The sequence below is a fragment of the Nonomuraea endophytica genome (assembly GCF_014203235.1).
In the GTDB taxonomy this organism is placed as follows: domain Bacteria; phylum Actinomycetota; class Actinomycetes; order Streptosporangiales; family Streptosporangiaceae; genus Nonomuraea; species Nonomuraea endophytica.
On record NZ_JACHIN010000018.1, the window covers coordinates 1 to 113,541 of the forward strand.

The 113,541-nt window shown below is 70.1% G+C and carries 106 protein-coding genes and 1 pseudogene (1 of these 107 only partly in view); 56 read left to right on the forward strand and 51 right to left on the reverse strand.

Annotation, left to right across the window (positions count from 1 at the left end; genetic code table 11):
• The first annotated feature begins 100 nt into the window (after positions 1-100).
• The 4 genes from HNR40_RS44710 (at position 101) to HNR40_RS44725 (ending at position 2,277) form a co-directional block, all read left to right on the forward strand.
• On the forward strand, positions 101-406 hold the full coding sequence (locus tag HNR40_RS44710) for a hypothetical protein (RefSeq protein WP_184972788.1): 306 nt from the start codon (positions 101-103) through the stop codon (positions 404-406).
• 311 nt (positions 407-717) lie between these two features.
• Positions 718-1,278, forward strand: a complete 561-nt coding sequence (locus HNR40_RS44715) for an FG-GAP repeat domain-containing protein (RefSeq protein WP_184972791.1) — start codon at positions 718-720, stop codon at positions 1,276-1,278.
• Positions 1,279-1,642: 364 nt separating this feature from the next.
• On the forward strand, positions 1,643-1,858 hold the full coding sequence (locus tag HNR40_RS44720; protein ID WP_184972793.1) for a hypothetical protein: 216 nt from the start codon (positions 1,643-1,645) through the stop codon (positions 1,856-1,858).
• A gap of 263 nt (positions 1,859-2,121) precedes the next feature.
• Positions 2,122-2,277 carry a hypothetical protein gene (locus HNR40_RS44725; protein WP_184972795.1) on the forward strand — a complete coding sequence of 52 codons (156 nt, stop codon included), beginning with the start codon at positions 2,122-2,124 and terminating at the stop codon, positions 2,275-2,277.
• Between the two features lie 196 nt (positions 2,278-2,473).
• Here HNR40_RS44725 and HNR40_RS44730 read toward each other — a convergent pair whose 3' ends face one another.
• The 3 genes and pseudogenes from HNR40_RS44730 to HNR40_RS44740 all read right to left on the reverse strand — a co-directional run bounded on the left by HNR40_RS44730 (position 2,474) and on the right by HNR40_RS44740 (position 4,975).
• Entirely contained in the window at positions 2,474-3,256 is a 783-nt protein-coding gene (locus HNR40_RS44730) for a neutral zinc metallopeptidase (RefSeq protein ID WP_184972797.1), read from the reverse strand.
• A gap of 26 nt (positions 3,257-3,282) precedes the next feature.
• Positions 3,283-3,396 (reverse strand): annotated as a pseudogene (locus HNR40_RS58145) (IS701 family transposase); the annotation flags it as partial.
• Positions 3,397-4,270: 874 nt separating this feature from the next.
• Positions 4,271-4,975, reverse strand: a complete 705-nt coding sequence (locus tag HNR40_RS44740; RefSeq protein ID WP_312896769.1) for a TetR/AcrR family transcriptional regulator — start codon at positions 4,973-4,975, stop codon at positions 4,271-4,273.
• Here HNR40_RS44740 and HNR40_RS44745 point away from each other — a divergent pair.
• The 7 genes from HNR40_RS44745 to HNR40_RS44775 all read left to right on the forward strand — a co-directional run bounded on the left by HNR40_RS44745 (position 4,974) and on the right by HNR40_RS44775 (position 13,289).
• Entirely contained in the window at positions 4,974-5,831 is an 858-nt protein-coding gene (locus HNR40_RS44745) for an alpha/beta fold hydrolase (protein ID WP_184972803.1), read from the forward strand. The genes HNR40_RS44740 and HNR40_RS44745 overlap by 2 nt on opposite strands.
• Before the next feature lie 72 nt (positions 5,832-5,903).
• Complete coding sequence (locus HNR40_RS44750; protein ID WP_184972804.1) at positions 5,904-7,196, forward strand: MFS transporter; 1,293 nt, start codon at positions 5,904-5,906, stop codon at positions 7,194-7,196.
• Between the two features lie 68 nt (positions 7,197-7,264).
• On the forward strand, positions 7,265-9,442 hold the full coding sequence (locus HNR40_RS44755; protein WP_184972806.1) for a carboxylesterase family protein: 2,178 nt from the start codon (positions 7,265-7,267) through the stop codon (positions 9,440-9,442).
• A 187-nt stretch (positions 9,443-9,629) separates the two neighbouring features.
• Positions 9,630-10,454 (forward strand): DUF899 family protein, encoded by an 825-nt coding sequence (locus HNR40_RS44760; protein ID WP_184972808.1) that lies wholly within the window; start codon positions 9,630-9,632, stop codon positions 10,452-10,454.
• 533 nt (positions 10,455-10,987) lie between these two features.
• Positions 10,988-11,542 carry an RNA polymerase sigma factor gene (locus HNR40_RS44765; protein ID WP_376773591.1) on the forward strand — a complete coding sequence of 185 codons (555 nt, stop codon included), beginning with the start codon at positions 10,988-10,990 and terminating at the stop codon, positions 11,540-11,542.
• On the forward strand, positions 11,539-12,483 hold the full coding sequence (locus HNR40_RS44770; protein ID WP_184972812.1) for a CU044_5270 family protein: 945 nt from the start codon (positions 11,539-11,541) through the stop codon (positions 12,481-12,483). The genes HNR40_RS44765 and HNR40_RS44770 overlap by 4 nt, the downstream gene beginning before the upstream one ends.
• 386 nt (positions 12,484-12,869) lie before the next feature.
• On the forward strand, positions 12,870-13,289 hold the full coding sequence (locus HNR40_RS44775; RefSeq protein WP_184972814.1) for a tautomerase family protein: 420 nt from the start codon (positions 12,870-12,872) through the stop codon (positions 13,287-13,289).
• 456 nt (positions 13,290-13,745) lie between these two features.
• Here HNR40_RS44775 and HNR40_RS44780 read toward each other — a convergent pair whose 3' ends face one another.
• Positions 13,746-14,558 (reverse strand): MerR family transcriptional regulator, encoded by an 813-nt coding sequence (locus tag HNR40_RS44780; protein ID WP_184972816.1) that lies wholly within the window; start codon positions 14,556-14,558, stop codon positions 13,746-13,748.
• Between the two features lie 208 nt (positions 14,559-14,766).
• On the opposite strand from HNR40_RS44780, the gene HNR40_RS53980 reads away from it, so the two are divergent.
• Entirely contained in the window at positions 14,767-15,003 is a 237-nt protein-coding gene (locus tag HNR40_RS53980; RefSeq protein ID WP_221341616.1) for a hypothetical protein, read from the forward strand.
• Positions 15,000-15,293 (forward strand): Rossmann-fold NAD(P)-binding domain-containing protein, encoded by a 294-nt coding sequence (locus HNR40_RS44790; protein WP_184972818.1) that lies wholly within the window; start codon positions 15,000-15,002, stop codon positions 15,291-15,293. The genes HNR40_RS53980 and HNR40_RS44790 overlap by 4 nt, the downstream gene beginning before the upstream one ends.
• Before the next feature lie 22 nt (positions 15,294-15,315).
• Here HNR40_RS44790 and HNR40_RS44795 read toward each other — a convergent pair whose 3' ends face one another.
• From HNR40_RS44795 to HNR40_RS44820, 6 genes are all read right to left on the reverse strand, one after another.
• Entirely contained in the window at positions 15,316-15,498 is a 183-nt protein-coding gene (locus tag HNR40_RS44795; RefSeq protein WP_184972820.1) for a hypothetical protein, read from the reverse strand.
• A 254-nt stretch (positions 15,499-15,752) separates the two neighbouring features.
• On the reverse strand, positions 15,753-16,883 hold the full coding sequence (locus tag HNR40_RS44800) for a WD40 repeat domain-containing protein (protein ID WP_184972822.1): 1,131 nt from the start codon (positions 16,881-16,883) through the stop codon (positions 15,753-15,755).
• Positions 16,884-17,008: 125 nt separating this feature from the next.
• Positions 17,009-17,845, reverse strand: coding sequence for a S1 RNA-binding domain-containing protein (locus tag HNR40_RS44805; RefSeq protein WP_184972824.1), 837 nt, complete (start codon positions 17,843-17,845; stop codon positions 17,009-17,011).
• A gap of 10 nt (positions 17,846-17,855) precedes the next feature.
• Complete coding sequence (locus HNR40_RS55615) at positions 17,856-18,398, reverse strand: HAD domain-containing protein (protein ID WP_184972826.1); 543 nt, start codon at positions 18,396-18,398, stop codon at positions 17,856-17,858.
• On the reverse strand, positions 18,395-18,595 hold the full coding sequence (locus HNR40_RS55620; RefSeq protein WP_184972828.1) for a hypothetical protein: 201 nt from the start codon (positions 18,593-18,595) through the stop codon (positions 18,395-18,397). The genes HNR40_RS55615 and HNR40_RS55620 overlap by 4 nt, the downstream gene beginning before the upstream one ends.
• A gap of 57 nt (positions 18,596-18,652) precedes the next feature.
• Positions 18,653-19,453 (reverse strand): hypothetical protein, encoded by an 801-nt coding sequence (locus tag HNR40_RS44820; protein ID WP_184972830.1) that lies wholly within the window; start codon positions 19,451-19,453, stop codon positions 18,653-18,655.
• Positions 19,454-20,673: 1,220 nt separating this feature from the next.
• Between HNR40_RS44820 and HNR40_RS44825 the strand changes: the two genes are divergently transcribed.
• The gene (locus HNR40_RS44825; RefSeq protein ID WP_221341618.1) at positions 20,674-21,054 is read left to right on the forward strand and encodes a hypothetical protein; all 381 of its coding nucleotides are present in this window, start codon (positions 20,674-20,676) and stop codon (positions 21,052-21,054) included.
• Between the two features lie 566 nt (positions 21,055-21,620).
• Positions 21,621-22,205, forward strand: a complete 585-nt coding sequence (locus HNR40_RS44830) for a DUF4240 domain-containing protein (RefSeq protein WP_184972834.1) — start codon at positions 21,621-21,623, stop codon at positions 22,203-22,205.
• Positions 22,206-23,208: 1,003 nt separating this feature from the next.
• Here the strand turns inward: HNR40_RS44830 and HNR40_RS44835 are convergent.
• Together HNR40_RS44835 and HNR40_RS44840 are read right to left on the reverse strand one after the other, a co-directional pair.
• The gene (locus HNR40_RS44835) at positions 23,209-23,871 is read right to left on the reverse strand and encodes a response regulator (RefSeq protein ID WP_184972836.1); all 663 of its coding nucleotides are present in this window, start codon (positions 23,869-23,871) and stop codon (positions 23,209-23,211) included.
• Positions 23,868-25,169: a sensor histidine kinase gene (locus tag HNR40_RS44840; protein ID WP_184972838.1), complete on the reverse strand. Its 1,302-nt coding sequence runs from the start codon at positions 25,167-25,169 to the stop codon at positions 23,868-23,870. Before HNR40_RS44840 ends, HNR40_RS44835 begins: the two co-directional genes overlap by 4 nt.
• A 113-nt stretch (positions 25,170-25,282) precedes the next feature.
• On the opposite strand from HNR40_RS44840, the gene HNR40_RS44845 reads away from it, so the two are divergent.
• Entirely contained in the window at positions 25,283-26,686 is a 1,404-nt protein-coding gene (locus HNR40_RS44845) for a S41 family peptidase (protein ID WP_184972840.1), read from the forward strand.
• 29 nt (positions 26,687-26,715) lie between these two features.
• Here HNR40_RS44845 and HNR40_RS44850 read toward each other — a convergent pair whose 3' ends face one another.
• Complete coding sequence (locus HNR40_RS44850; RefSeq protein ID WP_221341619.1) at positions 26,716-28,119, reverse strand: MFS transporter; 1,404 nt, start codon at positions 28,117-28,119, stop codon at positions 26,716-26,718.
• A 78-nt stretch (positions 28,120-28,197) separates the two neighbouring features.
• On the opposite strand from HNR40_RS44850, the gene HNR40_RS44855 reads away from it, so the two are divergent.
• The 6 genes from HNR40_RS44855 to HNR40_RS44880 all read left to right on the forward strand — a co-directional run bounded on the left by HNR40_RS44855 (position 28,198) and on the right by HNR40_RS44880 (position 32,507).
• Positions 28,198-28,767: a TetR/AcrR family transcriptional regulator gene (locus tag HNR40_RS44855; protein WP_184972844.1), complete on the forward strand. Its 570-nt coding sequence runs from the start codon at positions 28,198-28,200 to the stop codon at positions 28,765-28,767.
• A 137-nt stretch (positions 28,768-28,904) separates the two neighbouring features.
• Positions 28,905-29,417 carry an RNA polymerase sigma factor gene (locus HNR40_RS44860; protein WP_184972846.1) on the forward strand — a complete coding sequence of 171 codons (513 nt, stop codon included), beginning with the start codon at positions 28,905-28,907 and terminating at the stop codon, positions 29,415-29,417.
• Entirely contained in the window at positions 29,414-30,649 is a 1,236-nt protein-coding gene (locus tag HNR40_RS44865; RefSeq protein WP_184972848.1) for a hypothetical protein, read from the forward strand. Before HNR40_RS44860 ends, HNR40_RS44865 begins: the two co-directional genes overlap by 4 nt.
• Before the next feature lie 530 nt (positions 30,650-31,179).
• Positions 31,180-32,061 carry a hypothetical protein gene (locus HNR40_RS44870; protein WP_184972850.1) on the forward strand — a complete coding sequence of 294 codons (882 nt, stop codon included), beginning with the start codon at positions 31,180-31,182 and terminating at the stop codon, positions 32,059-32,061.
• A 30-nt stretch (positions 32,062-32,091) separates the two neighbouring features.
• Complete coding sequence (locus HNR40_RS44875; RefSeq protein ID WP_184972852.1) at positions 32,092-32,253, forward strand: hypothetical protein; 162 nt, start codon at positions 32,092-32,094, stop codon at positions 32,251-32,253.
• Positions 32,254-32,279: 26 nt separating this feature from the next.
• The gene (locus tag HNR40_RS44880) at positions 32,280-32,507 is read left to right on the forward strand and encodes a hypothetical protein (RefSeq protein ID WP_184972854.1); all 228 of its coding nucleotides are present in this window, start codon (positions 32,280-32,282) and stop codon (positions 32,505-32,507) included.
• On the opposite strand, the gene HNR40_RS44885 is transcribed toward HNR40_RS44880, so the two are convergent.
• From HNR40_RS44885 to HNR40_RS44895, 3 genes are all read right to left on the reverse strand, one after another.
• The gene (locus tag HNR40_RS44885) at positions 32,504-33,292 is read right to left on the reverse strand and encodes a class I SAM-dependent methyltransferase (protein ID WP_246510499.1); all 789 of its coding nucleotides are present in this window, start codon (positions 33,290-33,292) and stop codon (positions 32,504-32,506) included. The two genes, HNR40_RS44880 and HNR40_RS44885, sit on opposite strands and share 4 nt — an antisense overlap.
• A 117-nt stretch (positions 33,293-33,409) precedes the next feature.
• The gene (locus HNR40_RS44890) at positions 33,410-33,841 is read right to left on the reverse strand and encodes a MarR family winged helix-turn-helix transcriptional regulator (RefSeq protein WP_312896770.1); all 432 of its coding nucleotides are present in this window, start codon (positions 33,839-33,841) and stop codon (positions 33,410-33,412) included.
• Positions 33,825-34,844: a hypothetical protein gene (locus tag HNR40_RS44895; protein WP_184972856.1), complete on the reverse strand. Its 1,020-nt coding sequence runs from the start codon at positions 34,842-34,844 to the stop codon at positions 33,825-33,827. Before HNR40_RS44895 ends, HNR40_RS44890 begins: the two co-directional genes overlap by 17 nt.
• A gap of 125 nt (positions 34,845-34,969) precedes the next feature.
• Between HNR40_RS44895 and HNR40_RS44900 the strand changes: the two genes are divergently transcribed.
• The 6 genes from HNR40_RS44900 to HNR40_RS44925 are packed head-to-tail and all read left to right on the forward strand — an operon-like array spanning position 34,970 to position 40,549.
• On the forward strand, positions 34,970-36,175 hold the full coding sequence (locus HNR40_RS44900; RefSeq protein WP_184972858.1) for an NAD(P)/FAD-dependent oxidoreductase: 1,206 nt from the start codon (positions 34,970-34,972) through the stop codon (positions 36,173-36,175).
• Positions 36,172-36,789 carry a DUF1365 family protein gene (locus tag HNR40_RS44905; RefSeq protein ID WP_312896771.1) on the forward strand — a complete coding sequence of 206 codons (618 nt, stop codon included), beginning with the start codon at positions 36,172-36,174 and terminating at the stop codon, positions 36,787-36,789. Before HNR40_RS44900 ends, HNR40_RS44905 begins: the two co-directional genes overlap by 4 nt.
• Complete coding sequence (locus tag HNR40_RS44910) at positions 36,786-37,922, forward strand: SAM-dependent methyltransferase (protein ID WP_184972860.1); 1,137 nt, start codon at positions 36,786-36,788, stop codon at positions 37,920-37,922. Before HNR40_RS44905 ends, HNR40_RS44910 begins: the two co-directional genes overlap by 4 nt.
• Complete coding sequence (locus HNR40_RS44915; protein ID WP_184972862.1) at positions 37,919-39,088, forward strand: SAM-dependent methyltransferase; 1,170 nt, start codon at positions 37,919-37,921, stop codon at positions 39,086-39,088. The genes HNR40_RS44910 and HNR40_RS44915 overlap by 4 nt, the downstream gene beginning before the upstream one ends.
• The gene (locus HNR40_RS44920; protein WP_184972864.1) at positions 39,085-39,852 is read left to right on the forward strand and encodes a DUF1295 domain-containing protein; all 768 of its coding nucleotides are present in this window, start codon (positions 39,085-39,087) and stop codon (positions 39,850-39,852) included. Before HNR40_RS44915 ends, HNR40_RS44920 begins: the two co-directional genes overlap by 4 nt.
• 13 nt (positions 39,853-39,865) lie before the next feature.
• Complete coding sequence (locus tag HNR40_RS44925; protein WP_312896772.1) at positions 39,866-40,549, forward strand: SDR family NAD(P)-dependent oxidoreductase; 684 nt, start codon at positions 39,866-39,868, stop codon at positions 40,547-40,549.
• A gap of 16 nt (positions 40,550-40,565) precedes the next feature.
• On the opposite strand, the gene HNR40_RS56840 is transcribed toward HNR40_RS44925, so the two are convergent.
• Positions 40,566-40,691 carry a hypothetical protein gene (locus HNR40_RS56840; protein WP_281395826.1) on the reverse strand — a complete coding sequence of 42 codons (126 nt, stop codon included), beginning with the start codon at positions 40,689-40,691 and terminating at the stop codon, positions 40,566-40,568.
• 84 nt (positions 40,692-40,775) lie between these two features.
• On the opposite strand from HNR40_RS56840, the gene HNR40_RS44930 reads away from it, so the two are divergent.
• The 3 genes from HNR40_RS44930 to HNR40_RS44940 all read left to right on the forward strand — a co-directional run bounded on the left by HNR40_RS44930 (position 40,776) and on the right by HNR40_RS44940 (position 43,335).
• Positions 40,776-41,315, forward strand: a complete 540-nt coding sequence (locus HNR40_RS44930) for a hypothetical protein (protein ID WP_184972869.1) — start codon at positions 40,776-40,778, stop codon at positions 41,313-41,315.
• 258 nt (positions 41,316-41,573) lie between these two features.
• Complete coding sequence (locus HNR40_RS57650) at positions 41,574-42,836, forward strand: FAD-dependent oxidoreductase (protein WP_184972871.1); 1,263 nt, start codon at positions 41,574-41,576, stop codon at positions 42,834-42,836.
• Positions 42,829-43,335: a MarR family winged helix-turn-helix transcriptional regulator gene (locus HNR40_RS44940; protein WP_184972873.1), complete on the forward strand. Its 507-nt coding sequence runs from the start codon at positions 42,829-42,831 to the stop codon at positions 43,333-43,335. Before HNR40_RS57650 ends, HNR40_RS44940 begins: the two co-directional genes overlap by 8 nt.
• Before the next feature lie 27 nt (positions 43,336-43,362).
• Here the strand turns inward: HNR40_RS44940 and HNR40_RS44945 are convergent, their stop codons facing one another.
• Together HNR40_RS44945 and HNR40_RS44950 are read right to left on the reverse strand one after the other, a co-directional pair.
• A complete protein-coding gene (locus HNR40_RS44945) occupies positions 43,363-43,701 on the reverse strand; it encodes a CocE/NonD family hydrolase C-terminal non-catalytic domain-containing protein (RefSeq protein ID WP_184973115.1) in 339 nt (112 codons plus the stop codon).
• Entirely contained in the window at positions 43,679-44,590 is a 912-nt protein-coding gene (locus HNR40_RS44950; RefSeq protein WP_184972875.1) for a CocE/NonD family hydrolase, read from the reverse strand. The genes HNR40_RS44945 and HNR40_RS44950 overlap by 23 nt, the downstream gene beginning before the upstream one ends.
• On the opposite strand from HNR40_RS44950, the gene HNR40_RS44955 reads away from it, so the two are divergent.
• Entirely contained in the window at positions 44,589-45,488 is a 900-nt protein-coding gene (locus HNR40_RS44955; RefSeq protein ID WP_221341620.1) for a GlxA family transcriptional regulator, read from the forward strand. The two genes, HNR40_RS44950 and HNR40_RS44955, sit on opposite strands and share 2 nt — an antisense overlap.
• Here the strand turns inward: HNR40_RS44955 and HNR40_RS44960 are convergent.
• Positions 45,400-46,230: a helix-turn-helix transcriptional regulator gene (locus HNR40_RS44960; protein WP_184972879.1), complete on the reverse strand. Its 831-nt coding sequence runs from the start codon at positions 46,228-46,230 to the stop codon at positions 45,400-45,402. The genes HNR40_RS44955 and HNR40_RS44960 overlap by 89 nt on opposite strands.
• Before the next feature lie 101 nt (positions 46,231-46,331).
• Between HNR40_RS44960 and HNR40_RS44965 the strand changes: the two genes are divergently transcribed.
• Entirely contained in the window at positions 46,332-47,747 is a 1,416-nt protein-coding gene (locus HNR40_RS44965; protein WP_184972881.1) for an MFS transporter, read from the forward strand.
• A gap of 89 nt (positions 47,748-47,836) precedes the next feature.
• Entirely contained in the window at positions 47,837-48,985 is a 1,149-nt protein-coding gene (locus HNR40_RS44970) for a DUF711 family protein (RefSeq protein WP_221341621.1), read from the forward strand.
• A gap of 41 nt (positions 48,986-49,026) precedes the next feature.
• On the opposite strand, the gene HNR40_RS44975 is transcribed toward HNR40_RS44970, so the two are convergent.
• The 10 genes from HNR40_RS44975 to HNR40_RS45020 all read right to left on the reverse strand — a co-directional run bounded on the left by HNR40_RS44975 (position 49,027) and on the right by HNR40_RS45020 (position 65,317).
• Positions 49,027-50,487 (reverse strand): DHA2 family efflux MFS transporter permease subunit, encoded by a 1,461-nt coding sequence (locus HNR40_RS44975; protein ID WP_184972885.1) that lies wholly within the window; start codon positions 50,485-50,487, stop codon positions 49,027-49,029.
• Between the two features lie 105 nt (positions 50,488-50,592).
• Complete coding sequence (locus tag HNR40_RS44980; RefSeq protein ID WP_184972887.1) at positions 50,593-51,627, reverse strand: zinc-binding dehydrogenase; 1,035 nt, start codon at positions 51,625-51,627, stop codon at positions 50,593-50,595.
• Positions 51,627-52,922: a SagB/ThcOx family dehydrogenase gene (locus HNR40_RS44985; protein WP_184972889.1), complete on the reverse strand. Its 1,296-nt coding sequence runs from the start codon at positions 52,920-52,922 to the stop codon at positions 51,627-51,629. The genes HNR40_RS44980 and HNR40_RS44985 overlap by 1 nt, the downstream gene beginning before the upstream one ends.
• Positions 52,919-53,314: a RidA family protein gene (locus HNR40_RS44990; protein WP_184972891.1), complete on the reverse strand. Its 396-nt coding sequence runs from the start codon at positions 53,312-53,314 to the stop codon at positions 52,919-52,921. Before HNR40_RS44990 ends, HNR40_RS44985 begins: the two co-directional genes overlap by 4 nt.
• On the reverse strand, positions 53,295-54,095 hold the full coding sequence (locus HNR40_RS44995) for an alpha/beta fold hydrolase (protein WP_184972893.1): 801 nt from the start codon (positions 54,093-54,095) through the stop codon (positions 53,295-53,297). Before HNR40_RS44995 ends, HNR40_RS44990 begins: the two co-directional genes overlap by 20 nt.
• On the reverse strand, positions 54,092-56,569 hold the full coding sequence (locus tag HNR40_RS45000; protein WP_184972895.1) for a thioesterase II family protein: 2,478 nt from the start codon (positions 56,567-56,569) through the stop codon (positions 54,092-54,094). The genes HNR40_RS44995 and HNR40_RS45000 overlap by 4 nt, the downstream gene beginning before the upstream one ends.
• A complete protein-coding gene (locus HNR40_RS45005) occupies positions 56,566-62,784 on the reverse strand; it encodes a non-ribosomal peptide synthetase (protein WP_184972897.1) in 6,219 nt (2,072 codons plus the stop codon). The genes HNR40_RS45000 and HNR40_RS45005 overlap by 4 nt, the downstream gene beginning before the upstream one ends.
• On the reverse strand, positions 62,781-62,978 hold the full coding sequence (locus tag HNR40_RS45010) for a tautomerase family protein (RefSeq protein ID WP_184972899.1): 198 nt from the start codon (positions 62,976-62,978) through the stop codon (positions 62,781-62,783). Before HNR40_RS45010 ends, HNR40_RS45005 begins: the two co-directional genes overlap by 4 nt.
• Before the next feature lie 21 nt (positions 62,979-62,999).
• Positions 63,000-64,016, reverse strand: coding sequence for an LLM class flavin-dependent oxidoreductase (locus tag HNR40_RS45015; protein WP_184972901.1), 1,017 nt, complete (start codon positions 64,014-64,016; stop codon positions 63,000-63,002).
• A 23-nt stretch (positions 64,017-64,039) separates the two neighbouring features.
• Positions 64,040-65,317: a cation:proton antiporter gene (locus HNR40_RS45020; protein WP_221341622.1), complete on the reverse strand. Its 1,278-nt coding sequence runs from the start codon at positions 65,315-65,317 to the stop codon at positions 64,040-64,042.
• 103 nt (positions 65,318-65,420) lie between these two features.
• Between HNR40_RS45020 and HNR40_RS45025 the strand changes: the two genes are divergently transcribed.
• From HNR40_RS45025 to HNR40_RS45035, 3 genes are read left to right on the forward strand one after another with little or no spacing between them, the layout of a single operon-like run.
• Positions 65,421-66,725, forward strand: a complete 1,305-nt coding sequence (locus HNR40_RS45025; RefSeq protein WP_184972905.1) for an MFS transporter — start codon at positions 65,421-65,423, stop codon at positions 66,723-66,725.
• Positions 66,722-68,722, forward strand: coding sequence for a molybdopterin oxidoreductase family protein (locus HNR40_RS45030; protein WP_184972907.1), 2,001 nt, complete (start codon positions 66,722-66,724; stop codon positions 68,720-68,722). The genes HNR40_RS45025 and HNR40_RS45030 overlap by 4 nt, the downstream gene beginning before the upstream one ends.
• Positions 68,670-70,043 (forward strand): FAD-dependent oxidoreductase, encoded by a 1,374-nt coding sequence (locus HNR40_RS45035; RefSeq protein ID WP_184972909.1) that lies wholly within the window; start codon positions 68,670-68,672, stop codon positions 70,041-70,043. Before HNR40_RS45030 ends, HNR40_RS45035 begins: the two co-directional genes overlap by 53 nt.
• A 42-nt stretch (positions 70,044-70,085) precedes the next feature.
• Here HNR40_RS45035 and HNR40_RS45040 read toward each other — a convergent pair whose 3' ends face one another.
• The 7 genes from HNR40_RS45040 to HNR40_RS45070 form a co-directional block, all read right to left on the reverse strand.
• A complete protein-coding gene (locus HNR40_RS45040; protein WP_184972911.1) occupies positions 70,086-71,069 on the reverse strand; it encodes a nitric oxide synthase oxygenase in 984 nt (327 codons plus the stop codon).
• Positions 71,070-71,142: 73 nt separating this feature from the next.
• Positions 71,143-71,967 (reverse strand): class I SAM-dependent methyltransferase, encoded by an 825-nt coding sequence (locus HNR40_RS45045; protein ID WP_184972913.1) that lies wholly within the window; start codon positions 71,965-71,967, stop codon positions 71,143-71,145.
• A 1-nt stretch (position 71,968) separates the two neighbouring features.
• Positions 71,969-72,610 carry a DUF2461 family protein gene (locus HNR40_RS45050; protein ID WP_184972915.1) on the reverse strand — a complete coding sequence of 214 codons (642 nt, stop codon included), beginning with the start codon at positions 72,608-72,610 and terminating at the stop codon, positions 71,969-71,971.
• A gap of 4 nt (positions 72,611-72,614) precedes the next feature.
• A complete protein-coding gene (locus HNR40_RS45055; RefSeq protein WP_184972917.1) occupies positions 72,615-72,809 on the reverse strand; it encodes an MbtH family protein in 195 nt (64 codons plus the stop codon).
• A gap of 121 nt (positions 72,810-72,930) precedes the next feature.
• Entirely contained in the window at positions 72,931-74,766 is a 1,836-nt protein-coding gene (asnB, locus tag HNR40_RS45060) for an asparagine synthase (glutamine-hydrolyzing) (protein WP_184972919.1), read from the reverse strand.
• 4 nt (positions 74,767-74,770) lie between these two features.
• Complete coding sequence (locus tag HNR40_RS45065) at positions 74,771-75,859, reverse strand: LLM class flavin-dependent oxidoreductase (RefSeq protein ID WP_184972921.1); 1,089 nt, start codon at positions 75,857-75,859, stop codon at positions 74,771-74,773.
• A gap of 16 nt (positions 75,860-75,875) precedes the next feature.
• Positions 75,876-77,105, reverse strand: a complete 1,230-nt coding sequence (locus HNR40_RS45070; protein WP_184972923.1) for an MFS transporter — start codon at positions 77,103-77,105, stop codon at positions 75,876-75,878.
• Positions 77,106-77,400: 295 nt separating this feature from the next.
• Between HNR40_RS45070 and HNR40_RS45075 the strand changes: the two genes are divergently transcribed.
• From HNR40_RS45075 to HNR40_RS45105, 7 genes are read left to right on the forward strand one after another with little or no spacing between them, the layout of a single operon-like run.
• The gene (locus tag HNR40_RS45075; protein WP_184972924.1) at positions 77,401-78,633 is read left to right on the forward strand and encodes a cytochrome P450; all 1,233 of its coding nucleotides are present in this window, start codon (positions 77,401-77,403) and stop codon (positions 78,631-78,633) included.
• A 2-nt stretch (positions 78,634-78,635) separates the two neighbouring features.
• Complete coding sequence (locus HNR40_RS45080; protein ID WP_184972926.1) at positions 78,636-80,117, forward strand: aldehyde dehydrogenase family protein; 1,482 nt, start codon at positions 78,636-78,638, stop codon at positions 80,115-80,117.
• 15 nt (positions 80,118-80,132) lie between these two features.
• Entirely contained in the window at positions 80,133-81,734 is a 1,602-nt protein-coding gene (locus HNR40_RS45085; protein ID WP_184972928.1) for a tryptophan halogenase family protein, read from the forward strand.
• Positions 81,731-82,285 (forward strand): flavin reductase family protein, encoded by a 555-nt coding sequence (locus HNR40_RS45090; RefSeq protein WP_184972930.1) that lies wholly within the window; start codon positions 81,731-81,733, stop codon positions 82,283-82,285. Before HNR40_RS45085 ends, HNR40_RS45090 begins: the two co-directional genes overlap by 4 nt.
• Positions 82,282-83,988: a non-ribosomal peptide synthetase gene (locus HNR40_RS45095; RefSeq protein WP_184972932.1), complete on the forward strand. Its 1,707-nt coding sequence runs from the start codon at positions 82,282-82,284 to the stop codon at positions 83,986-83,988. The genes HNR40_RS45090 and HNR40_RS45095 overlap by 4 nt, the downstream gene beginning before the upstream one ends.
• Complete coding sequence (locus tag HNR40_RS45100; protein ID WP_184972934.1) at positions 83,985-84,722, forward strand: thioesterase II family protein; 738 nt, start codon at positions 83,985-83,987, stop codon at positions 84,720-84,722. The genes HNR40_RS45095 and HNR40_RS45100 overlap by 4 nt, the downstream gene beginning before the upstream one ends.
• The gene (locus tag HNR40_RS45105; protein ID WP_184972936.1) at positions 84,719-85,906 is read left to right on the forward strand and encodes a cytochrome P450; all 1,188 of its coding nucleotides are present in this window, start codon (positions 84,719-84,721) and stop codon (positions 85,904-85,906) included. The genes HNR40_RS45100 and HNR40_RS45105 overlap by 4 nt, the downstream gene beginning before the upstream one ends.
• Positions 85,907-85,969: 63 nt before the next feature.
• Here HNR40_RS45105 and HNR40_RS45110 read toward each other — a convergent pair whose 3' ends face one another.
• The gene (locus HNR40_RS45110) at positions 85,970-86,740 is read right to left on the reverse strand and encodes an LmbU family transcriptional regulator (protein ID WP_246510501.1); all 771 of its coding nucleotides are present in this window, start codon (positions 86,738-86,740) and stop codon (positions 85,970-85,972) included.
• A complete protein-coding gene (locus HNR40_RS45115; protein WP_184972938.1) occupies positions 86,737-86,979 on the reverse strand; it encodes a hypothetical protein in 243 nt (80 codons plus the stop codon). Before HNR40_RS45115 ends, HNR40_RS45110 begins: the two co-directional genes overlap by 4 nt.
• 418 nt (positions 86,980-87,397) lie before the next feature.
• On the opposite strand from HNR40_RS45115, the gene HNR40_RS45120 reads away from it, so the two are divergent.
• The 6 genes from HNR40_RS45120 to HNR40_RS45145 all read left to right on the forward strand — a co-directional run bounded on the left by HNR40_RS45120 (position 87,398) and on the right by HNR40_RS45145 (position 94,626).
• Entirely contained in the window at positions 87,398-87,553 is a 156-nt protein-coding gene (locus HNR40_RS45120) for a hypothetical protein (RefSeq protein WP_184972940.1), read from the forward strand.
• Positions 87,554-87,560: 7 nt separating this feature from the next.
• On the forward strand, positions 87,561-89,753 hold the full coding sequence (locus HNR40_RS45125; RefSeq protein WP_184972942.1) for a TOMM precursor leader peptide-binding protein: 2,193 nt from the start codon (positions 87,561-87,563) through the stop codon (positions 89,751-89,753).
• An 80-nt stretch (positions 89,754-89,833) separates the two neighbouring features.
• Entirely contained in the window at positions 89,834-91,312 is a 1,479-nt protein-coding gene (locus tag HNR40_RS45130) for a SagB family peptide dehydrogenase (protein WP_184972944.1), read from the forward strand.
• 80 nt (positions 91,313-91,392) lie between these two features.
• Positions 91,393-93,693, forward strand: a complete 2,301-nt coding sequence (locus tag HNR40_RS45135) for a sensor histidine kinase (protein ID WP_184972946.1) — start codon at positions 91,393-91,395, stop codon at positions 93,691-93,693.
• Between the two features lie 74 nt (positions 93,694-93,767).
• On the forward strand, positions 93,768-94,382 hold the full coding sequence (locus tag HNR40_RS45140; RefSeq protein WP_184972948.1) for a response regulator transcription factor: 615 nt from the start codon (positions 93,768-93,770) through the stop codon (positions 94,380-94,382).
• Positions 94,383-94,485: 103 nt separating this feature from the next.
• On the forward strand, positions 94,486-94,626 hold the full coding sequence (locus HNR40_RS45145; RefSeq protein WP_184972950.1) for a hypothetical protein: 141 nt from the start codon (positions 94,486-94,488) through the stop codon (positions 94,624-94,626).
• A 72-nt stretch (positions 94,627-94,698) separates the two neighbouring features.
• Here HNR40_RS45145 and HNR40_RS45150 read toward each other — a convergent pair whose 3' ends face one another.
• From HNR40_RS45150 to HNR40_RS45160, 3 genes are all read right to left on the reverse strand, one after another.
• On the reverse strand, positions 94,699-95,289 hold the full coding sequence (locus HNR40_RS45150) for a protoglobin domain-containing protein (RefSeq protein ID WP_184972952.1): 591 nt from the start codon (positions 95,287-95,289) through the stop codon (positions 94,699-94,701).
• A gap of 134 nt (positions 95,290-95,423) precedes the next feature.
• On the reverse strand, positions 95,424-96,062 hold the full coding sequence (locus HNR40_RS45155) for a MarR family winged helix-turn-helix transcriptional regulator (protein ID WP_221341623.1): 639 nt from the start codon (positions 96,060-96,062) through the stop codon (positions 95,424-95,426).
• Between the two features lie 94 nt (positions 96,063-96,156).
• Entirely contained in the window at positions 96,157-96,522 is a 366-nt protein-coding gene (locus HNR40_RS45160) for a DUF6223 family protein (protein ID WP_184972953.1), read from the reverse strand.
• Between the two features lie 187 nt (positions 96,523-96,709).
• Between HNR40_RS45160 and HNR40_RS45165 the strand changes: the two genes are divergently transcribed.
• From HNR40_RS45165 to HNR40_RS45180, 4 genes are all read left to right on the forward strand, one after another.
• Positions 96,710-97,948 (forward strand): sensor histidine kinase, encoded by a 1,239-nt coding sequence (locus HNR40_RS45165; RefSeq protein WP_184972955.1) that lies wholly within the window; start codon positions 96,710-96,712, stop codon positions 97,946-97,948.
• A complete protein-coding gene (locus HNR40_RS45170) occupies positions 97,945-98,619 on the forward strand; it encodes a response regulator (protein ID WP_184972957.1) in 675 nt (224 codons plus the stop codon). The genes HNR40_RS45165 and HNR40_RS45170 overlap by 4 nt, the downstream gene beginning before the upstream one ends.
• A gap of 88 nt (positions 98,620-98,707) precedes the next feature.
• Positions 98,708-99,829, forward strand: coding sequence for a sensor histidine kinase (locus HNR40_RS45175; RefSeq protein WP_184972959.1), 1,122 nt, complete (start codon positions 98,708-98,710; stop codon positions 99,827-99,829).
• Complete coding sequence (locus HNR40_RS45180; RefSeq protein ID WP_184972961.1) at positions 99,822-100,934, forward strand: hypothetical protein; 1,113 nt, start codon at positions 99,822-99,824, stop codon at positions 100,932-100,934. The genes HNR40_RS45175 and HNR40_RS45180 overlap by 8 nt, the downstream gene beginning before the upstream one ends.
• A 75-nt stretch (positions 100,935-101,009) precedes the next feature.
• Here HNR40_RS45180 and HNR40_RS45185 read toward each other — a convergent pair whose 3' ends face one another.
• The 6 genes from HNR40_RS45185 to HNR40_RS45210 all read right to left on the reverse strand — a co-directional run bounded on the left by HNR40_RS45185 (position 101,010) and on the right by HNR40_RS45210 (position 105,416).
• Entirely contained in the window at positions 101,010-102,206 is a 1,197-nt protein-coding gene (locus tag HNR40_RS45185; RefSeq protein WP_184972963.1) for an NAD(P)/FAD-dependent oxidoreductase, read from the reverse strand.
• Between the two features lie 140 nt (positions 102,207-102,346).
• Positions 102,347-103,342 carry an adenosine deaminase family protein gene (locus HNR40_RS45190; protein ID WP_184972965.1) on the reverse strand — a complete coding sequence of 332 codons (996 nt, stop codon included), beginning with the start codon at positions 103,340-103,342 and terminating at the stop codon, positions 102,347-102,349.
• A 29-nt stretch (positions 103,343-103,371) separates the two neighbouring features.
• Positions 103,372-103,620 carry a nucleoside hydrolase gene (locus HNR40_RS45195; RefSeq protein WP_184972967.1) on the reverse strand — a complete coding sequence of 83 codons (249 nt, stop codon included), beginning with the start codon at positions 103,618-103,620 and terminating at the stop codon, positions 103,372-103,374.
• Positions 103,605-104,030: a nucleoside hydrolase gene (locus HNR40_RS45200; RefSeq protein ID WP_184972969.1), complete on the reverse strand. Its 426-nt coding sequence runs from the start codon at positions 104,028-104,030 to the stop codon at positions 103,605-103,607. The genes HNR40_RS45195 and HNR40_RS45200 overlap by 16 nt, the downstream gene beginning before the upstream one ends.
• A gap of 117 nt (positions 104,031-104,147) precedes the next feature.
• Positions 104,148-104,735 carry an MFS transporter gene (locus HNR40_RS45205; RefSeq protein ID WP_184972970.1) on the reverse strand — a complete coding sequence of 196 codons (588 nt, stop codon included), beginning with the start codon at positions 104,733-104,735 and terminating at the stop codon, positions 104,148-104,150.
• Positions 104,736-104,777: 42 nt separating this feature from the next.
• On the reverse strand, positions 104,778-105,416 hold the full coding sequence (locus tag HNR40_RS45210; protein WP_184972972.1) for an O-methyltransferase: 639 nt from the start codon (positions 105,414-105,416) through the stop codon (positions 104,778-104,780).
• Positions 105,417-105,461: 45 nt separating this feature from the next.
• Here HNR40_RS45210 and HNR40_RS45215 point away from each other — a divergent pair, with 45 nt between their 5' ends.
• The gene (locus HNR40_RS45215; protein WP_184972974.1) at positions 105,462-106,049 is read left to right on the forward strand and encodes a TetR/AcrR family transcriptional regulator; all 588 of its coding nucleotides are present in this window, start codon (positions 105,462-105,464) and stop codon (positions 106,047-106,049) included.
• A 9-nt stretch (positions 106,050-106,058) separates the two neighbouring features.
• Here HNR40_RS45215 and HNR40_RS45220 read toward each other — a convergent pair whose 3' ends face one another.
• Entirely contained in the window at positions 106,059-106,682 is a 624-nt protein-coding gene (locus HNR40_RS45220) for a hypothetical protein (protein WP_184972976.1), read from the reverse strand.
• Between the two features lie 136 nt (positions 106,683-106,818).
• On the opposite strand from HNR40_RS45220, the gene HNR40_RS45225 reads away from it, so the two are divergent.
• Positions 106,819-107,892 (forward strand): PP2C family protein-serine/threonine phosphatase, encoded by a 1,074-nt coding sequence (locus HNR40_RS45225; RefSeq protein ID WP_184972978.1) that lies wholly within the window; start codon positions 106,819-106,821, stop codon positions 107,890-107,892.
• Positions 107,893-107,966: 74 nt separating this feature from the next.
• On the opposite strand, the gene HNR40_RS45230 is transcribed toward HNR40_RS45225, so the two are convergent.
• Complete coding sequence (locus tag HNR40_RS45230; protein WP_184972980.1) at positions 107,967-111,071, reverse strand: non-ribosomal peptide synthetase; 3,105 nt, start codon at positions 111,069-111,071, stop codon at positions 107,967-107,969.
• A protein-coding gene (locus tag HNR40_RS45235; protein WP_184972982.1) for a non-ribosomal peptide synthetase crosses the window boundary here: on the reverse strand, positions 111,062-113,541 show its final stretch. It continues 3,823 nt past the right edge of the window; only the last 2,480 of its 6,303 coding nucleotides appear in the window; its start codon lies off the right edge, out of view; its stop codon occupies positions 111,062-111,064. Before HNR40_RS45235 ends, HNR40_RS45230 begins: the two co-directional genes overlap by 10 nt.

The window sequence follows — 113,541 nt, forward strand, 5'->3', positions numbered from 1 at the left end:
ATGAGCACTGTGTTACAAGATCGCGACCCGCGCCAATACACCCGACCCGGTCGTCACGTTCAGTAACAGCTCCCCATTGATCGCGCCAGAGCCCAGTAACGTGATCGCCGGCACCTGCGCCCGCTACCTGCACCTGAGCCCCGACACCGTCACCCGTCGCCTGCGCACCCTGGTCTGCGCCCGCCTGGTGGAGACCAAACGGATCCGGCGCGACCTGTACGTGCGCACCCTGAACTTCACCCAGGTCGGCAGCCGCCTGTCGGCCGACCAGCTCGACGGCGCTCTGCCCGAACCCGACCACCGCGCCACCACCACCGTCGACGGCTCCGGTGCCGCTGAGCAGAGCGGCGAGCACCAGCACGCGGCCGCTCAAACCGCGCCTGCCCCCGCCCGACCCTGTACCTGATCAGCCGCAACGATGAGGACCCACCCGCCGGGCGGATGCTGTCGCCGGTGAGGCATTTCGCGATCCTCCGCAACGATGAGGACCCATCACCCGCAACCATGGGGAGCCAACGGCCACAAGGATGATGACCAAGACAGCCCTGTATCCCCGAACAAGACACCTCTGAGACAAACACCCCTGTGATCGCGCTGCTACCTCCCGCCACAGGCGGCCCACCGGAAGGTGAGGAACACGCGGAGTTCTTCATCCGCCACGACAGCTTCTTCGTCTGAAACTCACGGACGCTGTGGAGCGGCTACCCCCGCGAGGAGATGACCGTGCGCGTGTGCTGGGCCGCCCTCATGACCGCCGCGATCGGGCTGACGGGGACGACGGTCCCCGCACAGGCCACCACCGTTGTACGGCAGGCGCTGCCGGATGACGTCAACGGGGACGGCCGGGTTGACGTGATCGCCGGTACGCACCTGTTGAAGGCCAAGGGGAAGAGCGACGCCGGAGGCGTGGTCGTGTACTTCGGCGGCCCGGCGGAGGTGTCCGCCACCACCCGGATCGTCACCCTCGCCAAGCCCGTCACCAGAGAGAACCTGGGACGCACGCTCGCCACCGCCGACTTCGACCGCGACGGCTACGCCGACATGCTCGCCTCGGCCCGCCGTAAGCTCGCGCTCTTCCGCGGCTCGAAGACGGGGCTGCGCGAGGCCAGGGTGATCCCGTGGCCGGTCACCGCGCCCGCGATGGCCGCCGCCGACTTCGACGGTGACGGGGACGTGGCCGTCACTGGGAACAAGCAGGTGGCCGTCCTGCGCGGCGGCGAGCGCAGCCTGCGGCTGTCCGCATTGGCCAACGGCGCCAGGTCGACGACGACGCGATAGTCCGAGATCAGGCCGTCGTCGCGGGTCCGCCAGATCGACACGGCTACGACGCGGACGTTCTTGCCGTCGAGCCGCCGGTAGATCACCTCGATCTTGGCGATGGTGGCGAAGACATCTCGTGTCGGTCAACACCGGCGTTCAACACGAGTGTGCGGTGTCGCGCGTGGGGCTTGTGATTCTACGTTCTAACTTATGACAATGCACCTTGTCGCAAGTCAAACTGATGATCATGGTGCTGGGGGGCGGGGGAGCGAAGCTGCTCTCGGACCGGTGGCGGCAGACGGAGTCGGCTCGATGGCCGGAGGGAAGCTGACGCCGATGACGCTCGCACACGGATCGTGTCCGCCCGTGGTGACGCTGGACCATGTCCGCGCTGATGGCCTACCGGCAGGGCGACTTCTCCTGCCTCGTCCTCGTAGACGGCGAGCTGAAGCTGGCCCAGCCCGCCGGTGTGATCGGCCACGTGGACCGGCTGCTTCTGACCCGCGCCGACCTCGAGGACGCCGGCGTGCACCGGCACCGCTCCGGCCGTTTGACAACGGCAGTGTCGACCGGGCCCGCGCCGAAATCGCCGCTGTGAACGCGATCCTCGCCGAGATCGGGGAGGAACAGAGCTCATCCGAGGCCGCGGTTCCTCCCCGCCGGAGACCGGCCGGCGGACGCGGAACGCGCGGCCGCTGGGCGTGCCGTGCTGGCGCTCGATGTGGACGGGGTGCTCAACCCTGAGCCCGCCGATGGAGCGAGCACGAGCGGCACGGAGACGTATCTTCGGCATGCGTCGAGCGGTACGGGCCCGGACGGCAGGCCAGCGGCCGGGGGGTGCGGTTCCATCCCGATCATGGGGTGTGGCTGCGTCGCCTGATCGAGGACGGCGTTGAGCTGGCCTGGGCCACCTCGTGGGGCTCGGTAGAAATCTGGACTGAGGTGGGCAATCCGATCGCGCAGGTGCTGACCACGCACAATGCGCTGACGACGGTTTCGGGAGGGTCGCAGGGGTAGAGCACGGTTCCGCTGCCGTTGTTGATCGCGTTCACTGCCGCGGGGACGGTGTACCCGCGGTTCTCCCGGCTGATGTCGGGGACGGCAACTCTGGACGCCTCCTGAGTCGGATCGGCGGCGTGGGTTCCGGCTTGAACAGATCGCTACCGTTCGCCGGCCGCTCAGCGGGCCACCCGCTGGATGGCCCGCGATCGAATCAGGCGACCTTGGATTCGCTCGCCTTCCACGTGTTGCAGGCGGCGGGCTTGCCGGTCTTGTAGCCCTGCTCGAGCCAGTAGAGACGGTTGGCGGTCTTCCCGCTGTACTTGTTCTTCAGGAAGTCCTCCCAGAACAACTTGCTCTTGGCGGTGGGCTTCCAGTCCTTCACCACCCTGCCGAGCGCCTTCGCCGATACACCCATGAAGCAGTCCAGTTGCAGGTAGTAGCGACGGTTCTGCTGGTTCATCTCGGCGTCCGAGGCGTCGTTCTGCATGGCCACCCAGGCTTGACCGATACCGGTCTGGCCGGTCACGACGCCGCTCCAGGTCTTGGCGATAGAGGTGAACACCTCCGCGTCACTCTTGGCTTTGATCCAGTCTTTGGCCAGCCGTACGTGGACCTCGGTCTCGCAGATCTCGGAGAAGGAGACGTCGACGTCGAGCCCGGTCGAGCAGGACCGCCTGTCGTCGGACTCCTTGATCGTCACCTTGACCTGCTGGAAGTCCTTGATCGCGGGCTTCCACGCCTTGTTCAGACAGCCGACCAGGCTGGTGACGTATTTCTTGGTGGAGGAGGCGCTCGTGCCTTTGGCCAGCTTGCAGCCGACGCTGGCCACTTTGGCTTTGTAGATCTCGTTGCGGGTGAGCTCGGGGGCACCGGTGACCGGGTCGGCGTACGCAACTCCAGAGAAGAGGAGCATCCCAACGACAGCACCAGAAAGGGGGCGAAGAATCACGATGTGGATCATAGGGGTCTTCGGCGCGTCGCCGACACCCGTCATGACACGCCTGCAGTGAGCTGTGCGGTCTTCCGTTCCACCGGCGCGAGCAGCCCCATCACGTACGCCCGCGCCGGACGACGAGGCTCCACCCTCCCGAAACGGCCGGTCATCCGCGCAAACAGCGCGTCCAGCCCCGCCATCCACGCCTGCGGATCATCGGCAGTCACCACATCGCGCACTCCACCGACAAGTCACGAAATCAGGTTTAGTACCAGGGCGCTGTGGCTGTGTTCCTCGGCTGCTACCTCACCAGCGCGCCTGGGAGTGTCCTGGTTGCATTCTCATCGGGGCTACAGGTCGGGGAAAGAAATAGCGCACAATCCCAGGCGAGGTTCTCCTTTGGACGATCTTCGATGGTTGGCGCAATGCGGAGCGTCCGCGTAGGGAAGGTAGGGCGTTGATCTGCACGAACGCGCTGGCTGCGAGGGGCTGTCGGTAACCAGGTCGCTGTCGCCGCTGCGCGAGCGGAACTGGCAGACTCCACCGAATCTCCGCAGGCAGGACAGCCGCAAGCGAGAAATCGCCCGTCAGGATCGCGGCAAACGCGAACCGCCTCATGCGTCGCCGTCGAGATGGATACGCGTGATCTGGTGCACGCGGCGCTGCTGGTGGTCACCGTCGCCGGGATCGTTGGAGCTGATCGGGATCGGTCACCTCCTGCCTTGGCTGGCCAGGCTCCTCGCACTCGTTCAGAGGCTCTTCCCGCTGCTAGTGGCGGCCTTGGCCTGATGCGGCGGGACCGGCATCAGGAACGTCCCCGGTCCGCGGACTCGGTGCTCCGGCGAGCCGCGGCGGCCGGGGGTGCGGCCACGTGCGCCAGTTCAGCAGGGGTGCCGGAGGCGACAGGGCTGGTGAGCGCGATGCCATGCGCGCCGGCCAGGCGGCTGCTTCCGCCTCTCCCCGCAATCCTTTGCGAGTTTAATGAAATGAGCAATTGCGAACTTTTGCAATTCATTGATGACGCGTCAAGATGAGCCAGCTACACGCCTGGCGCACACACGCTCTGCTTGACAGTCAGCCTCCTTCTGGAGGCGTAATGATCAATCGCTCAGCTTGTGCTCGGGTGATCGCCTCGATGAGTGGGCGGATGATGGCCACCATGTCGCGCCGAGCGGCGTCCGGTTCGGCGGCGGCGCCGACGTAGAGCGCCGCTTCGTCCGCCACGGCCAGCAGAAGGTGCGCGAGGGGCCTGACCGGGAGCGGCAGAACCACGCCGTCGCGCACCCCTATGGCGAGGACTCCCTCGATCAAGCCCAGCACATTGGCCTGGCAGATGGCGCGCCAACGCACCCAGCCCAGCACCGACGGCCCGTCGAGCAGCACGATCCGCTGCACGTCGGGCCGTTGGCAGGCCTCGAGCCAGCCTTCGGCGCTGCGCATCATCAACGAAACGAAGTCACCCGCGGCGTCGGCGTCGGCGAACATCTCGGCGGCGAGCTGCTCGGTGATCTCGCCCTCGACATGCGCGAGCACCGCGGCGAACAGCTCGGTCTTGTCACCGAACTGGTGATAGAGCGCGCCTCGGCTCACGCCCGCCTCGCTGACGATCGTCTCCGTCCCGACTCCGGCGAATCCATGCTCGGCGAACAGCCTTCTACCGGCGGCGATCAGGGCGGTCCTGGTCGCGGCCGTGCGGTCTGCTTGCGTGCGGCGAGAAACTTGCATACAGTCTGTTCCTAAGTTTACATACAGGTTGTATCTATCTGAGGATAGTCCCATGACAACGATCGACCTGCCACAGGGCACCGTCAGCTATCGCGTCGCGGGCCCAGAGAACTCGACCGCGCCTCCGGTGGTCTTCGTCCACGCGTTCCTCGTCGACGGCTCGGCCTGGTCCGCCGTCGCCGACCACCTCGCCGAGCAAGGCATCCGCTCCTACGCACCCGACTGGCCGCTCGGAGCCCATCGCACACCCCTGCGAGCCGACGCCGACCAGTCTCCGCGCGGCGTCGCCCGGCAGATCCTCGCCTTCCTCGAGGCCCTCGACCTTCGCGACGTCACGCTGGTGGGCAACGACACGGGCGGCGCGCTGAGTCAGTTCCTGCTCGACATCGACGCCGACCGGATCGGCAGGCTCGTACTCACGAACTGCGACGCCTTCGACACCTTCCCGCCCTTCCCCTACAACATCATCTTCCGCCTCCTCCGCGGCGAACTCCTGATGCGCCTCAACATGCAGCCCATGCGGCTGCGGGCCTTCCGCCACTCACCCCTCGGGCTCGGTCTGCTCGCCAACGAGCTGGATCCAGTCCAAACCAGGGCATGGATCGAGCCGAGCCTACGGAGCAAGGAGATCCGCCGGGACGCGGTGCGATTCCTGCGAGCCATCGATCCGAAAGACCTGCTCGACGTCTCCACCCGCCTGAAGGACTTCACGGGACCGGTGCGGATCGTGTGGGGCACCGCCGACCGTGCCTTCAAGCCCGCACTCGGCCGGCGTCTGCAACGCGCGTTTCGCGACGCCTCGTTCGTCGAGATCCCTGGCGTACGGACCTTCGTGCACCTCGACGCCCCAACCGTGCTCGCCGAGCACATCGTCGCCCTGTCATCGGCCCAACCGGCACAGGACTCATGACCAGGCCGCTCACTCGCCGTCGAGAGGCGACCGGGCCGTCAGGGCACCTCCAAAGCCGAGAAGAAAGAGACCATGTCAGCCTCCGGCGGAACCCCGGGCACCGAACCACGCAAGACAAGCGGGTTACAGCTATTACGCGACAATGCGGGATTTCGCTCGCTGTGGTCGGCACGAGTCGTCTCGGTAGGCGGTGACGCGCTCAGCCTCGTCGCGCTGATGCTCCACGTCGCCGAGACCACGGGGCAGGCGATCGCGGTGTCACTTCTGCTGCTCGTCGGCGACTTCGTTCCCTCGCTTCTCAGCCCGATCGCCGGCGCGATCAGCGACCGCTTCGATCTCAAGCGGGTGATGATCGCATGTGAGCTGGCGCAGGGCATGGTGCTCCTGCTCATCGCCCTGTCGTTGCCGCCGCTTCCCCTGCTGCTGGTGCTGGTCGGGGTACGCGCGATCGCGGGACAGGTGTTCCTGCCCGCCTCACGCGCGGCGATACCCGGGCTGGTCCGGGACAGGGATCTGGAGACCGCCAACGCCACGCTGGGGTTCGGCACGAACGCGGCCGAGGCTCTCGGACCGCTGGCCGCGGCCGCGCTCTTCCCCTTCGTCGGAGTGCGGGGCGTGCTCCTGGTCGACGCCGTCTCCTTCCTGCTCGCCGGTTCGGTACTGCTCACGCTGCGGTCGCTTCCCCCCGCGCCCTCCCCGGAGGGAACGAAGACCTCGCTCCTGGGGGATGCCAGGTCCGGGCTCGGCTACATCAGGTCAGCCAAGGTGGTCCGGGTCATCGCCCTGGGTTTCTGCGCCATCGTGGCCTTCAACGGAGTGGACGATGTCGCTCTGGTTCTCCTGGCCACCGAATCCTTCGCGGCCGGCCAGTCGGCGGTCGGCCTGCTTCTCGGCGCCGTCGGCATCGGCCTGCTCTTCGGATACGCCCTGACGGCCCGTTACAGCACTCGAACATCCCTGGTGACCCTGCTGCTCGCCGGCTTCGCGGTGAACAGCGCCGGCAACCTCCTCACCGGTCTGGCCTGGGCCGTCGCGGCCGCGTTCATGACCCAGTTCATCCGCGGATTCGGTATCGCGGCGATGGACGTGGCCACCAACACCATGCTGCAGCGCCTGGTCCCGCAGGGAATGCTCGGCAGAGTCTTCGGCAACCTCTACGGAGCGATCGGAGTAGCCGCCGCGCTGTCATACATAGCAGGCGGGTTTCTGCTGGACGCCACTTCCGCACCGACAACACTTCTCATCGCGGGTGGCGGTGGCCTGCTGACCACCGTTCTCGTCGCTTTCGCGCTGCCAAGAGCGCTGCGCAAGCACACTTCCGACTCCGATCCGGACGACACCGAGACGCGAAGACTCGCGCAGTAGCGATCTGTCGGTGCGCTCCTGACCCCGTACACCCACAGCGGCTCCACTGGGGTCGAAAGGAGGCCGCGATGGCCGGCGACACCATTCGCAAGCCCGCCAACGGACACCGAGGACGGAAGGTGCAGGGCGCTGCCGTGCTCGCCTCGGGGCTGTCCGCGGGCCTCCTGTGCGCCTTCACGATCGCTGTCATGCCGGGTCTGGCCGCGGCCGATGACCGGACCTTCGTCGATGCGATGCAACAGACGATCATCGCGATCGAGAATCCGGCCTTCTTCCTCATCTTTCTCGGTGCTCCGGTGTTCGCGGCGGTCGCCTTGGTGCAGGCACGTCGCGCCGCCTCGGCCAAGGCCGCAGGCTGGATCGTCGCCGGACTCGTCTTCTACGCGCTGACGCTCCTGATCACCTTCACCGTCCACGTCCCGCTCAACTACGAGCTGAGGGATGCGGGTGACCCCTCCCGTATCCAGGACCTGGCGGCTGTGCGCGACGACTTCGTGACTCAATGGGTCACCTGGGACATCGTCAGGACTCTCACCGCGACGGCGGCCTTCTGCTCTCTCATCTGGGCGCTCGTCCTGCGTGGGCCTGCAGGGCCGGCCGAGCGATACGACGGGCCGAAGGCCGACGGCTCGGGACACACACGAGATCGAGCCACTCGTCAGCGCCGATGGCGTGTGTTCGCTGCGGTACTGCCGACCGCGGTGGTGAGCACCATCGTGCTGCCGCCGACGCCGCCGACGATGATGGTGGCTGCGGACGACGGCGGTGGCTCGGCCGACCGGGTGCTCACCACCGGCGGCTGGGTGAAGGGCGAGGTGACCCCGACCCATCGCAGCTTCCTCGGCATCCCGTACGCCTCTCCTCCCATCGGTCCGTTGCGCTGGGCGACGCCACATGCCGCGAAGCCGTGGGAGGGCCTGCGCGACGCGACCCGGCCGGGGCCGCAGTGTCCGCAGCTCTCCGGTTCGCCGGAGCCCGCAGGCAGTGAGGACTGCCTCTACGTGAACGTGACGACGCCGCGTGAAGGGACGGGGAAGCTGCCGGTGCTCGTCTTCGTGTACGGCGGCGGGCTGATCAGCGGCTTCGGCGCCGCCTATGATCCGGAACGCATGGTCGGCCGGGAAGTGATCGTGGTCACGTTCAACTACCGGCTCGGTGCGCTGGGATTCCTGCGCCATCCGTCGCTGCGTGATCCGTACGCCGGGAACTTCGGGCTCGCCGACCAGCAGGCCGCGCTGCGCTGGGTGCGGAAGAACGTCGGGGCGTTCGGCGGCGACCACCGCAACGTGACGTTGTGGGGCCAATCGGGCGGCGGGTACAGCGTGTGCGCCCAGCTGGCCGCCCCCGCCGCCCGCGGCCTGTTCGACAAGGCCATCGTGCAGAGCGCACCGTGCGGCAACCCGATGAAGACCAAACAGGCCGCGGACCGGCATGGCCGCGCGTTCGCGGCCGAGCTGGGCTGCGCGAACGCCACGACGGCCGAAGAATGCCTGCGCGCCAAGCCGGTCAGAGAACTGGTGCGCCGGTCCGACGCCGAAGAGCTCTTCGGCCGGGTGGGCCGGCACCGGGCGGACGTCTCATGGTTCCCCGTCGCGGGCACGCCGGCGCTGCCCCTGCAGCCGCTCGCCGCGATGCGGCTCGGGATGGCCGCCGATGTTCCGCTGATCCACGGCGGCACCAAGCACGAGCTGCGCAGCCTCGTCTGGATGGTGTACGACCGCCAAGGCAAGCCGGTGACCGAGGCCGCGTACCCGCAGATCGTGACGCGGCTGTTCGGTCAGGAGAACGCGACACGCATCCTCGCCCACTACCCCGCCAGGGCTTACCCCACCCCGAGCCTGGCGCTGGCCACCCTGCTCACCGACCACGGCGGCGTGGCCGGCACGTGCGCCCAGCTACCGGCGATCGACGCGGCGGCGCGGCGCGCGCCCGTGTACGCCTACGAGTACGCCCAGCCACGCGAACCCCTCCAGGGTTTCCCGTTCGGGGCCTCCCATGGGGCCGACCTCAGGTTCTTCCTCGACAACGAGCAGGAGGGCCCGCCGCCGACCACGCCGGAGGAACAGGCCTTCGCCGAGCGATTGATCGGCTACTGGACGGCGTTCGCCAGGACCGGCGATCCAGGTCCGGGATGGCCGGCGTACCGGAGCGGCACATCGAAGGCACTGTCGATCGCCATGGAGCGAACCGGACCGGTGAACCTGGCCCGCACCCACAACTGCGGGCTCTGGAGGACGATGGACTGAGGCTTCAGGGCGTGCGGTGCCGTTCACCATGCATTTCTCCTTCTCTGCGGGAGTGGGCGCAGCGCGAGCCGTCGATTACGGCGGTAGATGTTGATCAGGACACCGGTGGTCATCCTGCGGCGAGAGGACGGTGAGGGCCCACCGGGGAGGCACGACGCACGGTCACGACTGAACCTAGGGGACGATCATGAACGATGATTCGAAGAACAACGACACCCCCGCGCTGCCGCCGGTCGTCGACCGGGACACCTGGCAGGCCGACGTCGACGCGCTGCGGGTTCGGGAGAAGGCCCATACCCGCGAAGGTGACGCGATCGCGGCGGCCCGCCGGCGCCTGCCCATGGTGGAGGTGGATGCCGGCCTTGAGCTGATCGGACCGAACGGGCCGGTGACCCTGCTGAAAGCGTTCGAAGGGCGTCGACAGCTCATCGCCTACTACTTCATGTGGTGGCCCGGCCGGCCCGCGCCCGAGCAGTGCGAGGGCTGCACGTTGTTCCTCAGCCAGGTCGGCGAGCTGTCCTACCTGCACTCCCGCGACATCACCTACGCGGTGTTCAGCCAGGGCCGCAACACCGCGTTCGGCCCGGCCGACGCCCAGGTGTCCTACGACGAAAGCGTTCGCTATCGCGACTTCATGGCCTGGGACATGCCGTGGTACTCGGCACAGCCCTCCCTTGACGCGCTCCTCGCCGGTCGCGAGCTCGGCCTGATGCACCTCGTGTGCTACGTGCGGGACGGCGACCGCGTCTTCGAGACCTACTGGACGTCGCGCCGCGGCGTCGAGGCGATGGACTACAGCTACACGCTCATGGACCTCACCGTGTACGGGCGCCAGGAGCCATGGGAGGACTCGCCCTCCGGCTGGCCACAACCACAGGTTGACAGGGAGTCGGCACACATGCGGACCAACGGACGCCCCACCGCCCAGTGGCCGCGAATCCACGCCGGACACTCCGACGACCTCGGAACCGCGGAGACCGGAACCGCGCCCACGCCTCGCAACTGCCACTAACTATCTTCGCCCCGTGCTGATGTACGCGCCGGCCGGAGGCTGGGCCGGGCGGCCATTCAGCTCGAACTACTCACCGGCCCCGAGCGAGACTACAAGGGCAACGCGACGCCATTGCTGCTCCAAGATGCGCGAATGGGAACACTCCAGCCAGATACTGCAGGCGAGCGGGGGAACGTGACCTGCTCGGTGATCTGCCATGGGAATCGCCACCTGTCGTCGGTGCCAGGCGACGACCTTCTTGATGTGCGCGGCCGAGTGGGCGCACCTCGTGTGAACGCCGTGTTCCCGAACTAGGAACACCGAGGTCAAGCACCCGCATGCCGGGCCGCAGGTGTGTAAGTCAGATCCGGTCCCACCTCCAGCGAGCAGCCCACGCGGATCGTAACAAATCGGGCCGCGGAGGGAACTGGATAGCCCGCGAGTGGCAATAGAGCGTGTCATGACAGACACCCGAAAGGCATGAGATGCGACACGAGAGCCGGACGGACGCATCACCTGGGCAGCCGGCCACGGAGGTGGCCGGCGATGCCACGGTGATCGCTCGATCCCGGCATGAGCCCGAGCGGTTCGCCATCCTGTTCACCCGGCACGCGCCGGCGCTCAAGCGATATGTCGTCCGTCGGCTTGGACTCGCCGCCGCTGAGGACATCGTCGCGGAGACCTTCGTGGTCGCCTTCCAGCAGCGCGGTACTTATGACCTGACGCGCACGGACGCAAGGCCCTGGTTGTACGGCATAGCCACCAACCTCATGGGCAGGCACCGCCGTCACGAGATCAGCCTGTACCGGGCACTGAGCCGCACGGGGGTGGACCCGGTGACCGAACCGTTCACCGATCAGGTCGAGCGGAGAGTGGCGGCGGACGGGGTGCGTGATCACCTCGCCGCCGCTCTGGCCGGGCTGCCCGGCGGTCATCGGGACGCGCTGCTGCTGGTGACGTGGGCGGAGCTCACCTACGAGCAGGCGGCGCTGGCGCTGGATGTGCCGGTGGGCACGGTCCGTTCGCGGGTCAATCGGGCTCGAAGCAAGCTACGCAGGGTGCTCGGTGGCATGGATCCCACGGCCGCTGACGAAGGAGCGAACGGATGAACGAGATGGACCTGCTCAAGGAGTTCCGTACTGAGGTGCCGGCCCAGCAGGACGTACGGAAGGAGGAGGAACGGCTGCTCGCCAGTATCCAGCGCACGGCGAATGGCGCCACGGACCGGGATGTCACAACCGCCCGGAACGCGCCCAGGCGACCGGTGGTCCGGCTGCGTACGGGGCTGGCCCTGGCCGGTGTGCTGGCGGCGGTGGCGGCGGCCGCAGTCGTGGTCCCGCAGCTCGGAGGCCGCGAAAGCGAGAGCGTGGCACTACCGGAGGCGAGCCCGTCCAGCGCGGTGATGGTCCTGGAGAACGCCGCGCTCGTGGCCGCCCGCACCAAACCGGCGGAGATCCGTCCCGACCAGTGGTTTTACATGAAGGAGGCACAACACGACCTAGGTCCCGACTTCGAAACCTGGAACCGCATGGATGGACGCAGGGCGGCCCTTCGTGAAGGCGGAAAGCTGCGAGTGGGCCCGCCGGAGAAGGGTCCGACGCACTCGGGCAAGACGCAGCAGGAGGTGGGGGCCCTGCCCACCGACCCCGACAAGCTCCTGGCGCACTTCCGCGGTCTCGACAAGCTCCGCCCGTTGCTGTCCCTGTGCCAGCCGAACTGCCCGGCGGGCACCGAGAAGGACGTCGACGTCTTCGGGACGATCGGGTGGTATCTGAAGTTCGGGCCGATGATCCCCGCGGACACGACGGCCGGAATGTATCGGGCACTGGCCAAAATCCCGAACGTCACAGTCGAGGAGAACGCCGTGGACGGCGCCGGCCGCCAGGGCATCGGAGTCGCTCTCGACCTGGGCCGGGCGGGCAAGAGCACGTTGATCCTTGACGCGGGCGACTTCCACTTTCTCGGCGTGAAGAACGAGGTGGACGGCCGCACCATGGCGATGTCCGTGCTGGCCTCCGGAATCGTGGACAAGCCGGGCGAGACTTCCTGACCCAACGGCACGCCCGCGCAAACCGCCCCTGGCCGCCTCCCCGGCGGTGGCCAGGTCGCGGCCCCGCTGGAGCGCGCCACCGACTGATCGAACAACGCTGCCAGCATGCGTCCACGCCCGCCCGTACAGGAACGTCAAGAACCGTTTCGCCAGCACCCGGCCATCCCACGACTCCCGATCGTCGAAGTCGTGGCAACCGTAGACATCCCGATCATCCAGGCGGGTCATGGGCCGTCTGCGCCCGCGCCGCGTACTTCTTCACCTGCGAGGGATCCGAAGCCGCCTAAAGATCTTCATCCACAGGTCTTGATTACTGCTCCGCCGGACCGCTACCTGACACTGAAGGCGTCACGACAATTGGCGAAGTAGCTACCGAAGGGGTCCCCATGCCGTTCGTCCGGATCACGTTGAGTACGGATCGTCCCGAACCGATGCGCGCAGCCGTTGCCGAAGGCGTGCGCAGCGCGCTGGTCAGCGCCATCGGCGTTCCCCCGGACGATCGATTTCAGATCGTCGACGCCCAACCGGCCACCGCTTTCCACGTAGACCGCCACTTCCTCGACGGTGATCGGCGCGATCCGGTGGTGGTGGAGATCACGCTCACCCGCGGGCGGACCCGGGACATGAAACTCGCTCTCTACCAGACGATCGTGGCCAACCTGTCCGACGTCGGCGTGCGACCGGACGATGTGCTGATCATGCTGCAGGAGTCCGAGCGGGAGGACTGGTCCTTGGGCGGCGGGAAGATGCAACTGCTCGACGAGGACCTGATCCGCAAGTACGGCTGGTCACCACCGCAGGCGTAATCCAGACTTTCCCTGCGGCAACGCATCGGTTCCCGGGGTGGGCGGGCTTCTGACATTGCCTGGCGACAGCAGCTGCCGGTAACTCTCCGGACTCGGCGTCGCGCAGTTCCGATCGTTGCACGATGGTCCTGCGCGCTCCTTGATCAGGCTGAGCTGATACCCGGTTGTTGCCCGCCACAGGGGTCTTCTCCCGAACGTGACCCCAGCCCCAAACTAACTCTGGGTAATCTTCGTGACATTGTGTGATCTGGTGGGAGGAGTCGCCGACGAGGCACCGAGGGCGGTGGTTGGATCAGCGGGGGCGGCGAAGCAGGCGGAACCTGGAGTCGATACGCCCCGAACGATCACACTCAGTGAATAGAAGCAGAGACCAGAGCACGAACTCAGATCACTCGGCCTGTACCAGTCTCGGAGGCCTGGCGGTTCCAGGGCTGAGACCGGCGAAGCGGTCGGCGCTCATCCGGTGGTGACGCGGAAGATGGGCCAGCCGATTTCGGTGCGCCATCGTGTAGGGGAGTGGGTGTCGCGGGGGCCGGTGAGGTACGTCTCGTGGATCGGTCCGACGATGGTGAGGGCGTGTTCGACCACCCATGCTCCGAGGCGGCCGTAGGTGACGTCGATGTCGTCATGCGGTCCGGTGTGGACGGTCACGGCCAGGTCGACGGAAGGCAGGTCGAGAACTTCGATCCGGCCGGATGGGTGCGGTTGGCGCACTGGCCGGAAGACCGACATCTGGCCGGTGCCTTCGGTGAACAGCTCGTTGTCGTAGTGGCCTCCGGGTGGCCCGGTGCGTTCGGGCGGGGGGTAGGCCTTGTCCAGTTCTCTCATGGCGTCGCCGTACCAGGTGATTGCTTGGTCGAGGGCCACCTGGCCCGTGATGGCGGCGACGGTGCGTGCGGGCACCGTCCTCAGCTCGACCTGGAGATCGGTCGTGTGTGGGCTCAGCAGCTGGCGTAGGGAGAGCACGGCGGCCTGGGTGCGGTCGAGGGCGTCTTCCAGCCGGCGCAGGTGAGCGGTGATCAGGTCGGCGCGGCTTTGCGGATCGTCGGTGGCGAGGATGGACTTTACCTCGGCCAGCGGTAGGTCGAGCTGGCGGAGCTGGTGGATGACCTGGGCGGGCGGGATCTGCTCGGCCGTGTAGTAGCGGTAGCCGGTGGCCGCGTCGACCGTGGCGGGTTCGAGCAGCCCGGCCTCGTGGTAGCGGCGCAGCGTGCGCACACTCAGATGAGTCAGCGTGGCGAACTGCCCGATGGTGAGTCCCTGGCGCATAACCCTAGTTTGTGCTCTCCCGCGGGGAGAGAGTCCATGGCTTGACTCTCTTCCCGCGGGAGAGCGCACAGTCGAGGAATGAACACCATTGACTGGACCAAGGCCACCGTGATCGTGCCTGAGCAGCTGCCCAAGGCGGTTTTCAGCTATTTGTCCGCACCGCACGCGCGACCTTGACACCGCGATCAGATCGTTCACCGCCGATGCCGTGGTGGTTGACGAGGGCCGTACCCACCGGGGTACCGATGAGATCAGGGCCTGGCTGGGCCGCTCGGTGAGCGACTACACCTACACCACGGCGCTGACCGCCGCCACGCAGATCGCTGACGTGCATTACGACGTCGTACAGCAGCTGGAAGGCGATTTCCCCGGCGGCGTGGTCGACCTGCATTACCGGTTCACGCTCCAAACCGACTTGATCGCCCGGCTGATCATCGAACCGTGACCGGCACCAAGGGGGGAATCTCAGATGAGGACCTGGTTCATCACCGGCGGGACACCGGGAGGGTTCGGGCTCGTGCTGCGATGATCAGCCAGGACGGCAGACAACCCGGTGACCCGCGACGCGCCGCCCGGGCTGTCATCACCGCCATGGACCTGGACCCTCCACCGCTACGGCTTGTCCTGGGCAACGACGCTTTCGACACGGCCGTGAGCACGTTGCGGAGCAACCTGGCCCAGATCTGGGGGTACGAGGCGCTTTCGCGCGCGGCCGACTTTCCCACCGGGAAATGAAGCCGATCGGAGAGGCCGACCGTCAGCTGAGCTCGCCCACGATGATGAGGGCGAGCCCGGCCAGCACGTTCAACCCGGCATTGATCATCAAAAATCGCATTCTCGACGCGATGCCTGGCCGATCGCGCAGGACGAAGCGGAACAACACGAACTCGATCACACCGGCGGCCGCTAGCAGCAGGCCACCGATTGTCCACCAGCTCACGAGCGAGCCTCCAACGGGCGTCGAGGAGTTACCGGACCTGCGACTCGGCCCCGGAGAGGAACCGCGAGGGCGAGCCTACCGGCGTTCACGTAGCAGGCCCGAGCGAATACTCCGGTCGCCCGGCTTTCCGCGACGGGCCACCAGATCACGGCCGTGAGGGCGGGGGAGGCTGGAGCCGGCTTTGGCGGCGGTGAAGCCAGATCATTCGATCACCGTCTAAATCCGCAGCTTCCGGCCAACCCGTTCGAGACGTCTCAGGTTGGTACGCAGGTGGGCCGGAAGGTGTGGCCGGGTAGGTGGGTGGTCAATGCTGTCGCGGACAGTCCCGTGGTGACGCGTCGGCAGACGGCCGCGGCGTTGGCCTCGGGTGAGATGTCATAGCGCTGGAATGGAACGTGCTCGCCCGCGGCGTACAGAGTCGATCCCTCGGTGTTGAAGGACAGGGCGAGGATGGCGTCACCCGGCGTCAGCAGGGGCGAGCCGATCGGGCGCAGCGAGGCGGTGTCCCAGAGGTGCACTTGGCCGGTGCCCGTTGCGACGGCCAGGGTGCGCGAGTCCGGGGAGAAGGCCAGCGCGGTGACGCCCTGACGTGGGCTCGGAGGTGAGGGGCCGCTCAGCTCGCCGAGCCGGCGGGTTAGTCCGCTGTCCCGCACGGTGACGCGGCCCGCCTTGTTGCCTGTGGCGAGGAGGCGTCCGTCCGGGCTGAAGGCGAGGGCGTCGACGCCGGGGATCCGCGCGGTGAAGGGTTTCGTCCACGACCGCAGATCGACCACGTCGCCGTGTGACGTGACCAGGAGCCGTCGCCCGAGGTCAACGGCCTGGGAGCTTCCGGCGACCTCTGGCACGGTCCCGACGACGCGGCCGCGTGGGACGTCCCAGACCCGCAGGGAGCCGCCGCCGGAGTCGCCCGCGATCAGCAGAGTCGAGCGGTCGATGCCGAAGGCGACGCTGCCGACGCGGGCGGCGTCCTCGGTGACGGCGAAGGTGTCCATGGTGCGCCGACGACGGGTGCCCCAGAGGGAGAGCCGTGCGGGCCGCGCGGGTGGTTCGGCGCTCCGGTACGTGCCGTAGGCGACCAGGCCGCCGTCCGGGCTGACGGCCAGCAGGGGCAGGCAGTCGCCGTCCCCGGGGTCCACGAGCGCGCACGGGCTCGGCGGCAGCTCGATCGGGCCTCGGCCGGCGATCGGGGCGTAGGCCCCGACGTGGATGGGCCCGCTCTCGTGGGTGGTGTAGGCGCGGGTGAGGAGGGTCGCGTCCGCGGCGAAGGCTGCGGCGATCGTCCTGGGGCGACGCCGTTCGGCGGCCATGGCGGGCGCCGCGGTGGCCGGCGTGCTGGGCAGCCCGGACCTGATCGAGGTACGCGCCTGCCGGGCGGCCGTGTTCATGCGCTTACAGTTACAAGATCGCGATCGGCTCACCACGGCAGCAGGCGCAGGAGGCTCTTGAGAGGTTGCACTGCGTGATCGCTCCCTATCAGGTGCGCCAGACCCAGATAGCGCCGGTACTGACATCATTGGGGTGCCGAGCGTCGGCGGCGCGATAGAGCGAGTCGGCGTCGTGGCAGGTCGATGCCAGTGACGATGACCGTTACCTCCTCGCCTTCTTGGACTACTTGGTCGGGTGTCTCGATGGGTGCGGTGGAGAGCTCGCTGAGGTGGATCAGGCCTTCGATGCCGTCCGCGACGCGGACGAAGGCTCCGAAAGGCACCAGTTTGGTGACCGGGCCGTGCAGGATCTGCCCAACGTGAATGTCGCGGGCGAAATGCTGGAAGGGATCGGGTTGGGTGGCACGCAGCGACAGCCGGGCCTCACCGTTGGTGGTATCGAATGTGATGACTTCGCAGGTGATGTGCTGTCCCATCGAGATGATCTCGGACGGGTCCTCGAAGCTGCTCCAGGACAGCTCGGGCATGCTGATGAAGCCGACGCCGGGGAAGACGGGATGCTTCGGCCCGTCGTCCAGGTCGACGAAGATGCCGAAACGCTCGATGGCCGCCACGGTGCCGGACAAGCGCTGACCTGCTCGCAAGGCCTTGAGGAACGCCCAGAGCTGGGGGTTCTCGACGGCTGCCCGGGAGAGCAGGACTCGCCCGCCCTGAGAATCGACGGCGATGACCTCGGCAGAGACCCGATCGCCCACCTGCAGGATCCCACCAGCCGAACGTTGGAAGGACTGCCAGGAAAGATCAAGGGAGCCGATGACGCCGGCCGGAGCGGCGACGAAGCCATCAAGGAGCACCGCCGCCCCCGATCGCGTGACGTCGGCCACGGTGCCGGCGAGGGTGTCGCCAACGTTCACGGTCGCCATGAACGTGGCAAGAGCCTGATTGTCTTCCACCGTCCCCATATCAAGGCTTTCAGGAGGCACTCGATGGCGGCGTGGCGTCGATGCTGCGTAGCCACTCCAGGAGTGCGCGATAGTCGGCCTCGGTGATGCCGCGGCTTGGGTTGATTCGCTGCAGTAGAGCGGATCCGGGATGGTGCGCGGAGACCCAGGCGCGGTCTTTGTTGGTGATCTCGTCATCGAGCCAGGCGAAAGGGCGTCCTGCCGCCCAGGTGACGAGGGTGCGGGTCTTCCAGTGCAGGCCGTCGCGTTCGTCCTGCTGCTCGGTCTCGGGCGCCTGCGGCCAGCTGACGATCGCCAGCTGAGGCAGACCGAGGCGTGGTGCGATGCACTCGTTGGCGTCGTCCATCCAACTGGTTGCCCAGACCAGTTCGCAGGGCAGCGTCATCAGCCGGGCTCCGTGGTCGGGATTGATCCTGGACAAGAGCGGATTTGCCTCGGCGTGCGGCGGAGAGACGGTCAGGTAGGTCGGATACTGCTGCGACAGAGCGCCAAAGGGGATGAGTGGTCCGTCGACGTCGAGGAAGAGCAACGGACGCTGTGCGGATCCGGTCACGGCTGCACGACATCGGGAGTGGTGGAAGCGTCGGTGAGTCGTCCGGCTGTCATGCGGACGCTGGGCATTCCGAGGTGGACGGTGCTCGTGCGAACAGTCGCTTCGTGCATGGCTTGAAGCATCTGCCTCGCTGCTGCGAGGGTGGTCTCGATGGCGGCGACTTCGCCGAGCCGGCCCTGTTGTTTGGCTTCGGCCATGTCCGCACGCGCCACAGCCCCGGCCGACGATCACTCCCAAGGCCAGGAATCGGGCACCTAAGCCTTCGGAAGCTTGAGGGCAGTCGTCTGAGAGGGCGGCGGGGGTTTGATCGTGAGCTTCATGCCCCAGTCCGAGTAGCGGATGTCGTCGATGAAGCCAAACCATCCCTGACCGTCAGTCCTTCCCTTGAACCGGCCTTCAGGCTGGCGCCACTTGACCCAAGCTCGGCGCACCAGGCCATCCGTGCCGATCCACAAGCGCCACTCGATCGGCCACTCGCCATACTCGCCATCGCGCGGCTCCGGATGGAGTTCCGGCCGGACGGCCCACAACTGACGAAACGACATCACGCCCTGGTGGATGGAGGTGGATACGCCGTCGTAGGTCACGGAAGGCTGCCCTGATGTCGTGGTGGCCAGCACAGCCGCGAGCACGTCCGGCTTGTCCAGCTGCAGACCTCCTGCCTCCAGGTGCAGCGTGCACAACCACGGGAGGATCTCCGAGACGTTCACCCACTTCTTACCCTTGGGCCGCTTCTGTGATGGATTGTGCTGCCACTGGCGTTTACCAATGCAGATGTCGCGCACGTTCCCAGGCTGGTTCACCAGGTCAGTCGCCACGACCTTGCCATCGCCGAACCCGATGACGCCTTTGGTGGGCTTGAAGCGTCGCCAGCCGTCGCCGTCATTGAAGGTGTCGTATTCGACGACGCGCACCCCTCGGCCTTTGACCAACTGCCGCTGAATCGCAGCGACCGGATCAACGGCCGAGACCGTCGCCGCCGCGCTGGGGGCGGGCAGGCCGTGCAGTGTGGTTCCGACGAGCGTGAGGCCCGCGACCGCCGCCCATTTCCTCATCGCGTGATGTCTCCTCAAGCTCGGGCGTGCCGCTCTCCTGGCGTATGCCGAGGCAGCGAGCCTGCCAGGCGGAGATTACGTCGCGATCACAACCACCGCCCGGCCAGATCTGCTAAGCATCACTGGCCACGACGCCCGACTGTTGATCACGCCCTGAGAAACGAAACAGGCATTTATTCCCTCATTGCACTCTTTGCCGAAGCGGCGGCGAGACAGAACGCCCACGTCGTGATGTCGGCCACGGCGGATGCCAGAGGGTTGGTTCCTGCGAGCTGGGTTATGCGGGCGCGGTGCGTGAGCGTACCGTTACGGCGTGCCTCGGGAGTACGCGGGCCTGCTGCCGTCATGGTGGCAGGCTTGCGTGCTGTGCGGGGCGCTGGGGACCCAGGGTCATGGCCCGGGGCGTCAGAAGGGCCCAGCCCGCCCCCCGGTGATTGGCGGGTGGCCCTTACCGGCTACCGCGCACCACGTCTGCCCCTCCGAAGCCGGGGTTCCTTGCGTGGTCCGCCCACACCTCCGCTACCGCCAGGTCGGGACCCGCCCGATGCCGTGCGACGTGTGACAGCAGGACGCGATATCCCGGCGTCGAACCGCCGAACACCGGTGGCGGCCCGCAGGAAGAATCGGGGGGATGCCGTCGGCCATCGGAGCGTCAAACGAGGGTCGGCTGGCACGTTGCCAGGGGTACGACGACGCGCTCGGAGCGGAGTCGCGTTCGAAAGGGCTCGTCCTCAGCCGGTCGGGGATCCGCCTAAGAACTCGCCGCGCGCCGGTGAGAGCATGGTGCGGGTAGGACGAATCTACGTCACGGCGCTCGCCGTATCCACCTACGTCTGCTCGCTGTCGTCAGGACCTGGATCATCTGGACAGTGATGGATCGGGCCACAGGTCAGTGCCGCTGCTGGAGAGGGTGGGACTTCGTCCCATCCGGCAGTGAGGCCCGGAGAGCCGACTCTTGCTGTCACGTCAGCAGAATCTGGAGACACCATCGATCCCGCTGAGGGCATGCGAGCTTGCCAGGCCCCTTCCACCGGTCACAAGCCCTGCGACCCCGGACGCGCCACCGCCCAGCACGCCATGGATTCGGGAGCGGCCAGTCCGGCATGCGAAGCGACCCGGGTGAAAGAGAGACAATGAGGCTTGGGCTACGCGCTGCCCGCCAGGGTGGGCCGATGTAGACGATCAGCTCAATCAGAATCCCGCGCAACTTGGAGGTCGCCGTGGAAGGTCCAGATCTCGATGACTTTATCACTTTTGAAGAATTGGTGGCGCGAACACGTGAGATCGTATTGACCTCGATCCCCGTCGGGCGGGAGGCTATCCTGGAAATGGAAGAATCAATGCTGGCCGGTGAGAGAACTCCAACTCAGGCCGACTATATCTACGAGGTCGCCGTATCACTCTTCGAGGACCTCGTTGAGAACGGCAATGATGAATCAATCGCGGCATTCCTCCGAATGAGTGAGCGGCTTCTCGAGTTGGGTAGCGGACTTGTTACCGAAAATGTGGACGTCTATGTCGCGGGCAATCTGCGTCGGAATCACCCGTACCTCATCAGGCAAGCCGGTCCACGCTTGCGAGCGCTTGCCGCAGATCACTGACGGCGTCCGCCCGTTCAGTCGCCCGCCGTCGAGAAAACTGTCGAACGAGCACGGCCTCGGGGCATGCAGTTCAGCTGTAGGAACGTCAGCGTGAAGACGATGACGAGGACGCCCTTCTTGCCGAGCGCGCGCCTCAACTCATGCAGCGCACTCCTGGCTATCGAGGTGGCGGGCGAACCAGGCGGTCTCCGCTCACGAGTCCCGGGCGGGGGTTGGGGGCGACGGCTGTTTGCTCCATCAGCAGCGACAGTATCGCCTGGCCCCCGTTGGCTGGCCTGTCAGCGGCGTCCGAGGCGGCGTCGCCACCGCTCTCCGCTCCATATGTCGAGGTAGTCCGCTGTTGCCGGAGACGGTTACTCATTGGCGGGGAGTGTGCAGCAGGCCAGCGAGGGCGTGGCCGGCCTCTGGTTGAGCGGTCCGAAGTGGTAGAGGCCCAGTTGGCTGGCTAGCTCGCCAACGTGGAGGAGGGTGGCGGCGGTCTCCCGGCCGTGCCACACGACTCGCCCGTCGAGTCTGGAGATGCAGAAGCTCGCTGGCACGCAGCGAGAATGTGACGGAGGCGGACGGTGAACATCGACGAATTCTGGAAGTTGATCGACGACTCCGACTCAAGAGAGGAGCGCCAGCAAATCCGGGCCGCCCATCTACAGGAAGAGCTGAAACGTCGGCCACATTCGGAGATCATAGATTTCCATGCCCATTTTCTTGCCCTTAGGCAGAAGGTGAACACGTATCGTACGTGGGGGGCGTTCGGCCATCTTTTCGGATCACCATCCACCGACTCTTTTCTGGATTTCCAAGCCTGGCTTGTCGGGCTCGGAAAAGAATCATTCGACCTGGCGAGTAGCGACGCCGACAGCCTGTGCGATGTCCCGCAGGTTCGGGAATGGGTAGTTCGACTGATGAACCCCGCATTCGAAGCCGACCCTTCTATAGGCTACTTTCCCGGCTTTGAGCTCTTGGCCTATGTTGCGCGCCGCGCGTATCGAGAGAAAGCCAATGGCGAGGCGACCGGCTTCGACAACGCATTGAGCGAAAGAGGTCTCGAGCAAATGCAAGAGCCAGCGGATGAATATTGGGACATTCAGGATGGCGATGAGATTGCCGGACGCCTTCCGCGCACCGTCGCTTTCCTCCGAAGCCTTTTCTAGGATCAGCTGGCTGGCGTCCTGCGAAGAACTTGGACCCTCCGTCCTCGATCTTGTCGACGCCAGCAGCCGACCCCGACGTGACTGCCTGGCCTTCAGCTGGGCGGCCGGTGGGTGGCAGTGTCCCTGCTCAGGTGCGGTGAGTGCGGCGGGGATGCGGCTGCCCACCGCAGGGAAGAGCATGGCGCCGATTTGTCGATCGGGGACGAAGGCGTAGTCGTCGAACAGGAGGTAGATGAGAGGCGGGCGCGCTTTCTCGGGAGGTTTGCTGTCGTCGGTCATGCCGCCGGAGATGAGCCAGTGCGGGCGGTAGTTCGGTTTGACCAGAAGAACGTGCTCGTTCTCATCGGTGATGAGGGCGCCGGTGGCGGCGAGCCGGGCGCAGTAGAGCTCTGGCCCGCCCCTGGGCAGTGCTGCGTGATCGGTGATTGGCTGAGCAGTTCCCTGGCGCGCTCAGCTAGTGATTTAACCGTCCGATGGTTGTGAAGCCGCTTCGTGGGCTGCGAGCTCTTCCGGACTGCCGACGAAGGCAGGTCGGCACCCGGGCGGGAGGCGTTCCACGACCATGGCGACGGCCCCTGTGCGCGTCCTGCCATCCGGCCTCGACGAGGTCGGTGCTTGATGGGCTGGTCGTCATGGCGACATCATGCACGTTGCGACTGATCCAGGCGAAGACAAGGGGCTTTCGATCGAGGGATGGGCTGGCTCGTGAACCTGCTCGCGCACATTTCCTTCTACGCACCTTCGATGCCAGCGCTCGGAGCTCCCGCGTCCGAGAACCTGGGATGCGGCCAACCTCAAGGCATGTATTCGCCGGTCAGGCGACCGTGTGGCTCATGTTCCAAGCGGTGACCTGGCCGGTCCTGGCGGAGAATTCGCAGCTCATCGGACTTCCCGGGCCGTTCAGGACACCTTCAGGTCCCGAACCGGCGCGAACCCGCCTCAGGCCCTGCACCGACAACCATGGCACCGGGCCGAGGAGGGGTGAGCCACATCGCCCCGCCGCTCAGACGTTGCCCGCTCTGACCAGCCCGCACTCATAAGCCAGCACTACAGCCTGGACCCGGTCACGGAGTGCAAGTTTGGCCAGGATCCGGCTCACATGTCCCTTCACGGTCCCCTCGGTGAGGAAGAGGCGGCCGGCGATCTCCGCGTTGGACAGGCCGCGGGCGACCAGTTCGAGCACCTCGAGCTCACGTCTGGTGAGCATGCGCAGTTCGTGTTCGGAGCGGGGGAGGGGGTCCGCGCTCGTGCCGATGTGCCGCTCGATCAGGCGTTTGGTCACGGCGGGGGCGACGATCGCATCGCCCCGGGCGACCGCGCGGATCGCCGAGAGCAGGTCGGCGGCCAGGGTGTCCTTGAGGATGAAGCCGCTGGCGCCGGCCCGGAGCGCCGCATACACATACTCATCGAGGTCGAAGGTCGTCAAGATCAGGACGCGGGGTCCGTCGAAGCGGTCGCGGACCAGCCGGGTGGCCTCGAGGCCGTCGACGTCGGGCATCCGGATGTCCATGAGCACGACGTCGGGCGCCGATTCGGCGACCGTCGCCACCACCTCGGCACCGTCGGCGGCCTCCCCGACCACGACCATGTCCTCGGCGTTGTCGAGGATCATCCGGAGGCCGGCGCGCAGCAGGGCCTGATCGTCGACGAGCAGCACCCTGATCATGCCGGCACGCCTGTGTAAGGGAGACGAACCCGTACGGCGAAGCCCCGCCGCTCACCAGGCCCGGTGCTGATCGTGCCGCCCAGCACCGCCACCCGCTCACGCATCCCGCGCAGCCCGTTGCCGCCCTCATCAGGTAGCAAAGTGGCCAGACCATCATCAACCACCTCGACGAGCAGGTCACGCTCGCCGTAGGTCACGTTCACCCGGGCGCGGGCACCGGTTTCGGTGTGTTTCATGATGTTCGTGAGGGCCTCCTGAACGATCCGGTACGCCGCCAGGTCGACGGCGGTCGGCAGTTCCTCCGGTGAGCCGTCGACGTGCAGATGGACGGGGGTTCCCGAGGCGCGTACCTGGTCGATGAGGTGGGGGAGCCGCGCGAGTCCCGGAACCGGATGGGTGGCGGACGGCCCGCTGGCGGCCAGGACGTGGCGCAGGTCGGCCAGTGAGGCGCGCCCGGTCTCGACGATGGTGTCCAGAGCGGCGAGCGTGTCCTGCGGGTGCTTGGGGAACGCGGCCGTTCCCCCTTGTGCCTGCATCACGATGACCGACAGGCCGTGGGCGATGACGTCGTGGAGTTCGCGGGTGATCCGGGCGCGTTCGGCGGCGGCGGCCAGGGCGGCCTGCTGGTCGCGTTCGCGTTCGAGGTCGCGGGCACGCGCGGTCATCTCGTCCAGGTACGCGCGGCGGCTGCGCGCGCTGGACCCGATCGCCCAGCCGGCCACGAGCACGGGCGTCAGGATGGGGATGCCGCCCCAGTCCGTCGGTCCGAGCGGCAGCGTGGGCTGCTGGTCGGGCACGGGGAGGGTGGCGGCGTTCGGTTTGCGCACGACGAGTTCGGCCTCGGGTTCTGGCGAGCCGCGGAAGACCCAGCCGTCGACCCGGCCGTCGAAGGCCACGTACACCGACCAGCCGCACGCAGCGACCACGGCGCCGCCGAGGAGGGCGAGCGACACCGTGCGCCGGTGGCGCAGCGCGACGGCGTGGAGCGTGATCGGGACGGCCAGGTCGGCAGGCGCCGGCCCGGCGATCACCGCCATGTGCGCCACGGTCGCCCCGCAGGCGACGATCAGCGCCGCGATCGGCCACCTGCGGCGCGCCATCACGGTCAGCACGCAGATCGCGCTCGCCAGCCACCAATACGTCAGCTGGGGTGGCCAGGGCCCGTCGATCGGCAGGCCGACGCCTTTGCGCACGCTGCTGTCGGCATCATGGAGTACGGCCGTGCCGAGAAGCAGGACGAGGGCCACGCCGGCGTCCTGGATCGCCGGTCGGCGGATGGCGGCCACGAAGGTGTCCATGTCGCGGCGAGCCTAGAACCTGGGCCATATGGCGGCTATATGTCGCAAGTCAGGTTCGAGACCATGACCGTGGACAGATCCGCGATGGCGTCGCTCCCGCCCAGTCTTGACGCATGAGCCTCCGACTGTTTCTCACCGCATCGGCACTGACCGCGAGCGTCCTGGGCTGCACGGGAGCGGGCGCGACCGCGGCGGTCGCGGAGCCGTGCGCGCCCGCTCCCATGGGCGAGGCGCCGCCGCTCAAACCGACCACCGCCGGCACAATCGAGCAGGCCTTCGCGTGCATCCTCACCAAATTCGCCGGTGGTCCCGCGCTGAACCATCAGGTGCTGCTCAGCGCCGCGTTCGCCGGGTTCACGCAGGAACTTCAGCGCCGGGGCAAGGACCAGCCGGACGCCACGATGCCCGCGCTGACCGGCGACCGCACCCGCGACCTGACCGCGTTCAGCACCGTCTACCAGCGCATCACGGACAAGCTGCCCGACGATCCCGAGCTCCGGCAGACGGTCGCCGAGGCCACGATGAAGGCCATGGTGGCCGTCCTCCACGACAACCACGCGGCCTGGATACGGGAGGCGCCCGGCCCGCCTCCAAAGAAGGTCGAACCTGGACAGATCATCGAGTTCGGCACCGGCATCGCCGGATACTCGCCGGCCGAGGACGACCCGGCAGGGCGGCCACCGCTGTTCATCACCATGGTGCGCTCCGGCAGTCCGGCCGCACGACTCGGCCTGCGGCCCGGCGACGTGATCCGTACCGTCAACGGAGCCCCCGCGCTCGTGGACGGCCGTCTGTCCAGAAAAACGGTGGAGGTCCTCCTCGGCGACCCCACCTCCAAGGCGCCGGTACGGCTGGCGCTCCACAGGCCCGCCACCAACCGCGACTGGAAGGTGACCATCAAGCCCGCCACCTACCCGGGATCGCCCCTCGGCTTCTCCCAGCGGCTGAAGGGCGACATCGCGTACGTGAAACTCGCCGGCTTCCTCCCGGGCGGCGAGAAGAAGGTGTTCGCGGACCTCGCCAAGATGGGCAAGGTCCACGGTCTCATCCTCGACCTGCGCGGCAACGGCGGCGGCTTCCCCGGCACCGCCAACAAGCTCGTGAGCGCCTTCGCGCACGGCAAGACCATCGGCCACCTGTGCGACGTGAAGGGCGCCTGCGAGCCCAAGCGCACCGACGACACCGTCCCCCTGCTGAACCTGCCGCTCGTCGTCCTCACCGACCGCGGCTGCGCCTCCGCGTGCGACGCCTTCAGCGCCGCGGTCAAGGACCTCGGCCTGGGCAAGCTGGTCGGCACCCGTACGGCCGGCATCGTCTCCGGCCCGGCCGGTGGCTTCCTCCTCAACGACGGAAGCATCCTGGAACTGCCCACCCAGTACGGCCTGGGCCCGAACAAGGAGATCATCAACACGATCGGTGTGGCGCCCGACCACTTCGCGCCGGTCACCGCCGACGACCTGTCGCGCGGCCACGACCCCGGCCTGACGAAGGCGCGGGAGATCATCGGCGGCATCTAGAGGATGGCCGTCCGCCCACGCCCGGCGGCTCAAGACGTGGGCCGGACTGCCTGGCCTTCCGGCTGTCCGGCCCGGACGTCCCTCGGCGTCCGGGCCGAGGTCAGCCACAGGCCGGTGAACACGGCGCAGGCCAGCGTCACGGCCCCCGCGGCGAGGAAGGCGGTGTTGAGGCCGGACTCGAAGGAGGCGCCGCCGGATTCCCGCGTGTGGACGATCGCCCCGAGCACCGCCACGCCGAGCACCGCGCCGATCTGCCGGGTGGTGCTGCTGACGCCCGAGGCGAGGCCGCCCTCCTGCGGGCTGCCCGCCTGGATGGCGGCCCCGGTCAGCGGCGACATGGTGAGAGCGAACCCGATGCCGACGACCGTCAGCCGCCACCACACGTTCCCGTAGCCGGTGTCGGCGTGGACGAGGCCCAGCGCCAGCAGCCCCAGCCCGGCCAGCGCCAGGCCGATGCCGACGACGACGCGGTAGCCGTACCTGGCGGCGAAACGGCCCGCGTACGGGCTGACGATCACCATGGCCACGGAGAGGGGCAGGGTACGCAGCCCGGCGACCAGGATCGAGGTGTTCTGGACGTAGACGAAGAACTGGGAGAAGAAGAACGAGGACCCCATCAGCGCGAACCCGACCACGACCATCGCCGTGTTGGACACCGTGAACAGCCGCTCACGGAACAGCCGCAGCGGCAGCATCGGCGTCGGCACCCGGCCCTCGACCACGACGAACGCGGCCAGGAGCACCAGTCCGGCGGCGAAGCTGCCCAGGATCACCGGCGAGGTCCAGCCTCGGGAGCCGCCCTCGATCAGGCCGTAGGTCACCGCGCCCACGCCCGCGACGGACAGGAGCGTGCCCGGGACGTCGATCGGCGGCGCGCCCGGATTGCGGGACTCTCCCAGCACACGCAGCCCGGCCAGCAGCAGGACCGCCCCGATGGGCACGTTGACCAGGAAGATGGCGGGCCAGCCGAAGGACTCCACCAGGATCCCGCCCGTCAGCGGCCCGGCGGCCAGGCCGATGCCGCTGAACCCGGCCCACAACCCGATCGCCCTGACGCGCTCTCCCGGGGCGGGATACGCGGCGGCGAGCAGCGCCAGTGAGGCGGGGCTCAGCGCCGCGGCACCGACGCCCTGCAGCACCCGCCCGGCGATCAGCCAGCCGATCGAGGGCGCGAGTGAACACACCACCGACGCGGCCGTGAACACCACGACCCCGGCAAGGAACACCCGCCTGCGGCCGAACCGGTCGGCGAAGACGCCGCCCGACAGCAGCAGCATGGCCACCACCAGCACGTAGGCGTCGACGATCCACTGCAGGCCGGTCAGCCCGGTGTGGAGCCGCTGCTGCATGTCGGGCAGGGCGGCGCCGACGATCGTGTTGTCGAGCAGCACCATGAACTGACCCGCGCAGGTCAGCGTGAGCAACCCTTTCACGCACATCCTCCTAAAAGCAGTTAACGACTGCGTTTAGAAAGACTCTAACGCAAGTCTCGACTGCGTTAAGGTGAAGGGGTGGATGAACAGGGGCGGGCCAGGCGGCTCGGCGGGCGCAGCGCCCGGGTTCGCGCGGCGGTGCACCAGGCCGTCACCGACCTGGTCGGCGAGCGCGGCTACGGAAACTTCACCGTCGGCGACATCGCGGCCCGCGCTGGCGTGGCCGACACCAGCCTCTACCGCCGGTGGGGCAACCTCCAAGCCCTGCTCAGCGATGTGCTGCTGACCCGGCTCAACACGCAGGCGCCGATGCCCGACACCGGCAGCCTGGCCGGCGACCTGCGCACCTACGCCGGCATCGTGGTCCGCGAGGTCACCGGCCCCGACGGCCTGGCGCTGGTACGGCTGACCGTCGCGCTGTCAGGCGAGGGACAGCAGGGCCTACAGGCGCGCGACGAACTCCTGGCCGACCGCACCAGGCAGTTGCAGGCCATGCTCGACCGCGCCCGCGACCGCGGCGAGGACCCGCCCGACGCACTGGAGGTGCTGGACCACCTGCTGGCGCCGATCTACATGCGCGTCCTGTTCGGCGCGGACCCGCTCACCCCTGACTACCTCGACAGGCTGGTCGACCGGCTGCTCGCCTGACCCGCCGCGGCCACTTTCGCGCCCCACGCAGGGCTGATCAGGCAGTACGCGGCTCCGCCGGGGCGATCCGGCCGCCGACATGTCGTAAATTTTTCGCGGACCGGTAATCCGGAGGGCCCCTCGAGACAGTTCTAGATGTGGACGATCCAGAAGAACGATTCACCAACCTCTATGACCGGCACTACCGGAACGTGCTCGGCTACGCCCTGCTGCGTGCCGAGCCGGCCATGGCGGAGGACCTGACCAGCGAGACGTTCCTGGTCGCATGGCGGCGTCTGGACGACCTGCCCGACCAGCCGCTGCCGTGGCTGCTCGGCGTGATGCGCAACATGCTGCGCAACCAGCGTGTCCGCCGGCTGCGCAGCGACGAGCTGATCGCGCGGCTGTCCGGGCTGAGCTCCTTCGTCGAAGGCGACGTCGCCGAGCGGGTAACCGGCCGGCAGGAGGCCCTCGCCGTACTGGCAAGCCTGAGCGAACAGGACGTCGAGGCGGTGGTGCTGGCCAACTGGTACGGCCTCACACCCGCGCAGGCCGCCGAGGCGGCTGGCTGCTCGCCGCGCACCTACAACGTCCGGCTGCACCGCGCACGCCGTCGTCTGGCCGACGCGCTCAAACTCCCGCCGCACTTCGTCTTTCAGGGACAGCCATGAACGACAGCGACCCCATCAATGAACTGATCACCGAGCTACGCCCGGACACGCTCACCGAGGACGCCTACCGGCGGCGCCGCTCGGCCGATCTCGCCCGCGCGTTCCAGACCCCTCGAACCCCTCACCACCTTCGGAGATTCTCCATGGCCAAGCGCCGACCCCTGACGTTGTTCGCCGTCGCCGCGGCGGGACTCGCCGCCGCGGTGATCGTCGTCCCGCAGTTCGTCTCCGCGGACCAGACGACCGGCGCTCCGATCGCCGCGCGGCCCTCCGGCGGGCAGGCGACCCCGGCGCTGCCACAGACGGGCGCCGCCGCGAACACCCGCACGATCCTGCTCGCCGCGGCGAAGGTGGCCGCCGAGGAGCCGATCACCTCGGGCAAGTTCTGGTACTCGCGGGTGCGCACCGTGCAGATGGTCCACGTCGCCCCCCTGGAGTACAAGGCCAAGCTCATGGAACTGGACGCCGAGCTGAAGGCCAAGGAGGCGCGGCTCAAGGACAAGCCCGCCGAGCTGGAGGCCGCTCGCAAGGAGTTCCACGACAAGGTCGGCGCCCTGAAGACGGCCGAACTGCCCTACACCGCGACCCGCGGCGACACCGCCGAAAGCTGGCGATCGCTCAAGAACGCCACCGGCCGCTCGGTGAGGAACCAGGACGTGAAGATCGAGTTCGCGACTCCCGAGGACCGCGCCAAGTGGCAGCAGGCGGGCTCGCCCAGGTTGTCCGAAGACGACCGGCCGAAGACGAAGGAAGGCGCGCCCGAGGGCATCGTCTCGATCGGCAACGACAGCCTCACCTGGTCCAGCATCGCCCAATTGCCGACCGGCAAGGCGGCGCTGAAGGCCAAGCTGCACAGCATGTACGAGCAGGGCGACAAGCAGACGCCGCTCGCCCTGTACATGTGGCAGACCGGCGCCGACCTGCTGTCCGCCCCGATCACCCCGGGCACCAGGGCCGCCCTCTACGAGGTGCTGGCCGACTCCACCTCCAAGCTGACGTCGCAGACGGGCGTGGCCGACGGCGAGGGCCGTACCGGGGTCGCCCTGGAGACGACCGGGCCCGATGACAGCGGCGCGGCCGGCCGGATCACCTACCGGCTGATCTTCGACGACAAGACCGCCAAGCTCCTGGAGCTCGACGTCATCGAAGCGGGCAAGGCGACGCCGCTGCTCCGCCAGACCTACGAGGCCATGGGCTACGTCGACGACCTGACCGCGAGGCCGACCCAATAGCCCGGAGCGCCAGACCGTCCCGGCAGGCCTCAGGCGGGGGCCGATGTCTGCCGGCGCACCCCTCACGAGCGCAGCCCCGCTCCCGGATGTTTCGGTCAGCCGTCGGTGGTGCGTTCCAAGGGGCTGTAACGCCCATTTTCCCGGGCGGGATGTTCCTCTGGAGACGAGGGGGACATCGTGCGTCGGTTGCGTGGCATGGCATGGGCAGCGGGGTGCCTACCGGCATTACTCGTGGGAGCGGGCGGGTGCGCCGGGGACGAAGTCCCGGCCACGATCACGACCACCGTCACCGCATCGCCCACCGAGACCAAGAGCGAGCCGGTGGACACCGGGCAACCGGCGGGGAGGCGCACGCCGCTCCCGTGCCCGTCCGGCGGCGGAGACTCGGTGCCGGCTCCATGCCCGTCACTGGAACGGACGGAGATTCCGTTGCCGGCCATCACCGTCCCCCAGCCCTCGGGGACAACTGATCCGGAGACGCCGACTCCCTCGGTCAGCGAGCCCGAGGCGATCCCGGAGACGGCCGCGCCATGACGGCCGACCCGCCCGAGGCAGAACGGCCCCGGCCGCTCGACGTCGTGGCCCTGATCACGCTGCTGGTCGCCACGGGCGCGGCCATCCTCATCTACATGGGCTGGGCCTATCTGGACGGCTACCTGCGACCGTTCTCCCTGAAACCGACAGACCTGAACTACCGCCCGGACGAGTACGCGCTGTACGGGCTCAACCTGTTCTCCCCGGCCTACCTGCCGTGGATGACAGCCGTCCCCCTGGCGCTGGTCATGGTCGCGCACCGGCAAGATCTGCTGCCCTTGGTTCCGGCACGGTTGCGCGCCGCCGGCGGTGCCGTCCGCTCGCACCGCGTCCTGCGCCGGCTGGGCCACTCGGTCGCCGTCGGTGCTGTCATCACCGTCGCGGCCATGGTCCTGGCGGCAGCCGCGTTGTCGGGAAGGGCCATCAGCACCTACCTGCTGCTGGCCCCGGCCATCGTCGGGCCGTTGCTGCTCACCTGGCCATCGAGAGGAACGCCGCTGGGACGAGTGGCCTTCGCCATGGCCGCCGCCGTCTCCATCTTCTGCCTGCTGTGGGCGGCCGCGGTGTATGCCCTGCAACGTGGTACGCACATGGCGTGGTCCGTCATGGAGAGGCCTGCCGACCAACCCCAGGTGGCGCTCTACAGCGCGGACACCCTGGCGGTCAACGCCCTCAACGTCGGACGCGAGACGTTCGGCCAGGGCGCGTTCAAGTACCGGTACACGGGCCTGCGCCTGCTGCTCGTCCGCGGGGAGACCTACTACCTGATTCCCGCCATCCCGCGGGCCGACTGGGCCAAGGGGCATGGCCGGACCTTCGTGTTCAAGGAAGAAGACGACATCCGCCTGGAGATCCTTCCAGGCTCCCGCCAGAGTTGAGCACGCGCGGCGGGAAGGAGCGCCGGGGACATGCTGCCGGGCCGGGGCCGCACGCTGGCGCGTCTCACCTTCCGGGCCGCCGAGGTCGTCGCCTGCCAGATCGAGATGCTGGAAGACCGCATCGAGGCGTTACGCGGCCGGCGACCTGGCCTCGCTCACCGCGTGGCTGGATCCCGCCGGGCTCGGCCGTAAGTCGATGCGAGCGGACGGGCCGGAACGTGTGGTGCAGGGCGGCATCCACGGGTCGCTGGACGTCCTCCATCGAGGCCGTCGAGGAGGCGCTGCCGCAGCTGGAGGAGATCCACCGCGACTCCCCGGCGACCCTGCTCCACGTCGTCGCGCACATGCGCGAGGCCGACACGGCTGCGGCCATGGACCTGCTGGAGAGGGTCGCCGCGCTCGATCCGGAGTTCGCCGCCACGCGGCCGCGGGTCTTGTGGCCTTAGATCAGGGAGTACACGCGGGTGGTGCCGAATATGCCGTCGGCTGCTCGCCACCGGGGGAGCGTCGTGCGCACGTGCTGGAATCTGCCGGTGCCCAGCAGGTACTGCTCCTCGACGGGGTTGAAGTAGATCAGCGTGATGGGGCGCGGGCGCCTGTCGGCCGAGGCGATCAGTTGTTTCATGACGGAGGCGAAGATCTCGCCTCTGAACGGGTTGTTGAGGAACACCACGCTGACGTCGTCGGGGATGGAGTAGTCCAGGACGTCGGAGTGCACCAGTTCGATCTCGTGGGCCCGCAGTCTGAGGGTGGTGGTGTCCACGTTGTCGCGTGCCATGTCGGTGAGGTCGGATGAGAGTTCGACGCCGATCACCCGCTTGAAGGCATAACGGCTGGCGGCCTCCAGGACCATTCGGCCTTTGCCCGAGCCCATGTCGAGGAAGACGTCGCGCTCGTCGATGTCTCGGACGGGCAGGGCTCGGCGCAGGGTGCCCCAGTGGGCGGGGGAGTAGTAGACACGTTCCGGATGCTCGAGCCCGAAATCGTCAAGGTCGACGAAGTCGGTCGTGCTGACGCCGAAGCGCCAGTCGTACAGCATCCGTGCCAGCCAGCGACGCCATCCGCGCAGCCGTACGAGGAAGCTGCCGCTCATCATCATGGCCTCTTCGACGACGACGGCGCCCTCGTAGACGGTGAGGGGCGCGCTGGTCGCGAGAAGCCCGAGCAGCAGCGGCGCTCCCAGCTTCACGGGGGAACGGCGGACGCCGGACAGCCTGTCGACCAAGGTCATGGCACGCCTCCTGAGATCACGGCCGGCGCAGCGACCACCGCTGAACCGGGACACACTCTTGTACCGTTGATCGCAATCCGGGCCGTGCGAGTTTCACCTCGTACCCCAACGATCTGGTCAGGCGATGGCGATCAGCTTGATGAGCTGCCGTCTGAACTGGTCGTAGTCGTCCACGGCGCCGAGTAGTTGCTCCGAGGTGCGTTCGGCCTCGTGGGCGAGTGCCAGGGTCGCGGTGCCCGATTCGGTGATGGTCACCGAGACGCGCCGCCGGTCCCGCTCGTCTGCCTGCTTGCCGACGTATCCGGCGCGCCGCAGGTGCTCGATCGTCCGGCTCATCGTCTGGTCCGTCACGCGGCAGAGCCCCGCCAGTTCGCGCTGGGTGAGCGGCCCTTCGGCCAGGTGATGCAGGGCGATCAGGCCGGCGTGGGTCAGTCCGTGCGCGGCGAGGAACTCATGGAAGCGCCCCTCCACCAGGCGTGCGGCCACCGACAGCAGCCGGCCGGTGGGCCAGGAGTCGATGTCGGCCACCCGCTCATTGTTCCACCTCACGATCGTGAACCTGGTCAGGAGATCGCAGCCTTTTCGTGACCGCCAGGCCGAGCCAGATCATCCCGGCGAGCACGGCCACCAGGAGGTATTCGATCGCCGGGATCCGGCCCACGGCCAGCACGCCGGACAGGTCGTGGCGCAAGCCGTACACCAGGAGGGCGCCGAAGGCGTAGGCCAGTCCCAGCGACCAGCGCACGCCGCGCGTCAGACCCACGCCGTGCATCTGGGTGATGACGAAGACGCCGAGGAAGCCGAACAGGAACATCGGCCAGATCCCGTCCGGCCCGCCGCTCATCACGGCGACGAGCGTGCCGTGGACGGCGACGGCCAGCTCCAGGGTGAGGGTCCACCGGCGGTTGGTGTGGGCGCGGGTGAGGAACAGGCTGCCCTGCAACAGCAGCAGGAACATGTAGAAGAAGCCGATCAGGTGGCCGCTGGTGGCCTCCATGGGGTGGTACCAGAAGGTGTAGACGGCGGCCCAGCTGAACAGGTAGCCGTGATAGCGGCGGGCGAAGCGGACCACGCGGGCGCCGATCGGGGCCGGTTTGCCGAAGAACATGCCGCGCCGGCGGTTCTCCATGAGCAGGACGACCACCAGCAGCAAGATCACCGAGCCCTGGGAACTGAAGATCGACACATCCTGCGCCAGGCCGTCGTAGAACAGCTGCGTCTGGGCCATGTGCAGGGCGATGAAGACGGCGTTGACGACGAGCGCGACGACGTTGACCGGATGCAGGCCCCGTGTGTAGCGGCCCACCCTGGTCTGCGCGTAGTAGATGAGGCCCCATAGGGCGAGCTGGTGGGCCGCGTAGGGGAGCCAGGCCGACAGCCGGGTCCACAGGGTCGGCTCGGGCAGCTTCCAGTAGTACCAGGACGCGCCCTGGTCGGGCAGGAGCGTGACGCCGTGCAGGCGCTGGCCGAGCAGCCAGACCAGGGCGGTGATGAGCGCGCTGGCCAGCACGCCCGCGGTGAGGATCCGGCCTGGGCCCCAATTGTTCAGCATGCTGACTATTGTGCTTATGCTCAGCCTGCTGAACAAATTCCTCCGCGAGGGCAACCGCCGGCCTGCCGGCTCCGAATAGGCGTATGTGGGGCTGTTCGACCGATTCCCTTTCTGAGGAAGTGATCATGGAACGACGCAGGATCGCGGTGATCGGCAGCGGCATCGCCGGTCTCACCGCGGCCTACGTGTTGCAACGAGACCACGACGTCACCCTGTTCGAGGCCGACGAGCGGCTCGGCGGCCACGCGCACACCCACGACGTGCCGACCGGCGCCGTGGACAGCGGCTTCATCGTGCACAACCGCCGGACCTATCCGCTGCTGACGCGGCTGTTCGCCGAGCTCGGGGTCGAGACCCGCGCCTCGCAGATGAGCCTGTCCGTTTCGTGCGCGGGTTGCGGGCTGGAGTACGCGGGCGGCAAGGGACTGACCGGGCTTCTGGCCCAGCGCCGGGTACGGCCGGCGTACCTGCGCATGCTGGGTGAGGTGCCGCGTTTCCGCCGTGCCGCGCGGCGCGCGCTGGCCACAGGTCAGGATCAGACGCTCGGTGAGTTCGCCGGCGGCTTCACCTCCTACTTCGGCACGCACTTCCTCACGCCGCTGATCTCGGCGGTCTGGTCGTGCGCACCGGCCACGGCCCAGCGGTATCCGGCCCGCCACCTGTTCACCTTCCTGCGCAACCACGGGATGCTGGAGGTGGGCGGATCTCCGCGCTGGCGCACCGTCGTCGGCGGCTCGCGCGCCTACGTGGAGCGCATCGCCAAGCACCTGCCGGCCGTGCGCACGAGCTGCGCGGTGAGTGAGCTGCGCCGCTCGGGCGAGGGCGTGGAACTGGTCGCCGATGGCAGGCACACCTTCGCGGCCGCGGTCGTGGCCACCCATCCCGACCAGGCGCTGCGCCTGCTGGCCGAGCCGACACCCGCCGAGCGCGAGGTGCTCGGCGCCTTCACCTACTCGCGCAACGAAGCCGTCCTGCACACCGACACCACCGTCCTTCCGCGGGCCGCCGGGGCGCGGGCGTCGTGGAACCTGCGCATGGACTGCCGTGCCGGCGCCGTGCCTAGCGTGCGGGTGAGTTATGACATGGATCGGCTTCAGGGCCAGCCGTACCTGGTCAGCCTGGGTGAACCGATCGCCGCGCACCATGAGATCGCGCGCATGGTCTACCGGCATCCGGCCTACACCCCCGAGTCGGTCGCCGCGCAGCGGCGGCTGCCCTCGCTCAACGACGCGTCGATCGCCTTCGCCGGCGCCTATCAGGGCTGGGGCTTCCACGAGGACGGCTGCCGCTCCGGGCTGCTGGCCGCTCAGGCGCTGGGCGGTGACTGGTGATCCTCTACGAGTGCGTGATCACCCACGCCAGGGCCGAGCCGGTGCGCAACATCTTCCGCTACCGCAGCGTGTTGTGCCTGGCGGACGCCGATGATCGGCCGCGCAGGTCGCCGGTCGCGCCGCCCGCGGGCCGCGGTGACCTCGACGTGTTCCTGGCCCGCCACGAGCTGGCCGCCGACCGGGTGCTGACCCTGGCCCACCACCGGCTGCTGGGCTGGGCCTTCGACCCCTTGCGGGTCCATTGGTGCTTTTCTGGCGGACGGCTGGCCGCCACGGTCGCCGAGGTGCGCAACACCTACGGCGGGCGCCACCGCTACCTTCTGCGGCCGGGCGCACGCGAGGTCGCCAAGGACTTCCACGTCTCGCCCTTCAACGAGGTCGACGGCTTCTATCGCATCGATCTGCCGATCCCCGACGAACGGCTCCGCCTGACGGTCACCCTGCACCGGCAGGGCAGGCCGCCTTTCGCCGCCAGCGTGCGCGGACGCAGGGTGCCGGCCATGAAGGCGCGTCACATCCTGGCTCCGGTCTTCACCAGCGCCCGCATCCGCCGCCAGGGGATCGGCTTGTATCTGCGTGGGCTCACGATCCAGCCACCAGGAGTGAACCGATGACCGCCTGGTTGCGCGCCCAACTGGCCCGGCAGCTGTTCCTGCACGTGGTCAGAGGGATGGGGCCCGCGCTGGAGGGGCTGCGGCTGCGCAGGCCCGCGGACTTCTTCCACCGCGTGGGCGCCGATGGGCTGATCGGGTTCGGCGAGTCCTACGTGGCCGGCGACTGGGACGCCGCCGACCTGGTCGGGGTCCTGACGGCACTGGCCGGCGACGTCGACCGGCTGGTGCCCGCGCCATTGCACAGGTTGCGGCGGCTGGCCCTGCCGAGGGCTCCGCTGGCCGTACGCGGCACGCCGGGCGGGGCGCGCCGCAACGTCGCGCGGCACTACGACCTGTCCAACGAGCTGTTCGCCGCCTTCCTCGATGAGAGCATGACCTACTCCGCGGCCTGGTTCGCCGATCCGGCCGCCGCGACGTGGGACGACCTGGCGCCCGCGCAGTATCGCAAGATCGACCGGCTGCTGACGCAGGCGAGGGTCGGGCCGGGCACGCGTCTGCTGGAGATCGGCAGCGGATGGGGCGAACTGGCCATCCGCGCCGCCCGGCGAGGCGCCGAGGTGGTCTCGATCACCCTGTCGAAGGAGCAGGCACAACTGGCCGGGGAACGGGCGCGCGCCGCCCGCCTGCCCGCACCGCCGGAGTTCCGGCTGTGCGACTACCGCGAAGTCGGCGGCAGCTACGACGCGATCATCAGCGCCGAGATGATCGAGGCCGTCGGCGCCCGGCACTGGCCGGAGTACTTCGCGGTGCTCCAGCGCCGCCTGGCCCCGGGCGGCCGGATCGCGTTGCAGGCCATCACGATGCCGCACGATCGTTTGCTGGCCACACTCGGCACGCACACGTGGGTGCAGAAGCACATCTTCCCCGGCGGCATGCTGCCCTCCATCCCCGCGATCGAGAGCCTGCTCGGGCCGCTGCGCATCGTGGCGCGGCTGTCGCTGCGCGAGCACTACGCCCACACCCTGAGGCTGTGGAGCGAGCGCTACACGCAGCAGCGCGACCTCATCAGCAAGCTCGGCTTCGACGAGACCTTCCATCGCATGTGGAGGTTCTATCTCGCCTATTCCGAAGCCGGATTCCGCTCCGGCTACCTCGACGTCTGGCAGCTCACCATGGAAAGGGGACGCCCTTGACGACGATCGCGGCACGGGCGGGACACTCGATCGACGCGCTCTTCGGCGGGAAGCCGCCGGTGGCGATCCGGTTCTGGGACGGCAGCACACACGGCGACGGCCCGGCACTCGAATTGCGCAGCCCCATCGCCGCCCGGTACCTGCTGTGGAGTCCGGGCGAGCTCGGCCTGGCCAGGGCCTACGTCAGCGGTCACCTCCGCTTCGACGGTGACCTCACCCAGACCCTTCGGCAGGTACGCGCCGCGCCCGCCTTCCGTCCCCGCCCGCGCGACCTGCTGGCGCTGATCCGGCTGCCGGGCGTGCTCGGCCCCCGGCCGGCCGCTCCCGCCGCTGAGGTACGGCTGCGCGGCCGATCGCACACCCGGGGGCGCGATCGCGCCGCCATCGCCCACCACTACGACCTGTCCAACGCGTTCTACCAGCTCATCCTGGATGATTCGATGGCCTACTCGTGTGCCGTCTTCGAACCCGGCGACGATCTGGAGCGGGCGCAACGCCGTAAGCTCGACCGGATCTGCGACCACCTGCGGCTGCGGCCAGGCATGCGGATCCTCGACGTCGGCTGCGGCTGGGGATCACTGGCCCTGCACGCGGCGCGCGAGCGCGGGGTGGCGGTCGTCGGCGTCACGCTGTCGGCCGCCCAGCGGCAGTTCGCCCTCGACCGGGCCGAGGGACTACCGGTGGAGATCAGGTCGCAGGACTACCGCGACCTCTCCGACGGCCCCTACGACGCGATCTGCTCCATCGAGATGGGCGAGCACGTCGGCCGGGCCGGCTACCCCGGCTACGCGGCCGCGCTGCATGGTCTGCTGCGTCCCGGCGGCAGGGCGCTCATCCAGCAGATGTCGCGCGATCGCCGGCCCGGCGGCGGGCCGTTCATCGAACGCTACATCGCCCCCGACATGCACATGAGACCGTTGGAGCGGACCACGGCGATGCTGGCGGCAGCGGGGTTCGCGGTGGAGAGCACCGATGCGCTCGGCCACCACTACGCGCGGACCGTGCAAGCCTGGCAGGAGCGCCTCCACGCGCACCTGCGGGAGGCGAGGGCGCTGATCGGCGCCGAACGCACCCGCGTGTGGCAGTTGTACCTGGCCGGTGGCATGCTCGCCTTCGAGCAGGGCCGCATGGACGTCCATCAGATCGTCCTGAGGAGAGGCCGATGAGCGTTTTCCTGTCCTGCCTGGCCTTGGTGGCTCTCCTCATGGTCATCACGTTCGCGGTGGCTATCAAGGCGGGCAAGCACGTCGTGATCGATGTGGCCTGGGGCCTCGGCTTCGCCGTCATCGCGCTGGCGGCCTTCGTACTGGGCGGCGGTGACCCGCTGCGACGGGTCCTGTTGCTCGTTCTGACCTGCCTGTGGGGGCTGCGGCTGGCCCTGCACCTCGGCCGGCGGGTCGCCGGCGGCGGCGAGGATCCGCGTTATGAGGCGCTATTGGCCAAGGCCCCGGGCAGCCGCGACGCCTACGCCTTCCGGATGATCTACGTGACGCAAGGCCTGATCATGGTGTTCGTCTCGCTGCCCGTCCAGGTCGGCATGACCACGACCGGGCCTATCGGCTGGCTGGGCTGGGCGGGCGTGGCGTTGTGGCTGGTCGGGTTCGTCTTCGAAACCGTCGGCGACTGGCAGCTGGCCCGCTTCCGCGCCGACCCCACGAGCAAGGGACGCGTGCTCGACACCGGTCTGTGGCGCTACACACGCCACCCCAACTACTTCGGCGACGCCGTCATCTGGTGGGGACTCTTCCTCATCGCCGCCGAACACTGGCCCGGCGTCCTGACCCTTCTGTCTCCGCTCGTCATGACGTACTTCCTGCTCGCCAAGACCGGCAAGCCCCTGCTGGAGCGTCGGCTGTCGGCCACACGGCCGGGCTATGCCGACTACGTCCGCCGCACCAGCGGCTTCGTCCCTCTGCCGCCCAAGCGCTGACATGGTCATCGTCGTGACGGGCGGGACCCGCGGCATCGGCCGCGGGCTCGCCGAGCAGTTCACCAGGCATGGCCATCAGGTCATCACCGGCGGTTCGCGGGACAGCGACGTCCGCGATCGCCGCCGGCTCCAGGCACTGTGGGACACCGCCGTCGAGCGCCACGGCAGAGTCGACATGTGGATCAACAACGCCGGGATCACCCAATCACGTCTCCCGCTGTGGGAACTGCCCGAACACCAGGCGCGTGACGTCGTGGACGTCAACCTCACCGGTGTGATCAACGGCTGCGCGATCGCCCTGGCGGGGATGGCCGGGCAGGGCCACGGTCACGTCTGGAACATGGAAGGACTCGGCAGCGACGGCCGCGCGGTGCCCGGACTGGCCGTCTACGGAGCGACCAAACGGGCCCTGACCTACCTGACCAAGGCCCTGGCGAAAGAGGTGCCCGACGGGGTCTCGGTCGGCCTGCTCAGCCCCGGCATGGTCACCACCGACCTGCTGTTGCACGAGCTGACGCCCCGTTCCAGGAAGATGTACGACATCCTGGCCGACCGGGTGGAGACCGTCACGCCCTGGCTGGCGCGGCAGGCACTGACCAAGGCCGTCAACGGCGCGCACGTACGCTGGCTCACCCCCCGCAAGGTCCTCTACCGGCTGGCCAGCGCCCCCTTCACCAAACGCAAAGTGATCTCCTAAAAGACACCCCGCCTGATCAGCGCCTGCGCATGCGCAACTCGCCGTCGCCGATCTGGTGGACGACGACCCGCACGAGCAGGACCGACATGGCGATGGCGATGATAGATCCGATGGAAATCATCACGACGAACCAGAGCCCCATGACATCTCCTTCCGTTACGTCTCACAGGTGCCTTCGCCAGGCGAGGCAGTACGGACGTCGGCGTTCGGCAAAGGGATGGTAGGCATGGCGGAGCACGCCGACCCGCGGCTGGAAGCACTGCTGGACGCCCTGGACGCAGACCTGCCGTTCGTGCGGTACCGCATCCGCCGGTTCCCGCAGGGGCCACGGTGTGCCGTCCTCAGTGTTCACGAATCGACGCGCATTCTCGTGTTCGTCCAGGATCGGCAGTGGGTCTGTGTCACCGAGACGACCGCGGGCCGGGTGTCACGGCAGACGCTGGGAACGGTTGAAGAAGCTCCGAAGATCATCGTCAGCCGCATCCCGCTTCTGCACGTCGGACGGCCTGCCCAGGGCCGCGCGGTCCGGCTCGCCCGTGCCCTGGGCCTGGGATTCGCCGCCGCGATCGGGGCCGGCGTCCTGGCCGCCGCCCTGATGGCCATCCTCGTCCTGGGCAACGGCTACGGATACGGCTCGGACGCAGTTCGCACATCCATCAACATCCTCGCCCTGGTCATCGGCGCGGCCGTCGGCGCCTGGGTGGCACGCCGCTCCTGGCGGGCCGGCCGTACCCGCCGCGACGGATCCCGGCGCCCGCCAACGTGATCGCGGCGCGGATCACGTCAGCGCGGCGGTGATCCTCCGCACGGCCGCGCGCCCACCCACCATCAGCCCGTACGGCGGGACTTCGGCGACCGGCGACGCACCGTACAGCCGCGGCCCCTCGAAGTCGCAACCAGCGACCTGAATCGGCGCGGTCGATGCGAGCGTTCTTGATCGGATTGCGTCGTCGGGCGGTAGCCCGCCGCGTACATAATCAGGTACCTTATTCTTAAGTATCAGGTTCCTGATTCGAGGTGAGCCGTGAGAGTCGTGATCATCGGAGCTGGGATGGGCGGGCTGACGCTGGCCCAGGCGCTGCGTGGGGCGGGGATAAACGTGGTCGTGCACGAGCGGGATCAGGCGGTGGAGTCCACCGGCGGATATCGGCTCCATCTGGACGAGCGCGCCTGCCGGGCGCTACGCCGCCACCTCGCGCCAGGTCACTACCAGGCACTGCTCGCGAGCTCGGCGGGGCCGCGGTCGTTCACTCGGTTCGCGGTCACCGACCACCGGATGCGGCTGCTGTTTCAGGAGCCGCGCGATGGGGCCACGGAGACGCTGATGATCGGCCGGATCCCGCTGCGCCGGCTGCTGGCGGAGGGCCTGGGGGAGGCGCTGCGGCTGGGCTCGGAGTTCACCGGATACCACACGAACCCCGACGGCACGCTCACCGTGTCCTTCGCCGACGGCCGCACGGAGGCCGCTGACCTGCTGGTCGGCGCGGACGGCGTGGGGTCGCGGGTCGCGGCGGCGCTGGCCGGGCGCCCGACGTCGGCCCCCGTGGGGGTGAGCGGCATCGCCGCTCGCACGCGGCTGACCGCCGACACCAGGCCGCTGGTGCCCGCCCTGTTGGCGCAGGGGCCGGCGCTGGCGTTCGGTCCCGGCGGCACCGGGCTGTTCCTCAGCCTCCACGACCTCGGCTCCGGTTCCATGGTCGATCCCGCGGCCTGTGCGCAGGTCAAGCCGATCATCGAGCCGCCCGCACTGATCTGGGGGCTGCTGGCGCCGGACCGGACCTACCCTGGTCGGCCGAGGGAACTCGACAGCGCCGCTCTGATCCGGCTCACCGACCGGCTGCTGCGCGGCTGGAGCGCGCCGGTCCGCGCGCTGGTACGCGCCGCCGACCCCGCCACGGCGGCCTTCTTCGGCTTCCACGCCGTCGCCGAGGACACCGATCTCACCCCGTGGCCGGCCGGCGCCGTCACCGCGCTCGGCGACGCTGTGCACGCGATGCCGCCCACCGGCGGCATGGCCGCGGCCACGGCGATCCGCGACGCCGACATCCTCGCGCAAGAACTGATCCAGGTACGCGAGGGCACGTCCACGATCCCGCTGGCGGTGCACCGATTCCAGACCCGGATGGCCGACTACGCCCCCGCGGCCGTACGCACGTCCATGCAGCCCTTGAGCTGGATGAACCGGCTCGCCACCCCCGTGGGAACGCAGGCGGCCCGCCTGGCCCTGCCGGTCTTCGCCTCGGCCGCCCGGCTGGGCCGTACCCTGGCCGGAGCCCGCAATGCCTGAGAAGTCCGAGACGCGCGCGAGTCAGGTGGCAGGACAAACCGGTGTGCCGGACCTGCCGCTCTGGGAGTTGATCCAGACCTCCTACATCGTCGCCCGAGGTTTCACCGAGGTCTTCGGAACGGTCGGGCTCACCCCGGTCCAGTTCGGCGTGCTGGCCTCGCTCGCCGACGGCGAAGACCTCAACCAGGCCGAACTCGCCCGAGTGATCATGGTGCGGCCACAGAGCCTCGGCGAGGTGGCGGTGACGCTGATCGAGCGGGGCCTCGTCGAACGCGAAGGGCCGGGCGGTCGCGGCCGGCGCGCGAGCCTGCGGATCACCCCGGCAGGCCAGGCGGTGCTGGACCGCGTCTTTCCTGCGGTGATGGCCTTCAACGCTCCCCAGGCGATGGGCCTGTCCGACGAGGACGCCGAAGCGCTGACCCGGATGCTACGCACCGTCCGCAACACCCTCTCCGCCCGCGACGAGCCCACCCATCGCCAGCCACCCTCCCCCTCCTGACCAGGCCGGCCGCGCCGTCCCGCAGCATCATCCACCACGCGGCGCGAAGACGACTTCTTCCACAACCGCCAAGTCGTCAGCCTCGGTGAACCCCGCCGTCTCGACCCCGCCAAAGAACGCCTTCAGGCCCTGAGGTGCCGAAGGGTGGAGCCGGACGAAGCCGTCGCTGACGTTGCGGGAGCGTCCTTGGGCGTCTCCTTCTGATACGCGCACGAACAGGTCGGCGAAGGGGTTGTCGGAACTGTGGCCCAGTTCTACCAAAGGGCTGCCGGCGACCTCGAGCTCCGTGGTCAACGGCTCCGACGTGAATGTCAGCACATCGGAACGCGAGGCGAGCGCGCTGTCATCGGCATAGCCGGCGGTCACTCCGGGGAAACTTGGGTGACGAACGCGCCGCCGTACGTGGGAGCCGGCTGGACGGGGTCGTAGGTGAACTCGCTCGCTTCTCCCGCGTCGGCCGGTTGAGCGGCCAGGAGATTGCCGGAGCGGGGATGAAGGATCTGCTCGGCCGTCGCCGGCGGCCAGGCCGGAAGGTCGCGCTACCCCTCGCCGGGCCGCTGCGGAACACCTTGACCGGCGTGACGCGCCGCCGGGCGCTCGATCCGGCAAGGTGCTCGTCGAACCAGGCGAGGGCTTCGGGCAGCAGGATGCGGGCACCCCCGGCGCCCGCCTGGGCATGCGTCCACGGGCCCACGGTGAGCCCGGCATCGACGCCCCGCCCGGCCAGCCGCGCGTACCCCGTCAGCGTCTGGCGAAGAAAGCCGTCCTGCCAGCCGCCCTGAACCAACACGGGGACCCGCACCCGATCCAGCGCCTCGGTCAGGTCGGCGCGCTTCCACCACGGGTGGTCCAGATCCCGCCGGCTGACCCACTCGCGGTACCAGGGCGCCTTCCCGCCCATCAGCCTTTCGGCGGCACCGGCCAGCGGAAGCGCCGCCAGGGCCTTCTTGACACGGCCACGCGACGAGAGAATCCCCAAGATGCGAGGCAGGATGGGCTTCTCCTGCTTGCTGGTGGCGAACGACCATTCGAACACCGTGCTGAGCAAAAACGCCCCGCCCGTGTAGACAAACGCACCGAAGTTGTGCGGCGCGCACGCGATGACCGCGGCGGCCAGTTCCGCAGGCGGATCCTTCAGCAACGCCCCCGCGGCGAAGCCAACAGATGAGAAGTCGTGCGTGGCGAAACGCCCGTCGAACCACGGCTGTTCGCGCATCCAAGCGACGATGTCGGCCGCGTCGTCGGCTTCGCGCATGTGCGGCCCGTACACACTGACCGTCTGCACGGAACACCCGGGTCACGTTCCGGTGCACGGCGGTCCCGCCCTGCACGTCCCCGAGGGTCTCGACGCCCTCGCGTCCGACGGGACCGTCATCGTCCCCGGATACCTGGAACCGAACCCGCCGTCCGCCGAGGTCACCAGCGCGCTGGCGCGGACGGCGGCTCGGGGGAGCCGCATGGTCTCCATCTGCACGGGCGCGTTCGCCCTCGCCGCCGCCGGCCTGCTCGACGACCGGCGCGCCACCACGCATTGGCTGTACGCCCCGGCGCTGGCCCGCGAGTATCCCCGGGTGAAGGTGCGGCCGCAGGAGCTGTACGTCGACGAGGGCCAGGTGCTGACCTCGGGCGGCGTCACCGCCGGCCTCGACCTGCGCCTGCACCTGGTCCGCCGCGACCACGGCGCCCGCCTGCTCGTGACCGCACCGCACCGCACCGGCGGTCAGGCCCCGTTCATGGACCCTCCGGTACGGCCCGCCCCGTCCGAAAGGGCATCGGTTTACGAATGGGCCCTGCGCAACCTGCACCGGCCACTCACCGTCGACCAGCTCGCAGACCAGGCGGGCCTCTCACGCAGAACGCTGATCCGCCGCTTCCACGCCGACGCCGGCCTGCCACCCATGCGATGGCTCCTCGACGCCAGGCTCGCCCGCGCCCGTGAACTCATGGAATCCACCGACCTGACCATGGAGGCCGTGGGCCGGCGATGCGGCCTGGGCACCCCCGCCAACTTCCGCACCCTGTTCAGAACGCACGTGGGCATCCCAATACCGCGACACGTTCGCCTCACCGGCTCTGGAGAACCGATGACAGCCTCCGCGAGGTCTCCTCATCGTCGGGGGTCATCACCACCAGCCGGTGGCCCGTCTCCGTGACGTCGGTGGACACGAAGTTCAGCCGGAGAAGCCCCACCAGCGGACTCTCAAGGCGTTTCACCTCGTAGTGCTGGAGCAGCACATCATGGCGGCTCCACAACCGCGCGAACTCGTCCGACTGCTCCAGCAGTCGCCCGACCACGCTCGAGGCATCCGTCCCGGCGCCCGCCACGGCACGCATCCTCGCCACCATCCTGGTCGCGACGATGTCGTCATCGACGTACCGGCTGCGCCAGTCCGGGTCGGTGAAGAACTGCACGGCGCAGTTCCGTTCCCCGGACGGGATCAGATCCATATCAGTGAAAAGGTGCCGGTAGGCCCGGTTGTAAGCCACCACGTCGAACAGCCGCGTCTGCAGACAAGCGGGAAAGGGATCCAGCTTGTCCAGCACGGGCTGAAAGGCCGCCAGCAGAGCCGGGTCGCACACGACCGGATCGGCGAGCGGTGTCCGCACCCCGGCGAGCCTCCGCAAGTGCTGCGTTTCCACCTCATCCAGCCGCAACGCCCGGCCGACCGCTCTGAGCACCTGCGTGCTGACGTTGATCGGCCGCCCCTGTTCGAGCCACGTGTACCACGTCACCCCCACCCCGGCGAGCACCGCGACCTCCTCGCGCCGCAGGCCCGGCGTGCGACGCCGGCCGGTGGCCGGAAGCCCGACGCTGCCGGGACTCAACCGCTCACGCCGGGTGCGGAGGAAGTCGCCGAGCTCACGCCGGGCGTTCGGGGAGATCGTGTCGGTCATGACTCCATACTGCTGCACCTGCGGTTGCCCAGCCAGGTTCAGCTAGTACCCCCATAACCAGGCTTCTGGTACCCGGATCAGCGAACACCCAGGATCGACGCGTGAGCACAGCAATCTCATCCCCACCGCGGACGCTCGGGCTTCCCGGACTCCTCGCCACCCTCTCCGCGCTGCTTCTCTCGGTGGTCAGCTTCGCCGCCGTGGGCATCGCCGTTCCCGACATCGGCGCATCACTGCGGGCCTCGCCTGCCGAGCAATCGCTCGTGGTCTCGGTCTACTCGCTCGGCTTCGCGGTGCCGATGGTACTCGGCGGCCGTCTCGGCGACCTCTACGGACGCCGCCGCCTGTTCCTCCTCGGCATGGTCGGTTTCACCCTCTTCTCCCTGATGGCGGCCCTCGCCCCCTCCGTCCTCGTCCTGATCGCCGCGCGCGCCCTCACCGGCGTCTCGGCGGCGGCGATGGTTCCCCAGGTGCTCGCGACGATCACCGCCTCGACGCAGGGGCCCGAACGCGCCAGGGCGGTCGCGCTGTTCGGAGCCACCGCTGGCGGCGCGACGGCCATCGGGCAGGTCCTCGGCGGCGTGCTGCTCTCCGTCCCGGTCCTCGGCGCCGGCTGGCGCATGGTGTTCGCGGTGAGCGTCGTCATGGGTGCCGTCGCGTTCCTCGCCGCCCTGCGCTGGGTGCCGGCGACCAGCTCTCCCGGCCACCGTTCCCTCGACCTGGCCGGAACCGTGCTTCTGGGCTCCGCCCTCCTCTCGTTGCTCGTCCCGCTGTCTCAGGGCGCCGCGCTCGGCTGGCCCGCATGGTGCTGGGCCCTGCTCGTCGCCGTCCCCGTCCTGTTCGCCGCGTTCTGGAGACGGCAGCTCCGGCTGCACAGCGGCGACCGCGTCCCCCTGGTCCCGCCGCCTCTGTTCCGCCTGGGCTCGTACCGGGTCGGACTCGTGATGGCGCTGATGCTCCAGTCGGCTTTCGGCGCGTTCACCTTCCTCTACGCCCTCACCACGCAGACCGGGCTGGGCTGGACCCCGATGCACGCCGCTCTGGTGCTGCTTCCGTACGCCCTCTGCTTCTTCGTCGTCTCCGTCTGGTCCGGGAGTCTCGCACCGCGCTTCGGATTCCGCCGGTTGCTGATCATCGGCGGGGTCATCCAGGCGGCACTGCTCGCGATCACCGCGACCTCGGTGTCCCTGCAAGGCCTGAACTCCTGGACTCTCGCCGCGTTGCTGATCGGCGTCGGCGTCGGGCAGGCGTTCATGTTCGGGCCCCTCGTCGGCGCGATGATCGCCGACGTCCCCCCGGCTTCCGCCGGGGCCGCGTCGGGAGCGCTCCAGACGACCCAACAGGCCGCCATGGGTCTCGGCGTCGCCGTAGCCGGTGGGCTGCTCGCCGCGGTCACCGTCGGGTCAGCCGCGCCCGCCGCAGCCACCTACACCACCGCACTCGCCGTGTGCATGATCGTGCAGGCCGCCTTCGCCGTCGCCTTCGCGCTCTGCGCCCTCACCCTCCCACGCCGCTGATCCAGGCCCTGGTCGCGGTCGATTGCCCGGGTGTCGCACAGATGGTTCATTGGCGAGGTAATCACTCGTCGTCGATCTTTGGGGTTGTAGTGGCGATACGCACGATCACCGTAGGTCTGGCGGAACGGCACCCCGTCGAGGGAGCGGTGCTGCGGGAGGCGGCCTCCGTCGCGCATCGGCTGGGCGCGCGCTTCGCGGAGGCGGGTTACGAGGTGCAGACGGTACGGCTGGCCACGCAGCCCGTCTTCGGCCAGGTACCGGACCTGGCCGAATACGCCGCCCGACTCCAGCATGTGATGGAGGAGGAGGGAATCGGTTACCTGTCGCTGGGGCCTGGTCAGGCCGCCCGGCCGGATTTCGACCTGGACCAGCTCGCGGGAGTCGCCGACATGCTGGCCGAGTGTGAGGCGTTGAGCTGCACCGTTCAGATCGGAACCAGCGAGCACGGCCCGCGGGCGTCAGCGGCGGTAGCGGCGGCGCGGGTGGTCGGTGAGCTGGCGGCGGCGACGCCCAAGGGGGTCGGCAACTTCCGCTTCGCGGTCCTGTCCGAGGTCGGACCCGGGCACCCGTTCTTTCCCGCCGCCTACCACGAGGGGCCCGGCACGTTCAGCCTCGGGCTGCAGTCGGCGGGAGTGGTCGCCGAGGCGCTGAGCGGCATCCCTGGCGAACTGGACCCCGCGAAGATCACCGAACGGGTCCGCGGAGCGCTCACCGAGCAGGCACTCCCCGTGGTACGGCTGGCCGAGAAGCTGGCCACCGAGGTGGGCCTGCCGTTCGCCGGAATCGACCTGTCGCCCGCCCCGCACGGCGACACCAGCATCGGCCGGGCGATCGAACACGCCATCGCCGGGCCGTTCGGCGCCCCAGGCACGCTGAACGCGGCCGCCGCGATCACGCAGGCCCTGCGCTCGGTGCAGGTCTCGCGGGTCGGCTACTGCGGCCTGATGCTGCCGGTCATGGAGGACACCACGCTGGCACGCGCCTGGGAATCCGGCGGAATCGACCTCCACCAGCTGCTGGCCTATTCGGCGGTGTGCGGGACCGGCCTGGACACCGTGCCGCTGCCCGGTGACACGCCGGTGGAGGAGGTGGCCCGGATCCTGATGGACGTGGCCGCGCTCGCGGTGCGCCTGCGCAAGCCGCTGTCGGCCCGGTTGTTCCCCGTGCCGGGCGCGGGCCCGGGGGATCGGACGGACTTCGGCTCGCCGTACCTGGTGGATGTGCGGTTGCCGGGGTAGCGCACAGGGGCGAGCCGGCGGGCTCGCCACCTGGCAGGGCATCACGCGGTCCGCGTGGTCTCGGCTGGGCTGGCCGGGGTGGAGTGCTCGTCGACGCCGGGGGCGGCGAGGAGGCGGCCACCGCGCCGGAGGAACACGGTGGTGATCGTCGCGGCTGCGATCAGGAGGGCGCTGACCAGCAGGGCGTTACGCGCTTCGGCCGACAGGGCCGCGCCCGAGGCCGCGACGGTGTTGCCCAGGATGGCTCCGGCGATCGACGTGGCCACGGCGCTGCCGAGCATTCTCGCCATCTCGATGGTGCCCGAGGCTCCGCCCAGGTCTTGGGGCGGCACCTCGCTCATCGCCACGGTGGTGAGCGGCGCGAAGGTGAATCCGGCTCCGGCTCCGGCTATCAGCAGGGTCACGACGAACACGCCCCACGAGGCGTCGGGGGTGATCAACAGCGCCGTGGCCACCGTGCCGAGGCAGAACGCGGCGAAGCCGCCGACGAGGATCCAGCGGGGCTGGACACGTCGCATCAGACTGCCGCTGAGCGGGGCCACGAGCGAGGAAGCCAGCCACATGGGTGACAATGCCAGGCCCGCCTCCAGAGCGTTGAGGTGGAGGACCGACTGCAAATAGATGGTCATGGTCAGTTGGGTGCCGAAGATACAGAAATATGTCGCCAGGGAGGCCCATGTCATGAGCCCGTAGTTTCTGTTGTTGAACAGCGCCCGCGGCAGGAGGCCGTCGGTCCGGGACCATTCCCAATAGACGAATCCACCGAAAACGACCAGCCCGGCGATGAGGACATAGCTGATGTTCACCCCGGAAAAGATCTGGCCCCAGGCAATTCGCGGTCCGTCGATCAGCGCGTAGAGCACGCCGAACATGCTGACCGTCGCGAGCAGCACCGGGAGGAACGCGAGTCGCTGACGACCTTCCACCCGGGTCTTCGGCACGAAGACGAACGCGCCGATGAGGCCCAGCGCGCCGATGGGCAGGTTCATGAGGAAGATCCAGCGCCAGTCCAGCGTGAACGTGATGAGGCCGCCGAGGAACGGGCCCAGCGCCGCGGCCGAGCCGATGATCGAGGCCAGGACGCCGAAGGCCATGCCTCTGCGCTGGGGTGAGAAGACGGCCGCGGTGATCGCCAGCGCCTGTGGAGCCGCGAGGCCCGCGCCCGCGCCCTGGAGCACGCGGCTGGCGATGAGCTGCTCGGGCGTGGTGGACAGGCCGCACAGGAGCGAGGCCACGACGAACAGGCAGAGCCCGGCGATGAAAACGGTGCGGTGCCCGAGCAGGTCGCCGAGCCTGCCCCCGACGAGCAGCAGCATCGCGTAGAGCAGCAGGTAGCTGTTGACCACCCAGAGGATCTGCCCGGTCTCGGCGTGCAAATCGGACATGATACTGGGAATGGCGACATTTACCACGGTGCTGTCGAGCACGTTCATGAAATAGCCCAGCGCGATGGTGATCAGCGCCAACCACGGGCTGTGCTTGAGCACGGGTGGGGATGTCATGTGATTACTCCTGTCGGGGTCTGGAGTGCAGGTGTTTTCACCGTAGACCGAGGGTCTGACAATTTCCGTGGAGGAGTCGTGGGCGGTAATCACCAAATTGCTCGATCACTGCCTCAACACGATTTTTCCAAGCTTGTCAGAAGATTTGAGATATGTGAGTGCATCGCGAATTTCCTCCAGCCCGAATTCCCGCGCCACGACCGGGCGCAATCCGGCCTCCGCGGCGGCCACGAGGCTCTCGAACTCCGCCAGGGTGCCCGTGGTCGAACCCAGGATCTCGAGCTGCCGCACGAACACCCGGGGCAGGTTGAGCGGCACGTTCACCCCGGTCGTGGCCCCGCAGGTCACCACCCGGCCGCCGATCGTCGCCGAGCGCAGGGACTCGTCGAAGGTCGCCGCGCCCACGTGGTCGATCACCACGTCGGCGCCGTCGCCGTCGGTGTGATCGATGACGTTCCTGGAGAACATGTCGGAGGAGAAGACCCCATCCGCCCCGAGCGCGCGTAGCTGCTCGCTCTTGCCGAGGTCGCGGGTCGTGGCCAGCACCCGCGCGCCCAGATGCGCGCCGATCAGCACCGACGCCGTCCCGACGGCGCCGCTGGCGCCCACGACCAGCAGCGTCTCACCGGCCGTCAGCCGTCCGCGCGAGGTCAGCATCCGCCACGCGGTGAGAAAGGCCAGCGGCAGCGCGCCCGCCTCGGCCCATGACAGCGCCGCCGGCTTGCGCACGAGGTTGCGCGCCGGAAGCTGCACCACCTCACAGGCGGTGCCGTCGGAATGCTCACCGAGTACGGCGAAGCCACTGCAGAAGACGTGGCGGCCCGCTCTGCAGTTCGCGCATCTCCAGCAGGCGGCCACCGGGTAGAGCACCACCTCGTCACCCGGCGACCAGTCCGCCGCGGCGCTGGCCACGATCTCCCCGGCGCCGTCGGCGGCGATGACGCGGGGCGTGCGCACCCGCTGGGTCCCGGTCACCGTCCAGAGGTCGAGGTGGTTCAGGGCGGAGGCGCGCAGCCGTACGTTCACCTTGCCCGGCGGAGGGTCGGGCACCGAACGTTTGTGCAGGCGGACGCCCTCAGGCCCCCGCGGTTCCTCCAGTACGGCACAGCGGCCGTGGCTGGTCACCATCGCGGTCGACATCAAACTCCTCCTCCATTGGCACGACCCGGCCTGCTCCCGAGCACGAGTTCGCCCACGCTGGCCTCGGCCAGCGGGTCCAGGCCGGTGGCGGCGGCGAAGGCCGTCGCGTCGCCGTCGCCCAGGGCGCAGACCGCCAGCCCCATCGCGGTCGCCACGGTGTACACGAGCTGCTGAACCACGCCGACGTGTTTGAGAATCAGGGCATACGACATGCCCCGGTAGGTACGCATGAGCCTGCCGAAGCGGGCGGTGATGACCAGCAGCACCTGGGGCTGATGCTCGGTTCCCGCGACGAGGGCGGCGTGCGCGAGCAGGTCGCCGGCGCGGTCGCTCACGGTCCTGAGCCGGTGCTCCTGCGGGTCGTAGTGGTAGACGCCGGGATCGAGACCCGCGACGTTGCGCACCACGGGGTAGATCTCCAGCTCGTAGGCCGAGCCGCCCGAGGGGTAGGGCCGGCTCAGGAACTCGGATCCATTGCGCTGGATGAGCCAGCGGTTGCGGGCGCAGCGGTACAGGAGGTGCCCGAGCTGGCGGACGGTGAGCGGGCTGTCCTCGTCGTGGTCGCGGACGGTCCGCCGTTTCTCCAGGACGGCGGTGAGCGTCTGGTCGGTTCGCCGCAGTTCGGCCATGTCCGGTTTGGCGAGGGCGATGCCTTCACCCCGGAAGCGCTCATGGCGCGCCGGAAGCTCGGCGAAGCGTTCCTTGCCCCAGGAGGAGCGGCCGAAGGCGGCGCTCCGGTGCGCGCCGGGGACGCGCGTCTGCTGGTGGAAGGCCAGCTCGTGCGGCGTCCACTGGGCCGTCGTGAGCTGCGCCGACTCCGCCTCGCCGGCGGTCATGCCCGCCCAGTCGAGGTAGTGGCCCAGCTCTCCGTCTCCGGCGAGCAGCGCGGCGAGGTCCTGCGGCCGCGTCACCCGCACCGAGCACCAGGCGTTGGCCGACTCCAGCGCGTACTCCCGGCCGGTCCGGCGGAGCACGACCAGTTCCGACAGCGGGCGGCCGGGTCCGCCGCCCGGCGGCCTGGGGGGTGGGCAGGACTGGGGATGCAGCGTCAGGACGGGCGTGCCGTCGTCCCCGTTCACGACGAGCGACAACCAGCCCTGGCGCCACAGCCGCGTGATCGGGCCGTCGTCGTCGAACGGCACGCCCGCGCCGGCCAGCGCTTCGAGAGTCGAGGGGTCGCCGGTCCGCCCGACGTGGTGGCAGAGCGCTCCCGACCGGGAGGCCAGGCGGTATCCGCCTTCTCCCGTGCGCTCCAGGACCACGTCGGGACGGAGCACGACCGATTCACGGTTCATGCCAGCGCGGTGACTTCCAGCTCGACCACGAGCCCGGGGAAGGCGAGGCCGGACACCTGGAGCATGGTTCCGGGCGGGGCGATGCCCGCCGCCTCAAGACGCCGGCCCATGACGCCCACGTGCTGGAGGAACTGCTCCACGTCCGTGGTGTACATGTTCAGCCGGACCACGTCGGACAGCTTCATCCCCGCCTCGTGCAGGATGGTCTCCACGTTGTCCAGGCAGAGCCCGATCTGCGCCGCCATGTCGCCGGCGTGGGCGACCTCGCCGTTCTCGTCCAGCGACGTCTGGCCGGCGCACACGAGCATGCGGCTGTGTCCCTCGACCAGTTCGGCCTGGTGAAAGCCGAACTTGATGTTCCACTCCCAGGGGTTAACGGCTGTGCGCTTCATGTGACGATCTCCCTGCAAAGGTGTCGATGGCGTTCGCCAGAAGGGCGGGCGCCCCTTCCATGGCCCGGTGAGACTGGCCGGGCAGTACCTCACCCGACGCGTACGGCAGGAGGCGCTCGATCCGCGCCGCGGCGTCGCGCAGCTCCCGCGTGCTTCGATCTCCCGTGAGCAGCAGCGTGGGCACCGTCAGCGCGGCCAGCCGCGCGTGGTCGAGCGCGTAGTGGTGCGTGGCGTCGATCTCGCGGGCGATGGTGTCGGCGACGGCGGCCCGCTCGGTGAAGCCGGGGATGCGTCTGAGCAGCTTGACGAGCCCGGGGTCCAGCCCGGTCACCTCGACCAGGAAGAGGCAGAGCGCCTCCTCCAGGCGGCCTTGGGCGCACAGCTCGCCGACCCTGGCCGACACGCCGGAGTAGTCGGCGGTGCCGGCCACGGGGACGGGCGGCTCGTAGAGAACCAGGCGTTCCAGGGAGGCCGGCTCGCGCAGGGCCGCCTCCAGCGCGCAGATCGCGCCGAACGAGTGCCCGACGAGCGTCGCGGGACCGATGCGGTCGAGCACGGCCACGATGTCGCCGGCCTCGGCGGCGATGGTGTGCCCGGCCGCGTCGCCGGAGCCGCCGCGGCCCCGCCGGTCCATGGCGTGGACGTGGTAGCGGTCCGTCAGCAGCGGCACCACCTGGCGCCAGCAGGCCTGGTCGTCACCCGTCCCGTGCACCAGCAGGATCGCGGGTCCGGAACCGGTGCGGGTGACGTCGATCGAGATCCGTCTGGAGTGGACTCTCATGACACCTTCTCCGCCTCCGCCTCCAGCTCCTCGCTCAGCAGCCAGAGCAGCCGCTCGCGCTGGGAGGCGATGAAGAAGTGGCCGCCGTTCAGTACCTGCATCTGGAACCCGCCCGCGGTCTGCTCGCCCCAGCCCAGGACGTCCTCGATGAGCGCCTCGTCGTCCTGGCTGCCGGCGAAGGCGGTGATGGGGCACTCCAGCGGCTCGTCGGCCGCGTACTGGTAGGTCTCGTGCATGGCGAAGTCGGCGCGCAGGGCCGGGAGCAGCAGCGGACGCAGGCGCTCGTCGTCGACCAGGCTCTGGTCGGTGCCGCCCAGGGCGCCGACGTGCGCGAGAAGGGCGTCGTCGGGCAGCAGGTGCGCACGGGCGGTGACCGGCGTCTGCGGAGCGGCTGAGCCGGAGACCAGCAGGCCCGCCGGTTCCGGGTGGGCGTTCCTGCGCAGCCATCGCGCCGTCTCGAACGCCACGATCGCGCCCAGGCTGTGGCCGAACAGGTACGTACGCGGGTGCGGGTCGGCGGCCAGTTTCGGGCCGAGCCCGCCCACCAGTTCGGCGACCCACTCCAGCGGACGTTCGTCCAGCCGTGGCCCGCGGCCGGGCGGCTGCACGCACACCAGCTCGACGTGGTCGGGCAGGAGGTCACCCCAGGAGGCGTAGGCGCTGAGGCCGCCGCCGGCGAAGGGGAAGCACACCAGCCTGACCAGCGGCCGCTCCGGCCCGCTCACCCGGACCAGCACGTTGCCGGGCTGTGTGGCCGCGGAGACCAGGCCGGACAGCGCGCGCAGCGTGGGCCGCTCGTAGAACGCGGTGAGGTCGATCTTGACGCCGCGCCGCTCCTCGATCTCCAGGATCATGCGCGCCGCCAGGAGGGAGTGGCCGCCCAGCTCGAAGAAGTCGTCGTCGATCCCGACGCTTTCGCATTCCAGCAGCTCACACCAGATGCCGCTGAGCTCGTCCTCGCCTGCCGGGTCCGGCACGGACGAGGAGGAGGTACGGCGCGGCGCCGGCAGGACCGTACGATCGACCTTGCCGGTGACGGTACGCGGCAACCGGTCGAGCAGCACGAACTCGGCGGGCAGATGGGCACGCGGCAGCCGTACGGCAAGAGCCCGGTGCAGGTCCGGCACGGCCGAGCCGTCGACCCCCGCGAGGTAGGCGACCACGCGCGAGTCGTCGCCGATCGCCACCACGGCCACCTCGCCGGCGCCCGCCTCCGCCGCGACCACGGCCTCCACCTCGTCGAGGTTGACGGCCTGGCCGCGGACCTTGACCTGGCGGTCGGCCCGCCCTGCCAGGACCAGCTCGCCGCCGGCGTCGATGCTGCCCAGGTCGCCCGTGCGGTACATGCGGGCTCCGGGCTCGCCGGCGAACGGGTCGGGCAGGAAGCTGCTCGCGGTCAGGGCCGGTTCGGCCAGATAGCCGCGCGCCAGCCGCCGCCCGCCGACGTGGACGACGCCGACGTCGCCGTCGGGCAGCCGTTCGCCTGATTCGTCCAGCACGTAGACGGGGGCGTCGCCCAGCGGACGGCCCACCGACTCGCCGCGGCCCAGCCGCCCGGTGATGTGCGTGGTCTCGGTGGAGCCGTAGGTGATCGCGATCGTGAAGGGCGGGTCGGTGCCGGCGCCGAGCCGGAACCGCTCGCCCGTGGTGAGCAGCAGCCTCAGCGGGCCGTCCGCCGGCCAGCTCAGCTCGCACAGGGGCACGGCCAGGGTCGGGACCAGGTGGATGACGGTGATCCGCTCCTGGAGGATCCAGTCGCGCAGCCGCTGCGGCACCAGCAGGGTCTCGGCGTCCGGGATGAGCACCGTCGCGCCCGTCGCCAGAGCCGGCCACAACTCGTTGACCAGCGACACCCCGAACCCCGGTGACGAGCACCAGGCCACGCGGTCGTCAGCGGTGAAGCCGAACTCCTCCCGGGCCAGGGCCACACAGTCGCTGACGCTCTCGTGCCTGCTCACCACCGCCTTGGGGGTGGTGAGCGAGCCGGAGGTGTAGACGACGTGCGCGGCGCTGTCCGGGGTGACGCGGACGTCCTCGAGGTCGTCGGCGGGCAGGCCGGCGATGATGTGCCGGTCGGCGTCCAGCCTGACGGCGCGCACGCCGAGCTCCCGCACGGCGGGCAGGAGCTGGGCGGCGAGGTCGCAGCCGACCGTCGAGGTGATCAGCACCCGTACGCCGCAGGCGCGGACCTGGGCCAGGATGCGCTCCAGGGGCGCCGCGGGGTCGAGCAGGACGGGCGCGGCGCCCGCCTTCACGATGGCGAGCGCGGACACCACCGCGTCGGGGGAGCGGGACAGGCAGGTGCCCACGGGTTCGTCCGCGGCCACGCCCAGGCTTCTCAGCAGGCGGGCCACCTGGTTGGCGCGGGCGTTGAGCCGGCCGTAGGTCAGCACCGCGGAGCCGGACACCACGGCCGGCTCGCCGGGGCCACGCCGTACCCGCTCCTGGATCAGGGAGTGCACAGAGCTGGTCACGCCGACTCTCCTCTCATGTCCACCACGACGGGACCCGCGGCCAGTGCCGCGCGAATGGTCGGGTTCTGGAAGAAGTCCTCGACGGAGATGTCGAAGCCCGCTTCGGCGGCCTCGTTGATGAAGGCGATCGCCCGCAGCGAGTCGCCGCCCGAGGCGAAGAAGTCCTCCTGCGGGCCGAAGGCGTCGACGCCGATGATCTCCGCCGCGATGGCGAGCAGGAGCGCCTCGGCGGGCGAGGCGGCCTGCGTGTCGCCGGAGCTCCTGCGCTCGGGCGCGCCGAGCGCGGCCAGGGCGGGCCTGTCCACCTTTCCGTTGGCGGTCAGGGGCAGCTCGGCGAGGAGGTTGTAGTGCGTGGGCACGACGTCGCGCACGAGCTTGCCGGACAGGAACTCCCTGAGGTCGGCGGGCTCCGGCGTGGCGCCGGGCTCCGGCACCACGTGCGCGATCAGCCGCTTGGCCGTGCGTTCGCCCACGGCCACCACGCAGCAGGCGGCGACCATCGGGCAGGCTGCCAGCGCCGCCTCGATCTCGCCCAGCTCGATGCGGTGGCCGAGGATCTTCACCTGGAAGTCCTCGCGCCCGAGCAGCTCCAGGTCGCCCGAGGGCCGGTAGCGGCCCAGGTCGCCGGTGCGGTAGAGGCGCTCGCCCGTCCTGGGGTGGGTGATGAACCGCTCGGCGGTCAGCTCCGGCTGGGCCCAGTAGCCGCGGGCCAGCCCGTCGCCGGCGATGAACAGCGAGCCGGTGACCCAGTCGGGGCACGGCTCCAGCCTGTCGTCCAGGACGTGCCAGCGCTGGTTACGCAGCGGCCGGCCGTACGGGACGCTGGGCCAGTCCGCCTGAGCGGGCCCGACCTCGTGCGCGACGGACCAGATGGCGGCCTCCGTGGCGCCGCCCAGGCTGATCAGCCGGGTGCCGGGGGAGACCTCGGTCAGGTGCTCGTGCGTGGTCAGCGGGATCCAGTCGCCGCTGAGCATCACCGTGCGCAGGCTCGGGGCCACGCGCTCGCCGCGTCCGCGCAGGTAGTCGGCGAGGATCTGCCACAGGGCGGGCACCGAGTTCCACACCGTGACGCGTTCGCCTTCGACCAGGCCGGCCCAGGCGCGCGGGTCGGGATTGGCCGAGACCGGCGGGATGACCAGGGCGCCGCCCTCGGCCAGCACACCGAAGACGTCCCAGACCGACAGGTCGAAGCTGAGCGAGGACAGCGCGAGGACGCGGTCGCCGGCGTTCAGGCCGATCCGGTCGTTGATGTCGGCGATGGTGTTCCACGCCGCTCTGTGCTCGATCGTCACGCCCTTCGGGTTGCCGGTCGAGCCCGAGGTGTAGATGACGTAGGCCATCGAGTCAGGGCGGGCCGGGCAGGGGGGCGCGGGCAGGGGCGGCAGCGCGTGCGGGGAGCCGGGCACCGCGATCACCTTGGCCGTCGTCTCGACGGCCAGGTCGTGCTGGGTGAGCATGATGTCCGCACGACCGTTGTCCAGCAGGTACGCGATGCGCTCGGCCGGGAGATCCGGATCGATGGGCAGATAGGCGGCGCCGGCGCGCAGCACGCCGAGCACGGCGGCGACCTGCTCCCAGCCCTTGCGCATGACGACCGCGACCGGCTTGTCCGGCGCGGCGCCCGCCTCGGCGAGGTGGGCGGCCAGCGTCGCCGACACCTCGGCGAGCTGCCGGTACGTGATCACCTGCTCGTCGATGACCGCGGGCGCGTCGGGCGTCAGCCCGGCCTGGCGCAGGAAGGGCGCGTGGAGCAACTCCGGCGTGACCGGCGCCGCGGTGGAGTTCACGCCGGTACGGCGCGCCAGGGCGGCCTGCGGGAGCTCGACGGGGTTCGCCTTGTCCCACGTTTCGGGGGAGTTGGCGAGACCGCGCAGCAGCCGGCCGTAGGCGTCGGCCATCTCGCCAACCAGCCCCTCGGGGAAGAGCTCGGCCACCGCGTCCCAGCAGTATTCGAGGCCGCCGTCGACCTCCATCACCTGGTGGTCGAGCGCCACCTGCGGGGTCTGGGTGACGCCGAAGACGTAGCGGCCGAGGTTGCCCCAGTCCATGCGGGGCACGCCGACCAGGCTGGAGAACACGACGGGCATCGCCGCGCGCGGCGCGCCGCCCTGCCGCCTGCCGAGTTCGCGCAGCACCTGCACGCTGCCGACGTGCCGGTGCTCCAGGTCCTGCCAGAGTTGTTCCTGCACGTCGTAGGCGCGGTGGGCGAAGGTCGCGCCGCGGTGGTCGACCGCGTGCAGCAGGCCCGAGGTGAAGTCGCCGAGCAGGTCGTTGAGCTGCGGGTGCAGCGGCGGCCTGTTGAACAGCGTCATGTTGACGGTGAAGCGCGGGCCCGCGCTCCAGACGGCCAGGATCTCCGTGAACGCGGCCAGCAGCAGCGCCGACGGGGTGATCCCGGCCCCGGCCGCCGCGTTGCGCAGCCGTACCCACACGTCGGGTTCGACGCGCGCCGTGTGCCGGACGAACTTGGGGTGCTCGACCGAGCCGAGGCTGCGCAGATACGGCAGCTCGGGCGCGGGCGGCAGCTCGGCCAGCCTGCCACGCCAGTAGTCCTGCGCGGCCAGATACAGCGGGGAGCTCTCGTGCGCGGCGCGCTCGGCCAGCACGTAGTCGCGGAAGGACAGCTCGATCGGCGGCAGCGGCGCGCCGGGGTCCTGGTAGAGGCGCGACAGCTCCTGGGTGAAGATACGCGCGCTCCGGGCGTCGAAGATCAGCAGGTCGAAGCTGATGTGCACCCGGGAGACGACCTCGTCGACGCGCGTCACGCGCACCCCGAACAGCGGCCACCGGTCGGCGGCCAGCACCTCGTGCGAGAGCCGCTCACGGATCTCGTCCAGCTCGGCCGCGCGTTCCGCCGCGCCGAGCCGCCGCAGATCGGCCAGCTCGATCCGGTACGGCGGAGCCTCGGGCAGCACCCGCTGCCGGCCGTCGCCGGTGACCACGGCGCGCAGCATGTCATGCCTGCGCACGAGCCGGTCGACGGCGGCGCCCAGCCGTTCGACGTCGAGGTCGGCCACGTCCCATTCCTGGTATCCGTGGCAGCCGACGTCGCCCAGCTCCATGCCGGTCATGCGGCCGATCCAGTAGGCGTGCTGGATGTCGGTGAGCGGGAACGGCTCGAACCGCGACGCGGAGTCGGTGCGGATCACCGGCAGCGCGGCCTTGTCGACGGTCCGGCCGCCGTCGCCGTCGCGCTCCCTGTCGATCGCCCGGCACAGCTCCCGGACGGTCGGGGCCTCGAACAGCACGGACAGCGCGAGTTCGACGCCGAAGCCGATGCCGATCGCGGCGATCAGCTCCATCCCGGTCAGCGAGTCGCCGCCGAGCTCGAAGTAGTTGTCGTTGGCGCCGACGCGCTCGCAGCGCAGCACCGAAGCCCAGATGTCGGCCAGGTCGCGCTCGGCCTCGGTCGCGGGCTCGTCGTAGGCGGCCGAGCGGCTGGCCCGGTCGGGCGCGGGCAGGCGGCGCTGGTCGAGCTTGCCGTTGGGGAGCGTGGGCAGCGAGTCGACGATCTCGCAGGCCCCCGGCACCATGTACGCGGGCAGCTGCTCGCGCAGAAGGTCCAGCAGGTCGCTCTTGTACACGCGGCGGTTGACCTCGGGCACCACGTAGGCGACCAGGCGTCGCTCGCCGGGCTCGTCCTCGCGGACGACGACCGCGGCGTGCCGTACCGCCGGGTGTTCGAGCAGGCGCGCGGCCACCTCGCCGGGCTCGACGCGGTAGCCGTTGAGGCTGATCTGGTCGTCCACCCGGCCGAGGATCTCGATCGAACCGTCGGGGGCCATGCGCCCGATGTCGCCGGTGGCGACCATGCGGGCTCCGCCGCGCCCGGCGAAGGGGTCGGGCAGCCACTTGCGCGCGGTCAGGTCGGGCCTGTTGACGTACCCGCTCTGGAGCAGGTCGCCGCCCACGTGGATCTCGCCGGGCACGCCCATGGGCATGAGCTGCAGGTTGGGGTCGAGCACGTACACGCGCGCGCCCGGCACCGGCAGCCCGATCGGTGAGGAGATCGAGCGCCGCTGCTCCCCGGTGACGTGCCGGGAGGTGATGCGGATGCCCGCCGACTCGTTCAGGCAGGTCGTGGCGTTCGTCGTCTCGGTCGAGCCGTAGATGGTGGCCACCTCGAACGGCGCGTCGGCCGACAGCCAGCCCGTCCGCTCGCCGGACACCAGCAGCGCGCGCAGCGCCACCTCCTCCGGCCAGTCGACGGAGCACAGCCGCTCGGCCAGCGCCTTCGTCACCAGCGACACCGTGATCCCGCACTCCACCAGCCAGTCCCGCAGCCGGAACGGCGTGCTGACGGTCCGCTCGCCGGCGATGTGCACCACCGCGCCCGCGCCCAGGAAGGGCCACAGCTCGTTGACGAAGGAGATTCCGAAGCCCGGCGCCGAGATCCACGTGCCCCGGTCGTCCGGGCCCAGCCGATAGCACTCCCGCGTGCCCTGCGCGCCACCGGCCACCGCGGCGTGGTTGAACGCCACCCCGCGCGGCTCGCCGGTCGAGCCGGAGGTGTAGGCGATCTGGCAGAGGGACTGCGGATGCGCCCATTCGGCGGGGTCACTGGCGGACGAGCGGCTCAGCAGCTCTCTGTCGCGGTCCAGGCACAGGATGTGACCGGCGTAGGTGCCGGGCAGCTTGCCGAGTTGCTCCTCGGCGGTGAGCACGGCCGGCGGCGCGGAGTCGTCGAGCATCGCGGCCAGCCGCCGGGCGGGCTGGGCGGGATCCAGCAGCACGGCGCAGCCGCCCGCCTTGAGCACGCCGAGCACCGCCACGACCGTCTCGGCCGATCGCGGCAGGCACACGGCCACCGAGGTCTGGCTGGTGACGCCGAGGTCACGCAGGTGGTGGGCGATCCGGTTGGCCTGGCCGTTGAGGTCGGCGAAGGTCAGCCGCGCGGTCTCGGAGATCAGCGCGGGCGCGTTCGGCCTGCGCGCCGCCTGCTCGGCGATGAGCCGATGCACCAGCACCGGGGTGCCGACGGGGCCGCCGTCCTGGTGGCGGGCGATGAGCGCCGTCTCCGCGCCGGTCAGGATCCGCTGGCGGGAGATCGGCTCGCCCGGGCTGTCGGCGAGGCTGCCCAGCAGCGCGGCGAAGTGACCGGCGAGGCGCTTCACGGTCTGGCTCGTGAACAGGTCCGCGTCGTAGCCGAAGGACAGCGCCGCGCCGCGGTCGTGCAGCCTGGCCGACAGCGACAGGTCGAACAGGGCCAGGCCCGCGTCGACCTCGACCGAGTCGCGGCGCTGCCGCCACGAGGTGAAGGAGAGCTGGCAGACGGGGCGGCGGCTGGGGTCGTGCTCCTGCTCCAGCCGGTCGATCACCGCCTCGAACGGCACCGCGCCGTGGATGCGGGCCTGCTGGACGGCCTCGCGCACCCGGTGCAGCACGGTCGTGAAGGAGGGGTCGCCGGACAGGTCGACGCGCACGGGCAGCGGGTTCAGCGCCCCCTCGACGGTCACCGCCTCGTCCTGGACGGCGATGACGACCTGCTCGGCTCCGGTGTAGCGGTGCGCGAGCACCGCGAAGGCCGCCAGCAGGGAGATCTCGCCGCCGACCCGGTCGAGCAGGCCGGCGTCGACGTCGGCGCCCACCCTGCCGCCCCGGTAGCTGAGCATCGGCGGCCGCAGCCGGTCGGTGGGCAGCTCCACGCCGGCCGGCGCGTCGGCGAGCCTGCGCGTGGCCGCCTCCACGGCGTCGGCCGCATCCCCGGCGGGCACCAGCTGCGCGGGTGGCGCGATCGTGCCGCCCGTGTAGAAGGCGAGCAGTTCGTCAAGCAGGCAGCGCACACGGGCGTCATCGGCGATCAACTGGTGGGTGACCAGCAGGACCACATGCCGGTCATCCGGCAGCGAAAGCACCCGCACACGCCACAGCGGACCACCGGCGGTGTCGAAGGGGATCCTGGTCTCCTGCGCGGCCCACTGCCGCACCGTCGACTCCTCACCCCGCTCCACGGCCAAAGAGGGAGACGTGTGGTCGCTCGGCACCGACCGGATGGTGCCCTCGGCGGCCACGAAGCAGGATCTGAGCTCGGCGTGCCGCAGCCAGAGCTGAGTGATCGCCGTGCGCAGCCGGTCGACTATCAAGGGGCCGTCGAGTACCAAGGCGTCGCCCGCGCTGAAGGAGGCGACGGCATCGTGAAGATGCTGGAGGTACCACAGACGGGATTGCCGGGCCGTCGCCCGGATACCCACTTCAGGGAGCGTTGCCAGACTCATAGTCCTCGCACCTCGTCACACATCAGCCGCCCGGCTCGCGCGAAGTCGCCGCGTGCCATATCCACGAATCGAACCCGCACCTCTTCGGGCCTGGCGCCCAGCGTCGCCTCGGCCGACTTGGTGACCTCTTCTGCGAACCTGCGGCGCTGCTCCAGGCTCTTGCCTTCGAGCATGAGCACCGTGATGAACGGCATCGGGGCATTCCCTTCCAGCCGTCAGCGGAGCTGACCGGCCACGTCTTGGATGAACCGGGTGATCATGGCGACCTTGTCCGGCACGCCGTACAAGGTGAAGGACACGGCGTCGGCGCCGACCTCGGCCAGGGCGGCCAGACGCTCCGCGCAGCGCGCGGGCGGACCGTAGATCGCGAAGCAGTCGATCAGGTCGGGGGACAGGTCGCGGGCGTGTTCCGCGCCCTTGGCCTCGTGCTGGTCCCACTGGTAGCGCTCGGCCAGCTTGGCCATCTCGTCCACGACGCCACCGGGCAGTGCGGCGGCGAGTTCGCGGTTGACCGGCTCCGTGCGGCTGACCGCCGAGCGCCACAGGAAGAAGGCCGAGGTGGCGGCGTAGGAGCGGACGAACTCCCTGGCGTAGTCCTCGTCGTCGTGGACGAACAGGGCGCCGCGGCTCCACAGCTCGAGGTCGGCCGGGCGCCGGCCGGCCTGCGCGGCGCCCTCGGCCACTCTGGCACGCTTCCACTGCGTGATCCACGGATCCAGCCCCGGCAGGAACACGCCGTCGGCGACGCGGCCGGCCAGCTGGCAGCTCCGCGCGCCGTGCGTGCCCAGCACGACCGGCATGCTCCTGCGCGACCACCCCGACTTCATCGGCGCCCCGTGCCAGGACGTCTCCTCCCCGGCGACGAACGCGCGGAAGAAGGAGACCAGGTCGTCCAGCTCGCCCAGGGGCCTCGGGGTGTGGCCCACCATGGCCACCGCGCTGCCGCCGGCGCCGATCCCGAGAAACGCGCGGCCGCCGGAAAGCTCGTCGATCGTCGCCATCGTGTTGGCCAGCACGGCGGGGTGGCGGATATAGGGATTGGTGACCGCGTGCCCGAGCTTGATCCGGGTGGTTCCGGCCGCAGCCAAAGCCATCATGACCGTCGAGTCGCGGCACAGGTTCTGCGACTCGATGAAGGTGCAGTGCTCGTAACCGAGTTCGTCCGCCGATACCGCGACAACGGCTGCCTGTTGAGCGGCCAAAGTGCGCCCGATGCCAATCCCGAATTTCATACGAGTCTCCACGGGGAAAATGGTCAGTTTCGCAACGACGATACTCGCGGCGCCGGGTCAGTCAACGATGGCGACGTCCCGCCGGCGGTAGCCTCTATTTCAGACGTGCGCATTCTGCGAGTGGTGTAGCGCAAAATCGGCGGCGCAATCAGTGAGGTCACGATCGCGAACACCACGATCACCGTGTACATCCTGCCGTCCACGATTCCGAGGCGCAGCCCCACGGTCGCGATAATCACCTCGACCACGCCGCGCGCGTTGATTCCGGCGCCCACCGCAAGGCGTTCCCACCGGCCCATTCCCGCCACTGCGCCGCCGATCCAGGCGCCCGCGAATTTCGCGCCGACGCCGACGCAGAGCACCGCGGCCGACACGGCCAGCACGGCCGGCTCCGCCAGCGCCGTGAGGTCCAGGCGCAGGCCCACCGTGGCGAAGAACAGCGGCGCCAGCACCGCCAGCACCCACGTGCGCACCAGGGACAGGGCCTGCTCGGCGTGCGGAGCCGCGGCCCTGATGGCCAGCCCGGCCACCAGCGCGCCGAAGACGGGCTCCAGGCCCACGGCGTGCGCGGTCGCCGCCCCGGCCAGCGTCATGATCACGATCAGCGCGACCCCGGAACGGCCCGCGACGCCGAACGCCGCGCGTGCCACCGGCCTGCCGACGAGCAGCAGGCACGCCATCACCGGCAGCGACGCGAGCAGCAGGAGCTTGTTCCCGCCGGGCGGGCCGCTCACCGCCAGCGCCGACACGACCATCAGCAGCAGCCAGCCGGCGATGTCCTGCAGCGCGCCGCAGGTGATGATCAACTGGCCCACCCGGTGGCCGAACAGCCCCAGGTCCATCAGCGTCTTCGCGATGACGGGCAGCGCGCTCACGCCCATGACCACCCCGAGGAACAAGGCGAAGACCAGCGGATCCGTGCCGTCGGGGAGCACACCGGCGGGCATCAGCCGGCCCAGCGCCACGCCCAGGCACAGGGGAAGCAGCAGCCCGGCGGTGCTGATGGCGGCGACCGCGCGCCGTCGTCTGCGCGCCGCGGCCAGGTCCAGCTCCGCGCCGGTCAACGCCACCAGCAGCAGCACGCCGAGTTGCGCCACGACGTCCAGCAGGTGGAACTGGGCGGGATCGCGCGGAAACAGCCAGTCGAAGAAGCCCGGCGTCACCTTGCCGAGAACGGTCGGCCCCAGCAGCACGCCCGCTGCCAGCTCGCCCACGATGGCGGGAATTCCCACGCGCTGCACCAATGCGCCGAGCAGCCTGGCGGTGACCAAAAGCGCGCAGACTTGCAGCAGAAAGATCAATAGCTGATGATGGGGGATGAGGGCGACGGGGGATTCTAGCATTATCGTCCTGCCTTTCTAGCCGTGGGTGCGCATGTCTCCGGTGTGTTTCATCATGGGAGGCATGGACACAGGTATTTGGCGAAGTCGCTGGATCGCCGAATGGCGACCGGATGACCCGGCTTATTGGCATGGTAGGGGCAGGAAAGTCGCCTGGCGCAATCTCGGCCTGTCCATACTCGTGGAGCATTTCGGGTTCGCGCTGTGGACGGTGTGGAGCGTGGTCATTCTCCAGCTCGGCGACCACGCCTTTTCCGTGAACCAGTTGTTCTGGCTGGTGGCGATACCCAATCTGGTGGGCGCGTTCCTGCGGATTCCCTACACGTTCTTGCCGGCGCGTCTCGGCGGCGCCAATTTCACCGTGCTGAGCGCGTTGCTCCTGCTGATTCCCGCGTTGCTTCTCGTGGTGGCGGTGAGCGTCCCGGCGACGCCGTACTGGATGTTCGTGCTGATCGCGGCGACGGCCGGGCTCGGCGGCGGGAACTTCGCCTCCAGCATGGCCAACATCACCAACTTCTTCCCCGCCGGCAAGCAGGGCCTGGCCCTCGGTCTCAACGCCGCCGGCGGCAACATCGGGGTCAGCTCCGTCCAGGTGATCATTCCGCTGGTCGTCGGCGCGTTCGGGCTGGCCGCCGCCGGGTGGGTCTGGGTGCCGCTGCTGGTCATCGCGGCGCTGGCCGCGCGCTGGGGGATGGACAACCTCTCCTCGGCCAGGGCGAGCGCGCGTGAGCAGCTACGCGTGGCGCGCCACCGGCAGACGTGGCTCATGTCGTTTCTCTACATCGGCACGTTCGGCTCGTTCATCGGCTACTCGACCGCGTATCCGCTGCTCATGCACGAGGAGTTCCCGCAGGCGCCCGTCGCGGCGCTGGCGTTCCTCGGCCCGCTGCTCGGGTCACTGGTCAGGCCGCTGGGCGGCTGGCTGGCCGACCGGTACGGCGGCGCGAAGGTGACCTTCTGGAACTTCGCCCTCATGGGCGGCGGCGTCCTGGCGGTGTGGGCGGCGATCGACTCCGCCGCCTTCCCCGCGTTCTTCGGCGCCTTCATGCTGCTCTTCCTGACCTCCGGGGTCGGCAACGGCTCCACGTACCGGATGATCCCGGCCATCTTCACCGCCACCGAGCAGGACCCGGACCGTGGCAGGCGGGCCGCCTCCGCGGCACTCGGACTGGTCTCCGCCGTCGGCGCGCTGGGCGGCTTCTTCATCAACCGGGCGTTCGGCGAGTCCTACGCCGCGCTCGGCGGCGCCGGCGCTGCCCTGGCCGGGTTCGGCGTCTTCTACTTCGTGTGCTGCGGGGTGACGTGGTGGTGCTACCTGCGCACGGTTCTGCTGCGGTGGCGGCCGAGTCTCGCCGAGGCGCGGGTATGACCAGGACGCACTGCCCCTACTGCGCGCTGCAGTGCGCCATGGACGTCTCGCCGGGCGGCCTGATCTCCGCCGAGAGCCTGTGCCAGAAGGGCTGGACGGCGGGTGAGGTGCTGCGCGCGCCGGACCGGCTCACCACGCCGCTGGTGGACGGGCGGCCCGCCACGTGGGACGACGCGCTCGGCCAGGTCGTCAGCCGGATCCAGCGGGTGCGGGCTGCCTGCGGCCCGGACTGCGTGGCGGTCTTCGGGGGAGGCGGGCTGACGAACGAGAAGGCGTACCTGCTCGGCAAGTTCGCCCGCGTCGCGCTGCGCACGAGCCGGATCGACTACAACGGCCGCTTCTGCATGTCCTCGGCCGCCGCCGCCCTCCGGCGGGCCTTCGGCCTGGACCGCGGCCTGCCTTTTCCCGCCGCCGACATCGCCGCCGCGCGGACCGTGCTGCTGGTGGGCGCCAACCCGGCCGAGACCATGCCGCCCTTCATGCGGCATCTGCGCGGCCCGAAACGGCTGATCGTGGTGGATCCGCGGCGGACCGCGACCGCCAAGCTGGCCGGCACGCACCTGCAGATCACCCCGGGCACCGACCTGGCGCTGGCTCTGGGGCTGCTGCACCTGGCCATCGCCGACGGGCTCGTCGACACCGGCTACGTGGCGAGCCGTACCTCGGGGTTCGAGCAGGCCGCCGCGGCCTCCAACGACTACTGGCCGGAGCGGGTGGAGCGCATCACCGGCGTGGCCGTGCACCGGCTGCGCGAGGTGGTCCGCGCGCTGGCGCGCCGCCCGGCGATCGTGCTGAGCGCGCGCGGCGCTGAGCAGCACGCCAAAGGCGCCGACACGGTGACCGCGTTCATCAACCTGGCGCTCGCCCTGGGCCTTCCCGGCCGTCCTGGATGCGGCTTCGGCACGCTCACCGGGCAGGGCAACGGCCAGGGCGGGCGCGAGCACGGGCAGAAGGCCGACCAGCTACCCGGCTACCGCGACATCCGCGATCCCGCCGCCCGTGCCCACGTCGCCGCCGTCTGGGGCGTACGCCCGGAGGACCTGCCGGGTCCCGGACCCTCCGCCTACGAACTCCTGCGCTCGCTCGGCACCGCGGGCGGCCCGCGCGCGATGCTGGTCTTCGGCTCCAACCCGGCCGTCTCGGCGCCCGACGCCTCGGTGGTGCGGGAGCGGCTGCGGGCGCTGGACTTCCTGATGGTGTGCGACGTCGTCCCCTCCGAGACCGCCGCGCTGGCCGACGTGGTGCTGCCCGTCACCCAGTGGGCTGAGGAGGACGGCACCATGACCACGCTGGAGGGCGAGGTGGTACGGCGCCGCCGGGCGGTCGACCCGCCCCCCGGTGTCCGCTCCGACCTGGACGTCATGTGCGAGCTCGCCCGGCGCCTGGACGCGCCCGGGGAGTTCACCCCCGACCCGCGGCGTGTCTACGCCGAGCTTCAGCGGGCCAGCGCCGGCGGCCCCGTCGACTACTCGGGTATCGACTACGACACCGGCGGCGTCTGGGGCGGGACGCGGATGTTCCAGGACCGCTTCGCCACCGCCGACGGCAGGGCGCTGTTCGTGCCCGTCCGCTTCCGCCCCGCCGAGGAGGACGTCTGCGCCGACTTTCCGGTGTATCTCACGACGGGCAGGGTGGCGCAGCAGTACCAGAGCGGCGCGCAGACCCGCCGGGTCCGCGAGCTCAACCGTGCCGCCCCGGGGCCGTTCGTCGAGCTTCATCCCGATCTGGCGGCTCAGCTCCCGGTGGCGGACGGCGAGGTCGTACGCGTCACCAGCCGCCGGGGCACTGTCACCGCGCCCGCGAGGATCACCGCCACGATCCGGCGCGACACGGTGTTCATGCCCTTCCATTGGCCGGGGGCAAATCTCGTGACAAATCCGGCTCTGGATCCTATGTCGCGTATGCCGGAGCTCAAGGTGTGCGCCGTCCGCGTGGAGGCTGTCGGTGAGAATCGTAGTGATCGGCAACGGCATGGCCGGCGCCCGGCTGGCGGGTGACCCGCGGCTCCGGCACGCGCACGTCACCGTGTTCGGCGCCGAGCCGCGCCTGCCGTACAACCGGGTGCTGTTGTCCGGCGTGCTGGCCGGGACCACCCAGATGAGCCAGCTGACGATGCCGCTGCCCGAAGGCGTGGACACCCGCTTCGGCGTGAAGGTCACCGCGATCGATCGCGCCGCCCGGCAGGTCGTCGCCGAGGACGGCAGCCGCACCGCCTACGACGTCTGTGTGCTGGCGACGGGCAGTGAGCCGATCATGCCTGCGATGCCGGGCATCGAGCTCACCATCCCGTTCCGCACCCTCGACGACTGCGAACGGATCCTCGGCCGCGCCCGCGGCGTCCGCGACGCCGTCGTGATCGGCGGCGGCCTGCTCGGCATCGAGGCCGCGCGCGGGCTGGCGATGCGCGGGATCCGGGTGACCGTCGTGCATCTCGCCGGCCACCTCATGGAACGCCAGCTCGACCCGGCGGGAGGCGAGGTCCTCGCCCGGACGCTGGCAGGGCTGGGCATCACCGTCCACGTCGGCGTCAGCGTGGCGGCGGTCGAGCCCACCCGGGTGCTGCTCGCCGACGGCACGGCGATCGAGGCCGGCCTCGCGATCGCCTCGTGCGGGGTGCGGCCCGTCACCTCCCTCGCACGCGCGGCGGGACTCGCGGTCGAGCGCGGCGTCGTCGTGGACGATCTGCTGCGCACCAGCGACCCGGCCGTGTACGCGATCGGCGAATGCGCCCAGCACCGCGGCGTCACCTACGGCCTGGTCGGCCCCTGCTGGGAACAGGCGGCCGTCCTGGCCGCCCATCTCACCGGGGAACCGCTGCGCTACAGCGGGTCCCGGACCGTCACCAGGCTCAAGGCGCCCAACCTTGAGCTGGCGTCCCTGGGTGACGTGCACGCGGACGGCGAGACGGTCACCTTCAGCCACCCCTCGGCCGGGATCTACAGGAAGCTGGTCATCCGCGACCGGCGCCTGGCCGGCGCCATCCTGCTGGGCCGCAGCGACGCCGTGGGCACGCTCACCCAGCTCTACGACAGGCAGAGCGAGGTCCCCGCCGCACGCGAGTCCCTGCTGTTTCCCGAACTCGCGGCCGGTGACGTCGCGCCGGGCCCGGCCGCGCTGGCGGGCACGGCGACGATCTGCCAGTGCAACGCCGTCTCCAAGACCAGGATCAGGACCGCCTGGCTGGCGGGCGCCGGCACCGCGGCCGCCGTCAGCAGGGAGACCAGGGCGGGCACCGGCTGCGGCACGTGCCTGCCCGTCATCGAGTCGCTGCTCGGCTCGTTCGAGGATTCCCTGGCCCCCGTCGCGGAGGCGGGCTGACAGACGAAGGCCGACCACCGCCGGGTGATCGGTCCTCGTCCGTCAGGCTGCCTGCGGATCGGCGAAGGGACATCGGGCGGCGGACTTCCAGGGGTCGGGCTGATAGTGGAAGTCGGGCGACAGCCCGGGCTCCACCGAGTAGCCCCGGTGGAAGGTCGGCGTGGTGCTCGCCGACAGCGGCGGCACGATCCACGCCCAGTCGGCCGGTGTCGACCGTCCCGCGACCTGCTCACGCTCCTCGTGGGTGACGAACTGGCGGGCGGCGACGTGATGGTCGACCACCCGCACGCCGGCCACCCGGAAGGAGTGGAGCACGGCCTGGTTCAGCTCGATCAGCGCCCGGTCCTTCCACAGGCTGGCCGAGGTGCGCGTGTCCAGCCCCATCCGCTCGGCCACGGTGGGCAGCATGTCGTAGCGGCCGACGTCGCCGAAGTTGCGGGCGCCGATCTCGCAGCCGACGTACCAGCCGTTGAACGGCGCCGCGGTGTAGGTGATCCCGTCCAGCTCGAAAGCCATGTTGGAGATCGCCGGTACGGCATGCCAGCGCAACCCGAGCTCGGCGAACCACGGCAGATCCGGATGGCTGATCTCCACCTCGAGCACCGCGTCGGACGGCAGCTCGAACATCTCCGGCGCCTTGCCCGGCATCTCGATCACCAGTGGCAGCACGTCGAAGCGCCCGCCCCGCCCGCGCCAGCCCAGCCGCTGGGCGATCTCGGTCAGGTCGGCGTTGAGCGGGTCGCCGACGACCGAGCCGTCCGGCTGGCGGTAACCGGCGTAGCGGATGAGCTGAGGGTTCCAGATCCGGACGCCGGTGGGCGGGAACACGGTCATCACGTTGCGGATGTTGCCGCCGTTGGTGCCGTATCTCAGGTGCTCGACACAGGCCTGGGCCACGTCCTCGGCGGTGCGCGCGTCGCGCCGGTCCATCACCCGCAGCGACTGCCAGTGCAGCCGCCCGATGCATCGGGCGTGGTTGCGCCAGCCGACCCGGCAGCCTTCCGCCAGGTCCTCGACGGTATGCATGGTTGGCTCCTTGTTCTGTCAGCGAAGGGGACGGCGCGTGGCCCGGCCACGCGCCGCGGGAGCCCTACGGTGGTCAGGGCTTCTTGATCAGCACGGCCTCGAGGTACTCGACGGGCGCGACCAGCGTGCCGTCGGAGGCCCTGTTCCACGAGCGCCACATGTCGATCAGGTCGCGCTCCAGCGCCGCCGACTGGCGGGGCGGTAGCACGGAGAAGACCATGCTGGTGGGTCCGAAGTTGGTCTTGAAGTGCTCCAGCCAGTGCTGGGGCGAGCGGTAGCGGAAGACGAACTCCCTGCGGGTCGCGCCGAGTTCGTCGATGCCGTCGCCGAACAGCTCGCGCAGCTGGCTGGGGTCGCCCCAGGCGGTGGGTTGCGGAGTGCCGGGCGTGGGCGGAATGTAGCGCGACATGATGTCGAACAGGCCGCCCAGGGAGCCGACGGCCGTCCAGCAGGCCAGCCCGATGCGGCCGCCCGGCCTGCAGACCCGCAGGAGCTCGGCGGCCGTGCGCTTCTGGTCGGGGGCGAACATGGCGCCGAAGGCCGACACCACGACGTCGAAGCCGGAGTCCGGCAGGGGGATGTTCTCGATGTCGGCCTCGATGAGCTCCGCGCTCACCCGCTCGGCCGCCAGGCGCCGCCCGGCGTCCTTGAGCATCGTCGCGGAGAAGTCGAGGCCGGTGACGTCGGCGAAGCGCCGGGCACAGGCGATGGTCGCGTTGCCGCTGCCGCAGGCGGCGTCGAGCACCCGCTCGCCGGGCCGTACGTCGAGCCGCTCGACCAGGAGCTCGCTGGCGATGGTCGTGGTTCCGGCGACCGAGGTGTAGTCGCCACCCGACCAGGCGGAACGCTGATAGTCCTTGAGCGACGAGGCACGCGTCCTCGTAGGGGAGATGGTCACGTCAATCCTCCAAAGGCGAATGTTGGCGCAGCCAGCGGCTCAGCGGAGCGGCACGCTCCCACGCCCCGGTGATCAGATCGGCGGCGCCGGGATCGTCCAGCCAGAGCGGCGCCGGCCAGCGCCACGTGGCGGTGAGAGCGGTGTGACGCAGGAGCCGGATGTGGGGATGGTCCTGAGACCAGCCGCGGGGCGCCTTCTTCAGCGTCTGCCCGGAGACGGCGAACCCCTCGGACTCCAGAGCCGACACGATCGTCAGCAGGTGAGCGCCGGCCGGGCCGGCGGCCGCCTCGCGAAAGGCGGCCAGCCAGGCTCCGCCGGCGCGGAAGACGCCGACGGAGGCGATCAGCTCCCGGGCCGACACCGACAGGTAGTGATGGGCCCCGCCGCCGGCGAACTGCACACCGAGATGCGTGTGGTACGGGCTGCGGCCGTCGGTGAAGCGCGCGTCCTTGCGTAGCCGGAAGACGCGCGCCCTGCCGTACCGGGGTTCGAGCCGCGCCGCGAGGGCCTTGGCGGGATCCAGGACCGCTCGCCGGAACAGGTCGCGATGGGTGTCCAGGTAACTCTGGGAATTGTCCTGTTCCAGGCCGGTGAAGAAGGTGCGGAGTTCGCTGCTCCAGCCCGGGAACACGGTCACTTCCACTGCGTCAGATTTCCGCCAGCGCCTTGCGCAGGCTCAGTGGGCGCATATCCGTCCACAGTTCCTGGATGCGCGAAAGGCAGGCCTTTTTCGTGTCCGCATGGCCCACGGAATGCCAGCCGCCCGGAATTTCCCGGCCGGCCGGCCAGATGGAGTACTGCTCCTCGTGGTTGCGCACGATCACAAATGCGTCTTCCGGCATGGGGACTCCTCAGTGATAAGGGCGATAGGGATAAGAGCGATAGTGATAAGGGCGATAAATGAATGATGCCATTTCGTGGTTCGGCGGGCCATCGGCGATGTCCTGCCAGCGGGACGGCCTCTCAGGGAAGCCGCACGTCAGGACGGTAGAGGTCGATCCACAGCGCGACGTCGAGCACGCGTTCCATGCCGAGCCTGCCCAGTTTGTCCACCGCGGCCGGCTCCTGCGCGGCGGCCGCCTGCAGTTTGCGCCGGTCGGCCAGCGCGAAGACCGTGTGGCCCGGCTGCCTGAGCAGCTCCCGCACCTGCTCCTGCAGCGCCTTGACGTAGAAGGTGTCCTGCGTGGACGGGTAGGCGCTCTTCACCCGCTCCGCGACGGCCGCCGGGAGCTTGGCGCGCATGGCGCTGCGCAGCAGGCTCTTCTCCCTGCCGTCGTGGTTCTTCATGGACCACGGGGCGTTGTAGACGTACTCCACCAGGCGGTGGTCGCAGAACGGCACCCTGACCTCCAGCCCGGCCGCCATGCTCAGCCGGTCCTTCCGTTCGAGCAGGAAGCGCAGGAACCGGGTCAGGTGCAGGTGGCTCATGATCCGCATGCGGTGTTCGAGGTCGCTCTCGCCGTCCAGCCTGGTGACGCCGCGCACCGCGTCGGCGTAGCCGCCGCGCCGGTATCCGTCCAGGTCCAGGGCGGCGCGCACACCCGGGTCCAGCCAGACGGCGTCCCGGTCGAGCGGCCCCGCGTTGATGGCGATCCAGGGGAACTCCCGCGCCCAGCGGATCCGCTCGTCGTGGAACTGCCGGTAACCGCCGAAGACCTCGTCGGCCGACTCGCCGGACAGGGCCACGGTCGAGTGCTCGTTGATCGCCTTGAACAGCAGGTACAGGGAGAAGTCCATCTCGCCGAACCCCACCGGCAGGTCGCGGGCGACCAGCGTCTTACGGCGCACGTCCGGGTCGGCCAGCGCCGCGTGGTCCAGCACGATGTCGCGATGGTCGGCGCCGACGTGCTCGGCCACGGCGCGCACGAACGGGGCGTCGGGGGTGCCGCGCAGGTCATCGGGCGCGAAGCCGTCCGTCTGCCCCACGAAGTCCACCGAGAAGGTGGGCACCCGTTCCGCGCCGAGGTGTCCGGCGGCCAGGACCGTCAGCGTGCTGGAGTCCAGCCCGCCGGACAACAGCACGCAGCGAGGTACGTCGGAGACCAGCTGCCGGCGCACCGTGTCGTCGAGGAGCTCTCCCACGCGGGCGATCGTGGAGTCCAGGTCGTCGGGGTGCGGCCGGGTCTCCAGCCGCCAGAACACCCGCTCACGGGTGCCGCGGGCGTCCACGGTGACGACGGTCGCCGGTTCGACCTGCCGCATGCCGTGCCAGATCGCGTGCCGGGGCGTCATGACGAAGGCCAGCCACTCCCGCAGCCCGTCGGCGTCGACGACGCGCCTGGCCTCCGGGTGCGCCAGGATCGCCTTCGGCTCCGAGCCGAACAGCAGCCCGTCGCGCGTGGGGTAGACGTACAGCGGTTTGACGCCGAGCCGGTCGCGGATCAGCACCAGCCTGTCCTCGCGGGTGTCCCAGATGGCCAGGGCGAACATGCCGTTCAGCCGCTCGGCCACCCCGTCGCCCCAGCGCAGATAACCGCGCAGGACGACCTCGGTGTCGCTGGCGGTCCCGAACCGCTCGCCGAGCTTCTCCAGCTCGGCGCGCAGCTCGGTGAAGTTGTAGACCTCGCCGCTGAAGACCAGGCAGACCTCGCCGCCCGGCACCTGGGCGGTCATCGGCTGGGCGCCGCCCTCCAGGTCGATGATGGACAGGCGGCGGTGGCCCAGCGCGGCGTGCCGCGAGGTCCACACGCCCTCCGCGTCGGGTCCGCGGCAGGCCATGGTCCGTGCCATCGCCTCGGCCGCCGGCACCTCCAGGGTCAGGTCACGCTCGAAGGCCACCCAACCGGCTATTCCACACATGCCACTACCTCCATCTCTCGTCCGGCCAGACCGCGGGCAGCACCTTCTCGACCAGCAGCTGGGCCGCCTCGCCGATGTCGGGCCCCAGCGGCGCGCCGAGGTAGAACTCGCCGAAGCCGGCTGACCTGGCGCTCCGCTCCACGGCCCGCATCCGCTCGGCGCAGTCTTCCGGCGTCCCCGAGATGAGGAGCCCGTCCAGCAGGTCGTCGGACACGTCCCGCGCGGCCTCGGCCAGGGGGGCGCCACCGCGCAGCGCCGTACGCACGCCGGCGCACGACTCCATGTCGAACCCGGCCCGCGACAGATCGGGCCACAACGCGGGGTTGCCGGCGACGATCGCCGCCTGCCTGCGGGCGAACTCCCGCGCCGCGTCGCCGTCCTGGGAAACGCAGCAGTTCAAGCCATAGAGCAGGCGGAACGGCCGGCCGGCCGCGGCCCGCCGGTCCCTCAGGGCGACCAGTTCGCCCACGAACGCGTGATCGCCGGACTCCAGGGCCGTGTACGACACCGCCGGATAGGTGCTGGTGCAGATCATGCCGTCGGCGACGTCCTCGGCCAGGTCTCTGGTCTTGGGACCGCCCACGGCCATCAGGATCGGGATCGGCTTGGTGACCGGGAACGACAGCTGCGCGATGGCGTCCTCGCGCCAACCCAGCCGGTCGCGCAGCAGCGGGTAGTCGCGCAGCAGCACGATCTCGCCCGCCCACAGCCGCCTGATGAGCCCGATGCACTCACGCAGCAGATCGAGCACCGCGCGCTTGGAGAACATGCTCGACACCAGCGAGCCGCCGGTGCCGACGCCCATCTGCACCGAGCAGTCGGGGGCGACCAGCTCGGCGACGGTGGCCATCGCGCTGGCGATGTCGATGGGGTTGCGCGACAGCGGGATCGTCACGCCACTGGCCACCCCCACCTGGCGCCCCGCTGCGATCGCCGACATCAGGATGTGGGCGTTGCGCGAGAGCATCTGGTCGGGCACCCAGATCGTGCTGAACGCGGCGCCCAGCACCGAACTGGCCGAGAGAATCTCGCCGGCCGGGACCCACGGGGCGATCTGGACCCCTGAGGGCCGGACCGCGGAGAGCGTTGTCATGAATCGTCCTTTCCGATCAGATGAGCCCGCGCTTCGGCTCTGACGTGCGCGAAAGTGTGGCCACGGTCACCGCGCCGGCCAGCGCCAGAGCGCCCGCGACGAAGTAGGGGAGCTGGGCTGGGCCGCCGCTCACGGCGTTGACCAGCGCGGGCACCAGCCCGGCCAGCGCGAACCCCCCGTTGATCGACAGGGCCGTCCCCGAGGCGCGGATCGAGGTGGGGAAACGCTCGTTCAGGAAGATGGGCAGGGGTCCGAACGCGGCGATGGTCAGCCCCGACACCAGGAGCGCCGGCAGCATGACCAGGAGGGAGGACTCGACGCCTGCCAGCCAGAGGTACAGCACGGGCAGGGCGATCGTGTTGACCACCGAGGTCCACAGGAGCACGCGGCGCCTGCCGTACCGCTCGCTGAGATGGCCGCTGAGGGGTGCGAACGCGAAGGCGAGCAGGTTGACCCACAGCAGGATGACGCTGACCGAGGCCAGGCTCAGCCCGTTGACCACCTGCAGGAAGCTGGGCAGCAGTCCCATGGTGAGCAGGAAGAACGTGCCGACGCCGAAGACCACGGCGATGTTGGCCACCAGTGCCCTGCGGTGCCGGCCGCGGGCGAGCAGCGGGGCCAGCGGGCTGGCCGAGCGTGTGTCCTTGGCGGTCCATACGGGCGATTCGTCCACGTGCTTCATCACGAACACGCTGACCAGCACGGGCAGGCCCCCGGCCAGGAACATCGCCCGCCAGCCCCACTCGGCGAAGGCGTCGCCGGGGAAAAGCCTGGTCGCGGCGAACAGGGCCAGCGCGGCCAGGAGGCTGCCCAGCGCGGTTCCGCCCCCGCCGACCAGGCCCGAGACCAGCCCGCGCCAGCGTGGCGGGGCCGACTCCGTCGCCAGGGTCAGCGTGGAGGCGAAGACTCCGCCCACGAACAGGCCCTGGACCAGGCGCAAGGCCAGCAGCAACAACGGCGCGGCGACGCCGATGGCGTGGGCGCCGGGCAGTAGGCCCATGAGCGCCGTCACGCAACCGACGCCGAGCAACGCCACGACCATCGCCCGTTTGCGGCCGTGGCGGTCGGCGATGCTGCCCATCAGCGCGGCTCCGATCGGCCGCATGATCAAAGTGGCGGCCAGCGCCACATATGCGCCGGCCAGCGCCAACGCGGGGTTCTCGAACGGGAAGAACACCGCCGCGATGGTGGGCGCCACGAAAACGATCAGATAAAGGTCGTACAAGTCAAGAGCAAATCCGATCATCGACGAAACGGTTGCCCTGATTCCACGTGATGGCTTATCAGCCGCGTGGAGCAGTGCGTTCTCGGTCTTCACCGACAGGCCCCTTTCAACTCGGAGACGCTCACCATCGTGCGCGCTGGGCCCGCTTCTTGACAAATGCCGGGAATCAGCCGAACTTGGTCGCAAGTGTGCGCAGGGTTGCGCCTATCCCCAGGCTTCCCATTCTTTATTTCGCGGGCATCGGTGTGCTCAAAAAAGGAAGTGATTGCTGATGACGGTCGGCACCGAAATTCGATCCCAGAAGGTGCGGGTTGACATGTTTGGGAAGAAATTCCTGAGCGACCCCTATCCCGCCTACGCCAGGCTCAGGGAGGAAGAGCCCGTCCACTGGGACGATCGGCTGAACGGGTGGGTGATCACGCGGCACCACGATGTCTACGCCGCGCACCTGGACCCCCAGACGTACTCCTCCCACCGCCTGGGCGCGATGGTCTCCAACCGGGTCGGACCCACCTCCTCGGACGAGATGAAGAAGTTCATGGACTTCGCGCCCGAGTGGATGCTCTTCCGCGACCCGCCCGACCACACCCGCATCCGCCGGGTCATGAACAGTGAGTTCAGGGGGCGGGACATCCGCGCCCTGCGCCCCCGGATCGAGGAGATCTCCGCCGGAGTCATCGACCGGGCGGCAGCCAAGGGCGAGTTCGACCTGGTCAGGGACTTCGCGTACCAGCTTCCCGGGCGGGTCCTCGCGGTGATGTACGGCCTGCCGTCCGACGAGGGCGGCCGGCTGACCGACTGGTGGTACGAGATCCGGCACATGCAGCGGGTCTTCCTCGGCGCCGACCCCACCCAGGTGGCGCCGTCGGGCAGCTCGGTCGCCGAGGCGTTCAGCGCGATGACGCCCTATCTGGCCGAGATCATCGCCGACCGGCGGAGATCCCCGAAGCAGGACCTGGTCTCCCGGGTGATCGCCCTCGCCGAGCGGGGCACGGAGGACGGGCTGCGCCTGGACGAGCACGAGACGTTCGCGCACCTGCTGCTGCTGCCGCTGGCCTCCTTCGGCACCACCATGGACCTGATCGGCAACGGGGTCCTCGGCCTCCTCCAGCAGCGCGACCAGTGGAACCTGCTCAGGAACGAGCCCGCGCTGATCCCCGCCGCGGTGGAGGAGGTGCTGCGCTACGACGCCTCCGTGCAGCTCACGCACCGGCTGGTGACCCGCGACCTGGAGATCGCCGGGCAGCCGATCGCCGAGGGCGAGCTCGTCTACCTGGTCCGCGGCGCGGCCAACCGCGACCCCGAGCGCTGGCCGGACCCCGACCGGATCAACCTGCGCCGCCACGACTCGGGACACGTGGGCTTCGGGGTCGGCATCCACCGCTGCCTCGGCGCCGGGCTGGCACAGGTGATCACCGCCTCGGCGCTCAAGGTGCTCACCCAGCGCGTGCCCGGCCTGTGCGCCGTGCCCGGCCGGCCGCACCGGTGGAAGGCGGACACGCCGCAGTTCCGTGGCCTGAGCGAGTTCCCCGTCCAGAAGGAGAGGTAACCATGGGGCGGTCCGCGCAGCTCGTTCAGTCGCACTGGATCGACGGCGACTGGCGGCTTTCCGAGGCGGTCGAGGGCATCGACGTGCTCGACCCGAGCGACGAGAGCCTGCTGGCCATCGTCCCCGCCGGTACGCCGGGGGACGCACACCGGGCCGCCCATGGCGCACGGGGGGCGCTGCCCCGGTGGAAGGAGACCCCGCTGAAGCAGCGGATCGCCTTCGTCGAGCGGCTGGCCGGCCGGCTGGCCGACCGCGCGGACGAGCTGGCCGAGGTCATCACCGCCGAGGTCGGCGCCCCCATCACCGTCGCACGGCAGGCGCAGGTCGGCCTGGCCATCGCCATGACGGCCTCGTTCGCCGAGCTGGCGGCCGGGTTCGCCTTCGAGCAGCGGGTCGGCAACTCCCTCGTGCTGAAGGAGCCCGCGGGAGTGGTCGCCGCCATCACCCCGTGGAATGTGCCGCTGCTGCTCACCCTGCAGAAGGTGGTTCCGGCGCTGCTGGCCGGCTGCACCGTCGTGCACAAGCCCAGCGAGCTCACGCCCCTGCACGCCTACCTGCTCGCGGAGATCACCGCCGAGTGCGGCCTGCCGCCCGGCGTCTTCAACGTCGTGGTGGGCACGGGCGAGGGCACCGGCGCCGACCTGGTGCGCAGCCCGCACGTGGACCTGGTCTCGCTGACGGGTTCCGTACGCGCGGGCCGCCAGGTGGCCTCGATGGCCGCCGGCCGGGTCAAACGCGTCCATCTGGAGCTGGGCGGAAAGAACGCCAGCGTCGTGCTGGAGGACGCCGACCTGCGGCCGGCGGTGGCCGCCACGGTGGATCAGATGTGCTTCAACTCCGGGCAGGCCTGCCTGCAGTGGAGCAGGCTGCTGGTGCCCGCCGGCCGCCACGACGAGGCCGCGGAGCTGGCTGCCGGCCTGGTCGGCAGTTATCGCGTCGGCGACCCGCGCGACCCCGCCACCGATTTGGGGCCTCTCATCTCCGACCAGGCCCGCGAGCGTGTACGCGGCTACATCAAGAGCGGCGTGGACGAGGGCGCCCGGCTGCTGGCCGGAGGCGGCGGCGCGCCCGAGGGATGCGCGCGCGGGTTCTACGTGCGCCCGACCGTGTTCTCCGGCGTGCGGGACACCATGACCATCGCCAAGGAAGAGATCTTCGGCCCGGTGCTGTCGATCATCCCGTATCGGGACGAGGAAGAAGCGCTCAGGATCGCCGACAACACCGTGTACGGCCTGCACGGGGCCGTGTGGTCCGCCGACCTGGACAGGGCGCAGGCCTTCGCCAGGCGGATGCGGGTCGGTCAGGTGGACATCAACGGCGGGCCGTTCAACGTGCTTGCCCCCTTCGGCGGGGTCAAGCAGTCCGGCATCGGCCGTGAATGCGGCCTGGAGGGGCTGGCGGAGTTCTGCGAGACCAAGTCGCTCCAGTTGCCGTTGGAAGTGGCGGAGCCGGTCGGACCACGGCTTCGCGCACACGCGATCTAAAAGGAGTTGGAAATCATGTTCCAGGACAACCGGGTGCGCAATGTTGTCATTCTCGGTGGTGGCACGGCCGGCTGGATGACCGCGTCCTATCTGGGCAAGGCGTTGCAGCGTACCGTCAAGATCACCGTTTTGGAGGCGCCCACCATCCCGCGGATCGGCGTGGGCGAGGCCACCGTGCCCAACCTCCAGCGCGCTTTCTTCAACTACCTGGGGATCCCGGAAGACGAGTGGATGCGCGAATGCAACGCCAGCTTCAAGGTGGCGGTCAAGTTCATCAACTGGCGCACGCCGGGGCCGAGCTCGCCGACGCCGCAGCCGCTGGACGGGCGCACCGACCAGTTCTTCCACCCCTTCGGTCTGCTGTCGTCGGCCGACCAGATCCCGCTGTCGCACTTCTGGGCGGCCAAGACGCTCAAGGGCGAGACCGACGAGCCGTTCGACTACGCCTGCTTCAAAGAGACCGCGATCATGGACGGCAACCTGGCGCCGCGCCACGCGGACGGCAGCCCGGCCACCTACTACGCCTGGCACTTCGACGCCCAGCTCGTCGCGGGCTTCCTGCGCAGGTTCGCCACGGAGAAGCAGGGCGCCGAGCACGTCGAGGACGAGATGACCGAGGTGCTGCGTGACGAGCGCGGCTTCATCACCGCGCTGCGCACCGCCGGTGGACGGCTGCTGGAGGGCGACCTGTTCATCGACTGCTCGGGTTTTCGCGGGCTGCTGATCAACCAGACGATGGAGGAGCCGTTCATCGACATGAGCGATCACCTCCTGTGCGACAGCGCGGTGGCCACCGCGATCCCGCACGACGACGCCGCCAACGGCGTCGAGCCCTACACCTCCTCGATCGCGATGTCGTCGGGATGGACGTGGAAGATCCCGATGCTGACCCGCTTCGGCACCGGCTACGTGTACTCCAGCCAGTTCGCCACCAAGGACGAGGCGACCGAGGAGTTCTGCGGGCTGTGGGGCCTCGACCCGGAGAACACCAAGCTGAACCACATCCGCTTCCGGGTGGGCCGCAACCGGCGCGCGTGGGTGCGCAACTGCGTGAGCATCGGCCTGGCCTCCTGCTTCCTGGAGCCGCTGGAGTCCACCGGGATCTACTTCATCTACGCGGCCATCCACCAGCTCGCCAAGCACTTCCCCGACCGCACGTTCGACCCGGTGCTGAGCGACTGCTTCAACCGCGAGATCGAGGAGATGTTCGACGACACCCGGGACTTCATCCAGGCGCACTTCTCCCTCTCGCCGCGCACCGACACGCCGTTCTGGCGGGCGAACAAGGAACTGGAGCTGGCCGACGGCATCAAGCGGAAGATCGCCATGTTCAAGGCGGGGCTGCCGATCAACCTGCCCATCACCGACGAGAAGGGCTACTACGGCAACTTCGAGGCCGAGTTCCGCAACTTCTGGACCAACGGCAGCTACTACTGCATCTTCGCCGGCCTGGGACTGCGGCCGGGCAAGCCGCTGCCCGCGCTGACCTACAAGCCCGAGGCGGCGGAAGCGGCCGACGCGCTCTTCGCCGACGTCAAGCGCCACCAGCGGGAGCTGTCCGCCACCCTGCCGACCAACTACGAGTTCCTCCGTCGGATGCACGGAGAGCGCCGATGAACGGCAACGAGCTGAGAGTCTTCGAAGAGCCCGCGGTCTCGGTGGCCGAACACCGGGCGCTGATGAGCAGGTTCCCCACCGGGGTCGCCGTGATCACCGCGCTGGACGCCGCCGGTGTTCCGCAGGGCATGACGTGCTCGTCGGTCACCAGCGTCACGCTGCACCCGCCGACGATCCTGGTGTGCCTGCGCATCGGCAGCGCCACCCAGCTCGCCGTGCGCCAGTGCGGCGCCTTCGCGGTGAACCTGCTGCACGCGGAGGCGCGCGTCACAGCGGAGCTGTTCTCCGGGCCAGCGCCCGACCGGTTCGGCGCGGTGCGCTGGATCAGGTCGGAGTCCGGGCTGCCCTGGCTGGCCGACGACGCCTTCGCGATGGCCGAGTGCCAGGTGAGCAGAGTGATCAGGCACGGCGACCACGAGGTGATCTTCGGACGGCTGGTGGACGTGGTCATGAGGCCGGGAACGCCGCTGCTGCACGGCATGCGGTCGTACTCGGTGTGGCGCCCGTCGTTCCTGGCCGGCGCCGCTGACGTGGAGGAGATGAGCGCATGACGGCCAACGTCGATCTGGCGCGGATCTTCGATGCCGTGGACAGATGGGCGGCCGACCGCCCGGACGCCACCGCGGTCCACGCGCCCGACGGGAGCATCACCTTCGCGGAGCTCGTCGAGCACACCCACGCCTTCGCGGCGACGCTGGCCGCCCACGGTGTGGGGCCCGGCAGCCAGGTGGGGCTGTGCTACGGCCGCGGCCGCCTGTCCCTGCCGGCGCTGCTGGCGACCTGGTGGACCGGGGCGACAGCCGTACCGCTGGACGAACGGCATCCCACGGACCGGCTCAGCTTCGTGCTGCGCGACAGCGGCGCGCAGGTGGTGCTGGGCGACCGCGTCCCCGCCGGCGTCATCCCGCAGCGGTGCGAGGTGCTGCCCGCGAGCGCCGTGACCGCGGCGCGTCCGGCCCCGCGCCGGATCAGCCCGCACCCCTCCGGCATCGCCTACGTCATCTACACCTCCGGCACGACGGGCTGGCCGAAAGGGGTCGAGGTGCCCTACCGCGGCCTGGCCGCCTTCGTGGCCGCCCTGGCCGCGCTCGACCTGCCCACGGGCGGGACGGGCGTCAACGCGGTGTCCCCGGCCTTCGACGGCTGGCTGTGGTGCGCGCTGCTGTATCTCCTCAACGGCCAGTGCATGACGATCGCCGGTGACGACCCCGCCGACACCGTCGCCACCGCGCGGCCCGACGTGGTGTGCCTGACGCCGTCCCTCCTGCTGGCCTGCGCGGCGGAGGTGCGCGGGGCCGAGGTGGTGGTGGCGGCGGGCGAGGCGCTGCCCGCCGCGCTGGCCGCCCGCTTCACCGGCAGGATGCTCAACGTCTACGGCCCGACGGAGGCGACCATCGCCGCCACCTGCGCCGACACGGCCAGAGGCGACGACGTGACGACGATCGGCCGGCCGCTTCCCGGCTACACCGTCCACCTCCTGGACGCCGATCTGCGCCCCGTTCCGCCCGGCGTACCGGGCGAGCTCTTCATCGGCGGGCCCGCCGTCGCGGCGGGTTACCGCCACCGACCCGACCTGACCGCCGAGCGGTTCCTCCCCGACCCGTTCACCGCCGACGGCGCCCGGCTCTACCGCACCGGCGACCTCGCGCTGCGACGGCCCGACGGCCTGCTGGAGTATCGCGGACGCTGCGACGAGCAGGTGAAGATCCGTGGTTTCCGCGTGGAGCTGACCGAGGTGGAGCGGGTCGCGGTCGAGACCGACGGCGTGCGCGGGGCCGCCGCCTACGTGCTGCCCGGCCGCGACGCGCTCGGGCTCGCGCTGGTGGTCTCCGCCGAGGAGTGCCTCGAATCGGTGCGTACGGCTTGCGCCGGCCGCCTGCCCGCGGCCGTGGTCCCCGCGCAGGTGACGGCCATCGAGGTGCTTCCCACCACCCCCGCGGGCAAGGTGGACCGCGCGGCACTGGCCCTGATGACCGCCGCCACGACGGCGCACGGCAGGGCGCCCCGCACGCCGAGCGAGAGGGTCGTGGCCGAGGTGTGGGGAACCCTGCTGCCGCAGCCGGTGCACGACGTCGACGCCGACTTCTTCGACCTCGGCGGCCACTCCCTGCTGGCCGCGCGCGCGGTGGCGGCCCTGCGCAAGGCGACCGGCGTACGGCTCACGATCAAGCAGCTGCTGGCCGGCCCGACGGCGGCCGGCGTGGCCGCCGAACTGGACCGGATGGGCGCGCCCCCGGCGGAGGAGGTGTCGTGAGCGGACCGTGGCTGATGCCCTTCCACCCGGGAGCGCCACGGCCGGTGACCCTGCTGTGCCTGGCCCCCGCCGGGGCCGGTTGCGGGCAGTACCGCTCCTGGCAGGCCATGGCCGGCGAGGAGGTCTCCGTCGTCGGCGTCCAGCTCCCCGGCCGGGAGACGCGCTTCGCGCACCCCCCGGCGGAGGGCGTCTCCCAGGCGGTCACCGCGGTGCTCGAGGAGCTGAAGGCGACGCTGCCGCCGGACGGGACGCTGATCGTGTTCGGCCAGAGCTTCGGCGGCCTGCTCGGCTATGAGATCACCCGCAGGCTGGGCGAGGAGTACGACCGCTGGCCCCGCGCGCTGGTCGTGGCCGGCTGCCGCCCGCCCCACATGTGGGTAGGCGCCGGCCGGGGCCTGGCCGACCACGACGCCGAGCTGGCCAAGCTGCTCGACGTGCGCGCCCTGGACGACGACGACCTCGACGAGGACAGCCGCGAGCTGATGCTCGACGTCCTGCGGCAGGACGCGCGGCTGTCGCTCACCTACGACCACCACGCCGCGGCCATCCCCTCCACGCTGGAGGCGTGGGGCGGCGAGACCGACGCCACCGTCACCTCCGCGCACCTCGACGGCTGGCGCGCCTACGCCGCCGGCGCCTTCCGCAGGCGGATGTTCCCCGGCGGACACTACTTCTGCCTCGACCGGGCGGGCGAGGTCGTCGCCGGGCTGAGGCAGTACTGGAGCCGACCATGAAGGTGAATCTCACGGACCCCGAGCTGTTCAGCCGGGGCACGTTCTGGCCGGTGCTGGCCTGGCTGCGGGAGAACGACCCGGTGCACTGGCACGAGGAGGACGACGGGCCGGGGTTCTGGGCGGTCACCCGCTACCACGACATCGTGAGCGTCTACACCGACCAGAAGTCCTACAGCTCCCGCTACGGGATGCGCCTGGACAGCGACCCCGGCGCGGTCGCCGCCGTCGCGCAGCGCATGCTGATCGTCTCCGACCCGCCCGACCACACCCATCTGAAGAGCGTGCTGGCCAAGGAGTTCGGCCACGCCGAGGTGCCGCGCCTGCACGCGCTGGTCGAGCGGGTCGTGCGGGAGGTCGTACGCGAGGCGGTGGACCAGGGCGAGATGGACTTCCTGGAGGTGGCCAAGCAGATCCCGAACAACGTGGTGTGCGCGCTGATGGGCATCCCGCGCGGTGAATGGGACTGGGTGGGCACGGTGACCACCGAGGCGTTCGAAGGAGACGACGAAGAGACGCGCGCGGGCGCGCACGGCGAGATCTTCCTGTTCTTCACCGAGCTCCTCGCCGAGCGCAGGAAGAACCCCGGCTCCGACTTCGTCAGCCGGATCGCCGCCGAGCGCAGGAGCACGGGCGGGGGCGCGGAGCGGCCGCTCACCGACGAGGAGATCGTCTTCAACTGCAACGGTGTGCTGGCGGGCGCCAACGAGACCACCCGCTACTCGGCCGCCGGCGGTGTGCTGGCGCTCATCGAGCGCCCCGATCAATGGCGCCTCCTGCGTACGGCGGGGCCGTCCGGGGTCCCGGACGCCGTCGAGGAGGTCCTGCGGTGGACGGTGCCCGGCGTGCACGCGCTGCGCACCGCGGTCCGGCCCACCAAGATCGGCAACGTGCGCATCGGCGTCGGAGACCGGGTGACGCTCTGGAACGTCTCGGCCAACAGGGACGAGGCGGTGTTCGAGCACGCCGACGAGTTCCGCGTCGACCGCTCACCCAACCGGCACATCACCTTCGGCGCGGGCAGGCACCTGTGCCTGGGCGCGCGGCTGGCCCGCCTGGAGCTGCAGGTCTTCTTCGAGGAGCTGATCAGCCGGGTCGGCCGGGTCGAGGCGGCCGGTGCACCGGTCTTCAACGCCTCCAACTTCACCTGGGGCCTGCGCAGCCTGCCCGTACGGCTGCTGCGCTAAGCGTCCGGGCGCATGCGGAAAGAGGCCCCGCCATGTGAACTCATGGCGGGGCCACTCTGATGATCATGAAGCGGGGCGTTCGCCGCCTGACAGCACGAGCACCTCGCCCGCCGCGACGGGAGCGGCTTCATCGGAGACCGCGGGCGTCAGCACGATCATCCCGTCACCGGCCGGAAGGGCCAGCTTGCTCGCCCGCCGCTCGGGCAGGAGCAGCAGATCGGCCATCTGGTCCAGCACCATGGTCATCCAGTCGTGCAGGTTGCGCCGGGACTCCCCGGCGGCCTGCTGCCAGCGTTCCTCCCTGGTCTGGTCGATGTGCAGCGTGACCGAGGTCTCGGCGGGACGCACGCGGGCGCCCACGCTCCGGTTGCGCAGCTGCCGCCGGAGCTGGTTGCGCGACCAGCGGTTGCGCTCGGCCAGGTCCAGCCACTCGTCCTGCTCCTCCGGAGGCAGCGAGGCCAGCTCCGCGTGGTGCTGGAAGCTGAGCCTGTCCCTGCGGCGGTTCATCGGGAAGCGGCGTGCCACCCAGGCGTAGTTGCGCAGCGTCTGGCAGTTCAGCGACGTGCCGGCGACGGCCCGCTGGTAGCGGTCGGGGTAGACCCGCTCGCCGTAGTTGATCCAGTCGCCGAGCCACCAGGTCGACGAGTCGGTGATGAGCGCGATCTGCTTGCCCAGCCGCTCCCAGGAGGAATACGGCATCGTCTGCGGAAGGATCAGGCCGACGCGCTTGGTGAGGGCGGTGCCGTCCACGCCGAGCTTGCCCGGGGCGGCCTCAGGTCTGCGGCCCGATACCTCGGCGCCCTTGGGCCGCTGGGCGCGTGTCGTCTCCATCATGGCCCGGTCCTGTGTGAGACGGGCAACGGTTCCCAGGGGCCGTAGGCGACGGTGATGGCGCGCGAGACGACCTGCGCCGCGGACTCGCCCATGGCGGCCATCTCGCGGTGGGCGCACTCGGCCGCCTCCCTGTCCATGCCGAAGTCCTCGATCGTGGTGTGTTGCTGATCGGTGAACATCACGGCGTATTCGAGGTAGCTTCCGATCACTTTGTGGGCTGGATCCAGAATTTGTGTCATGGTTTTCCTAGGCTGGTGTTCACATGGTTATCGGTTACGCCGGGAACAGGCGCTTCCTATTTGTATGAATGGGGTGTGCGGAGGCTGCCGGGTCGGGTGGTCACAACAGCCTCCGCGGGTGTCGCAAGGGCCGGGTCACTAGTAGGGGAGCAGCTTGCCGCTGGGGGTGCGCAGGTCGAGTTGCCGGCCCGCACGGGGCCGCGGCGGTCTCCGCAGCTGAGATCTGATCATCGCTTTCCTTTCATTTCTGGTGATTCTGCGCTCAGAGTAAGATTTTGCCGGCGCCGGATCGACGCAATGGATCACGCGTGCAGGGTGAGATATTCACATCGCACAAATGATGCGCTAACTAGGAACGCACGGCGTTCATGACGAATGATCTGGCTGTTCGGATTAGCTCCTCGACCAAGGAGAAGTCATGATCGCTTCTGTTGCTCCGGCCGCCGACCTGCGGGCAGATCGCCACCTCGCCGTGCTCGCCGGCCCGGAAGTGCCCGCGCTCTGGGCGGCGGACCTCATCATCGACGACCTGGTCAACTCGGCCCGGCCGGCGTGGCCCACCTTCACTGGGTGAGGCGGCCATGGTGGACAAGGCAGACCAGATGCTCCTCGGCTTCAAACGGCACCTGCGGGTGGACGTGGTCGCGGGTGAGGCGGTGTACGTGTCGTCGGCGAAGGGCACGACCGCGCTGGAAGGAGCCTTGATCCACAGGCTGGCGCCCCTGCTCGACGGCACCCGCACCGTGGCCGAGATCCGCCAGGCGATGGCGCCCTGGGCCTCCGCGCCCAGGCTCGGCCACATGCTGGCCCAGCTCACCCAGGCCAATCTCGTGGGTCTGCAGAGCGCCTCGAAGACCGCGGCGGACGCGTACTGGGACCTCGCCGGCCTCGACGAGGCGGAACTCAAGACCGCGTCCACCCCGGTCGCGATGCTCACGCTCGGTGACCAGCCGCCGGACGCCGCCGCCGAGGCGTGCCGGGCCGCCGGACTGACCGTGGCGCCGGACGAGGACGCCGGCGCGTTCCTGGTGTTGTGCGCCGACTATCTCGACCCTCGGCTGGCCGAGGTCAACACCGGGCGGCTGGCCGACGGCAGGCCCTGGCTGCTGGCCGCCACCTGCGGCCCCGACATCTGGATCGGCCCCGCCTTCGAGCCCGGAACGGGCCCCTGCTGGGAGTGCCTGGCCGAGCGGCTGCGCAGGCACCGCTGCTCGGGCACGCACTGCCCGCCCGAGGCGTCCCTGCCCTCGACCCGCGCCCTCGGCCTGCAACTGGCGGTGCACGAGCTGACCAAATGGCTGGCCGGGGCGTCCAACGGCCTGCGCGACGGAATGTGGACGCTGGACACCCTGGACCTGGGCATGACGCGCCATCCCCTCACGCGCCGCCCGCAGTGCGGCGCGTGCGGCACGCACGACGCGAGCGTCGTGCGCGTGGCCGCCACCACCTGCCGGTCCAGGGGCAGCACGCCCGGCAACAGCCATCGCGCGATGTCCCTTGAGGACATGTGGAACACCTATCACCACCTCGCCGACCCGCTGACCGGGATCACCGACCCCATCCGGCGCGACCCGCGCTGCCCTCGGTTCGTGCACAGCTACCTGTCGGGCAGGAACCTCGCGCTCGCCGGCGACGGGCGCGGCGGACTGCGCCAGTGGAGCGGCGGCAAAGGCCGCACCGACCTGGAAGCGCAGGTCAGCGCCCTCGGCGAGGCGGTGGAGAGATATTGCGGCACCCGGCTCGGCGACGAGTGCGTCACCCTCGGCACGTTCGGCCAGCTGCGCGGCGACGCCATCCACCCCGACACCTGCCAGCTCTTCCACCCGAGCCAATACGCCGACCGGGAGCGCTGGAACGCGCGCGCCATGCCGTTCCAGCGGATCCCGGAGCCCTTCGACGAGCGCGCGGTCATCGAGTGGACCCCGCTGCGCTCGATCATGACGGGAGCCCAGCGGCTGCTGCCCACGGACCTGCTCTACTTCAACGGCGGCAGCGGCGTGCCGTCCCTCAGGGCGACCTCCAACGGCAACGCCGCGGGCGCGAGCCTGGAGGACGCGGTCGTCCAGGGCTTCCTCGAACTCGTCGAGCGCGACGCGGTGGCGCTGTGGTGGTACAACCGGACGCGGCAGGCGCCGATCGACCAGATCTCCCTGGACGACCCGTTCATCGCCGAGGTCTTCGACGGCTACGCCGAGCTCAACCGCGCGGTGTGGCTCCTCGACCTCACCTCCGACCTGGAGATCCCCGTCGTGGCGGCGATCTCGCACCGGACCGACAAGCCCGCTCAGGACATCATGCTCGGGTTCGGCGCCCACTTCGACTTCCGTATCGCCGTACGGCGGGCGCTCACGGAACTCGGCCAGCTCCTGTCCGCGGTGATCGACGCCAAGCCCGACGGCAGCGGATATCCGCGCACCGACGAGCACATCCGGCGCTGGTGGCAGGAAGCGACCACGGCGAACCAGCCGTACCTCCTGCCCGACCCGGAGCAGCCACCCAGGCGCTTCAGCGGCGGCGAGGCCGAGCGCGGTTGCCTGGACACCTGCGTCGACCGCATGCGCGCCGTCGCCGAACGCCGCCGCCTGGACATCCTCGTGCTCGACCAGACCAGGGCCGACGTGGGCATGCCGGTCGCCAAGGTGGTGGTGCCCGGTCTGCGGCACTTCTGGGCGCGCTTCGCCCCGGGCCGGCTGTACGACGTGCCCGTGGAGCTCGGGCGCCTGCGCTGTCCGACCGCTTACACGGAGCTCAATCCCATCCCGCTGTTCCTCTAGACCCAGTGTTCCTCTAGAAGTAGGAGTTACCGCCCATGGCTGCCGGATTCGGGGACGAGGCGACACCCTCGGAGCTCCACGTGTTGTGGTCGCTCCGTGAGGACGTCCACCTCGAAGCCGCGCCAGAGAGTGGATCCCTGCTGGTGCACAGCCGCTGGGGCGACATCGAGGTGGTCCAGCCGGACGAGGCGGTGTTCGGCGCGCTGCGGCGGATGAGCCTGGGGCCGACGCACCTGGAGAACGTGATCAGCGGCGAGGCCGAGATGGCCGACCTCCTCCGCCTGCTGCAGCGCCTCGAACCGCTCGTGGTCCGGTCGCTGAGCGTGGACCGGGAGCAGCCGCTGGTGTCCGTGGTGCCGCTGACGCACCACTCGCGCTTCCACGTGACCCCGGTCGCCGCCGACGTGCCGATCCGCCTGTCCAGGTTCGCCGTCATCAGCACCAACGGCAGGGACTACCGTCTCGAATCGCCGCTGGCCCTGCACCGGGTGATCCTGCACAGCGCGGATGCCATGGGCCTGCTCGGCCATCTGCGGCGGCCGACCCGGCCCAGCGCGGTCCGTACGGCTTCGCCGTACTTCGAGGCCTTTGTCGCCTATCTGGCGGCGGCGGGGATGGTCGTGCGCGCGGAACGTGTCGAGGAGTTTCGCCCGGTGGAGTTCGCCGAGGACACCGACGACACGCTGATCTCGTGGTCACCCGTCGACCTGCTGTTTCACAGCCGTTCCACGCTGGGCAGGCACGATCGCGACTTCGGCGCGACCTATCCGGGCGGAGACCGGCACGGCGTCGAGCCCGTGGTCGTCTCGCGCGGCGACAACGGGCTCGTCAGGCTGTACCGGCCCACGTGGGAGGCCCTGGTGGCGGCCGACCCGCCGCTCAGCGCGGCGGTGGAGGCGGTGGACGAGGCGCACCTGAGCTCCGGCCCGATCACCGCGCGCGAGCTCGGCGAGCTGCTCTACCGGGTGGCCAGGGTGCGTTCGCTGAGTGGCTCGCCGTACTCGCCGGAGGAGACCAGCGACCGTCCGTATCTGAGCATCGGCTCCGGCTATGAGCTGGAACTTTACGTCGCCGTGCGCGACTGCACCGGAATTGACGAGGGCATATATCACTACGACCCGCTGAACCACGGACTAAGGACAGTGGCGGGCGAAATACACTGGGTCGACGCCGCCCTGGAGAATGCCCGGCTGGCGGCCGGAATGCGTCAGCAGCCACCTGTTCTCGTCATTATCACCGCGCGTTTCCGCCGCGTGTCCTGGAAGTACAGCGGGATCAGTTACGCCTCGGTTCTGAAGAACGTCGGCATGCTCAGCCAGACGCTGTCGCTGGTGGCCGCTGGGCTGGGGCTGGGGGCGTATCCGCTGGAAAGCCTGGACATCGAGTTGTGGGCGCAGGCATTGGGCGCCGACTGGCGGGCCGAATCCAGTGTCGGGGGCCTTGTGCTCGGGAGAAAGCTGCTGACGAAAGACACCACGGCAATCGGTTGGCATCAAGTGAATGATGCGCACTGGGCGGACCTGGCGCGCCGATTGGTGCGCCCCGACAAGGGACCTTGAATGGCATATGGTGACAATATAGACTCGGCTGGCTAAACCCCGCGTACATGTCAGGAATGCGGCCGGGCCGCGGAGAGGGCATGGCGATGGGCGCGCTGGTGCACGATCGGGAGAGTGTGCGGCTCGAACCTGTGGAGCCGCGAGCGCGCCGCACGGCACGGGTCGTCACCGCCGTCGTCGCGGTCGGCTACGCCACCAACTCGCTGGTCACCGTGGTGGTCGGCGGCCTGCGCGGCACGGGCCTGCTCGCCTTCCTGGGCTGCCTGAGCGTCGTCGTCACGCTGCAACTGGCCCACTCCAGCCCCGGCGCGCTCGCCTGGCCGCGGCCGGTCAGGTCCGTGACCCTCCTGGCGCAGGTGCTCGCCACCTTCGCCCCGGCCGCGTGGGTGGGGCCGCAGTTCGGCGCCGCCGCGGGCTTCGTCGCCGGCTCGATGCTGCTGGTGATCAGGAGCCGGGCCAGGTGGGCCCTCTACGCCGGGGTGGCGGCCGGAGTGTTCGTCGCGGCACTCCTGCAACAACAGGGATGGCAGGCGCTCAACCTCGCCTACGCCGTGCACTTCACGCTCCTGACCGGCCTGATGCTCTACGCGGTCGGCTCGCTGTCGGGGATCGTCGCCGAAGTGAGCGCCTCCCGCGGCGATCTGGTGCGGATGGCGGTCGTCCAGGAACGCCTGCGGGTCGCGCGCGACCTGCACGACCTCGTCGGACACGACCTCTCCGCCATCACCCTGCGTTACGAGCTGGGCTACCGCCTGCTGCCCGCCGCCCGCGCGCGGGCCGCGACCGAACTGCGCGACGTCCTCGATGTCGTACGGCGGGCCACGGCCGGAGTCCAGGCCGTCGCCGGAGGCAGCGGCCGGATCTCCCTGGCCACGGAGAAGAGCGCGGCACTCGCCACGCTGTCGAGCGCCCAGATCGAGGCGACGATCCGCATATCCGACGTCACGCTCACCGGACGCCTGGACGAAGTCATGGCGGTCGTCCTGCGCGAGGGCATCACCAACGTGCTGCACCACAGCAAGGCGCAGCAGTGCCAGGTCGAGCTGGTCGTCGAAGGCGACACCGTCCGCCTGCGGATGTCCAACGACGGAGTGGACACCGTGCCCGAGGACCCGGCCGGCCGTGGCTGCGGACTGGGCAATCTGGCCGCCCGCCTGGCGGAGGTCGGCGGGCGGCTGACCACCAGAAGTCAGGGCGAGTGGTTCCACCTGACGGTCGAGGCCCCGGCTCGCCGGCAGGCCCCGGCCGCCGACCGCCATCAGCCGGACACCTCCCCGCGCGAACGCTGGCCGCGCGGAGCCGGCCCCGCGGAGCGGTGGGGGCCGAAGACGACCTCGGCCATCGTTCTCCTGGTGCTGTCCGGCTACGCGCTCACCATCCTGCTCAACATCGTCTGGACGGGACCGAGCGTCGCCGGCGCTCTGGGCGCCGCGGCCTGCGTGGTCACCATGCTGGTCATGCAACTGCTGCTCACCTTCGGACTCCTGCGCACGCCCTGGGCCCGCAGGGCGGCGATGGCCGGGCAGGCCGCGGTCACCTTCCTGCCGCTGCTCTGGCTGCACGCCCCCTGGGGCAGCATGGCCGGGTTCGTCGCGGGAGCCGTACTCCTGGAGCTGAGGGGAGTGCTGCGGTGGGCGCTGTACACCGCTTTGGGGGTTGTCGTCCTGACGCTGGCGGTCCTGACCGGGAGCAGCGTGAGCACCATCGCCTGGCTGACCATCTCCACCCTGCTCACCGGCCTCATCGTGTACGGCGTGAGCTGGCTGATGACCCTGGTGAGGGAGGCGCACTCCGCGCGTACCGAGCTGACGGACGAGGCCGTCGAACACGAACGCCTGCGCATGGCACGCGAGCTCAACGAGGTGCTCGTGGACGGCCTGTCACAGGTGGCGCTCCGCGGCGTGCTGGCCTGCCGCCTCCTGAACGTGGCCCCGGAGCGCGCGCCGTCCGAGCTGGAGGGGATCCTCGAACTGCTCAGGCGCATGCTCGCCGACGTGCGCAACGTGGCCAGCGACTACCGCAACCTCTCCTTCACCGGCGAACTCGACTCCTCCCGCGCCATCCTGGCCGCCGCCGGGATCGAGGTCACGATCGACCTCCACGGCCGGACCAGCGACCAGAAGGCCGACGCCGTACTGGCGACCATGCTCCGCGAAGCCGTCACCAACATCCTCCGGCACAGCACCGCCCGCCACTGCGTCATCAAGAGCGAGCAAGGCTCGCTCACCATCAGGAACGACGGCGTGGAGCCGTCATCCGGCCAGCCCGCGGTCCAGGACCAGCACGGCCTGGGTGACGTGGCGCGGCGCCTGGACGGCGTCGGCGGGCGGCTGACGGCCGACGTCGAAGACGGATGGTTCCAGGTAACCGCCTTCCTGTGAAAGTCCCGCAGGCAGGTTGCCGTATACGCTGATGCTTATACGCTCCATGAAATGGAATGGGCGAGGGGGCGTGGATGCTGCACTTAAAAGTGCTGATCGCCGAGGACGTGCACATGGTGCGGGGCGCGCTGGCCGCCCTCCTTTCCCTGGAGCCCGACCTCACCGTCGTCGCCGAGGTCGACAGCGGCGACATGATCGTGCCCGTGGCGCTCAAGACCAGTCCCGACGTGGCCGTCATCGACATCGACCTGCCGAAGATGGACGGCCTGACCGCCGCGCAGATCCTCCACGAAAAGCTGCCCACCTGCCGCACGCTGATCGTCACCGGCATGGGCAGGCCGGGCACGCTCAGGCGGGCGCTCGCCGTCTCGGTGTCCGGCTTCCTCCTCAAGGAGGCCCCCGCCGACCAGCTCGCCGCCGCCGTCCGCGGGGTGGCGGCCGGGCGGCGCATCGTCGATCCGCAGCTCGCGTTATCCGCCTGGGACATCGGGGAGAACCCGCTCTCGGCGCGCGAGATCGAGATCCTGCACCTGGCCGCCAAGGGCGTGGAACCCGAGGAGATCGCCGCCACCCTCCACCTGTCGGTGGGCACGGTCCGCAACTACCTGACGAAGATCCTCACCAAGCTGAACGCCCGCAACCGGGTCCACGCCATCCGCATCGCCACCGACGCGGGCTGGATCTCCTGACACGTTTGATCTTCCTGGACGCCCCCTCGGCAGGTTCAGCCCTGCGCGACCTCGCCGCGATGCTCAAGGTGATGCACCGCCACCACGCCCCCGCTATGGCCGGGTGGACCTGCTGGAGCAGGGTGTCACCTCGTGCGGGGCTCTGGTGCTCGAACGTGCCAGGCGGGACCTGGAGGAGGCGGCCGAGCGGGACGGCAGGATCGCGGAACACAACACCGAGGAGGCGCTGGCGCTCCTGCCGTGAGACCGCGGATGGCCATGTCGTCGACCGCGCCGAAACGGTCGACACGATCAGTCCTCATGGCCGGCGGTGGAGTTACCAGGCGGGGCCGGCGTAGGGCTGCGACCACAGGGCGATCTGCAGGGTCACGGCTTTGAACCAGGCCTGGAACATGGCCTCGACCTGGTCCTCGTCGTGGCCGTCCGCGGCCAGGAAGGGCCGGATCGTCGCGGTGATCGGGTAGATGAACGCGATGAGGTAGCGCAGCGGGATGTCGGGCACCGAGTCGGCCCGATCGGTGTGGTTCTTCTTCTCCCGGGTGTGGCGCAGGGCGATCTCATGCTGGTAGGCCAGCCAGCGCTGGTCGTACGGACGGGTGCAGGTGTCGATGATCCAGCGGCCGAAACGCGCGCGCACGCGGGCGAGGTACTCGCCGATCGGCTCACCGGCGGGCGTGGAGAAGTAGGCGAGCAGATGCGGGTGCGAGCCGACGAAGCCGTACCAGACGTCGAGGATTTGCTCGATCTGTCCGCCGAGGACTTCTCCGGCGATCTTCAGCGCGGCCTGGTCGTCCGGGCCGAACAGTACGCCGGCCTGCAGCTTGGCGAGGTCGTCCAAGGTGACCGGTGATGCGGCGAGTGCCGGGTCGTCGTGGGCGTATCCGGGGATCGGGCTTGTGGTGCTCATCTGGCTCCTCGGTCGTGTCGGGTGGATGAGGATTCGGCCGGCCTGCAGAGAGCATGTCACACTATTGATAGGACTCCTACCTACTTTCGGCCATCGGTTCCCGGCCCACTGATCGAAAGGGCGATCTGGGCTGGCTATGCCGTGGCCGGCTGGTGTTCGGGGCAGTCGATGCGTAGGTCCGTCAGGGGCAGCGGCGCCCGCAGCAGGTGGCAGTGGTGCGGAGCGGCGGAGTCGGCGTGGGCGTGGGACTCGAAGAAGCGGCAGGTCGTGCACGTCCGCACGACGCTCACCACGCCCCGGCGCTGCAGGTCCGCGATCACCTGCAGCAGGCTGTGCAGCGTCGTCGCCCGGTCCGCGACCGGCAGCCTCGCGAACGCCTCCAGCAGCGGCCCGTCCCATGGCGCGAGCTGACGCGCGACCTCCTGGCCGTCGTCGGTCAGGGCGAGCAGCCGCCGGCGCCCGTCCGGGCCCGGCGAGCGCGCCACGAGCCCCTTGCGCTCCAGTGCGGCGACGGCGTCCGACAAGGTCGGCGAGGTGACGTCGAACTCCGCGGCCAGTGCGCTCACCTCCCGGCGAGCCGCAGGCTTGCGGACGAGAGCGAGCACCGTCTGCTGCTGCAGCGGAGACAACCCGCGCTCGCGGGCGCTGCTCTGGGCGAGCGAGCGCAAGCCATGCCCGAGGCGCTCGACCGCGTCGGCCAGCCGCCGTTCCAGGTCTCCCGCGCCGTGCGCCAGGCTGCCCATGCCGCCGGTCTCCGTCACATGCTCGGTCATGCACCCGCCCAAAAGATAGGACTCCTAACCCCACCAAGGATACGGGCGAGGCGTGTCCGGCGAGCAGGACTCACGACCCGAGCAGCGGGCCGGATCAGGTGGTGTGGCGGGCCCGGACCACGGCCAGCCCGCCGAGAATCAGGGCGATCAGCCCGACCACCAGGTCCACGAAGCCTCCGACGATGCCGTAGCCGGTGCCGGGCCCACCCTTGGCGGCGGCCACGACCAGGGCCCCGATCACCATGCCGGCCAGTCCAGCCACCAGCGCCATGGTCGCCCCCTTTCTCCAGGGACCGGTACCGGACCGGCCGGTGGAGCGGGCCAGGGCCAGCCCACCCAGGACCACGCCGACCAGCCCTATCGCTCCGGCGATCACGGACCAGAGACGGCCGGAGGTCAGGTCGTACGCGCCCACCGGAACAGCCGCCGATGTGGCGATGAGCAAGGGAGGGACGGACATGATCGCTCCTTTCGGTATTCGAGATGAGTCGATCGTCTCCGCGTCGAAGCGGCCGCGCCTGCGACAGGGGATGGCAGCCTCTACGCCGTTCGGCGTGGACGACGGCAACCCGTCTACGCTCGTTGTCGTAGGTGGTCGCGCCTTGCGGCGGAGGGGTTGTCGCGCGTGGCGACCGTAGGATCGCCGCATGGAACACCGCGTCGTGCCGTTACGCCTGCCCGCGCGGGCGCAGGACGTGTTGCTCGCGGTGTTCATCACCGTCATGCAGGTTCAGGGCACGGTGGTGCGGAATGCCGGTGAGGTGGTGCAGCGGCCGCTGACCGACCTGGGGTACGCGGGCTACGGCCTGCTGGTCGCCAGTGGCCTGGTCCTTGTGGTGCGCCGCCGGTGGCCGGTGGCGGTGTTCCTCGCCACGGCGCTGGCCAGCCTGGTGTACTACGCCCTGGACTTTCCCGACGGGCCCGGCTGGCTCGGGCTCTTCGTCGCCCTGTACACCCTCACGGCCTACGGTGACGGGCGGCGGTCGCTGGTGATCGCCGGAGTGGGCATCACGGTGCTCACCGCCTGCTGGCTGGTCGCCGCGGCCGACATCGAGCCGCGCGCGGCCATCGGGTGGGTGTTCTTCCGCATCGGCGCCTCGGTCATGAGCGCGGCCCTCGGCGAGTCCGTCCGTTCCCGCCGGGTCATCGCGGCCGACGCCCAGCAGCGCGCCGAGCTCGCCGAACGCACGCGTGAGGAGGAAGCGCGGGCGCGAGCCGACGCGGAGCGGCTGCGGATCGCCCGCGAGGTGCACGACACCGTCGCGCATGCCATAGCGATCATCAACGTGCAGTCCGGTGTCACCGCGCACGTGCTCGACAAGCGGCCAGAGGTGGCGCGCGAGGCGCTGCGGGTCATCGAACAGACCAGTTCGCGGGCGCTGGGCGAGATGCGGGCCATTCTCGGGGTACTGCGCGGCGACGACGGTGACCACGACGGGCGCAAGCCGTACCCCGGACTGGGACAGATCGGCGAACTGACCGCCAAGGCGCGCGCGGCCGGACTCGACCTCAGGGTTGAGGAGATCTCGCCCGCGGTGCCGGTGCCGAGCGCGGTGAGCGGCGCCGCCTACCGCATCGTGCAGGAATCGATCACCAACGTGATCCGCCACGCCGGCCCGACCCGGGTGACGGTGGCGTTGAAGGCCGGGGCCGAGGACTTGGAGGTCCGGGTGAGCGATGAGGGACCCCAGACCCCCTCGGGCAATGACCGCGCGAACCCGCCGACCCGGGACCCGGTCAGCCTGGCCGAGCCCGGCCGGGGCATCATCGGCATGCGCGAGCGCTGCCAGTTGCTGGGCGGAGAACTCGACGCCGGGCCGCTTCCCGGCGGCGGGTTCGAGGTCAACGCCCGGCTGCCCCTCGTCCCGAACGGGTCAGCCGCATGAGCGCGGCGCCCGCCCCGATCAGGGTGCTGCTCGCCGACGACGAAGGGCTTGTGCGGTCCGGGTTCAAGGTGCTGCTCGACCTTGAAGACGACATCACGGTGGTGGGCGAGGCCACCACCGGCGCCGAAGCCGTCGAGCGGGCCCGCGCTCTCCGCCCCGACATCGTCCTGATGGACATCCGCATGCCGAAACTGGACGGCATCCAAGCCACCGCCCAGATCGCCCAGACGCGCGGCCTGGAGCAGGTCCGGGTCCTCATCCTCACCACGTACGACACCGACGAGCACGTCTTCGACGCCCTTGAGGCCGGGGCCGCCGGCTTCCTGCTCAAAGACGCGGGACCGGCCGAACTCCTGCACGCCATCCGGGTGATCGTCGCCGGGCAGGCGCTGCTCGCGCCACGGATCACCCGGCGCCTGATCGGCCAGTTCACCGCGCGGCGCCGGGCCACCCAGATCGCCGAGGAACGGCTCGCGGTGCTGACCGAACGCGAACGCGAAGTGCTGGCCCTGGTCGGCCGGGGCCTGAACAACGACGAAATCGGCAAGGAGCTGTTTCTCAGCCCGGCCACCGCGCGCACCCACGTCAGCCACGCGATGACGAAACTCGGCGCTCGCGACCGCGCCCAGCTGGTCGTCATCGCCTACCAGACAGGCCTGGTCAGCCGCTGACATCCACCGTGAGACGAGGGGCGGTTAGGCTGCCTCCCGGCGAGATCTGGGCGAGTGAGCCGAGAGGTGACGGTTGGCTGGGGAGACGGTGCGGCTGCTGACGCGCTTCGGCCGCCGTTACGCGGCCGCCGTGCGTGTGGCGACGCTCGTTCCGCTCTGCGTGATCGCCCTGACCCGCGCCGCGCCGGAGAACCTCACGGCCACCGGGTACGTGGTCGCCGCCACAGCCGCCTGGACCTGCGGATACGCGTGGTGGCTGCGGTCGGGCCGCGGAAACCTGCCGGTGGTGCTCGACACGGTCGTCCTGCTCGTCCTGTTCACGAGCGTCTTCTGGACCGGCGCCGTCGAGGACAGGAACACCGGGTGGTTGCGGCTGCTGGTCACCTTCGCCGTGGTGACGTGCCAGTGGCACACCGCGCCGGTGCTGGGTGGCGTGGCTGGGCTGGCGGCCGGCGGAGGGGCGGTGGGCATCCTCGTCGCGGCGGGAGCGCTGGACGTGGACGCGAGCCTGGCCACGGCGACGGTGTGGACGATCCCCGCGGCGGCGATGTCCAGGGCGGGCTGGGTGCTGCTGAAACGCGCGGCGGAACGGGCCGACCACATGGCGACCGAGGTCGTGCGGGCGCGCGGCGAGTCGATGGTGGCCGCGGCGGCCCGCGCGGAGGAACGCGAGCTCGCCAACGCGTTGCACGACACGGCGGCGACGACGCTGCTGATGGTCGGTGTCGGGCAGGCGCGCTCCGACGCGGAATGGCTGGCGCCGCAGGCACGCCGCGACCTGGACTTGCTGCGCTCCGACGCGGGCAGGCAGGCGCCGCCGTACGCGGATCTCGTGGACCTGCTCCGCGCGGACCTCGACGCCACGCAACTCACCCTGCGGTTCGACGCCCCGGAACGGCTGAGGTTGCCGTTCGACGTCGCCAGGGCGGCGGCCGACGCGGCGCGCGAGACCCTCACGAACGTACGCCGCCACGCGGGCACGACGCACGCGAGCGTGCGGCTGAGCGGAAGCGAGAGCGAGGGCACGCTGCGCCTCGACATCGCCGACCGGGGGAGGGGATTCTCGCCGGCGGACGTGCCGGCCACCCGGCGCGGCCTGCGCGAGTCGGTGCGCGGCAGGATGAGCCGCGTCGGCGGCACGGCCACGATCACCTCGGCTGAGGGCCGGGGCACCCTCGTTCGCCTGGAGTGGCGGGCCGGTCATGAGTGACGCGCTCGAAGAGACGACGCGCGCGCAGCTGAAGCAGGGCCTGCGCATCGCGGCGCTGCTCGTCGCCACGGTGATGGTGTTCGTGCTCGGGTTATCCACGTTGCTGAGCCACCTGGACGCGTACAAGTCGCCCCTCACGCAACTGGGCGCGTTCGCGGTGGTGGGAGCCGTGCTCGCCGGTGAGGCCAGGCTGCTCGTCCTGGGACGTCCGTGGAGCCCGCCGCTGCGCGCGGCGGCGATCGCCGCGCTGCTCGTCGCGTGCGCGCTGTCGTACGTGACCCTGCCGGACGGGCGCACCTCGACCGGCCCCGACTGGATCTTCGGCGCCGCCAACTGGGCGGGCGTCGTCATCCTGCTCGATCGCCCGCTGCGCTCCGCCGTGGCGTTCCTGCTGGCCCACGAGCTCACCGCGCTGCTCCACCTGCTCCTGCTCGACGAGCCCAGCCTGCCGGACATGGCGAGGTTCTGCACCGGCTCGATGAACGTGTTCGGCTTGCCGCTGTGCGTGGCCGTGATGGCGTCCGTCATGCGCGACCTCAGCGCGGCCGCGGCGAGCTCCCGCATGGAGATCGAGCGGGTACGCGTCGCCGAGGCCGTCGCCGCGCAGTCCCACAGGCGCAGGCGGCAGCGCTTCGCCGAGTTGTCGGTCACCACGGTCCCGATCCTGGAAGGGCTCGCCGACGGCTCGCTGCGCCCCGAGGACCCGGCGGTTCAGCGGCGGTGCGCCCTGGAGGCGGCCAGGATGCGCAGGCTCTTCGCCGAGGCCGACGACGTCGCGGACCCGCTGCTGCACGAGCTGCGCCACTGCGTCGACGTGGCGGACCGCAAGGGCGTCGTGGTGGAGCTGGACGCGCGCGGCCGGTGGCCGGAGCCGCCCGTGTCCGTACGGCGCGACCTCACCGAGGTGGTGCTCGTCGTCCTGGCCACCACCGCCTCCCGGGCCCGGGTCACCGTCATCGGCGGAGCGGACCGGGTGTCGGTCAGCGTGGTCGCGGACTGCGGCGAGGTGGACGTGCCGAGCCCGGCGGCGCCCGGCGTCCACGTCGAGGCGCTGAACCACGACGGCACGGTCTGGATGGAGGCTCGATGGCAGCGGGTCAACTGAGCGCCGCAGCTGCTCTTCTCACGGGCCGGCCGGGGAAGCCCCCTGGACAGGAGGCTTCCACGCGGCACGGCGGAATCAGGAAGGTGTCGTCGAGTACGCCGCGTGCAGGGCCGCCACGACCTGCCCCTGGGTGGTGAACCGGTCGCCGAAGCGGTCCGGGCGCCACTGGTCCAGGGGAGTGCCGAGGGTGATGTGGTCGGCCAGGGCCTTGCCGTACCCCGGACCGTAGGTGATGCCCGCCTCGTTGTCGCCGGCGAGCACGTACGCGCCCTCCACGCCGGGGACCGGGCCGATCAGCGCCCGGGAGTCGGGGGTGTAGCAGGGGGCGCCGTGCTTGATCCTCAACCTTGACCGCCGCGCCAGGGCCGGCATCACGGACTCGCCCGCGGCGGCGATCCGCAGGATCTCCAGAACGCCGTCGACGGGTAGCTCGTCCAGGCGGTCGGGGACGTCCGCGTCGATCAGCACGTCGCGGGGGAAGGTCGAGTACGTACCGCCCCACAACAGGCCGCCCTCGTGCTCACGGACCCACAGCAGGGTACCGCCGGGAACCAGGCCACCCAGGAAGACCAGGGGGAGCGTGCCGGGGATGTCCATCGGCTCGGTGGTCACCCGCGAGGTGACCTGCGGGGCCACGGGGAGGAAGAAGCCCAGGTCACGCGTGAGCGCACCGCTCCAGACGCCGGCGGCGACGACCACCGCGCCGCAGGCGATGGCCCCGGTGGCCGTCTCGACCGCGCGTACCCGCCCCTTGGTGGTGGAGATCCCGGTGACCGGGCGCCGGGTCTCCAGCCGGCCGCCGGCCGCGCGGAACCGCCGTGCCAGCGCCGCCGCCACCTTCGGCGCGTGCACCTGGCCGCCGACGGTGTCCAGCAGCCCCCCGTGCAGGTTGTCCGCGCGCACCGTGCCGCCGGTCAGGCGTTCGACCTCGGCGGGTTGCAGCGGACGGCCCGCCTGCCCGGCGATGAGCTCCTGCCATGTCGCCTCGTCGGCGGCCACGTACACCATGCCGTCGGTCCGGTATCCGATGCCGTCGCCCTCCTCGTGCAGGCGGGCGTAGAAGGCGCGGCCGTAGTCGGCGGCGGCGCTCTCCTGTTCGAACGGCGCCCAGTCGCCGAGGAACCCGCCGCCCGCGGCGGTGGTCCCCTCGCCGATCCCGTCGCGCTCCACGAGCAAGACGTCTCCGGCGCCTGCTTCGAGTAGGTGCACGGCCAGCGCGAGCCCCATGACACCGCCGCCGATCACGGCGATGTCGCAGCGGTCAGCCATCATCTCTTCTCCTATGTCCCGGCGCAGCTCAGCGTGCGCGCAAAGGTGAAAGGTGGGCTTCCCGGATCCAGGGAGTACGGCGAGGCTAGCCGAAGGGCGGATCTACATGCATATGGAAATTTTGCCTCTCGCCGAAGATGCGGTCATTCGGCGGGGTGGCCTGGTTGTCTGCCGGCGGCCATCTCACTGCTGACCTTCACTCCGGACATCAGCCGGTTGTCGGTGTTCACGGTGACGTTGAAGCCGAGGCGGAGCATCGGCCCGATGGGATGACGTTCCAGGGAGTCCACGGCCCCGATCTGCACGTGACAGGTGGGCGCCATCTCCAGGCAGATCTGCCGGTCCCGGACATAGCTCGCCAACCGGCCGAGCCGTGGGGCAGGGCCTTCCAGGTCCGTGATGTCGCGGGCGAGCCGGACCCCGTGCCCGATGCGTTCCGCGCCGTGCTCCAGCGCATCGGAGATGAGCAGCAGGTCCGGCTCCTCGCTGGCGTGCACGGTCAGCCGGAGCAACTCGGCACGGACCAGGCCGAGTGCCGCCGCGTGCAGTGAGGCGGGCCAGCCCGTCTCGGCTCCGGCCAGGTCGAACCCGGCGATCCTGGGGTCACGGCGCCGCCAGCGGGCGGCCCGCTCGGCGATCTCCAGCGAGCGGCGCTCGGTCCGCAGCGCGCAGATGATCGTGTTGACCACGATCGGGAAGCCGCCGGGGGTCCTGGCCTCGGCCATCCCTTCGGCCAGGCCGTCCTGCACGGCTCGCATGATCTCGTCCAGGCGCAGCCCACGCTCCTGATGTTCCTCCGGCGCGTACCGCACCTCCGCGTAGACGACGCCGTCGGCGGCCAGGTCGAGAACGGCCTCGCGGGCCACCCGGCGCAACCCCTCGGCCGTCTGCAGGACGGCCGTGGTCTGCTGGAACGTGTCCAGATAGGCCACCAGGTCACGCTGCTCGGCGCCGCGGACGAACCATCGGGCCAGCTCGTGATCATCGGTCGACGGGAGCCGGTGGCCGATGGCGTCGGCCAGCTCGATGATCGTCGCGGGCCGCAGCCCACCGTCGAGGTGGTCGTGCAGAACCGCCGTCGGCAGGTCAGATCGGAGCCCGCCCGCCCGGCGGTCGAACAGAGTCTCATCCCAGCTCACTGAAGTGGCCACCTTCTGAAGGATGTCGGTTAGGCGTCTTTCCCCGTGACCCTGTTCACGAACCGCCGGACGAAGGTGGCCCGGTCCACGTCGAACGCGATGCGTACGCGGGGGCTGTCGCCCCAGTCCCGGGCGTCGGAGTCCTGGCCGGGACGCCAGTCGGCGATCGTCATGCCGCGCGTGTAGAGACCCAGGGTTTCCACCACCATGGGGAGGGTCTCCTCGGCCGTGATCAGCTCGGGGTGCGCGACCACGCCGACCGTCAGCGGCGAGTGCATGGCGCACGAGTAGCGGCCCAAGATCTGCTCGTAGAACGACATGTACTACGGCGCGCCGGCCGCCACGAGCTCGGCCGCCGGCGTCGAGGTGCTCGGCCCCCACGTACGGCGCCGCCCATCCAGACGATCCTGGTCAGGCGGGTAGGAAGATCGGGGTCGAGCAGGAGGGCGATCGCCAGGTTCGTCAGCGGCCCCAGTCCGATGTAGGTCAGCTCTCCGGGATGTTGCCGTGCCAGGTCGACGGTGAGCTGGGCGGCCGCGGTGCCGACGAGAGTCGTGTACGCCGGGTCGGGGAAGTTGGCGTTGCCGAAGCCGTCCTCGCCATGGATCTGGGGCACGTAGTCGGCCGTGCCTCCGGCGAGACCCTGCGCCCCCTTCGCCAGGGGCACGTCGCATGCCGGCCGTTCCATGATCACTGGCAGTACCACTTGGCGCGTCTCTAAGGCGGTCGGCACTCTTCGAGGGCACGTCGGGCGCGGACCGCGCGGCGTACGCCACCGACCCGGATGAGGCGCGAAACCGGATGGTTACCGCGCGGGAAGCCGATGATCCGGTACGGCCGCCGGCGGCTTGACCGCGGCGATCAGCACGGCCACCAGGGCCACCGCGACCAGGGGAAGGCCCAGCAGGAAGGTCACGCGCCACGAGAAGAGCTCGGTGACGATCAGCCCGATGAGCAGTCCCGCGAGGAGGCCCACCACGGCCACTCCGGCGGGAATGAGGATCGCCTTCCACAGCTCGGGTCCGGGGAACGCGGCCCTGACGAGGCCGGTCCCGGCCCACAGCACGACCGCCCCGGCCAGCGCCTGCAGCAGACGGCCGCCTACCAGCAGGCTGGGCATGGGGCTGAGGATCCACAGCACGGTCGCCAGGCCGAAGGCGACCAGGCCCAGGGCGATCGAGACGATCAACAGCACCCGCTGGCGACGGGGCGCCGGGATGAGCGCGCCCAGGAACGCGAGCAGATAGCCGTAGGCCCCCACCTGCATGATCGCGGGTGGCGCCCCAAGATCAATGATGACCATCGGCATGATCGCGATCGCCATCGTCGCGTACACAGACACGAGTAAGGCGCAGGAACTGAGGGCGACGAGCAGTGGCCAGCGTCCGGACATGCCAGAAACCCTATCCGCGAGCGATCCGGCCCGAAACCCCGTCTACAGGCGGCAGCTGATCTCCAGCTCGTCCTCGACCGGGAACGTGACGCACGAGTACCCATTGGCCGGTTCCCGCACGTACGCGAGGTAGGGCCGCACACTCGCGAACTGCGCGTCGTCGGCGACCACCAGCGTGCCCGGGGCGAGACGGGGCTCCAGCAGTCGCAGCACCGGAAGGTAGAGGTCCTTCCACCCGTCCAGCAGGACGAAGCCGGGCGAGTGCGGCAGGTCGGCGAGCGTCTGCCGGGCGTCTCCCTCCAGCACGGTGATCACCTCCCCCAGCCCTGTTTCCGCGAAGGTACGGCGAGCCGTGGCGATCTTGTGCGGGCTCAGCTCGGTGGTGATCACCTGGCCGGTGCCGTTGTCGCGCACGGCCGCAGCCAGATGCAGCGTGGAGATGCCGAACGACATCCCGAACTCCACGACCGTCGCCGGCCGGATGGCCCGCACCAGGCTGTAGAGCAACCGTCCGGCCTCGGCTGAGATCGGCATGTAGATCTCTTCCGCCGCGTCCGCGTGCTCCTGTGGCGTGCTGCCGAAGTCGTCCACTCGCGCGGCGACCGCGTCGTCTCCGGCCGCCGCCGCGAACATTCGGTCGAGCGCGTCCGCCACGCGAGGTTCTGCCAGTGTGTTTCTCATGCGAGCTAGAGTAGACTAACCGTAGCGTCTAGTCTAGGAGTGGTCATGTCCCGTCCCCACCACGGCAACCGGCATGGGCGTAGTGAGGCGGCGCGCCAAGCCGTCCTGGAGGCGGCCGACGATTTGCTGGCCGAGAAGGGGTTCGCCGGGGTCACGATCGAGGGCATCGCCGCGCGGGCGGGCGTCGCCAAGCAGACCGTCTACCGCTGGTGGAAGAGCAAGACCGAAGTGCTCGTGGAAGCGTTCCTGCAGGACCTGGCACAGGAACTGACCCCGCCCGACCACGGAGACCTCTCGCTCGACCTGCGCGCCTACCTCCGCCTGCTCGCGCGGTTCCTCGGCGAGACCGACTCCGGCGCCGTCTTCCGCGCCCTGATCGCGCAGGCCCAGCTCGATCCCGCCTTCGCCGCCGACTTCCGCGAGCGCTACCTGGCCGAGCAGCGCCGCCGCGACCGCCTTCCGCTGGAGCGTGCCGTACGGCGGGGCGAACTGCCCGTGACCCTCGACCTGGACGAGGCGACCGACCGGCTCGTCGGCCCCCTCTACTACCGGACACTGGTCACCGATCAACCCGCCGGCGGCGAATTCACCGACCGTCTGGCGGAAGCGTTCCTCGCCTCCCTCGAACCCTGAAGCGGCCGGTCACGGGTTGTAGTGCTGGTCGAACATAGTGATTTCCCTGACGTCCGAGGTGCTGATTGTGGCGAACTTGTAGGAGCGGAAGTGCGGGTCGAGACCTGCGCGTTCCACGCGCGGTTCCGGCGCGCGGAGAAGCTGGATGTAGGCCGGGACGCCGTAGTGCGCGGGCTTGGGGCCGTCGCTCATGTCCAGCAGGACGACCGTCGCCCGCCGGGCCAGCCGGTAGGTCTTGGCGGGGCCCGCGACAGGCTCGAAGTAGCTGTCGTTGGCGACTCTGGGACCGCAGACCCGGATGGACGTCCTGCCCTCCACCATCACACGGCCGTCCTCGACTCTGACGCCGCTGACGATCAGCACGTCGGGAGCGGGCACGCGATGCTCACCCCGGCGACCGCAGATCTTGGGACGCGGACGGAGGGCAGTATCCGTGGTCGCCGTCGCCTCAGGCAGCGGCGAGAGAGACGGCTGTGGCGAGAGGGTGGGCGGCGGCGACGGGTCCGGGCTGGTCGCGAGGGCCTGAGGCGTGACCGTCTGGGTGATGGCGGGCCGGGGCGCGGACACCTGGGCCGAACAGCCGACAACAGCCAGCACGGCGGCCGATAACGCGACCACTTGTCGTGCACTCATGGCGAACCTCCGGCCCCGGGCGACACTGCCGGGAGTTACGACGATGCCTCGCAGGGGAAAGTTCACCCGACACCGTCGACTACAGGCTGGTGTGGTCCGACGGACTAGAGTGGCTGCGCGGGGGAGCGTGAAGGCCATGAACGGCAAGGGCATGCACTACCGGCTGCTTCTCGCGGTCCCGGTCGGGCTCATCGCCGCGATCACGGTGACCGATCTGATTCTGCCGGACGAGGTTCGCCTGGGGCCGCTGCTTGTGGTGGCGCCCGCCATCACCGCGTCCTTCGCCGTCCCGCTGGTCACGGCCATCACCGGCGTCCTGGCGGTCGCCGCGCAGCTTCTGCTGGGCGTTCACGACGGCAGCCTGCACACCCAGACCACCCAAGCGCAGATCCTGGCGCTGGCCGTCGTCTCGGCGATCGTGGTCGCCTTCAGCGCGCTGCGGGAACGCGACCAGCGGCAGCTCGTACAGATCCGCACGGTCGCCGAAGCCGCGCAACGCGCGCTCCTGCGCCCGCTGCCCGTCCAGGCGGGCCCGCTCCGCTTCGCCTCCCTTTACCTGGCGGCCGCCGCCGAAGCCCAGATCGGCGGCGACCTTTACGGAGCGAGCACGGACAACAGCCGCACCATCATCGTGATCGGTGACGTGCGCGGCAAAGGACTGCCCGCGGTCTCCGAAGCCGCCACCCTTCTCGGCTCGTTCCGGGAGATCGTCCGCTCCCACACCGACCTGCCCGACCTGGCCGCCCGGCTCGACGACAGCATCCGCGCCGACCACGCCGCCGCCGACCAGCGGGAATCCTTCGTCACCGCCCTGCTCATCGAGTTCAGCCACGACGCCCACACTGCCACGATGTTGTCCTGCGGCCACCCGCCACCGCTGCTCATCGGCCGCGACCGGGCCGAGATCCGCCAGCTCGCCCTCGACACCGACGCCCCGCCCCTCGGCCTGGGCGAACTCGCTCCGCGCGACTACAAGAGCGCGACATTCCCCTTTGAACCCGGCGACATCCTGCTCACCTACACCGACGGCATCATCGAGGCCCGTGACCCCGCGGGCGCCTTCTACCCCCTGCACGACCGCCTGCCACGCCTGCGCGCCGACGACCCGGCCACGCTGATCGCCGCCCTTCACGCCGACCTGCTGGCGTACACCCGGGGCAGCCTCGACGACGACCTGGCCTTGATCGCCATCCAGCGCCTGCACAACTGAACGACCACCCTGGCTCACCGGGGAGCCGGATCGTACTCCAGCCACCGGTTCCGTCCAGCAGCGGACGGGCGCCGTCACCCCTCCATCAGCGCCGCCGCCTCCTCCTCCGAGAGCTGGTCGATCTCCGCCGCCAGGTGCGCCTCCACCGCCGCCGCCAGCCGCCGGACCGTCCGGGTCAGGAAGAGCGTGTTGAGCGGCAGCTCGATCTCCAGTTCCGAACAGATCCTGGCCACGACCCGGGTACCGAGCATCGAGTGGCCGCCGAGGTCGAAGAAGTCGTCGTCGATGCCGAACGCCTCCCTGCCCAGGACGCCGGTCCAGATGTCGTGGACCAGTTCCTCCGCGGCCGTCACCGGCGTGGTGGGTGCGGTGGTGACGGGGGCGGTCTGAGGGGAGGGGAGGGCGGTGCGGTCGAGCTTGCCGTTGGGCAGCTTCGGGAAGACGCCGACCGGCACGTAGAGGCTGGGCACCATGGTGGGCGGCAGGCGGTCCTGGAGATAGCCGCGCAGCTCGGCCAGCGGGGCCCGGTCGTCCACGTAGGCGACGAGGGCGCGACCGCCGGGGGCGTCGTCGCGGACGGCGGCCACGGCGCGGGTGACGCCGGGATGGGAGGTGAGGGCGGTTTCGACCTCGCCCAGCTCGATCCGGACGCCGCGGACCTTCACCTGGTCGTCCACCCGGCCGACGAATTCGAGGGTGCCGTCGGGCCCGCGGCGGACCAGGTCGCCGGTGCGGTAGAGGCGGCCGCCGGCGGTGCCGAAGGGATCGGGGACGAAGCGGGTGGCGGTCAGGGACGGGCGGCCGTGGTAGCCGCGGGCCAGGGCGTCGCCGCCCAGGTAGAGTTCGCCGACCACGCCGGGCGGGAGCGGATCCAGGCCGGGGCCCAGGACGTAGGACGTGGTGTTGGCCACGGGGCGGCCGATCGAGATCGCCGCGTCCTCCGGGTGTACCTGGTGGGTGAGGGACCAGATGGTCGTTTCGGTCGGGCCGTACATGTTGTGGAGCTCTCTGGCCTTGCCCAGCAGGCGGCGGGCCAGCGGGAGGCCGAGGGGCTCGCCGCCGCTCAGGATCTTCGGCAGGCCGTCCGGGAGCTCGGTGATGATCTCCTCCAGGACCGACGGGGGCGCCTGGACGGTCGTCACGTCCGCGAGGAGCGGGGCGAGTTTCCCGTACGGCGGCGCCACCACCACAGCCCCGCCCCGGAGCAGCGGCCCGAAGAGTTCGAGGCCGGCGATGTCGAAGGAGAGCGGAGTCAGCAGCAGCACACGCTCGGCCGCCGGGAATGCCAGGCTTTCGACAAGGTTGACCACGCCCCGGTGCGGGACCATGACGCCCTTGGGCACGCCGGTGGAGCCAGAGGTGTAGATCACGTACGCGAGGTGGTCGAGCGTGACGCCCGGCAACGGGCGATGATCCGGAACCTCCACGGACAGGTCGGTCACCAGCGAGACGCCCGGCAGGCGATCGGCCAGTTCGGGAGTGGTGAGCGCGAGCCCGGTCCCGGAGTCCTCAAGCATGAAGCGCAGCCGCTCGGCCGGATAGCGAGGGTCGAGCGGGACGTAGCAGGCGCCGGACTTCAGGACGGCCAGCAGGGCGATCACGAGGTCGGCGCCGGGCGGGAGGCAGACCGCGACCGGAGACTCGACTCCCACGCCACGGGAGACCAGCGTCCGGGCCAGAGTTTCGGCCCGGACGTCCAGCTCGGCATAGGTCAGCGTGCGGTCCTCATGCGGGACGATCACCGCCGGGGCGTCCGGGCTCTCGGCCGCGCGTGCCGCCACGAGCTCGTGAAGGGCCATCGAGGGGTACGGCCGGCGCGCCCCGTGCCAGGTACCGACCACCTCGGACCGGCGGGCGTCGGACATGAGCGGCAGCCGCGACAACGGCAGGGACGGATCGGCCGTGGCCGCGTCGAGCAGGGCGAGGTACCCCTCCGCGAGCCCCGCGATCGTCGCCGGGTCATAGAGGTCGGTGCTGTACTCCAGCCATCCGCTCATGTCCCCTTGCGCGTTCTGCAGCTCCAGCGTGAGATCGGTCTTGGTGGTCCCGGTGCCGATCTGGCCGCGTACGTCGAAGGGGAGCTGGTTGAAGGCGACCTGGTAGAGCGGGGTGCGGGCGGGGTCGCGGGGCGGGTTGAGCGCGCCGACGATCCGGGCGAAGGGCACGTCCTGGTGTTCGATCGCCTCCACGACGGTGGTGCGCACGCGGTCCAGGGCCTCTTCGAAGGTGGGGTCGCCGCCCAGGTCGGTGCGGAGCGGCAGGGTGTTGACGAACATGCCGATGAGCGGGTTGAGCTCGTCCTGCTCGCGCCCGGCCACGGGTGAGCCGATCACCACGTCGTTCTGGCCGCTCCAGCGGGCGAGCAGGGCGGCGTACGCGGTGAACACCACCATGAACGGGGTGGCGCAGCGGTGCTTGGCCAGGGCCGCCACCCGGGCGGTCAGCTCGGCGGGGACGGTGAACGGGTGGTTGGCTCCGGCGTAGCCGAGTTCGGCGGGGCGGGGGTGGTCGGCGGGCAGTTCGAGGGGGGTGGATCCGGCCAGGCGCTGCTTCCAGTAGGCCAGGTCGGACTCGAAGGGCTGCTCGCGCTGCCAGACGGCGTAGTCGGCGTACTGGACGCTCAGCTTGGCGAAGCGGGGGGTGCGTTGTTCACTCAGTGACAGGTACGCCTCGGCCAGGTCGGCGCCGAAGATCTCCGCGGACCACGCGTCGTAGACGGCGTGGTGGAAGACCTGGACGAGCCGCCACTGGCCGCCGCCGAGCTTGACCAGCCTGGCCCGCCACAGCGGCGCCTGGTCGAGGGCGAACGGTTCCGCGGCGTCCTCGGCGGCCAACGCCGCCAAAGCCGCCTCAGCACCGGCCGACGCCACCGAGGCCGCCTCCGGACCAGCCGATGTCGTCTCGGTCAGGTCCGTGTAGGCCAGCCATACCGGGATCTCGGGGGCGATGAGCTGCATGACCTTCTCGTCGCGCAGCTCGAAGCGGGTGCGCATCGGTTCGTGCCGCTCGGCCACCAGCCGGAGCGCCTCCTCCATGAGCGCGGGGTCGACCTCGCCGAGCCGGTCCAGCCGGGAGACGCCGGCGATGTTGTAGAGCGGCAGGCCGGGCAACAGCGTGCTGAGGAACCAGACCCGTTCCTGCGCGGAGGAGGCGGGGAAGGCGTCTTCGGTCACAGGCATGCGCGAATCTCCCGGGTGATCGGCTCCAGCGCGCTGACCTCGCCGATGGTGGCCAGCCAGTGCCATTGGTCCAGCGCGTGGTAGAGCCGGTAGAAGGCCAGCCGCTCGGCCCAGTCGCCGGGCAGCGTGCCGTACCCGTCCAGGAGGGCGCGGCGGCGGGCCGGATCGTCCTGAACCGCGAAGTAGTCGGTGCGGGCCAGGTCCATGAGGGGGTCGCCGGCGAGCGCGTTCTCCACGTCGATGACGCCGGTCAGCTCCCACCGCCCGTCGTGCTCTTCGACCATGACGTTGCGCTCGTGGAAGTCGTGGTGGAGCAGGACGGGCGTGGTGCAGCGGTCCAGCAGGTGGCGGTCGGCGCGCACGCGGGCGACGAGCGCCGCGTGCACGTCCGGGTCGCCGCCGAACTCGGCGAACTGGGCGACCTTGAGGTCGAACTGGCCGCCGAGGTAGGCGTCGTTGGTGGGTTCCTGGACGCCGTCGAGCGGGCCGTACGCGGTGAGTTCCACGGTGTGCACGGCGCGCAGCACGCGGCCCATCTCGCGGTAGAGCCGTTCGACGGTCCCGGTGTCGAGGGCGGCGGAGACCTGCGAGAGCGGCCGGCCGGGGATCTTCGTCATCACCAGGTACGCCTGCGCCAGGTCACGCTTGGAGTCGTCGGCCAGGACCACGCCGGGCGCCGCCGCCCCGGTACGGCCGAGCAGCTCGTAGACCCGCTGTTCCTTGCGCATACGGTCGGTGAACAGGCCGGGGTAAAGCTTGAAGATCAGCTCGCGGCTCGGCGTCCTGACCTCGTACACCGCGCTGATCTCGCCGCCGGTGCGCAGCAGGACCCGCTCGACCGGCTCCCCGAGCAGCTCGGCGGCCTTGGCGGCGCTCAGCGGCATGGTCAGAGCCTTGGCGAAGGCCGGCGCGCTCCAGGCCAGGCTGACGGTGTTGCCCGCGCCGGCCTGCAGCGCCCGCGCGCCGACGAGGTCGTCGGGATCGGCCTCCGGCACCTCCTGGTCGAACCTGGCCAGGACCGGGATCCGCATCGACACCAGCGCGTGTACGGCGATGCCCAGGCCGAGCAGCACGTACATGAACCCGATGCCGCGCCCGGGCCCCACCCCGATCACCGCGCCGACGCCGGCGGCCAGCGCGCCGTCCGGCATGAGCAGCGGCTCCAGCACCCGCTCGCCCAGCGGCGCGACCACGGCCATGCCGACCGGCAAAGTGGACCAGGAGATCATCTGGTTGAACGCCATGACCCGGCCGTGGAAACGTTGCGGCACCTTCACATGGATGATCGTCATGAAGACGCCGTTGACCACCGACAGGCTGCACCACAGTCCGAACGCGCCCAGCCCGACGGTCAGCGGCGAGGCGTGGGCCCCGGTGACGACGGCGAACAGGCTGAGCGCCAGCGTGCCCAGCAGCACGGCGTGCATGCGGCGCCGGCGCGGCCCGCCCCACAGCGCGACGATCATGCCGCCGAGCGTGGCGCCCAGGCCGCCGACGAACGCGATGCGCCCGGCGGTGCCGAGGTCGGAGAACGACAGCACCAGCGGCGAGATCGACATCAGCACCGCGGCCAGCATGACGTTGAGCACGGCGAAGTAGAGCAGCGCGGCCCGCAGGTGCCGGTTGCCCAGCGACATGCGGAACCCGCCGGCGATCTCGGCGGCCAGCGTCTCGCGCCGCTCCAGCCCGAGGGTGGCGGGGAAGCGGATGACGGCCAGCGCGCCCAGCATCACGCAGAAGCCAGCGACGTTGATCGCCAGGATGCCGCTCAGGCCGACTCCGGCCAGCAGCGCGACGGCCAGGAGCGGGGCGACGAACTGGGAGGTGCCGAGGAGCATCTGCACCACGCCGGCCGCGTGCCCGAGATAGCGCTTGGGCACCAGTTGCGGCAGGGCGGCCGAGTAGGCGAGCCGCTGGAAGACCATCATGACCGAGAGCGTCGCGACCAGCGGATAGATGTGCCAGGTGGCCAGGGTGCCGGTCCACAACAGCGCGCCGAAGATCAGTTGCACACCGCCGGCGAGGCTGTTGGCCAGCGCCATCATCGAGCGTTTGCCCGACCGGTCGACGATCGCGCCGAGCAGCGGGGCGGCCAGCACGCCCGGCATGATCGCCAGGGCGACCAGGAGGGCGAAGTTCAGCAGGGATCCGGTCGTGGTGTACACCCAGATCGGGATCGCGAAGTCGGTGATCGCGGTGCCGACCAGGGCGACGAGCTGGGCGGCCGACACGCTCAGGAAGCGCCGCATGCTCGGGGGCGGCGCCTGCCTCTCTTCATGCGGCGAGGCTGTCTCCTCGACCCACCACCTGGCGGCCGGCCCCCTCGCGGAGCGGTTCAGCGCGGCGGCGGAGCCGTACTCCATCGCTATGTGGGTGTTGGTGAGGATCTGGGCGAGGTCGTCGGCGCGGTACTTCAGGTAGTAGTGGCCGGCCTCGTTGAGGACGACGAGCGCGGTGGTGGGCGACAGGA

What these genes read in the sequence shown, in the direction of transcription:
- HNR40_RS45015 (WP_184972901.1), bottom strand. Translation starts at nt 64,016, where the DNA reads ATGAAATTCGGGATTGGCATCGGGCGCACTTTGGCCGCTCAACAGGCA.
- HNR40_RS45080 (WP_184972926.1), top strand. Translation starts at nt 78,636, where the DNA reads ATGGGGCGGTCCGCGCAGCTCGTTCAGTCGCACTGGATCGACGGCGAC.
- HNR40_RS44745 (WP_184972803.1), top strand. Translation starts at nt 4,974, where the DNA reads ATGACAACGATCGACCTGCCACAGGGCACCGTCAGCTATCGCGTCGCG.
- HNR40_RS45140 (WP_184972948.1), top strand. Translation starts at nt 93,768, where the DNA reads ATGCTGCACTTAAAAGTGCTGATCGCCGAGGACGTGCACATGGTGCGG.
- HNR40_RS44940 (WP_184972873.1), top strand. Translation starts at nt 42,829, where the DNA reads ATGCCTGAGAAGTCCGAGACGCGCGCGAGTCAGGTGGCAGGACAAACC.
- HNR40_RS45180 (WP_184972961.1), top strand. Translation starts at nt 99,822, where the DNA reads ATGAGTGACGCGCTCGAAGAGACGACGCGCGCGCAGCTGAAGCAGGGC.
- HNR40_RS45225 (WP_184972978.1), top strand. Translation starts at nt 106,819, where the DNA reads ATGAACGGCAAGGGCATGCACTACCGGCTGCTTCTCGCGGTCCCGGTC.
- HNR40_RS44900 (WP_184972858.1), top strand. Translation starts at nt 34,970, where the DNA reads ATGGAACGACGCAGGATCGCGGTGATCGGCAGCGGCATCGCCGGTCTC.
- HNR40_RS44865 (WP_184972848.1), top strand. Translation starts at nt 29,414, where the DNA reads ATGAACGACAGCGACCCCATCAATGAACTGATCACCGAGCTACGCCCG.
- HNR40_RS45110 (WP_246510501.1), bottom strand. Translation starts at nt 86,740, where the DNA reads ATGATGGAGACGACACGCGCCCAGCGGCCCAAGGGCGCCGAGGTATCG.
- HNR40_RS45040 (WP_184972911.1), bottom strand. Translation starts at nt 71,069, where the DNA reads ATGCATACCGTCGAGGACCTGGCGGAAGGCTGCCGGGTCGGCTGGCGC.
- HNR40_RS45010 (WP_184972899.1), bottom strand. Translation starts at nt 62,978, where the DNA reads ATGCCGTTCATCACGGTGCTCATGCTCGAAGGCAAGAGCCTGGAGCAG.
- HNR40_RS44740 (WP_312896769.1), bottom strand. Translation starts at nt 4,975, where the DNA reads ATGGGACTATCCTCAGATAGATACAACCTGTATGTAAACTTAGGAACA.
- HNR40_RS45085 (WP_184972928.1), top strand. Translation starts at nt 80,133, where the DNA reads ATGTTCCAGGACAACCGGGTGCGCAATGTTGTCATTCTCGGTGGTGGC.
- HNR40_RS44800 (WP_184972822.1), bottom strand. Translation starts at nt 16,883, where the DNA reads ATGAACACGGCCGCCCGGCAGGCGCGTACCTCGATCAGGTCCGGGCTG.
- HNR40_RS45065 (WP_184972921.1), bottom strand. Translation starts at nt 75,859, where the DNA reads ATGACAACGCTCTCCGCGGTCCGGCCCTCAGGGGTCCAGATCGCCCCG.
- HNR40_RS45115 (WP_184972938.1), bottom strand. Translation starts at nt 86,979, where the DNA reads ATGACACAAATTCTGGATCCAGCCCACAAAGTGATCGGAAGCTACCTC.
- HNR40_RS44950 (WP_184972875.1), bottom strand. Translation starts at nt 44,590, where the DNA reads ATGCGCGAAGCCGACGACGCGGCCGACATCGTCGCTTGGATGCGCGAA.
- HNR40_RS44845 (WP_184972840.1), top strand. Translation starts at nt 25,283, where the DNA reads ATGAGCCTCCGACTGTTTCTCACCGCATCGGCACTGACCGCGAGCGTC.
- HNR40_RS44955 (WP_221341620.1), top strand. Translation starts at nt 44,589, where the DNA reads ATGTGCGGCCCGTACACACTGACCGTCTGCACGGAACACCCGGGTCAC.
- asnB (WP_184972919.1), bottom strand. Translation starts at nt 74,766, where the DNA reads ATGTGTGGAATAGCCGGTTGGGTGGCCTTCGAGCGTGACCTGACCCTG.
- HNR40_RS44835 (WP_184972836.1), bottom strand. Translation starts at nt 23,871, where the DNA reads ATGATCAGGGTGCTGCTCGTCGACGATCAGGCCCTGCTGCGCGCCGGC.
- HNR40_RS45095 (WP_184972932.1), top strand. Translation starts at nt 82,282, where the DNA reads ATGACGGCCAACGTCGATCTGGCGCGGATCTTCGATGCCGTGGACAGA.
- HNR40_RS44920 (WP_184972864.1), top strand. Translation starts at nt 39,085, where the DNA reads ATGAGCGTTTTCCTGTCCTGCCTGGCCTTGGTGGCTCTCCTCATGGTC.
- HNR40_RS44930 (WP_184972869.1), top strand. Translation starts at nt 40,776, where the DNA reads ATGGCGGAGCACGCCGACCCGCGGCTGGAAGCACTGCTGGACGCCCTG.
- HNR40_RS44895 (WP_184972856.1), bottom strand. Translation starts at nt 34,844, where the DNA reads ATGCTGAACAATTGGGGCCCAGGCCGGATCCTCACCGCGGGCGTGCTG.
- HNR40_RS45205 (WP_184972970.1), bottom strand. Translation starts at nt 104,735, where the DNA reads ATGTCCGGACGCTGGCCACTGCTCGTCGCCCTCAGTTCCTGCGCCTTA.
- HNR40_RS44720 (WP_184972793.1), top strand. Translation starts at nt 1,643, where the DNA reads ATGTCCGCGCTGATGGCCTACCGGCAGGGCGACTTCTCCTGCCTCGTC.
- HNR40_RS45230 (WP_184972980.1), bottom strand. Translation starts at nt 111,071, where the DNA reads ATGCCTGTGACCGAAGACGCCTTCCCCGCCTCCTCCGCGCAGGAACGG.
- HNR40_RS45105 (WP_184972936.1), top strand. Translation starts at nt 84,719, where the DNA reads ATGAAGGTGAATCTCACGGACCCCGAGCTGTTCAGCCGGGGCACGTTC.
- HNR40_RS45120 (WP_184972940.1), top strand. Translation starts at nt 87,398, where the DNA reads ATGATCGCTTCTGTTGCTCCGGCCGCCGACCTGCGGGCAGATCGCCAC.
- HNR40_RS45005 (WP_184972897.1), bottom strand. Translation starts at nt 62,784, where the DNA reads ATGAGTCTGGCAACGCTCCCTGAAGTGGGTATCCGGGCGACGGCCCGG.
- HNR40_RS45170 (WP_184972957.1), top strand. Translation starts at nt 97,945, where the DNA reads ATGAGCGCGGCGCCCGCCCCGATCAGGGTGCTGCTCGCCGACGACGAA.
- HNR40_RS45055 (WP_184972917.1), bottom strand. Translation starts at nt 72,809, where the DNA reads ATGCCGGAAGACGCATTTGTGATCGTGCGCAACCACGAGGAGCAGTAC.
- HNR40_RS44780 (WP_184972816.1), bottom strand. Translation starts at nt 14,558, where the DNA reads ATGCGCCAGGGACTCACCATCGGGCAGTTCGCCACGCTGACTCATCTG.
- HNR40_RS44870 (WP_184972850.1), top strand. Translation starts at nt 31,180, where the DNA reads ATGACGGCCGACCCGCCCGAGGCAGAACGGCCCCGGCCGCTCGACGTC.
- HNR40_RS45090 (WP_184972930.1), top strand. Translation starts at nt 81,731, where the DNA reads ATGAACGGCAACGAGCTGAGAGTCTTCGAAGAGCCCGCGGTCTCGGTG.
- HNR40_RS44730 (WP_184972797.1), bottom strand. Translation starts at nt 3,256, where the DNA reads ATGACGGGTGTCGGCGACGCGCCGAAGACCCCTATGATCCACATCGTG.
- HNR40_RS44760 (WP_184972808.1), top strand. Translation starts at nt 9,630, where the DNA reads ATGAACGATGATTCGAAGAACAACGACACCCCCGCGCTGCCGCCGGTC.
- HNR40_RS45160 (WP_184972953.1), bottom strand. Translation starts at nt 96,522, where the DNA reads ATGTCCGTCCCTCCCTTGCTCATCGCCACATCGGCGGCTGTTCCGGTG.
- HNR40_RS44910 (WP_184972860.1), top strand. Translation starts at nt 36,786, where the DNA reads ATGACCGCCTGGTTGCGCGCCCAACTGGCCCGGCAGCTGTTCCTGCAC.
- HNR40_RS44820 (WP_184972830.1), bottom strand. Translation starts at nt 19,453, where the DNA reads ATGAGGAAATGGGCGGCGGTCGCGGGCCTCACGCTCGTCGGAACCACA.
- HNR40_RS45215 (WP_184972974.1), top strand. Translation starts at nt 105,462, where the DNA reads ATGTCCCGTCCCCACCACGGCAACCGGCATGGGCGTAGTGAGGCGGCG.
- HNR40_RS44885 (WP_246510499.1), bottom strand. Translation starts at nt 33,292, where the DNA reads ATGACCTTGGTCGACAGGCTGTCCGGCGTCCGCCGTTCCCCCGTGAAG.
- HNR40_RS44975 (WP_184972885.1), bottom strand. Translation starts at nt 50,487, where the DNA reads ATGACATCCCCACCCGTGCTCAAGCACAGCCCGTGGTTGGCGCTGATC.
- HNR40_RS45030 (WP_184972907.1), top strand. Translation starts at nt 66,722, where the DNA reads ATGACCAGGACGCACTGCCCCTACTGCGCGCTGCAGTGCGCCATGGAC.
- HNR40_RS55620 (WP_184972828.1), bottom strand. Translation starts at nt 18,595, where the DNA reads ATGGCCGAAGCCAAACAACAGGGCCGGCTCGGCGAAGTCGCCGCCATC.
- HNR40_RS44770 (WP_184972812.1), top strand. Translation starts at nt 11,539, where the DNA reads ATGAACGAGATGGACCTGCTCAAGGAGTTCCGTACTGAGGTGCCGGCC.
- HNR40_RS45125 (WP_184972942.1), top strand. Translation starts at nt 87,561, where the DNA reads ATGGTGGACAAGGCAGACCAGATGCTCCTCGGCTTCAAACGGCACCTG.
- HNR40_RS44995 (WP_184972893.1), bottom strand. Translation starts at nt 54,095, where the DNA reads ATGAGAGTCCACTCCAGACGGATCTCGATCGACGTCACCCGCACCGGT.
- HNR40_RS45195 (WP_184972967.1), bottom strand. Translation starts at nt 103,620, where the DNA reads ATGCACTCGCCGCTGACGGTCGGCGTGGTCGCGCACCCCGAGCTGATC.
- HNR40_RS44805 (WP_184972824.1), bottom strand. Translation starts at nt 17,845, where the DNA reads ATGGGGACGGTGGAAGACAATCAGGCTCTTGCCACGTTCATGGCGACC.
- HNR40_RS45185 (WP_184972963.1), bottom strand. Translation starts at nt 102,206, where the DNA reads ATGATGGCTGACCGCTGCGACATCGCCGTGATCGGCGGCGGTGTCATG.
- HNR40_RS56840 (WP_281395826.1), bottom strand. Translation starts at nt 40,691, where the DNA reads ATGGGGCTCTGGTTCGTCGTGATGATTTCCATCGGATCTATCATCGCC.
- HNR40_RS45220 (WP_184972976.1), bottom strand. Translation starts at nt 106,682, where the DNA reads ATGAGTGCACGACAAGTGGTCGCGTTATCGGCCGCCGTGCTGGCTGTT.
- HNR40_RS44775 (WP_184972814.1), top strand. Translation starts at nt 12,870, where the DNA reads ATGCCGTTCGTCCGGATCACGTTGAGTACGGATCGTCCCGAACCGATG.
- HNR40_RS45210 (WP_184972972.1), bottom strand. Translation starts at nt 105,416, where the DNA reads ATGAGAAACACACTGGCAGAACCTCGCGTGGCGGACGCGCTCGACCGA.
- HNR40_RS45135 (WP_184972946.1), top strand. Translation starts at nt 91,393, where the DNA reads ATGGCGATGGGCGCGCTGGTGCACGATCGGGAGAGTGTGCGGCTCGAA.
- HNR40_RS44750 (WP_184972804.1), top strand. Translation starts at nt 5,904, where the DNA reads ATGTCAGCCTCCGGCGGAACCCCGGGCACCGAACCACGCAAGACAAGC.
- HNR40_RS45150 (WP_184972952.1), bottom strand. Translation starts at nt 95,289, where the DNA reads ATGAGCACCACAAGCCCGATCCCCGGATACGCCCACGACGACCCGGCA.
- HNR40_RS44985 (WP_184972889.1), bottom strand. Translation starts at nt 52,922, where the DNA reads ATGAACCGTGAATCGGTCGTGCTCCGTCCCGACGTGGTCCTGGAGCGC.
- HNR40_RS44960 (WP_184972879.1), bottom strand. Translation starts at nt 46,230, where the DNA reads ATGACCGACACGATCTCCCCGAACGCCCGGCGTGAGCTCGGCGACTTC.
- HNR40_RS45070 (WP_184972923.1), bottom strand. Translation starts at nt 77,105, where the DNA reads ATGATCGGATTTGCTCTTGACTTGTACGACCTTTATCTGATCGTTTTC.
- HNR40_RS45200 (WP_184972969.1), bottom strand. Translation starts at nt 104,030, where the DNA reads ATGGAACGGCCGGCATGCGACGTGCCCCTGGCGAAGGGGGCGCAGGGT.
- HNR40_RS44980 (WP_184972887.1), bottom strand. Translation starts at nt 51,627, where the DNA reads ATGTCGACCGCGATGGTGACCAGCCACGGCCGCTGTGCCGTACTGGAG.
- HNR40_RS45165 (WP_184972955.1), top strand. Translation starts at nt 96,710, where the DNA reads ATGGAACACCGCGTCGTGCCGTTACGCCTGCCCGCGCGGGCGCAGGAC.
- HNR40_RS44715 (WP_184972791.1), top strand. Translation starts at nt 718, where the DNA reads ATGACCGTGCGCGTGTGCTGGGCCGCCCTCATGACCGCCGCGATCGGG.
- HNR40_RS44875 (WP_184972852.1), top strand. Translation starts at nt 32,092, where the DNA reads ATGCTGCCGGGCCGGGGCCGCACGCTGGCGCGTCTCACCTTCCGGGCC.
- HNR40_RS45075 (WP_184972924.1), top strand. Translation starts at nt 77,401, where the DNA reads ATGTTTGGGAAGAAATTCCTGAGCGACCCCTATCCCGCCTACGCCAGG.
- HNR40_RS44755 (WP_184972806.1), top strand. Translation starts at nt 7,265, where the DNA reads ATGGCCGGCGACACCATTCGCAAGCCCGCCAACGGACACCGAGGACGG.
- HNR40_RS45025 (WP_184972905.1), top strand. Translation starts at nt 65,421, where the DNA reads ATGGACACAGGTATTTGGCGAAGTCGCTGGATCGCCGAATGGCGACCG.
- HNR40_RS44840 (WP_184972838.1), bottom strand. Translation starts at nt 25,169, where the DNA reads ATGGACACCTTCGTGGCCGCCATCCGCCGACCGGCGATCCAGGACGCC.
- HNR40_RS44990 (WP_184972891.1), bottom strand. Translation starts at nt 53,314, where the DNA reads ATGAAGCGCACAGCCGTTAACCCCTGGGAGTGGAACATCAAGTTCGGC.
- HNR40_RS45155 (WP_221341623.1), bottom strand. Translation starts at nt 96,062, where the DNA reads ATGACCGAGCATGTGACGGAGACCGGCGGCATGGGCAGCCTGGCGCAC.